This is a genomic window from Clostridium sp. JN-9, assembly GCF_004103695.1.
Lineage (GTDB): Bacteria > Bacillota > Clostridia > Clostridiales > Clostridiaceae > JN-9.
Map to the genome: position 1 here is coordinate 980,413 of NZ_CP035280.1, position 115,343 is coordinate 1,095,755.

Sequence of the window (115,343 nt, forward strand, 5' to 3'; positions counted from 1 at the left end):
AAAACAGCTTCCTTTAGTTTGTCTGAAAGTTTTTTTACAGACTGGGTTACAATAAAGGCTCTTCCACCCATGGAGTTAAATTTTCTTATATTAAATGAGCCAAGTCCTGCATCAGCACAGTAAATGAATTGTTTATTTTTAAACATTTTTGTGATTTTCTGTTCCAGTGGAACTGCACATTTCTGCTCATTGTCAGAACCAGAGTTAATGCACATTGATATAGGGATTCCATCTCCGTCCATAAATAGGCCCATCTGCACAATTGGATTGGGACGGTGTTCTTTTGAAAGGCCGTATCTGCGAAGACCTTTGAGAATCTCGCCAGTGGCTTCATCTACGTATTCATCGTCCTCATCTTCTGATTCAAAATAATAATTTGTACAGTCGAAATAACATATGGAAGTGTTTCTTTTTATGATGTTATTACTATTAATGAATAAATGTTCCAAATATTCGTCGTAGTTATCCTCTAACAAATCCATGAAGCGTAAAATATGCTGGTATTCAAAGTATGGTTTTTCGTAATAGGAATCAAGTTTGTCAAATGTCCCTAGTTTTGATGTTGGTTCTAAAATCCTTGCAAAGGTAAGGAAACGGTTGATTGTATTACAATCAAAGGTAATCTTTGAATTACTGTTGATATCATGAAAAAAATCTGAAAGTTTGAGGTCGTGATATATATGTTGCAGAATAAAATAACCGACATTAAGTAGCGCGGATTTGGATGCGATATTTTTTGTAGGTGAAAGCTTTTCGCTAAAGTCAACCTTTAAGTTTATGTCGATTTTCCCTTCCTTATATTCTTTATTGAATTCCTCAACCTGCTTTTTTGCATATTCAAGAGGATCAGTGGTAATTGCTAGCAGCTCAGAATATTTTCCAATTCGTTTTACATTTTTTGTAGTGGTCTTCTTACCATTTCTGATTCCCATCTGAATGAAGTAAGTAGGATCTTTAGATTTTTTATCGTAATTCAATTTCATATAATATCACACCTCACTTCTATTATAACATATAATACAACACCATACAACATATAAAACGCAAAATTTGACAAGAAAAAAATCAGGAAAGCCTTGTATTTAAAGCATTTTCTGACCATATAAGTTCATTATGTATTGGAGTAAGTGTTGAAAACCCGAGTACTGATGTTTATAATTATAGCGTTTAATCTGATGCAGTTATATTTTTTTAGATGTATCAGAGGTTTTAGAAAGAAACGGATGCTTCAAATAGATATTATTGAAGATATAAAAGATGAAAGATTTACTATAGATGACAACTGGAATAATCCAATATTTAAAAAGACTTAATATAAAAATAAAATTGGAAATCGATTATTAAAATTTCTTAGGGTAAGGGTAATTATAACTATTTTTTCGACATATCGGTCTGTTGATTTACCAGCCATGTAAGAAAGTACAATAAAATACAATTCCAGTAAAAGTAAATCTTTTACTGGAATTTAGATGCGAAATCTCTGCTTTTTTAATTAAATTATTGAATTATTCATGAAATAAGGTATAATAAAAACATGTGGTAAGGTTTTTATTACAAATTACTTTTTAAATTTTATTAATTGTAGTAGTTTTATACTTATCTTAGAAAAGGTTTTCTTAAAGCTTATATTATGAGTAGGCCATAATATAATTAGTATGAGTAAAAGGTCATAATACAATAATTTTAAAGGGTGATAATATGAGATCCACTATAGTTGATGTGGCAAAAGAGGCCAAGGTTTCAATATCTACTGTATCAAGAGTATTAAATAATAATTATCCAGTAAAACTGGAAACAAGAATAAAAGTTGAAGAGGCAATTAAAAAGTTAAATTTTAAGCCAAACAGCATGGCCAGAAGTTTAATTACAAGAAAAACTTCCAATATAGGAGTTGTAGTGCCTGGACTAACAAATTTATTCTTTCCTACAGTGGTTGAATCAATTGAAAAATATCTAAAGAGAAATGGATATATAATATCTCTTTGCAATACATCTGCTGACCCTTTAAAAGAAGCTGAGATTATAGATGAGCTTGTATCAAGGCAGGCCGATGGCATAATAGTTATAGATCCTACTATGGATAATTTTCATAATCACTATTTTGAAAAAATTTCAAAATCCATACCTTTATTAGTTGTTAATGGAGGTACTAAGGGATACAAATGTAATTCCATATCCTATAACGAGGAAACAGGAACTATGGAAGCGTTTGATTATCTTTTGAAATTGGGACATAGTAAAATCGCCCTGGTAAGAGGATATAAAAGTTATTCCTATGATATTAAGGAAGAAATGTACAAGAATATGATAAAGGAGAATAAACTATCATATAGTAAAGTCATTAATATTGGAAATGGTAACAGCATAAATGCAGTTTTAGATACACAAAAGGCAGTGGAAAAGCTGTTTTCAGGCAATAACATTCCTACAGCATTTTTTGCCTGCAATGACATGATGGCAGTAGGTATCCTGAATGCCTGCAGCAATGCTGGAATAAGTGTTCCAGGTGATATTTCCGTAATAGGATTTGATAATACTCTGCTGGCTGAAATAAGCAATCCAAAATTAACTTCTGTGGATTTGAATATGAAGCAGATTGGACATAAGGCAGCACTGGAGCTGTTAGATATTATATCATATGGATTTGATGTAAACAGAAAAGTAGTGCTTGACACAAGACTGGTTATTCGTCAGAGCTGTGGTGAAGCCAAATAATGCATATTATACTTATAGAAAAGGATTTCTATAAAAACATGAGGTGATAATTTGAGAGAAATAAATATAACAATGGAAATTGAAAGATTGCTGCAATTTGCACTAAAAAATAAAATTATTGAAGAAATGGACATTATACCTTCAAGGAATGCCCTGCTTGATTTGTTAAAAGTTAATGAGCCTAATTTGGAGAAGGCAGCTTATGAAGATATTAAAGGACCCCAGGAAATTTTAAATAATATTACTGACTATGCCTTTAGCCATGGGCTTTTATCAAGCAATACAACAACTGCCAGAGATTTATTTGATACAAGGGTTATGGGTGTACTTATGCCAAGGCAGTCCGAGGTAGCTAAGAATTTTTATGATATATATAACAAAAAAGGACCAAAGCAGGCAACAGATGAATACTATAAGCTGTCAAAATCATCTAAATATATAAGAATGGACAGAATATCAAAAAATCTATATTGGCAGGCACAAACTGATTATGGCAATTTGGAAATCACAATTAACCTGTCTAAGCCTGAAAAGGATCCTAAAGACATAGAAGCCAGCAGACTTATGCCCCAAAGCGGCTATCCAAAATGTCTATTATGCCTTGAAAATGTTGGGTATTCGGGAAATATAAATCGCCCTGCAAGACAGAATCACAGGGTCATACCAGTGACCTTGAGCCATGAGCAGTGGTTTTTACAGTATTCACCTTATGTTTATTATAATGAACACTGTATAGTATTTTATGAAAAACATGTGCCTATGAAAATTTCAAACAAAACCTTCGAAAGACTGCTGGACTTTGTAAAACAGTTTCCACACTATTTTATTGGCTCCAATGCTGATCTGCCTATTGTAGGAGGATCAATATTAAGCCATGAGCATTTTCAGGGAGGAAGACATAGCTTTCCAATGGAAAATGCAGAAGTTCAGTATTATTTTCCAACTGGAGATAATGAAATTAAAGCTGGAATTTTAAAATGGCCTATGTCTGTTATAAGACTTATTTCAAAGAATGCTGATAAAATTGTGGAATATTCTTCAAAGATACTTAATACATGGAGGTGCTATAGTGATGAGAAACTGGATATTCTGGCTTTTACAGATGAAAATGGAAAATTAATACCTCATAACACAGTAACACCTATAGCCAGAAAAAATAAATCAGGTGAATTTGAAATGGATATTGTGCTGAGAAATAACAGGTCAACACAGCAGTATCCTGATGGGATATTTCATCCTCACAAAGAGCTTCATCACATAAAAAAGGAGAATATAGGATTAATAGAGGTAATGGGACTTGCAATACTTCCTGCAAGGCTAAATACAGAGCTTAAGGATATTGAAAGCATACTTCAGGGAAATCTGGAATTGCTTAATGAAATTAAAAACTGCAGCACACACTGTTTATATAAGCATCTGCACTGGACAGAAGAGCTTATAGCAAAATATGGTGCAAATCTAAGCAGCAGTGACAGCAGTGAAGTAATTAAAATGGAAGTAGGAAGCAGATTTCTTCAGGTTCTTATGGATGCCGGAGTTTATAAGAGGAATGAAGAAGGATTTAAAGGATTCATAAAATTTTTAAATAAAGTTAATTTTTAATAATTAATATGGGGGGAGCACTATGGAAATCAAGGAGTTAAGAGAAGAGTTTATAAAACTTTATGGAATGGGAGAAATAAGGACATTTCATTCTCCTGGAAGAGTTAATCTTATTGGAGAGCATATAGATTACAATGGAGGATATGTTCTTCCCTGTGCGCTGGACTTCGGAACATATGGATGTGTGAGAGAAAGAAAGGACAGGAAGATAAATTTTGCATCTACAAACTTTCCATTAAAGGTGCAGATAGATGTTGACAATATAAAGTTCAGCAAAGAAGATGACTGGGCAAATTATCCTAAGGGCGTTATAGTGGAAATGATGAAAAAGGGCTATAGTATTTCAGGTATGGATATACTGGTAAGCGGAAATATTCCTAATGGTGCAGGTCTTTCATCCTCTGCATCACTGGAAGTGCTCATGGCAGTGATTATTGATAATTTATTTAATGGAGGAAAATTAGACAGAGTTGAACTTGTACAGCTTTGCCAGAAGGCAGAAAACAATTTTGTAGGGGTAAACTGCGGAATAATGGATCAGTTTGCCATAGGAATGGGTAAGAAAAATAAGGCCATACTTCTGGACTGCAATACATTAAAATACAGTTATTGTAATGTGGATCTTAAGGATAATTGTATAGTTGTTTTAAATACTAATAAGAGAAGATCTTTAAATGAATCAAAATACAATGAAAGAAGAGCAGAATGTGAAGAGGCCCTTAAAATACTACAGACATGGAAAAAAATAAATGCATTGTGTGAATTAACTGTGGATGAATTTAACAATATGGAGCATTTAATTGAAAAAGAAAATGTAAGAAAAAGAGCAAAACACGCAGTATATGAAAATGAAAGAACAAAGGATGCATATAGATATCTAAATGAAGGTGACATTGAGAAATTCGGGCAGCTTCTAACTAAGTCCCATGATTCACTTAGAGATTTATATGAAGTATCAGGAAAAGAACTTGATACAATTGTCAGTGAGTCTTTAAAGGTTAAAGGATGCCTGGGAGCAAGAATGACAGGAGCAGGCTTTGGAGGATGTGCTCTGGCAATTGTTAAAAATACAGAAGTAGATAATTTTATGAATATAGTACGAGAAAATTATAAAAATATAATAGGATATGAGCCAAGCTTTTATCTCAGCGGAATTGGTGAAGGTACTGGAGAAATATAAAACTGAAGGTGATTAAAATGATTTCAAAAGTAAAATTCAAACAAAGAGATGCTGTAAAAATTGAAAACAGCTCTCTAAAAGTTGTAATTATTCCTGAATTAGGAGGGAAAATAGCTTCAATATTCAGAAAGGATAAGAACTTTGAACTTCTGTTTCAGAATAAGGAGGAGTTTTACAAAACTCCCGAAATATATGCACCATTCGATGAATATGATGCTGCAGGTTTTGATGATGCCTTTCTAACCATAGATAAAAGCAGTGTAATGGCTGCAGGCAAAAATATAGAATATCCTGATCATGGTGAAATATGGAGTGCAAAATTTGACTATAAAATAAATGATGAAACAGTAATGCTTAAATATAACAGCAAGATTTTAGATTACAGCTATAAAAAAAATATACATTTACAGGGTGACAGAGTAATAGTTGAATATTCTATAGAAAACAGGGGTAAAGCTGAATTTCCATGCATCTTTGCAATGCACTGCTTAATTAACTGTGAAAAAGATATGAAGCTTTTATTCCCTAAAGGAACTGATAAAGTGATAAATGTGCATAAAAGCAGATATTTAGGTGAAGTTTCAAAGGTGCATAATTTTCCATTAACAAGTGACATCAATGGGAAACACATATATTTAGACACAATACTTGATTCCTCGGCAGCTAATGAAGAAAAGTATTATGTTCTAGGGGAAATCAAGCATGGAAAATGCGGTGCATATTATCCAGCTAAAGATGTAACTTATAATGTATATTTTGATAATCACAAGCTTCCATATTTGGGCTTCTGGGTAACTGAGGGTGGATTCAGAGGAGATTACAACTGTGCCATGGAGCCCACTAACGGATTTTATGACAGCATAGACACTGCCTCCAGGGAAAATAAAATTCAAATATTAAAGTCAGGGGAAACACTTAAGTTCAAAATAGAAATTGAGCTGAAATAAAATATTAACCATTTTTATTAATTTTCATAATATAAAATGTAATAGTATATTATGGAGGATAATATATGGTAAAACAAGGCAGCATTAAGGAAGTATTTCCTGGAAGTAATACTTACAAAGGATTTCACTCATTTTATGACTATATAATCCCTAATGATGAAGCAAATAGAATATTTTGTATAAAGGGCGGCCCAGGTGTTGGCAAGAGCAGCTTTATGAAGGCAATAGCAAGGGAATTTCTAAGCATGGGCTGTGATATAGAACTGCATCACTGTTCTTCAGATAACAACTCTTTGGATGGTATAGTGATCAGACAGGCTAAGGTGGCAATTTTGGATGGAACAGCACCCCATGTGGTGGACCCTAAAAATCCTGGTGCTGTTGATGAGATACTGAATTTTGGAGAGTTCTGGAATGAAAAAGGCTTTAAGCTGGAAAGGCAGAATATACTTTCCTTAAGCAAAGAAATAAAGGAAATGTTTAATAGTTCCTATCACTATCTTATGGGGGCAAAGGAGCTGCAGGATGATATAGAAACAGCTGCATGGGAAGTTTCTGACAAAGCTGAGTTTGACAAATTGGTGTTAGATTTAAAAGATGAATTAACCGATCATGCAGCAGTCAAGTTCAGACATGGTAAAGAGAGGCATTTGTTTCACAGTGCCATAACACCAAATGGAATAGTGGATTATATAGAAACAATAATAACTGATGCATTTAAATGCTGCTTATTACAAGGAATTAATACAAAAGGTGCAAGTGAAATGCTGAATATTCTGGCCAAAGAATATATGCTGAAGGGCTATGACGTGGAGATTTATCACCAGCCTCTCAATCCAGAAAGAATTCAGACAGTAGTAATTGAGGAGCTTGGCATAGCACTTACAACAGACAGCAGCATGAAAGGAAAATGCTATAAAACTATTAATTTAGATAAAGCCATAATAGCTGATAAACTGCAGCCTAAGAAAAGTTTCATAAACAGGGATGAGGAAATGAAAGAAATGCTGCTTAATGAGGCTTTTAAAAGAATCAATACAGCTAAGATGAAGCATGATGACATGGAAAAGAGCTATATACCTCAAATGAATTTTGCAGCAGTTGATGAGCTGAGAAATAATATTATAGAAAGAATAAAAAGTTATCTTTAAAATAATGCAAGGACTGCATAAAATCTGCAGTTCTTTTTTAATACAAAAAAATGTGACTACAAATGAAGGAAATTATGTATAATTATATAAACAAAGATAAATAATGTACTAGGAGTGATTTTTATTAAGGAAACTTTAAGATTTGTTATGACTTTTTATTAAGGTATTCTCTTTATAATTGTATTTGTAACAAGATTACCTGAGGGAGGTATAAACAAAATGAAAGTATTAATTACTACAGATACATATTTACCCATGATTAATGGTGTTGTTACGTCAATATCAAATTTGTATAAGCAGTTAAAAGAATTAGGTCATGATGTGAGAATAATAACTCTTTCACAGAAGGGATACGATTATGTAGACGGGGATGTATATTATTTGAAATCATTCAGACTTCATATATATCCTGATGCAAGGGTGAGAAGGCCCTTTAACAGTAAATTAATAAATGAAATTATTGAATGGTCACCTGATATTATTCACTCTCAAACGGAATTTACAACTATGATTGATGCAAAGAGCATAGCAAGTAAGCTTAAGATTCCTCAAATACATACTTATCACACTATGTATGAGGATTATCTTCAGTATTTTCTAAAAGGCAAGATTATAAATAGACCAAGAGCTGCTAAATTGATAAAGCTTCTGCTGAACAGTATGGACAGAGTTATTGCACCAACAGGAAAGGTAGGAGATGTACTGAAGGAATATGGAGTAGAAACTCAGGTTAGCATTGTACCTACAGGTATTGATTTAAGTAAATTCCAGAAACCATTTAGTGAACAGGAAAGAAATGATTTAAGAGAGAAATATGGATTTAATAAAGAAAATAAAGTTATAATGTATTTAGGGAGAATTGCAAAGGAAAAGAATATTGAAGAAATTATAGATTTGTTTAAAACATCCTGCTGTGAAGATGACAACTACAGGTTTCTCATAGTGGGAGGAGGCCCATACCTTAATATACTTAAAGACAAGGTAAATAAGCTTAATATTGAAAATAAAGTGGCTTTTGCAGGTATGGTTTCACCTGATAAGGTTTATAAATACTATAAAACATCAGACATTTTTGTTACAGCTTCAACCAGCGAGTCCCAGGGATTAACCTATATTGAATCATTAGCCTGCGGATGTCCTGTGCTATGTAAGTATGATAAATGCATTGATGGAATTATAATAGATAATAAAACTGGATTTACTTATGATAATGCTGAAGAATTTAATAATAAATTAAAATTAATTAATAAAGAATTACTGCATGAAATGAAGTATAACTGCCTTGAAAAATCAAATGAATATTCAAAGGAGACTTTTGGAAGAGAAGTAGAAAAAATATATACAGAACTAATATGCAGTAAAAAGTATGTTGAGATGGCAGTTTAAAACTATAAAATCGCGGGGGATAATAAAGGTGGGGATGTTATGGATAAGGAAACCATTCTTGTGGTTGACGATGAAAAAGAAATCAGGGATTTAATAGAAATTTACTTAACAAATGAAGGCTATGCTGTTTTTAAGGCCGATAATGGTGCGGAGGCATTAAATTTATTAAATACAAAAAAAGTTGATTTAGTTATTTTAGATGTTATGATGCCTGTAATGGATGGCATGGAAACCTGCATTAAAATAAGAGAAAAGAGGAATTTACCTATAATAATGCTATCTGCAAAAAGTGAAGATATGGATAAAATAATGGGACTTACCACAGGTGCAGATGACTATGTGGCAAAGCCATTTAATCCTCTGGAGCTTATTGCAAGGGTAAAATCACAGCTTAGAAGATATAAAAAGCTAAATAATAATAATTTTAATGAAAGCGAGATAATTGAAATTGATGATCTGGTAATTAATGAAAATACACATAAAGTTACAGTGGATGATAAGGAAGTTAAACTTACCCCAAGGGAATTTGATATTCTGCTTCTTCTTTGCAAAAACAAAGGTGTGGTTTTTAATATTGAAAAAATATATGAAGCAGTGTGGAAGGAAGATTATTTTGAAGCAGACAACACAGTTATGGTTCATATAAGAAAAATAAGAGAGAAGATTGAAAAAGACCCTAGAAAGCCTAAATATATAAAAACCATATGGGGAGTTGGATACAAAGTTGAAAATTAAATTAAAGCTTCAAAAGTTTATTAAAAAGATTTTTTCCCCATCAGTTAAGGTATATGAATTGTCAAAAAAGAATGTTGATCACAGCATAAGGCTGCAGCTTGTACTTGTATTTGGATTATGTTTAATCATTTCAGTATTTTTTATGAAAATAGTGGGTAACTTTATGAACAACAGCCCTAGAAATGCAAGAATTGATTACAGCGCAGGGATTAAGCATATATCTGATACTGCCTATGAAATCTCCAGCTTTTTTAAAGAACAAAAGGTAAGTAAAAATGACAGCAGTAAAATCAATACTGTGGTTAAGATACAAGACCAGGACAGCAGTATTAAGGTGCTTATTTGTGATTTAGAAGGCAATGTACTTTACCACAGCAGTAATGCGGCAGAAAAAAAGATTGATGTATACAGCATTTTAAAAAATGTCATGGACAGGGATGATAAAGTTCATTATAAGAATGGTAAAGGTGTAATTGTTTATGAGAACAAGGAGTATAACAGCCTGTATCCCATAAGCTTTACAGACGGTTACGGTTATGTAGTTGTAAAGGGAATTCCATATGGAACAGTAGTATATGATAAATATGATAATTCACTGCTGGCAGTGCTTTTTGCCTTTGCTGCTTTTATTATAAGCTTTTATTTTATAACCAGCAGAAAAATGCAGTATATAGAAAGTGTTTCCTCAGGACTATATGAAATATCAAAGGGAAACCTGGATTATAGAATAAAAAAGGTTGGAAATGATGAAATTGCTTCTCTGGCAGACAATATTAATGACATGGCTGAAAAGCTTAAGAATAAAATTGATAAGGAAAGACAGATTGAAGAAACTAAAAATGATCTTATTACTAATGTATCCCATGATTTAAGGACCCCTCTCACATCAATAAAAGGATATTTAGGTCTTATAAAAGATAAAAAATATAAAGATGACACACAGCTGGAGGAGTTTGTAAATATTGCCTACAATAAATCCGAAAAACTGCAGTCATTGATAAATGATCTCTTTGAATACACAAAGGTTCAAAGTAAAGGCGTTACTTTGAATAAAAAAGTAATAGACATTAATGAACTATTGCAGCAGTTAACTGATGAACTGGTGCCTATTTGTGAAGAAAATAAAATAATCATAGAGAAAAACCTTCAGAAAGAAAAAATAAATGTAAATATAGATGCTGATAAAATGGTAAGGGTATTTGAAAATTTACTTATAAATGCTATTAGATACAGCATAAAGCCAGGAGTAGTAAAGCTTTCTCTTTCCAGTGAAAAAGATTATGTTTTTATTAAGGTGGAAAATAAATGTAATGATGTATCTAAAGAAGATGTGGAGAGAATATTTGAAAGATTCTACAGAGCAGAAAAATCCAGATCAAGAGAAACAGGAGGCAGCGGACTTGGACTTGCTATTGCTAAAAGCATAGTGGAACTCCATGGAGGCACTATAAATGCGGTTTATAATAAACCAGATATAATTTTTACAGTAAAACTAAATAAAAAGTAACCTTTGTTACAGAATTTATTTAAAAGAATGATAATATATAAGTATGGTGGAACTTAAAAAATATTAAATGCAATGCTATAGCATATTTAACATTTCTTAAGGGAACACTTAAAATAAATAAAATTATAGGAGGAATTTCTTATGAAGGCTTTTGTTGATAAAGATACCTGTATTGGATGTGGATTATGTCCTACCATAGAATCTGATGTGTTCAGCATGGATGATGATGGTAAGGCTGTAGCTATTCCCGAAGAACTAAAAGATGACTTAATAAGTGGAGCAAAAGAAGCCGAAGAAAACTGCCCGGTTAATGCTATACATGTAGAATAAAATTATGCAGACAGCAGATAAGTAAAGATTATTTACATATCTGCTGTCTTGTTATTATCTTCCTCATGGTCATCACAATTTTTTTCTAAAACACTTAAAGCAAAGGCAATGGCAAACACTCTTGGACTAATTTTAAATTCCACACAGATATTAGGACAGGAATCATCATCAGAAGATGTTTCAATGCCGATGTACGTGTTAACTCCACTAAATGACTGTTCTAAATCATCATTTTTATTATTCATATTTAACCATAAAATATTGATTCTCATATATTATATGCTTTATATACAATTTTGACATAGAAATAAACCCCCATATATTTAATATGGAGGCTCATATTGCTTAAGTATGTTAATTAAGTTTTTTATTTTTAATATGTCGTTAGGAGGTATTAAATGGGGGAGTCCATTAAGCGTCAACCAAACAATATATTAACATAATAAGCAAAATATTTTGGAATAATTACTATTTATTAAGGGGGTAATAAATAATAACTTCTTTCTATGTTTAAATAATATACCCATTCTTATTACTTGTCAATAGTTATTATTAAATAATATGAAATATTTATATTTATATTATTTATATTATGAAATTATAAAATACAAGGATTTAATGAATTTTCGTAGAATTATATATATAATATAAATAAAAACGTGGATAAGGGAAATAACTTAAAACTTCAGTAATGTTTCCCTAAAAGGTGGGCTATATGAAAAATAAAAAAGCAGCTAAAACAATTAAAGACAGCTTCAATTCAGGTACTAATTATCAATGCTATGAGATGCTTGGAAGCCATATTAGAAAAATAAACGGAGTTCAGGGAGTAAAATTTTCACTATGGGCACCAAATGCAGTGAGAGTAAATATTAAGGGAGACTTCAACGGCTGGAATGGAGAAAATTATGCCATGAAGTTAAATAAGAAAACTGGAATATGGCAGTTATTTATACCTGAAGCAAAAGAGGAACAGGGATATTTGTATGAAGTTTATTCAGAGGAAAACAGCATTCCAGTGGAAAAAGCAGACCCATTTGCATTTTTCTCTAAAGTAAGACCTGATAAGGCATCTTCCATATATAGGGTGGCAGGATATAACTGGAAGGATAAAAACTGGATGGAGGAAAGAAAAAATAAAAATCCATACAGCTCTCCCATGAACATATATGAAGTTCACCTTGGCTCATGGAAAACTCATGAGGATGGAACCTTTTATTCTTATAAAGAACTGGCTCAGGAACTTCCTGAATATGCTTCAAAAATGGGATATACACATATTGAATTTTTACCTATTATGGAGCACCCTCTTGATGATTCATGGGGATATCAGATTACTGGTTACTATGCTGTAACCAGCAGGTATGGAACTCCAAAGGACTTTATGTACCTTGTAGATAAGTGCCATGAAATAGGACTGGGTGTAATTTTAGACTGGGTGCCCGGGCATTTCTGCAAGGATGATCACGGCCTTTATAATTTTGATGGAACCCACTTATTTGAACATAAGGATCCATTAAGAGGAGAAAACTATGACTGGGGTACAGCAAATTTCAACTTTGAAAAGCCTCAGGTTAAAAGTTTCCTGATTTCCAATGCACTGTTCTGGTTTAAATATTATCATATTGATGGAATCAGAGTAGATGCAGTGGCAAATATGCTTTATTTGGATTACGGTATGAAATGGAATAGCAATGTAAAAAATAAATTTGGAGGAAATGAGAATTTAGATGCAGTAGATTTTATTAAAAAACTTAATGAAGCCATATTTAAAAATGTGGATAATCCTTTGGTAATTGCTGAAGAGTCCTCTACATGGCCCATGATAACTGCCCCTACATACTTAGGAGGGTTAGGGTTTAATTACAAGTGGAATATGGGATGGATGAATGACATGCTGACATATATGGAGATGGATCCTATATATAGAAAGTGGCATCACAATAATGTTACATTTTCCATAGTATATTCCTTCACAGAGAATTTTGTACTTCCTCTTTCACATGATGAAGTGGTGCACGGGAAAAAGTCGCTGCTGGATAAAATGCCTGGTGACTACTGGCAGAAGTTTGCCAACTTAAGGCTATTCTATGGCTATATGATTGGACATCCAGGTAAAAAACTGCTTTTCATGGGAGGAGAATTTGGACAGTTTATAGAATGGAACTTTAAAAAACAGCTGGACTGGGTCCTTCTCTTGTATCCTCAGCATAAAATGCTGCAGCAGTACGTTATAGATTTAAACAAATTCTATAAAAATCAGGCCAGCTTGTGGCAGCTTGACCATACCTATGAGGGATTCAGCTGGATAGATAATCAGAACTACGAGCAGAGCATAGTGACCTTTATGAGAAAAAGCAAAAATAAAAGGGACTATCTGATATTTATCTGTAATTTCACTCCAGTGGTGCATTATGATTATAAATTAGGTGTTCCTGAAAAAATATGCTATAGGGAAGTATTTAACAGTGACAGCGAAAAATACGGAGGGTCAGGACAGGTTAACAAAGAAATCCTAACAAGCTTTAATGAAAAGTGGAACAATGAGCCTTACTACGTTATGACTAAGGTGCCGCCTCTTGCCGTAGCAATAATTAAACCATATTATAAGCTGGTACGTAATACAAAGTATAAAGTTCAAAGAGTCAATAACAAATAAGGATGTATAATTTTGTGAACCTTCAGTGTAAATGATTAGGGCTATAAATTAATTATTTAATATGATATGATTAACTAAAGTGAGGTGATGTGGTTGGATACTGAAATAAGAGATATACTTGTGAAATTACTAGAAGGTCAGGAAGGGCTTAAGGGCAAAGTAAGTGGTCTTGAAACGTAAGTAAGAAAGAACTCAATTAAACTTGAATCCATAGAAAAAAAGATAGATGAAATTATTAAAGCGTAGACCAGTTTAAAAATATATATTTAAAATTCACTTATAGGGCTTGTGCAACCTTATTTTTTTCAATATTATCTGCCCATATAAACCTTTTTATATACTATCATGGATGTAAATTTTTTGAAATTTTATTACATTATATACATGGTATAATTAAGCAAACAAATATTTACTTAATTATAATAATATAGTAGTAATATGTAGAGAGGTGAAATTTAGTGTGGGAGATTATATTAAAAACTGCTATTAATTTATTAGTTATATTTATTATCCTTGAAATAGGGGCTAATACTGGAGGAAATAGGGGATTAAAGAGAAGCTGGCACAAACTAGAAGATAACACAAGCAATAGTTCTAAACTGAAGGACATATTTTATGATTTGTTTTCAATAATTATTTATGCAGGAATAGGTGTCATGTGTATTTCTTTTTCAAAAGAATATACATTTCCAATTTTAGTTATTACATTTTTGTTAGAGGTAATCTTTGTAGTAGCTTTTATACGGGATTTAAAAATTTACAAAGGTAATCATAAAAAATAAGAATATTTAGACTTGAGTAAAGATCAATGCATCCTTATTCCGATTTTGTTTTAGGGCTGGTGTTAGCAATTTCTTATATTATGTCTAAAAATATATTAACCCCAATAATTATTCATTTATTTAATAATATAATCTCAATATTAAGTATTAAATTAATAAATAGAAAGTATTAAAATTTCACATCATTAGGGTCATTCTAAAAAAAGGATATATGGAACAAAAGACTTTTTTGGTTGTTATAAATATATTGTGTTAAATTACTTATTCCAGTATAATTTACTTGTTTAATACAATTTGTTTATTATTATGTAATATAAAAGTATATAATTTTAGTATCTACATAAGAAGTTATTAATATTTGGTAGTGATGTGGATGAATATAAATTCAAGTGATGCTTTATTATTGATGATTGAAATATTAGGAATTACAGAGATAGTGTATGGAATACGTTTCCCTAGTATAAAATTTAAAAATATAAATGGTGATAGAAACAGTAAGATATGGAAGACAATATATATAGTTTTCGGTATTTATTTTATGACTTTACCAATTCTAATTATAACTGGATTTATAAAAGAAAATGTAATAGCTTTATGCTTTTCTGTAACTATTTTACTACTATATAATAACTATGTTGAATATTATAGTAGCAAAAATATCTGAACTATAGCTATTTGTAAGGCATTGTAAATGGCAGGCTGCGATACTATTTATGTTAGATTTGAAGGAGAAATAAAATAGTTTATAAATTTATATGTAAATATATTCAGGCATGATATAATATAATCACCAAAAAGGGAGTGATTATATTTGAGTAAGAACTATAAGCCTAAAGAATTTGCTGAATTATTAAAGGTAGTTATATATACAAGGGTTTCAACTTCTAATCAAAAAGATGATTTAAAAAATCAAGTTATATTTCTTAAACAATATGCTAATGCAAAAGGAATTATTGTAGATGAAGTGATTGAAGATTATGGGAGTGGATTGAATTATAATCGCAAAAATGGGATAAACTTATTGATGAGTGAATGACATCTGTAATCTCAATACTTCATGTTTTTAGCTGCAGAATTTATGGTTTAAGAAAGTATAAAAAAGAGATAAAGGAAGATGAAGAAGTTGAAAAGAGCATACAAAACAGAGATTAAACCAACCAAAGAACAAATAACTAAAATACATCAAACCATTGGAGTAAGTCGATTTGTCTATAACTTTTACATCGCTCATAATAAGGAAGTTTATGAAAAAGAAAAACGGTTTGTTAGCGGCATGGATTTTTCTAAATGGCTTAATAATGAGTATATCCCTAATAATAAAGATAAAGTATGGATAAAAGAAGTATCTTCAAAATCAGTTAAGCAGGCTATTATGAATGGAGAAAAAGCCTTTAAGAAGTTCTTCAAAGGTGAAGCTGGTTTCCCAAAATTCAAGAAAAAGAAAAACCAAGATGTTAAAGCCTACTTTCCTAAAAACAATGAAACAGACTGGACTATTGAAAGACATAGGATTAAAATACCAACTTTAGGCTGGATTAGGCTCAAAGAATACGGCTATATACCAGCTAATGGCAGAATAACAAGTGGAACAGTAAGTCAAAAAGCTGACAGATATTATGTTTCTGTATTAGTTGAAGAAGATATAAAGATTAATAATAAACGTTGTTCTGAAGGAATAGGGGTGGATTTGGGACTCAAAGATTTTGCAATTTGTAGTGATGGTTTAACTAAGAAAAATATTAATAAAACTAAAACAGTTAAAAAAGTAGAAAAGAAACTAAAACGTGAGCAAAGAAAACTTTCAAGGAAATATGAAAGTTTAAAATTAAGAAATAAAAAAGAGAAAGGGGAAGCTGCTCATCAAAATATCCAAAAACAAATGGTCAAGGTGCAAAAACTTCATCAAAGACTTACAAATATTAGAACTGATTATATTAATAAAACAGTAAGTGAGTTAATAAAGCAAAAACCAAGCTTTATAACAATAGAAGATTTAAATATAAAAGGAATGATGAAGAACCGTCATTTAGCAAAGGCAGTTGCACAGCAAAAGTTTTATGAATTTAGAACAAAACTTATTTCAAAAAGTAAACAAAATGGTATTGAAGTAAGAATAGTTGATAGATTTTATCCAAGTAGTAAAACTTGTAGCTGCTGCGGAAATATTAAAGAGGATTTAAAACTATCAGATAGGGTGTATAAATGTGATAATTGCAATACTTCTATTGATAGAGATTTAAATGCTTCAATCAATTTAGCTAATGCTAAAGAATATAAGATAGCTTAATTAAACAAGCGCTTATATGTGTACCGAGGGCTATTTCGGGAATTTACGCCTGTGGAGTGCTATACAAACTGTAGTAGCTTAGGCAAGGCAGAGTACAATGAAACAGGAATTTTCTCAGTATGGATACATTTGACCATATTTTGAGTAGCAGTGTCAGGACACAGCTCAGCTCCAAACCTTGCAAAGGATACTATTTACCCGGCATGTATTTTTGTTACTGATCTTCAGGGAATAGTAACTAAAAATGTTGATTCACAGCAGCCAATAATTCTTTCAGTAGGAAAGTTCATTGGAGGAACAAAGGCAAATGTTATTGGTAAATACACAGATATTGATATTTCAATGAGATACTTTGACCTTAAGGTTAGAGAAGTAGTGCATGAAGCAATAAAAAGACATGCAAAGGCTATCGCAGATGCTTATGAGATCAAGGTTGATACAACCATAGAGCAAAGTGCACTCAGCCTTTATAATGATGATGAATTAACAGCAATAGCGGATAATGCTTCTAAAAAAGTCTTTGGAAAAGGTAAAAATATAGCTTTACCGAAATTAATGGGATCAGAGGACATGTCATATTATTTTCAACATACTAAAGGGGTTTATGCAATGCTTGGATATAGAAATGAGGAAAAGGGAAGTATATACTATCCTCATAATGAAAAGTTTAAGATTGATGAAGATTACCTAAAGTATGGTACAGCATTGCATGTACAATTTGCTCTGGATTTTTTAAATAATAACTAGGGAAAATTATTTGATTCTCAAAGAATTAGATTCTTTCTTCAATCCATTTATGTATATCCTGTATAACACTTTCTTTTTCATTTTTTTCACTTAATATTTCATGATAACATTCAGGATATATTTTTATAGATTTATCACTTGAACTAATATTGTTAAGCATCCATTTAGAAGCCTCAGCTTTAACTAGTCTATCCATCTCTCCATGAAGTATGAGACATGGATACTCATAGTTTTTAATATTTTCATTAATCCATCTAGAGCCCTTTATAAATACTTCCCCTAAGAGTTTTATATTAGTTTCTTTAAGTACAAAAGGGTCATTATTATAGTCTTCAACTACATCTTTAATCCATCTAGAGCCCTTTATAAATACTTCCCCTAAGAGTTTTATATTAGTTTCTTTAAGTACAAAAGGGTCATTATTATAGTCTTCAACTACATCTTTATCTCTGCACATAAGTTTGGCTAATAGATTAGGCGATTTTTCTCTTGGATGCTTTTCAAAATAGCCATCTTCTTTTAAACTTTTAAAAGCAGGTGGCTCTATAACTGCAGCTCCTGATAATATCTGGCCCTTTAACTTATTTTTATATTTTATTCCATAGCCTGCAGCAATAAATCCTCCCATACTATGACCAAACATAAATACAGGTAACCCTTTATTTTCTTTTAAAGCCATATCTACAACTTTATCGGCATCCTTAAAAAAGTCCTGAAAGTTTTCCACATAACCTCTTTCTCCTCCAGATTTTCCATGCCCCCTATTATCAAATCTATAAACCGTATAACCAAAATCATTTAATCTTTTTGTTAAATAATCATATCTTCCTGAGTGTTCACAAAGTCCATGTACTATTACAATTACTGCCTTTGCAGAATCTACTGTATCTTTAGTATAAAATAATTCAATGCCATCAAATGTATTAAATTTACCTTCTAAATGATTTAACATATAATCACTCCCCCATATAATTAATTATACAGGAGTTCCATTTAATAGTCATATATAAAATTATATCCATTTTTGTTAAAGGGTATACATTCCACATAAAAAATGCACACCCTTTCGTTAAACCTGCATTAAGGGTGTGCATAACCTGATTTTTATTTATTAAAGTTGATGTTTGAATTAATAACATTACAGCTGCGAATACCGCAATATATCCCATTAAAGGCATTATGAATTTTAACCATTTATCATAGGTTACATCAACCATTGCCAGCGTTGCAAGAATAAGTCCTGTTGGGGTAATGAATGATATTAATCCTTGCCCAAACTGGTATGCACTTACTATTACATCTCTTGGTAATCCTACGGCATCAGCAAGTGGAGCCATAATTGGCATTGATAATACTGCAAGTCCTGATGATGATGGGATAAAGAATCCAAGAACTATAAATACCAAAAGCATTACCAGTATAAATGCTTTTGAGTTCATTCCCTGAACCATATTTGTTGCACTATGAAGTATTGTGTCGGAAATTAATCCACTTTCCATAATTAGGTTAATTGATCTTGCTACTCCAATAACTAGTGCAACACCTACTAAGTCGGCAGCTCCTGAAACAAATCTATCAACGAACTGTTTTTCTCCAAGTCCTGAAATTACGCCTAAGCCTATACCTACAACTAAGAATAGTGCAGTCATTTCAGTAAACCACCATTCCTGAGTAGAAACTCCCCAGATCATTACAACAAATGCCAATGTAAATATAATTATCATTAATTTACGTCTGGTAGTAAACTCGGGAACTTTTTTGTTTTCATGGTCTTTAAAGAACCTTTCTTCAATTTCGTCTTTTTGATCATATATTAATGATTTAGTTGGATCTTTTTTGATCTTATTACCATATCTAACAATATAAACAATAGTTATTATTGTAGAAATTATTAAGCCTACTGTTCTTATGCCAAGGCCTTGGGTGAATGTTGTTCCAGCTGCATTTGAGGCAATAACTGATGAAAATGGATTTACAGTAGAGAACATTGTACCAATTGATGATCCCATATAAAGAGCAGCAATACATACCATAGCATCATAGCCCGCCGCCATAAATACCGGAACCAGTATTGGATACAGCGCAATAGTTTCTTCTGCCAGCCCAAAGGTTGTTCCACCTAAAGAAATCAACGCTGTAACAATAATAATCAGTAAGAATTCTTTTCCTTTTGTAGCACGTGAAAGACTGGCAATACCAGCATCAAGGGCTCCACTGCTATTTAATACTCCAATACATCCACCAATTATAAGTACAAACATAATAATGTCAACGGTATCATATACACCTTCTATTGGAGCTTGAATTATATTAACTAATCCTTGTGGATTTTGCTTTACTTTTTGGTATGTACCTGGAATTGCTACAGGTTTACTAATACCTCCATCTTTAAATTTTTGTATATTCATATTAATTTTAAGATTATCTAATGTTGCCTGTGTACCTGGTAAGTCCTTTACAGAACCATCTGGCTTTGTTACTGTGAAAACGTTTTTAGTATCGTCATAAGCTAATTTTGAGTATGAGCCTGCTGGTACTACATAAGTAAGAACAGCTGCAAAAATTAAAACTATGAACAATACAGTAAATGCTGTAGGGAAACTCCTTTTCTTTTTACTCATTTTTCATTCCTCCTCATATAATAATTTTTGTGATAGAAAACAAATGCATGTTATAATGAATAGGAAAATTAACCTATTTGCTGGAACATTTTATAATACCTCTTGAATAGAGGCTGAATTGACTTTAATTAGCTGATTTCGCTATTAAATTGTCAATTAAATAGAATTAAACGATTAAATGGAATTAAAGGATACTATAATTATATACTATGTAAAAATAAATGTAAAATTGTCAAAGTTGAGAGTTTTTAGAGAATATATGTAGTTTTTTGATACTATGCATAAATATAAAAGCAATTGATTAGAATTTAACAAAATATACCCGGGTCTTTGATAGTTGTATAATAAAAAAGCACCGTACAGTACAGTTAAAAGTTAAGAGTTAAAAGTTAAGAGTTAAAAGTTAAAAGCTTTTTCTGGCTGCTAATTATAAGATAAAAACTTTTTGAGTGAATTAAAGTCATAATACCAAATCTTTCTTTTTCATGGCAGCCATACTTAAAAGCATAAAAACAGCAATATATATGCATGCGCATAATGTAACCAGAAGCATATGTATGTTGTTTAAATCACCTGATGCACGGACAAAATCATATATATACATTCCTCCTCCTGCTAAAAAGTATACAGCACTTTTTACACTATGCTCTATTATAACTGTCATAAACTGAATTCCTAATCCTATACCTATAATTTCACCGATACTGTTTACAAACATTGCAATGAAACTTATAAGTGTACAAAATGACAAAAGGGGAAGTAATATATATGCATAACATTTTATATTAAATAAAAAATTTTTCATAAACTGTACTTGAATAGAAGTGCCGAAAACAGCAACGCACACAATATAACTGGTTAAAAAGCTTATTGCAAGAAGTATAACTGCATATAAATATATGAACAAAAACTTGCCAGCTATGAGTTCTCTTCTTTTTATTGGAGTAATAAGTGAAAACTTCATTGTTCCGTGTACATAATCTTCTGTTATGACACCTGATATAACTATTATCATAAATGCAGGAAGCATAGGCTTTATCACCATCCCTGCGAAAGTTTCAAATACAAAGTTCTGAGCATCTATACCTGGATCTTTCATAAATGCCATAAGTATTATGCTTCCTATCAAAATTGCTGCAATTATGTAGAACTTTTTTTCTTTAAACATTTTTATAAATTCATTTTTAAGAACTTTAAGCATAATTTCTTTCTCCTTCCATGATATTTAAAAAATAATCTTCCAATGAATTTTCTTTACATGAAATGTTTTCTATATTCACATCGTTGTCAACTAAAATCTTATTGATATTTTGAAAATTACCTTTTTTTATTTTGACCCTTACACCATATTCATAATTATCTATTTTACATTTGATATTTATGCCATTTATCAAACGTACAGTCTTTTCCTTTTCTCTTGTATGTATTTCTATTATTTCTTCATTTGTATCAAGAAGCTCATCAATGTATCCCTGAACCTTAAGCTTTCCTTTTTTTATTATGCCTATTCTATTGCACACCATCTCAATTTCACTCAATATGTGTGAAGATATCATGAATGTAACTTTATATTTTTGGGACAAATTCTGTATAAGCTCACGTATCTCTTTTATACCCTGAGGATCTAATCCATTTGTAGGCTCATCCAATATAACTATATTTGGATTATTTAAAAATGCTCTTGCTATGCCAAGCCTTTGTTTCATACCCAAGGAATATTTGGATACATCTTTATTCTTGGCAGAAGTCATACCAACCATTTCGAGAACTTCATCTACTCTTTTTTTAGGCACATCATGTAAATTTGCCATCATAAGAAGATTTGTATAACCAGATAAATCTCCATAAAAGCATGGTGCTTCTACCATAGCTCCTATTCTGCTTATGGCTTTATCCCGTTCACTTGCTGCATTATACCCGTTTATGAAAACCTCCCCTGAAGTAGGCTTTATAAGACCGAGAATACTTTTTATGGTAGTACTTTTTCCTGCACCGTTAGGCCCGAGAAATCCATACACATCACCTTCATAAACGGAAATATTTAAATTATCAACTGCTTTCTGATTTTTATATTCTTTTGTTAAATTAAGTGTTTCCAGTAGACATCTCTTTGTCATATATAATCAGCTCCTTATCTTGACTATATACTATCAAAGTTTTCACAATAAATTTTCATGCATATCACAAGGGGCACTTATGAATTCATAAGTGCCCCGCAATTAACGGTTATGATTAAACTTTTTACGTTTAAGATATCAATTATTAAATTATTTAATCCACAATTCCTGAATAAACATATTATCTTCAACAGATGTGTTGATTAACACATTATCATATTTTGTATCTATTATATTTTTCACTGTGTATAATCCTAAACCGCGTCCTTGGCCTTTAGTTGAAAAGCCTTCCCTATATATTTTATGGATTACCGGATTTTTGCCAAAATAGTTGTTTTGTATTGCTATGATTATGTAATTTTTCCTGCTTACAATACACAAATTGATTTTTGGCTTCTCACATTCTGCAGCTGCCTCCATGGCATTGTCCATAAGTATTCCAATTATCCTGCACAAATCCATTATATTCATTGATACTGCCTCAATGTTCTCTACAATATCCACTTGGATATCAATATTCATTGACAGTGCTTTTATAAGCTTGGAAGACAGAATAGCTTTTAACCCTGAAACATTTATGTACTTAAGCTTATCAATATTGCTGCTGCTCCACTTGATATCTTTATCCATATTTATAACATTTTCATAAAAAAACCTCTGAAGCCCTACGATGTCAGAAGTATCTATGTATTCTTTAAGCGGTGCAATCATATTCATATAATCATGCTTAAACCTTCTGGTTTGTGAATACATGTCCTCTACAATGTGGGAATATTCCTCTATCTCACTCTTTTCTTCTATTTCTCTTTTGAGTTTCAATTTAATCTCAACACTTCTGTCGTAATTATAAATTATTGTGCTTATAAGCATAATGAATATAAGAGGAAGTGCCTGTGGAAAAAAGTTTCCGTATATAAATTCAGACTGCTCATTATTTACCAATTGAGAAACCTTAAAGAGCACATACATAATCATGGAAAAAGGTATGCTCGTTACCAAAATCATTTTTAATCTTATGGAAGACACTGAAGGCTCTCTTTTTATCTTTTTTATAGAACTGATAAAACTTATAATAATACACACAATGGTTAAGATAATAAGCATTAATAAAAACTGTATCAATATATTCTCTAAAGGAATATTATAAAGCTGCCTTCCTGAGAATGCATAAATAAATGTATATACTGAATTTGCCAGATACACCGCATAAATGGTCATCTGTATTTTAATTTTGTTTGTATCCTTGTTGTTTAATAGCTGGATTATCATGATAGTAACAAGCATAGGAAGTATAAGTGTATATGAGCCGATATTTAGTATCATCCCAATCATAAAAGAAAATAAGAAATACTCTTTAATTTCCTTTATGTCTATTATTTTTTTATACAAAATATATATGGAGATGCAGCATAAAATGCTTGTAAGGAAAGATGGTATAATCATATAAGATAAAAAATTTGTAATAAACTTTTCTAATGTCATGCCAAAAGCCCCTTCATAAACTTAAATGAAACATAACATTCTTCACCATTTGTCATTATAATTGTTTTGGTTTTCCTGTTTATTTCACTGATTTTATCCTTGTTTACTATGTATGATTTGTGGCATCTGTAAAAGTTTTTCGGGAGCATCTCATATATGTCCTTCAGGTTGCCATAGAATTCAATCTGCCTGTTTTCCTCGTGAACTTTTATCTTATGAGCCATACCCGTAGTTTCTACAAACAATATATCGCTGGGCTTAACATTTATTACCCTTTCATCAGTATGTATGGAAATATAATCTTCATTGTGATTTCCTTTATAATAAGTGTTGTAAGCTTTTATAAGACAGCCTGCCACTCTTTCCTTAAAATCATCATCATCTTTAATCACATAGTCCATAGCCTCTACCTTATATTTAAATGCAAAGCAGCTCATTTCAAGATGAGTGGTAGTAAATATTATAAACCCCTCTGTATCTTTTTCCCTTATCCTGCTTCCAAGCTTTATACCATTTATATCGCTCTTTAAATCTACATCTAAAAAATAAATTCCTGTCATATCATTTTTGTCCACATAATCCATTACTTCCTGTGGCTCTCCTGTGCAGAGACAGATTTTTAAATTAAGTCCTTCCCTTAAAATTATATTTTCAATAAGTTTTTTAAGATTATTTCTATGCACTGAATTATCTTCACAAATTATTACTTTCAACATTTACCTCACCCTCATACACAATTGTATCATAATTTGATTGGAAGTTTTTACACCCCTGGGGCAATTATATTTACAATGCATTTGATGTATAATTATTTATAATAAATCAAAATTGTTTTAGGTGGATAGATTAATGCGTAAAAAATATGTTATTACAATATTATTAACAATGCTGTTCTTTTTTCTGCTGATTGTTTGTTCTTATAATAAAAATGAAAAGATGTCTATTAAGGACATCATAAATAATGAACATATCAATATCACCAAAGTTATTATTTATGATGGAAGAGGGGGATATAATAAACCACTTACTTTAGAAAGCAAAAAAAAGATAAGAACTCTAATGGACTATTTATATAAATATGTTATAAAAAAGGTAAATCATGCTGAACCTGCAGTTGGGTGGAGTCACAAAGTTATCCTTTATGATGGTTACAAAGAAGTTATGTCTATAATATTAAATAATCCATTAGAAATAAATAACGAATATTATAGTATTTTGGAAGGTACCTTAGACTCAAAAGAGATTGATAAGTTAATAAATTCAATAGATAAGAATTGGAGTATTATTCCCTACAGTTAAAAGTTAAAAGTTAAAGGATAATAGCTTAAAAAAAGTTTTTACTTCTTAGTTTTTACTTCTTAGTTTTTAGTTCTTAGCTAAAATGGTTCTTACTTAAAAATTCTTACATCACGGGGACTGTTCCACTGGTCACTATGTACGATCCATATAAATAGGGGGAATCATTAAATGAAAAAGATTTCTGGAATTATAACTAATAAAAGCGGTGAGGTTTTAGAAAATGTATTTGTAGCATTAAAAGATTCAAGGTTTGAAGATGTTCTTTCTACCACAACAAATGAAAATGGAGAATACTTATTAGAAGCTGAAGAAGGATACTACCCATTTCTAATTGCAGTGAGAGAATATGCTGAAAATTTCCTGGAATATTGGTGTCAGAACATCTATCTGATAGGCGATATAGAAATTAATGCTAAAATAGATAAGCTTGAAATATATGGACTAAATTGTTTTGTAATAAAAGGTGCTTATCCTGCTTTGACAATATACTTCAGACCAATGAGTTTATCAAGAATCTGTAAAAAGGAAAAAGACATTGCACCTATACTTTCGTCAGAGATGGTTAATGCATCAGTAAACGGAATACCTTCAAAAATATATCTTTTAAACAAAGTTAGAGAATTTTGCGGAGATTGTAATATGACAGCATATCTCATGCAAATTTCACACCCATCAGAACTTCGGGAAAAAGAAAAGAACCTTTTGCATATTCATGTTATGGATGAATCAGGCAACATAGGAGAGGCTTCATTATATTTTTAGTTATGCTGTCTTCAAACTTCTAAAAGCATAAGAATAAGATGCAGCTGTAACTGCATCTTATTCAAGTTTTGCCTTAACTAATTTCTTCTATGCTGCAAGTAGAGACTATTGTGGATGTTCCAAGGACTGCTAGTCCAAAAGCAACACCTGTTACTGGATTTGGATTTAGTAAACTTCCACCTGCTATTACATTTATTTCTTCTTTACATCTAATCATTGATTTTAATACTCTTCTCATTTCACTTTCACACTCAGCTTCACACCCTGTTGGACATGGTGATGGAGGTGGAAGAAATTCTATTTTACATGATCCATTGTTATTAAAGAAGGAATCGCAGCCTGTGAGAGTTATTGCAACTATCTTGCAGACATTTATTATACGCGTTTTACATCCTGTTGAATCTCTTAGCACTAAGGCACCTTCATTTGTAAGTCTAATTGGTATACCCTCAGCTGAACCTGAATTACAATAGTTAACTATTATAGTTGATCGCGGGAATATATTAATTATCTGTCTTAAAACATTCTTAATTTGTTCTGTACATAAGCAGTGAAAATCACAACAAGATTCTCCTTTAGGACCCTGCTCTCCTTTAGGTCCCCTTGGACCAGGACAGCCGGGATCGCCTTGATAACCTCTTGGGCCGGGACATCCGGGATCGCCTTTAGGGCCACGTAGACCTTGACAGCCGGGGTCACCTTGATGACCTCTTGGGCCGGGACAGCCAGGATCACCTTTGCAGCCTTTAGGACCTCTTGGGCCAGGACAGCCAGGTTCACCTTTGCATCCTCTAGGACCCATAGGACCAGGACAGCCGGGGTCACCTTTGCATCCTCTAGGACCCATAGGACCAGGATAGCCAGGATCACCTTTATCGCCTTTATGTCCAGGATCACCCTGATTCCCTTTTTCACCTTTTTCACCTTTTATTCCAGGATCACCCTGATTTCCTTTTTCGCCTTGAAGTCCAGGATCTCCCTTTTCACCTTGGAATCCAGGATCACCTTGATCACCTTTAACCCCAGGTTCGCCTTTGCACCCTTTAGGACCCATAGGGCCAGGACATCCAGGGTCACCTTTGCATCCTTTAGGCCCCATAGGACCAGGACAGCCAGGGTCACCTTTGCATCCCTTAGGGCCTCTAGGACCAGGCTTTCCGCAAACTGTTATACAATGGTCGCAGCACTCATCACTTGATTCATCATGACAATAATCCTCTTGTTCATCTGGACACTCATGGCAATCATTGCAATCATATTCTGGCTCATCTGGATATTTACCGCACTCTGTATAATAATTATCAACTCCATCCATAAGGTTGTCGTTGTCTATGTCAAATGCTGTTTCGCTGTTTTGAATATATTCATTCTTAGGTTTATCATCAAATTTGCATCTATTGGTTGAAGTATAGTATTTTATATCCTTTAGCATATTTTTATTTCCCCCTTTTTATAACAATTTACACAACATGTCCATTTTTATATCAGAATAAAAATTAATAAATTAATTTTTATTAATTTAAGGAATTGCTCCTTAATACATAATATGACCACTTGCTAAGACGGTGACAACATTGTTTACATTGATACTACTATTTTGGTTAGAAATATTTTCAGCATATGTATAATTAGTAAAAAAAAGCTCACTATAAATACATAATGTAAAAAATAACTAAACCTAAAATGGGGGTATTATTATGCTCAAAAAATTTCTTGATCTTTTAATTGGTGAACCATTAGCAAATGAACAAAGAGCTACGGAGAAATATAATATACCCTTTGGACTTGCAATAATGGCAAGTGATGCTGTGTCATCTGTGGCATATGCAGCTGAAGAAATATTATATGTTTTAATTGCAGTCATAGGGTTACTGTCATACCAATGGCTTCAATGGATTTCATTAATGATTATAGTACTTTTATTTATTTTAACAATTTCATATATTCAAATAATAAAAGCTTATCCCCAGGGAGGAGGAGCTTATATTGTTGCAAAGGAAAATATAGGGGTGACACAGGGACTGGTGGCTGCTGCAGCACTGCTCATTGACTACACACTAACTGTGGCTGTAAGTGCCAGTGCAGGTATTGCGGCAATTACATCAGCCTTCCCAGGTTTAACAAGACATAAGGTTTCATTGGTAATTCTGCTTATTACAGTTTTAACTATATTAAATCTCAGGGGTATTAGTGAATCCTCTAAAATATTTAGTATACCTACTTATTTATTTATAATAAGTATGCTTTTCATGATTGTTTATGGATTAATAAAATATTCTATTTATGGTGCGCCTGCACCAATGATTAATAAGCAGATTGCAATTACAGGGGACCTAAGTTTGTTTCTTATATTAAGGGCTTTTTCATCGGGCTGCTCTGCACTAACAGGGCTGGAGGCGGTAAGTAATTCTGTTCCTAATTTTAAGGAGCCAAGTCAGAAAAATGCAAAAATTGTAATGATACTTTTAAGCTTTCTCATACTATTTATCTTTGGAGGCACATCTGTTCTTGCAAGATTTTATAAAGCTGTACCAGTGGGAACTCCAACGGTGGTAGCACAAATTGCCTATGGTGTATTTGGCAATACATTTATGTTTTATGTAATACAAATCACAACGGCTGTTATTTTAATAATGGCATGCAACACTGCATTTACAGGATTTCCAATGTTAATGTATGCAATTGCAAAGGATGGGTTTGCTCCAAGACAGTTTAGAATAAGAGGAAAAAGGCTCAGCTTTTCCACAGGCATAGTGGCTTTATCAGTAGTAGCAGGTATTTTAGTAGTATTGTTTGATGCCACAACACACAGGCTGATTCCGCTTTACTCTGTTGGTGTATTTCTATCCTTTACCCTGGCACAAACAGGTATGGTAATACACTGGAGGAGAAGTAAAGAGAAGGGTTGGAGAAGATCTGCTTTAATAAATGGATTTGGAGTTATAATAACAGTAATAGCAACACTTATAATTGTTTATGAGAAGTTTGCTGAAGGAGCATGGATTGTTATCATACTTATACCAGTAATAGTGCTAATAATGATGTCCATAAAGAGACATTATGATGGAGTAGCAGAAAAACTCAGAACCACAAAAGAAGATATACGAAGCGCCAATATAGGCAGAGAATTTACCCATATAATTATAGTTCCTTTGGCTAGTATAAATAAAGCAGCTCTTAATGCTCTTCAATATGCCAGAAGCATAAGCCCTAATGTTATTGCTTTAAATATTTCTATAGATAAGGATGCTTTGGAAAAAACAAAATCGCAGTGGAAGGAATTAAATACAGATATAATATTAGTGGCTAAATATTCGCCATACAGAGCTGTGGTGGGGCCTCTTTTAAAATATATTGAAGATATAGCTCATGCAGCAGGTGAAAATGAAATAATAACTGTGGTTCTTCCGGAATTTATTACCCATGAGAGATGGGAGGAAGTACTTCACAATCATACAAGTTTATATTTAAGAGAAACTTTAGCAAGAAACCTTAAGGTTGTAATTACAACATACCCATATAAACTTTAATTTTCACTCATAGTATTTATGGTAAATATTATTTATTTAAAGTATAATGTTGATATAAAGTTGCTGCAAAAAGGGGATGTGTAATTATGAAGGAAATAGTTTTAGCAGGAGGATGTTTCTGGGGTGTGCAGGAGTATATGTCCAGAATAAATGGAGTAGTTGAAACAAAAGTGGGATATGGTAATGGAATTAAACCAAATCCAAGCTATGAAGATGTGTGCACTGGCACTACAGGCCATGCCGAATGCTGTTATGTAAAATATGATGAAAATATAATAAACCTTACTGAGCTGCTTAATAAATTCTGGAAGGTAATAAACCCCACTATTTTAAACAGACAGGGGAATGATATTGGACATCAATACAGAACAGGTATATTCTACATTGATAAAAATGACTTATGTGAAATATTAAAAAGCAGGGATGAGCTGCAGAAAAAATATGAAAAGCCAATTGTTACAGAAATAAAACCATTACAGTGTTTTTACGATGCTGAAGAGTATCACCAAAAATATCTTAAGAAAAATCCAGGTGGATACTGCCACATAAAACTAGATTAATAAATTATATGATAAAATATGGTTAGAAGTTAAAAAGTAATAAAAAACGCTGCAATAATAACTACAGCGTTTATTTTTATTTATTTTTATTTGAATTTGATTTGTGTGATCCATTTACAGCCTTGCTATTATAAGCTTTTTTCTTATAACCCTGATTATCATTAAATCTATCATTTTTTAATTCATGTTTTTGTTTTAAATCATTACTTGCATTTTTTTTGGTTTTATTAGAATTTGGGTTTGATGAATTTCCATTATTGCCTTTATTATTTTGCTTATTTTCATTATTAGAAGGTGATTTTAAGTTCTCCTTATTTACTGAGGAGTTACCATTGCTTACTGAAGACTTTCCATTGTTTACTTTATTATTTTCAGCAGGTTTCTGGTAGTTTGCATTTTCAGAAGATTTATTGTTTGAATTCTTATCTAATATAACACTGCCATTGGATTGAATTTTAATACTTAAATTAGAATTTTGAATATTTGATTTAAACTTGGAAATATTTATTTTTTTGCCATCTATATCAACAGAAACAGTTTTTGTTTTAATATAATTATCATCAATAAATTTATCCTTTTTTGATTGATCTATTATTGTCTTCAATCCTTCATTGATATTAGCATTTTTGATTTTTACTTCACTTAGTATTTTCTCGCCGTCATTGTTAAGGGCTTTTGAGGAGATAATTTTGTTAAAGTGATTAACTTTAAGCTCAATATTAGGATTTATACTTACAAGCACAGTAGCCACAGGACTGTAATATGCCTTTACTCCTCCGCCTATAGTTAGTATAAACATTATGCAGGCTGCAGCTGTCAATCCCTTAGTATTAAAATGAAAAATACTATTGGAGACCTGGCAGCCTTGAAACTTTTCCCCAATGTCAGGTTTTCTGCCAATGCAGCTTACTTTTATAAATTCGCCGCTGGGTGTAAGTAAGTTAGCATATTTACCGCTGACACTTACTACTATGCCTTCCTTTTTACTCATTATCCTCACCTACTTTAATATTTAAATAAGACTTTATATAAAGAAATTTATCACTATTAAATAATATAAATAATGCGATAATGTATTTTCTCCATTTATCAACAAATTTTTTATTTGTCCCAGTGTATAAACAAATCTGCTTAATAGGAAGCTGTTTATTACTTAATATATAGTCACAGATTTCTCTGCTGTTACATATTTTTATTACCAGCCTTAAAACGCTGCTTCTGGTATCTTTATGCCTGGGACTTTTACTTACAAGGCTGTTAAAATCAATTTTGTATTTTGAAAGCTCTTTATTTAATTCTATGATTTCATCTGCCCTGCTTTTATTTTCAAGTTCCATTTCAAATCTGGTTATAGAATTATTATTATCCAGCTTTTCCATGCTGTAATCGTCATCATCAAAAGTAAGTAATGGGGTGTTTTTAGTTTTCCTGAAATAATCAATTAGTGCATTTCTTATAATAACTTTAGCGTACCCATAAAAATTACCTCTGGACTCTGTGTAACTATCGCAGGCTTTGTTAAAAGCTATTAATGCAATACTAAGTTCATCGTCATTTTTCCACTGCAGATGTCTTTTTGTTATGGTATATGTACATTTATATATAAAACTTTTATTTTCCTTAATAAATTCATTCCTGTCTTCAAGCAGCAACTCACTGACATTCTGCATGAAATCACCTCATCTATATATAATACGTTTCAAATTAATTTTTTAGTGGAGCTTTGGCGCTGATAAATTTTAAGACAATATGTCACTATTTTAGCATATTTATAAACTGAAATTAAGAAATAAATTATTATCAGATGAAATGATTTTTAGCTAATGATATAATATAGTAATTAAGAATTTAACATAAGTGCATATCAGGGAGGTGCCGGTACCTCCACAAATATGGCTATTAATGAAGTTGTAGCAAACAGGGCCATAGAACTGCTTGAAGGTGAAAAAGGGGATTATGGCATAGTTCATCCATTAAATGATGTTAATATGTCACAGTCTACCAATGATGTATATCCAACTGCACTTAGGATTTCCTCAATCAGGTTTATCAGAAAGCTCAGCAATGCCCTTGCTGATCTTCAGGAATCACTTCAAATTAAGGAAAATGAGTTTTCAAATATTATTATGCTTGGCAGAACTCAGCTTATGGATGCAGTTCCAATGATGGCTGGTCAGCTTCAGCTAAATGCATTTACTCCTTTAATAGCAGACAGTATTCTTGAATCCTTGGAGCTTTTAGATAAAGCTGTTATAATATTCAAGGAAAAATGTATTGATGGTATTGAAATAGATGAAAAAAGATGTAAAGAAAATCTTGAAAAGTCAAGTTCTCTTGTTACTGCTTTGGTTCATTACATTGGGTATGATAAAGCCAGCGTAATAGCAAAAAAAGCCTTAGCGGAAGAAAAAACCATAAAGGAAGTTCTCTATGAGGAAAATATTTTACCAAAAGAAAGAATTGATGAAATATTAAACCCTTATGGGCTGACAACACCTGGGATACCAGGTAAATAATTATTTTTAAGCAAAATGTATATTTGCATTGGATATGGAGGAAAAAATGAGTTTAAATGAAACACCACGTTCAGAAAGAACACATATAGCACTTTTTGGAAGAAGAAATGCTGGAAAATCCAGTATAATAAATGCTATTACAGGGCAGGAAATAGCCATAGTTTCTGATGTAAAAGGAACTACCACTGATCCCGTATATAAATCCATAGAAATACTGCCAATTGGCCCCTGTGTAGTAATTGATACAGCAGGACTTGACGATACAGGTGAACTTGGAGCGCTGAGAAAGAAAAAGACACTGGAGGTTTTAAATAAGACTAATATAGCATTATTAGTAGTAGATGCTTCACAAGGAGTCACTGAATATGATAAATCCATAATGCAGCAGGTGAAAGAAAAGAAGATACCTGTTATTTTAGTATTAAATAAAATAGACACAGTAAATTTAAATAATGATTACATTGAAAATTTAAGCAGGGAATTTAAAATACCTGTAGCTGCTGTGTCAGCAATTGAAAATAAAGGCATTAAAGAACTTAAAGATAAAATAATTTCCATTCTTCTAGGCACAGATGATAAATTTAAAATAGTTGGAGATCTAATAAATCCAGGGGATTTTGTAGTTTTAGTTACACCTATTGATAAGGCAGCACCTAAGGGAAGACTTATTCTTCCACAGCAGCAAACTATTAGGGACATTCTTGAAAGTGATGCCATGGCTGTGGTGACAAAGGAATATGAACTAAAAGACACACTGGAGAACCTGGGTAAAAAGCCTAAAATGGTTATTACTGATTCACAGGTTTTCCTGAAGGTGGCAGCAGATACTCCTAAAGATATTATGATGACATCATTTTCAATATTATTTGCAAGATATAAAGGGGATTTAGTGGAGCTTGTTAAAGGTGTAAAGGCAGTTAAAAAATTAAAAGACGGAGATAAAATACTCATAGCTGAAGGGTGCACCCATCACAGACAATCAGATGATATAGGTAAAGTAAAAATACCTAGATGGATAAGGCAGATCACAGGTAAAAATCTGGAGTTTGAATTTTCATCTGGAGTAACTTTTACTGAAAATGTTAAAAAATATGCATTAATTGTACACTGTGGGGGATGTATGCTTAACAGAAATGCCATGCTGTCAAGAATTAATGATTCTAAGGAATTTAATGTTCCGATAGTTAATTATGGAATGTTAATTGCTTATGTGCAGGGTATTTTGGATAGAGCACTAGAGCCATTTCCACTGGCAAAATTAATCTGGGATGAAGAATAATTATATTAATACTCACATTGTAAATATAGTATATTGGAAAAAGTCACAGAATATAAATATTAATATACTATATAGCGGGGGTTAGTGATGAGGGATTATGCAAAAATGATTTGGAATATTTTAAAGTATGCATTGACATACTTAATATTTCAAGTAGTAATAGGGGCTATTTCAGGTATTTTCATTATTACGAAATATGGAGTTAACTCAGGACAAAAAATATACTATGATAATATATTTTTAATTACTTTACTAGCAGCAATTGCTTCTCTTTTGATTTATTCTGCATTTTTAAGAGGCAGTGGAGAAAATCTAACAAAAAGATGTTCATTTAAAAGAATATCACTGAAGGATACAGTATTAATTATAATATGCGGTATTGGATTTTCTGCTTTCACATTAGAAATTATACAGATGGTAAGTGACAGGTTTGAAAGCTACAAAGATGTATCCAACACAATTATTCAGGGTACAAATTCATTCATTGGTATAGCATGCGTTGTGCTTCTGCTTCCAATTTTTGAAGAAGTTTTATTTAGGGGATTGATTTTTAATGAGCTGAAAAGAAGGCTTAATGTTATAGTCAGCATCATTATACAGGCATTAATATTTGGTGTCTTTCATGGAAATCTGCTGCAGGGCTTATATGCATTTATTCTGGGCTTAGGCTTGGCTGCAGTTTATTACTGGACAAAATCCCTATGGTCAAATATAATTTTTCATGTTACTTTTAACTTTATGGGAAGTATGGGATCAGTAATTCTTTATTCTGTTATGCAGAAGCATATGATTATTTATGGCTTGATCTCCGTTATCATAATAATGACAGCCTTAATTACTATTTATAAAAATAATAATCTGGAGATGGTTAATTAATATAATTAAAAGGGCTGTGGCACTAATAAATGCTACAGCTCTTTTCACAATTAATAATTTTCAGTAAAAACTTCAAAATATGATTGAGGATGTGCACATGCAGGGCATTCCTTTGGTGGAGTAGTTCCTTCATATATATATCCGCAATTTGAGCACTTCCAAAGAACAGGAGTTTCTTTTGCAAATACAGAATTTGTATCTATATTATTTTTAAGCTTTTTATATCTTGCTTCATGTCTTTCTTCTACTTTAGCAATGTTTCTAAATACAGTAGCTATTATGTCGAAACCTTCCTTTTCTGCAACATCAGCAAATGAAGGATAAAGACTTGTCCACTCTTCATTTTCACCTTTAGCTGCAGCTTCCAGGTTAGCTTTAGTGTCACCAAGTGCTACAGGATAAGAAGCATTAATTTCCACAGCTTGTCCATTCATACTTTCATTTAATAATTTAAAAAATCTTTTAGCGTGTTCTTTTTCATTATCAGCTGTTTCAGTAAAGATATTAGAGATTTGAATATAACCTTCCTTCTTAGCCTGAGAAGCATAGTATGTATACCTGTTTCTGGCCTGAGACTCACCAGCAAATGCCTTTAATAAGTTTTCTGCTGTTTTTGTTCCCTTTAAAGTCTTCATATATAAAACCTCCTCTTTAAATTTTAATATGACTTTTCAGTACAAATAAATTATAACACTATTCTTTGTAATAAACAATAATAATTATTAATAAATAATCTTCGTAGAATTAATAGGGACGGTTAATTTAAATTCGCCATTTTAATATGATAAAATAATAATAAAATTAAATTTTCCATACAATAATAAATACCCATATGGTAAAATATATAATAATAAAAGTGCCAGGGAGGTAGTCTTTAGTTATGAATAATTCTATAAATTTAACTGCTATTAATTTAATGGCCACAGTAATAAAAATGTTTGCATATTTATCTGTTATTGCTGTTTGTTTCAAGGGAGTTCAGGCATTAAATGTATATATAAATAAAAACACCAGATAATGATTCAAGTATAAAAAAGTAAATTTATTAGCATGAATTAAAAAACGCTGGGAAATATAATTATGAATGTTCAAAATTATTATTCATAAAAAGGAGTACCAGCATGAAACTAAAAAGATTTTTTTCATCAGTAGTTTTTCTTTTAATTATATTATTTATTTCTAGTGGAATAAAATCATATGCAATGAACATTGAAGAAAAATCAGAAATTAAAAATAAATATAGTATTTTAGTAGATATATCCGAGTTTGATTTATATTTAATAGATAAGAGTAACAATAAAGTTGTAAAAGCTTATCCTATAGCAGGCGGAAAACCATCTACTCCATCACCATTTGGAACATGGAAGATTATTGCTAAAGCCGAGAATTGGGGAGCAGGGTTTGGAACAAGATGGATGCAGTTAGGTGTGCCATGGGGTACATACGGTATTCATGGCACCAATAAACCATTAACTATTAATAATCCTGATTCACTAGGCTGCATTAGAATGTTTAATTCCGATATTGAAGAATTATATAAAATGGTAGGCTGCGGTACAGAAGTTGTAGTTTATGGGGGCCCATATGGACTTAATAACAATGTTTTCAGAACATTAACACCTGGTGATAAAGGCGGCGATGTGCTGGAAGTTGAAAGAAGATTAATGGATAGGGGATATTACTCTGGGAGTCTTGATGGAATTTATGGTGAAGCTATGAAAAAAGCAGTAATTAAATTTAAAAATGATAATAAATTGAAATTTACACATTTCTGTGATACAGAATTTTATAATGCTCTTCAAATGAATCCTTTTGAATGAATACAATAATACAGATAGTCCTAGGTACATTATATCTAGGACGTATTCCTTTAATAGCACTCTTTTGTTAATTCTATTAGTCTTTCCGTAAGCTCTGACTTTGTTTCATCAGAGAATACCTCTAAGCCAAGGAGTTTAGAAAAAGCTATTCCATCACAGGCAAGTACTATTATAGTGCCTAATACAGGGTCATTTAACTCATTGATTTTTTCCAGCCAGCTTTTACGCTTTTCTAAAAAAGGCTGAAGAAGTTCCTGATTTAAGGCAAATGCCGCAATAATACCGCTCATTGTATTGGTATCTACTCTAGACATATTGAATTGTTCCATAACATAGGCTGCAAAGAAATTATCAGGCGAATCAGAAAGCAAAGCTTTTTCCCTTTCTAAAACCCTGGACTCAAACAATTTTATGTGATTTTCTATAAGTCCTTTCATTAGCATATCTTTGCTTTTATAATGATATAAAAGCCCGCCTTTGCTTATACCAGCTTTCTTAGCAACTTCCTCCAGGGTGAAAGCGTTTAACCCTTTCTCTGTAATTAATTTATTTGCTGCTTCAAGAATCTTTTCCTTAACAGGATTATTCATATTATCAACCTTTCATTATTTAAATAAAATTTATGAATTTGAGACTTTCAATGAATCCTTTATTATGTTATATTAAAAACGGTGTTGTTGTACTGGCTGGACGGTACGTTAATATTATCAAATTGTAAAATGACTGTCAAGTAAAATGCAGAGTAACGTATTAAAAACCAGAAAAGTTAATTGAGGTGTTATTAATGACAAAGTTATGGAGCATTGTACTGGCTCTTCTTGGCATACTTTTACATTCTATAGGTATAATACTGCAGAAAAAAGGTACAAGTGGTTTAAACCTTAAGGAATTACTTAACCTTAAAAGTATTAAAGATATAAAGATTTCTTCTTATCTAATAACTTGGGTCACAGGGCTTGTCCTTGCATATAATATTTCTGTAATCCCAACAGCGATGGCATCTGAAGGACTTTCCCCTGAGGTGGTTTCAGCAATTTCTGGTTTAGGTATAGTATTTATTCTCGTATTGTCACGTATTTTTTTATCAGAAAAGATTTATAAATCAGATATACCATTAGCAATGATTATAGTTGTGTCTATTTATGTTATATGTTTATCACAGCAAAATGAGTCTATTGATTATATGGATAAAACTGCTTTTTTTGCTCTTACTTTTGCCCCATTTTTACTTTTAATACCTTTTTTCAAAAGAAGGCTAAGTAATAAGACCAAAGCTGTGCTGTTTTCATCTATATCAGGACTTACAGGTGGAATGGCATATGTTGTATTAAATATAGCCATTAAAAAAGGCGGAATTTCTTTAAATGAAGTATTTAGTGCTGTTTACATATATGAGTACATTATTATTGGATTTATTTCAGGTGCATTTTTACAAATTGCCTATAAATTTGGCGACATAATACATATAGTGCCAATACAAATGTCCCTTACTGTAATTTATCCATTAATCTGCTCCTATTTTATTTTTCATAAAACCATATCGGTGGTTCAGGACTCATTAATTTTATTGATTGCATTATGCTGCTGGATAATATTAAGACATCATTGATGAAATTATATATTTTACTTAAGGAAGGATAGATCATGGTAAGAATAATAAAACTATCATTTTTAAAAAAATTAGCAGCTGACATTGGAATATTTGCTGTTTTATCCATTGTAATAACATTATTGTCCTTTATATTGCCCTATAGCTGCTTTCATTATGAAAATTGGATGTTTAAGCAGCGAAAGTGGGAAAAGAACGGTAAATTTTATCAGAACATATTTAAGGTAAAACTGTGGAAAGACAAGCTTCCTGAGTTGGCTGATTTTATAAAATTTGCATTCCCTAAAAAGTTCATAAAGGAATTCAAGGGAGAATTTCTAACAAAATATATAAAGGAATCATGCAGAGCAGAGCTTGTGCATTGGATTATTATCTGTTCTTCGATTATTTTCCTGTTTTTTAATGATATATCAACATTTATTATCATGGTAATAATAGATGTTATGCTAAATATACCCTTTATAATAATTCAAAGATACAACCGCCCCAGAATAATATCAATTATGAAACATAAAGGCATGGCTGTCCAGCTTTAGCAGTATATAAAGTAAGTTCAGCAAAATAGAAAAGCAGAGGTTACATTCCCTCTGCTTTTTCAAATTCATATAATGTATTTGATACAAATTTAACTATATCAGCTGCTGCATCTGGCTTTCTAAACTCTATCTGACTTTTTACTATTTCCTTAAGCTTTTTTCCATCATCAGCAATAAGTTCATTTACAATTTGAGGAAGGCTGTTAATGTCTTTACACTGTACTCCAAGATTGTTATTTTCTATGTACTGAGGATTCTTCTCTTCCTGGCCTGTAAAGGACCCTGTCATTATAATTGGCTTACATAAATTTACAGCTTCCATGAGCACATTAGGACTTGCTCTTACAAATAATATATCAGAGTTCATCATATAATATTCAACTTTGTCGGTAAACCCACAAATAGTAACTCTGTCAGAATACTTTGGCTTTAAATAATCCTCTAATGATTTCTTTAGAATAGTATTTTTTCCAGCTAAAATTGTAACATTGCAATCAAAGTTTTTAAGCAGGTTTTCAGCAATCTGTTTTGAAGTCCTGCCGCCCTGGCTTCCATTCATTATTAAAAAGTTTAGCCTTCTATTGCAGATAGTTCTATAGGTTTCCATAAAGGCATTTTTAGAATTTATATGATTAAATTTATCCCTTGTTGGAAAACCGAAGAGTTTCAGCCTTTCCTCAGGAATTCCAATTTTAAGCATGGTATTGTATGATTCCTGGCTTGGACATATGGTGTATAATGTACGTTTGTCTCCCCAGAGATGTGAAACATTATCTAAATCAGCTATCACCACTACAACTGGTATATCAAATTCATTTTTTTGAAGAATGTTATTAATGGATCCAACAAATCCAGGGTGCACTGTAATAATCAAATTAGGTCTGTTTTCTTTTATTAATTTAATAAAATTATTTTTTATATTATGTTCAGCAAAAAAGTTAACAGGCTTCTTAAATTTATTTCCCATTTTATAAATGACACCCCACAAATTTGGAGTTAACACTGCTATCTTATTATACAGCTTGGCCATATTTTTAGTAAAAACTCCTCCTAAATAAAAAGCATCTACTTCTTCAAGGTGTATTTCAGGATTTAATTTTTCAAATTGATTATTTAAAGCCTGAACCATACTATTATGTCCATTTCCAGTAATCTTTGATGATATAAAGAGAATTTTATACAATTCAACATCCTCCCAACTTACATGACAATAAAGCTTTTATTGTATTATTAATTTTATATATGTAGTCTTTTATTAAATCTTTTATTATGTTATATTAAAAATAATGCAATATACCGACTGGACGGTAAGCTAATATTAACAGATGACAAAACCACTGTCAAGCAACAGTTTGGAAAGAAAAAGCCATGGTATAAGAACTATTCGGGACAATTCCATTCTCTATACAAACACTATGAAAAATTAGCATTAATGAACTCTTACACAAAAGAAGAAGATGGACTTGCATAGAATTTGAAATAGCTTATAATATTAATAATATAGCGCAATCTTTTATATGGGTAATTATATATTTGCATCATAACTTTATTGCTTTGAGAGGAATTGTTAAATATGAAATTGTTTAAAATAATAAATAGCAGGGTATTTCTTATAACTGCATTAATTGCAATACAGTTTTTTTGGGTTATGTTTTTCTTAGTCAAATTAACAAGCTATCGTGCATGGATAAATGCAGCTTTTACCATATTGAGTATTTTAATTGTATTGTTTATTATTGGAAAAGATGAAAATGATTCTTATAAGATTGGATGGATTATTCTTATTATGTTATTGCCATTGTTCGGCGGGCTTTTCTACCTTTTTCTTGGCAACAAAAGACCATCTAAAGGTATGAGGATTAAATTAAACAAGGAACATAACAAGGTGATTGAATTAATAAACACCGATGAAAGTGTTATTGACCAAATTGGTAAACTAGATAAACGTGCTTCTGGAACATTCAAATATTTACAGGAAAGAAGCTCCTGTCCGGTTTATAAGAATACAGAAACTACATACTATCCTTTAGGGGAGCTTATGTATAAGGATATACTTCCGGAATTAAGTAAGGCACAGCATTTTATTTTTCTTGAGTATTTTATTGTTGAAGAAGGAATCATGTGGAATGGCATACTTGAAATACTTACAAAAAAAGCTGCTGAAGGTGTTGACGTAAGAATCATATTTGACGATATAGGATCTCTTTTTGTACTTCCAGGCAATTTTGCCAGGAAGATGGAAAAGAGAGGAATTAAATGTATGGCATTTAATAAATACAGACCAATTCTTTCATTAGCCATGAATAACAGGGACCATAGAAAGATTATGGTTATAGATGGACACACTGCTTTTAATGGAGGAATTAATCTGGCAGATGAGTATATTAATAAGAAAAAAAGATACGGTCATTGGAAAGATACAGGCATACGATTAAAGGGCGATGCTGCCTGGAGTTTTACATTGATGTTTTTGGAAATGTGGAATGCATTTACAAAAGATCAGGATACTTTGGAAGACTTTAAGCCCCCCATCCAGTGTTCTGAAGATGTGAAAAATGATGGATTTGTGCAGCCTTTTTCAGATTCACCCCTTGACGATGAATCAATAGGCGAAAATACTTATATTGAACTTCTGGCACAGGCAAAAAGCTATGTTTATATTTTTACACCATATCTTATTATTGACAGTGAGATGAAATCTGCACTTTGCATGGCAGCAAAAAGAGGAGTAGATGTAAGAATTGTTACTCCTGGTATTCCTGATAAAAAAATAATATACAGGCTTACACGATCTAATTATGCACCTCTTTTAAAGAATGGTGTAAAAATTTATGAATATACCCCAGGCTTTATTCATGCTAAGAGCTATGTCTGTGATGATGAATTTGCCGTTATTGGAACTATCAATATGGATTATAGAAGTCTTTATCTGCATTTTGAATGTGGAACATTCATGTACAGGACTCATTGCATTATGAGTTTAAAAAAGGATTCACTTGAAACAATAGCTAAAAGCAGACAGATTAATCTATGTGACTGCAGACAGGGATTCTTTGGAAGATTGTTTGACTCAGTACTTAGAGTTTTTTCACCGATTTTTTAATATATAATTTTATTGAATGGTGGTATGCACTAAATCTGCATACCACTTTTTACTGTCCTAAATTAATAAAAAATTGTTAACCGTCCCTAATTATCTGCCTGTGCCTGGAATTAATAAATAGTTGTTAACCGTCCCCAATTATCTATTGAAACAATTAATGTTAAGTGATACTATTTAAATGCTATTATTTGTATTTGCTTGAAACATAAGGCTAATTATAAGGCTAACTATAGAGAAAGTGATTTTTTAAATAAGCAATGAAAATTAAAAGTATGAAAAAGATATTAAAATTTATTATAGTTATAGGAATGATATTGGTTATATTTTTATTAATTTATTCAAATAAAATCTATACGGGAAGACCTCCTGCAGCAAGGCAGGGAAGGCTGGATCTTTCACAATGGGATTTTGTAGAAAATGGATCTGTTAATCTTAATGGTGAATGGGAATTCTATGATAATCAATTGCTTACACCAGATGATTTTAATGGAAAAGGTAACAAGCTGCCAAAGCTTACGGGTTATGCTGACTTAACATCATCAGTATTAAAAAATAAAAATACAAAACTTTCAAACCCCATAGGCGTTAAGACTTACAGATTAGTTGTAAAAATTAAACCTTCTAATAACACCTATGGCTTAAAAATAGGAAATATAAAAATGAGTAACAAAGTATTTGTAAATGGGGATATTAAAGGTGAAAGAGGAAACCCTGCTGAGAAAAATAATGGATATGTTCCAAGCAATATTCCATATTGTACTTATTTTAATATTAATGGCGATAAAGCAGAAATAATTATTCAAACTGCAAATTTTGAATATCCTTTTGCTGGTACAATGTATAAAATTAACTTTGGACTTCAGGATAATATTAATTATGCAAATATAATTTCCATTTCAATTGAAATGATAGGTTCAGTATTAACACTTTTATTTGGTATGTATTATTTAGGCGTTTATTTCAATAGAGAAAGGGATAAGAGATTTTTAAGTACTGGTTTGTATTTTTTTACAATTCCAGCTACTCTTCTTTTTAATGGAGAAAAATTAGTAATGCAGCTGTTTCCAGGTATACCCTCGGAACTTATGAGTAAAGTTCAGCAGATTTCATTTATATTGACAATAGTAATGCTTTCAGAAATAATGAATCAGCTGGATAAAGAAATATTATCGGATAAGGCAGCTAAAAAAGTTAAAATTTACAGCATTATATATATATTCATAGTGGTAATAGCTGATTATTCAAAGTATGTTTATTTACTTCCTTTTATGTATACCATTGTTACTGCTTTTATAATGTATATAATAATTAAGTTATTAAATACTATTGTTAGGGAAGAGTTTGGTAGTTTACATAGAAGTGGTACATTAATTTTATTAAAATCTTTAATATGTTTATTTATAGCTATAATAATAAATTTCATGTATAATTTCAGATTATTGAACTCAATAACATTTGGATCTATAGCTTTTTTTGGATATATACTTTTTATGGTAAATCTACAGGCAGATATTTTATCTGAAGCTTATAAAAATATGAAAGAAATGTCAATAGAATTAATAAAGATGGATAAGGTGAAAGATGAGTTTATAACAAAAACCTCCTCAGAGTTAAAAGCACCTTTATTTGGAATAATTAATATTGCTGAAACAGTTATAAAAGAAAATAAAAATGATTTAAGTTCAAAACATATTAAAGACATGATTATTACTAAAGACATTGCACTAAAACTTACAAATACAATAAATGACACATTAGATATTACATTACTAAGAAATGGACAGCTTAAAATTAATATTTCCATTGTAGATATTAAAGTGTGCATTAATATTGTAATTGAAAGCTTCAAATATATAATACAGCATAGAAATATAGAAATTATTAATAATGTTCATGGATGTCTAATGGTTAAAGCTGACGAAAACAGGGTAATACAAATTTTATTTAATCTAATCAGCAATTCCATAAAGAGCATGGATAAGGGTACAATAAAGCTTAACGGGGAAAGAATAAATAATATGGTATATGTATCAGTAGAGGATGCAGGATGCGGAATACCAAAAAGTAAATATAATGAAGTTTTTAATGCATATGAATCACTGAATTCAGAAGGAATAGGCATGGGTTTATTTATATGCCGTCAGTTAATACAATTGATGAATGGCAGTATATATTTAAAATGGTCAGAAATAAATAAAGGAAGCTGTTTTGTGTTTTCACTTCCTTATTCTGAAGAAAAATATGATGAAAGTATAATAGCAGATAATGAAAACATTAAATATTTTCAGCCTGAAGCATCTATACAAAATAAAGATAATAATTATGAAAGCACAATTTTAATAGTAGATGATGAGCTTTTGAATATTCAAACTGCTTTGGATATTTTAAGCAGGGAAAATTATAATGTGTTAACTGCTTTTTCAGGAGAAGAGGCATTAGAGAAAATTAACAATAATAAAATTGATTTAGTGGTATTAGATGCGCTGATGCCTAGGATTTCTGGCATTGATGTGTGCAGAAAAATAAGACAGCGATATTCCTTAATAGAGCTGCCAATATTGATATCAGTCCTTGGAAATATAAATTATAGTTTGTCTTTAGGCTTTGATGCAGGTGCCAATGATTTTATAGCAAAGCCCTTTGTGGAGAAAGAACTAATTTTAAGAACAAGGACCTTAATTACCATGAGAAAATACATGGACAATGCCTTGAAAAGTGAAATGGCATTCCTTCAAGCCCAGATAAAACCGCATTTTTTATACAATACACTAAGCACTATTATATCGTTTTGCTATACTGATGGGGAAAAGGCAGCTAAGCTTCTCACAGATTTCAGTAAATATTTAAGACTGACATTTGATATTGATAATAATACTGCTCTTTCTCCCTTAAGGAGAGAGTTAGAAATGATAGATGCATATGTAGAAATAGAAAAAGCACGTTTTGGGGATAAGATTAAAATTGAATATTTCATTCAACAGGAGATTTTAGATAAAAAAATACCATCTCTTTGTATACAGCCCCTGGTTGAAAATGCAATAAAGCATGGCCTCTTAAAAAAGGAACAAGGGGGAACAGTATATATTTCCGCTAAAGAGAAGGATAATTTCATTAACATTACAGTAAGTGATACTGGAGCAGGCATGGCAAAAGAAAAAATTGAAAGATTAAAAAAAGCAGATAATAATGGTGTTGGGTTATCCAATGTATTTAAAAGAATCAAAGGGCTTGGTAATAGCAGCATAGATATTTACAGTACATTGGGAAAGGGTACAAAGATAATCCTGCACATAGATAAATCAAGATGTTAATGCTTTAGGGGGTAATATGAGAGTTATAATAGTGGACGATGAGAAACCAAGTCTGGAATTAATAAAAATTATTTTCAGTAAAAATAAAAGCCTGAATATAATAGGAGAGTATACAAATCCTAATGAAGCTTTAAAGGGCATATTTAAACTGCAGCCTGATGCTGTTTTTGTGGATGTGGAAATGCCAAATATGAGCGGAATAGAATTTGCTCATGAGGTAATAAAATTTAGTGACAAAATTCAGATAGTATTTTTAACTGCCTATGAAAAATATGCAATAGATGCTTTTAAGGTAAATGCAGTTAATTATATTTTAAAGCCAATTACAGAAGAAGACTTAAATATCACAGTTAGCAGGCTTTTAAAAAACCTGAAATTAAATAATATGATAAGTAAAGAAAATAAGGAAAATCAAATATTTTGCTTGGGCTATTTTAAGGTTTATGGAAGATCAGGTTCAGAAATTATTAAATGGTCTACATCAAAAGTGAAAGAATTGTTTGCCTATTTTATATATAATAGAGGAGAAGAAATCGACAAATGGGAGCTTTGCGATATGCTTTGGAGAGAATCTCCTGTTAAAAAGGCTGAGCATAATCTGCATAGTTCTGTATATAGGTTAAGAACTGCATTAAAGGATAATTCAATAAAGGATATTGTTTATTATGAAAATGGGAAATACAGAGTGGATTTTGAAAGCTTTTGCTGCGATGCCTGGAACTTTCAGCAGTTCATGGAAAAGAATACTTTAGTGAATGATGAAAATATTAAAAAATATGAGGATATATTAGGCACATATAATGGGAATTTATTTGGAAATGAGGACTACATGTGGAAAACAAACTTAGATGAAAAATTAAATAGGTACTATATTTCAGGTACAAAAAAAGCAGCTGAATATTATATGGAGAAAAAGAAATACAATGAGGCAGAAGAATATCTTCTAAAAGCTCTTAACATGGATTTATTTGATGAAGAAGCACACGATTTAATTATGAGAACATATTCTGGTCTTGGTGACAGGATAAAATTAATGGAGCATTATTGCAAAATGGAACAAATGCTTAAGAAAGAGCTTCATATACTTCCAAGGGAGTCAACAAGAAAACTTTATAAGGATTTATTAAAAAACATGTAGACAGAGAATTTATTTTCTCTGTTTTTTTGTGAGAAATTTGTGATAAACAGGTATTATTATAAGAATATACAGAATAAAAAATCTTTTTTGGAGGCTTTGATCTATATACTTATTTGGGCACTTTGTATATAGTGAGCCGTTAGTGCAACCGGCCGGCTTTTAGAGTTTAGGTCGATTTTTTATTTTAAAAATTATGAGGGGTGATGAGATGAAAAAGAAAAGAAAATCCATAATAGCAATGGTACTGGCTATGATTTTTCAGCTTTCCACAATTTTAATTCCGGCAATGAAAGTTTATGCAGCAGATAGTGACATTACAGATAAATTTCAATTTATTACAGGAGTCAGCATAACAGATAAAGACGGCAATGCTCTTGGGGATAATGTGGACAAGGCTTCTGAGATTCATGTTAACTATACCTGGAGTATACCTAATGGACAGACTGTTGATTCAGGTGATTATTATACTATGCAGCTGCCAAAGGAGATAAAAATAGTAGCACCTATAAGCCAGTCAATTAGTGTGGATGATGGTACTAAAATAGCAGACCTGAATATTGGAACAGATGGAAGTATAAAAATTACTTTTAATGACAATGTAAAAAATTATTCTGATGTAAATGGAGGGGTTTATGTTGACTGCCATTTTAACAGCAGTGAAATAGGAAACTCAAATCCTGTACCTATTACATTTAATTTACAGGGAAGTGCAGTTTCTAAAACTGTGGATGTAAACTTTAAGCAGCCTGATCCAACTATTACAAAAGATGCTGCAGGCTCAGGCTATAATCCAGCAGATGATACTATTACATGGCAGATAACTGTTAACAAAGAAGGAGTAAATGTTAATAATGCTGTTGTTACAGATACCATAGAAAACACACAAAAATTTGTAGAAGGTTCAGTTAAAATTAATGGAACACCTTCAGAGGACAACTATGATGCTGCAGCTAAAAAATTAACATTTAATCTTGGAAATATAAATTCAAAGCAGGTTATTACCTATAAGACAAGTGTACATGATGATTTAGCTGCTAAAGCTCAGGGAAACTATAATTATAAAAATACTGCATCATTTAATTATGATAAAAGTGGTACACCTGTAAATATAACTTCAAATACAAAATCTGTTCCGGTATATGTAAAATACATCAGTAAGGATGGAACCTACAATGCCAAAACAAAGCAGATTGACTGGACAATTACAGTTAATGAAAGTGGAAGAACAATTAACAATGCAGTGGTTAAAGATACTATTCCTGAGGGACTTGCTATAGATGCTGCTACTATTAAATTAAATTCAAATGAAGGTACAGAATATACAGCAGGAGGTATAGGATATACTGTTTCAGGACAGGATTTCACCTATAATTTAGGTAATATAAACAGCTTGCAGACCATAAAATTTTCAACATCAGTGGATCCAGCTGTTTACAATTCTAATAATACTAAAAATTATTCTAATAAAGCTTATTTAACAGGTGATGGTGTGCCTGCTGGTACATCCGCAGGCAAAGGTGTTGGGGTAAGCCCAAGTATAATAAAAAAGGCTGGGGCAGGCTATGATGCTTCTAAGGGAATAATAACCTGGAAGATTACTATAAATAACGATAAAACAAATGTAGCCCCAAATGCAGTGATTACAGATACTATTCCAGAGGGGCAAAAATATATACCCGGTACTGCAAGTATAGATGATGACACAAATGGCTCTTTTACTACTTTGGAAGACGGAAAGGTTGTTTACACCTTCAACAATAGTTTTAGCAAAACCTACACAATAACCTTTAAAACTCAGATAACTGATGATACTCATTACAGAGCAAATTATAGCGGTAATTACAATAATCTTGTCAATATTACTGCTGCAGGCATAAAACAAGATACAACAGGAAATCAGACAGTAAAAAGCAATATAATTCAAAAAAGCGGTAAAGGCTATGATTATTCAACCAGAGAGATTACATGGCAGATAGTAATAAATACTAATAAAATGAACATAACGAATGCAGTGGTCACCGATGTTATTCCAGATGGTCAGGAGTATGTAGATGGGTCTGCAAATATAGATGGTGCAGCACAAGGTTCATTTAATAGTGATTCTGATATAAATTCAACAGGAAAAGTTGTGTATACTTTCGAACCTGGGTCTACTATTAATAAAACATATACTATAACCTTCAAAACAAAGCTTACAGATTTAAGCATTTTTAATACCAGCGGTGATAAGACAATTAAAAATACTACATCTATTACTGGTGATGAAATACCTGTGAACGGTAATGCAGGCAGTACTGGTACTCAGACTGTTAAAAATTCAGTAATTTCAAAGGAAGCTGGATATGTTAATGGCAAAGATTATATAGATTGGACAGTTAAAACCAATGCTAACTGGAGCATTCCTCTGGCTGGGGCAGTTATAACCGATACACTTCAGGATGGACTTTCACTTAATACTGATACTGTTGAGCTTTATAAGGCAGTTGTGAAGGCTGATGGTAGTCTTACTGAAGGTGAAAAGGTGGCATTAACTCCTGATGTGAAATACGACCCCGTTTCAAGATTGTTTACATTTACTTTTCCTGGAGATTCCGGTAACGGTGCATTTATTTTGAAGTTTACAACAATTGCATCTAAAGCAGGTGACTATTCAAATAAAGTTACTTTTAATGCAGCAACTGCAAGTCAAAGCGGAACTTCTGAACAAGTTAAGGTCTGGTATTCATCAGGAGGAGGCTGGGGTACTGGTAAAACCGGCAGTATTACTGTTGTAAAAGTAGACAGTGATAATAATTCCAAGAAACTATCAGGAGCTGTGTTTCAGCTTTTGGATCAGTATGGAAATGTGAAAGCAGTTTCACAGCCCACAGGGGCAGATGGTACTGCACTATTCGATAAGCTTCTGTATGATATAAATTATAGTGTTAAAGAAATAAAAGCGCCTGATGGATACAATTTAAGCAGTCAGGTTTATACATTCCAAATTAAGAGCTCCGATGTTCAAAAGAATATTACCTATAATTATTTGGACACCAAAATAACAGGTGGAATAAAAATAACAAAAACTGATGCATTAACTTCTTCTGTACTACCAGGTGCAGAAATAGGTGTATATGACAGCAGCAATAATCTTGTAAACAGTGGAAGAACTGGTGTGGGTGGAACAATAGAGTTTGACAATCTGGCTTATGGGAATTACTACTTTGCCGAAAAAAATGCTCCTGAAGGATACATGTTAAATGATACTAAATATCCATTTAATATTACTGATAATGGAGTTATTTTGGCAGGATCTGTTTCTGACACAAAAATTACGGGCAATATATTATTTAAAAAAATAGGACAAAGCGGTAATCCTCTCAAAGATGCAGAATTTAAGCTTTATAAAAATACTGATACAGCCTTTGCCAATGCCGTGGCGACAGCAATAAGTGATGAAAATGGAAATGTGCAGTTTAATAATGTGGATTATGGCATTTATAATATAAAGGAGACAAAAGCTCCAGCTGGATATTATGTTTCCTCTGTGGTATTAACAGCAGATATTAACACAAATGGTGCCACAGAGTATGCAAGACCAACAGGAGACACAGGAAGTGGTTTATACAGCCTTACTGACTATTTTATTATTGTAAATATTCAAGGCTCGGTTAATATTAATAAAGCTGATGAAAATGGCAGCCCTCTTAAAGGTGCGGAATTTACTTTGTTTGATTTAAATGGTAATCCGGTAAAAACAGCAGTTACAAATGAAAGCGGATTAGCACAATTTAATAATGTACAAAGTGGTAAATATACTATAAAGGAAACCGAGGCTCCTTTGGGGTACACTATTTCTGATAAATCAGTTCCTGTAGAAGTAACCGAAAATGGTAAGTCTTACGATGCAGGTACAATAAAGGATACAAAAATAAAGTCTTCAATTCAGATTAGTAAAACAGATAAGGATGGAAATCTACTTTCTGGAGCTGAATTTACATTGTATGACTCAGAGGGTAATGCAATGCAGACTGTCGTATCTTCTTTGGATGGAATTGCACTATTTAATAATGTGACTTATGGAAACTACACTGCTAAAGAGACTAAAGCTCCCCTTAGGTACACTATCAGCAGTGAAATAATTAAAATTAATGTGAATTCCCCTGAAATGCAGAAATTTGTTGTACAAGACGAAAAACAAAAGGATTCAAACCATGAAGACATAGATAATAAAGGTAACGGAAGTAATAATGATAAACAAAATGAAAATAATAAAGCCTCCTTAGAAAATGGCTCAAAGTTACCTAAAACAGGAAGCATAGTGGACTATGAAACATTATTGGCAGTTGGAGTAACATTCATAATAGCAGGTCTAAAGCTTATAATTAAAAGAAAAAATACAAGCAAAAGCATTTAACTTATTTATTTAATAGAGCTTCTTATTTAATTAAGACGCTCTATTATTTTGTAAAAAATCATTGCAGGAAGTATTTTAATAATAAGAAAAAATTAATAATTATTTAAACAAAATTTAATGTTTGTATAATATATTTAAATTTAGAAGGTTATATACTTTCTAATCTTATAATAATGGAGGTTAAAAAATGAATAAAAAAATTGTCGCTATGGTAACCAGCTTAGTTATAGGCAGTACTATGCTTTTAGGAACTACTTATGCTAACGCTAAACAGCTTTCTGGTTATGACTCTTATAAAGCTGCAATTAAGGATACTAAAAATTTGAAGAATGAAACGGCAAATTTAAAAGTATCTGTATATGATAATGGCAGCGATATAATGGATATGACCACTAATGCAAAAATTAATCTGGCTTCAGATGCAATGAGCCACGAGACTTCTTTAAAATCATCTACTGAAACTGAAACTTTTAACATTTACAGGCAGAATGGGAAAAACATTTCTAAATCAAGCAGCAGCCCTGTATACAATGTGAGAGATGTAAAGGCCAGGAACAATAATAAGGCGCAAAATCCTGAGATAGAAAAAAGTGTTGAAACTATAGTTGATACATTAACGGGCAATATGAAAAATAATGTATCAGTCACTGATAATAATGGCAGTGGTAAAAAGGTATCAATAAATTTAAGTGAGAACGACGTTACTCCATTGGTAGATGCAGTAACATCAATTGCTTTTATTGGAAATAGTGATAAACCAGTTTACAAAGAAAAAGCTGGAGAAATTAATTTATCAAATGTAATTCCAAAACTGCAAAGTAATGTAAAAGTTAAGAGTGCAGTAGTAACTGGAGATATAAATAATAATGATATCATTAACAATCAAGCTGCAAAAATAGTTATAACAGGTACAGATGCTCAGGGAAAAACTCATGAAATCACTATAAATATGAATTTTGACATAGCTAATATTAACAGCACAACTCCGGATACAGTTGACTTAACTGGAAAACAAGTAAAAAATATAACACAGCAGTTTAGAGAAGAAAATTAATAAGGCAGGGATATGGCTAAAAAATGGGCTGGCTTTCGGCCATCCATTTTTTAGTGCTATTTATAGAGAGGAAATAATATGGAAAAGGTTTTAGAAGTAAGAAACTTAACTAAGCTTTATAGAAATGGAAGAGGAGTAAAAAATATAAATTTTCATATAAATAAAGGTGAAATCTTTGGTTTTCTCGGACCAAATGGTGCAGGCAAAACTACAGTGATGAAGTCAATTATGGGATTAAATATGTTTCAGAGCGGAGAAGTTAAAATCCTGGGCTTTAATATAAAAACTCAATTGGAAAAAGCTCTTGAAAAAGTAGGAGCAATTATTGAAACTGCTGATGCTTATGAATATATGAGTGCGTATAATAATTTAAAAATAGCTGCTAGGTTTTACAGTGGTATTAAGGAATCAGATATAGATGAAATACTGGACTTGGTGGACCTTAAGAAATTTAAAAATGAAAAAGTTTCTAAATTTTCTCTGGGAATGAGACAAAGATTGGCTCTGGCTTTAGCACTTATATCTGATCCGCAGCTGGTAATTTTAGATGAGCCTACAAATGGACTGGATATTGAAGGTACAGTAAAAATGAGAAATTTAATAACTGAATTGGCAGATAAAAAGCACATAACATTTTTTATTTCAAGTCATCTTGTACATGAAATAGAGCTCATATGCAGCAGAGTTGCTATAATTGATAATGGAAAGCTGATCAATGATGGTGAAGAAATTAAAAAAATAAAAGAAAAATATGAAACTTTAGAGGACTTTTATATGCATGAGATAAATCAAAGGAGGGCTGACTCTAATGAATAGCCTGAAAGCAAATATTATAAATGAAATTGAAAAGCTTTTTTTAAAGAAAAAAATAGCAGTGTTTTTAATAATCACAGCAGTGCTGTGTTTTCTTTCAACATTTTTTGTGTCAAATATTCAAGGAAAGTTGGTATTTGTTGCTTTAAATTCAATGAGTTTTCCTTTGATGATTTTAAGCGTATTTACAAATGTATTTTTGCCTTTATTTATATTTATGGCAGTTTCGGAGCTATTTTCTGGTGAAGTTGGGTCTAAATCCATGAAATTAGTCTTTATGAGGCCAATTAGCAGATTTAAAGTTTTTATTTCTAAAAATATTGCAGTAACTGTATACATAATTATTAATTTATTAGTGGTTCTTATTGTTTCTTTGGGATCAGCATTTCTCCTGCACCATGGATTTATGATTAAAAGCATTCCACAGGTTGTCTTTGCATATCTTATAGATATTTTTCCAGCAGTGGTTCTGGCAATATTTTCTGCATTTATAGCACAGCTTTTTAAAAGCAGCAGCGGAGCCTTAATTACCTGTACATTATCCTATATTGGAATTAAAATATTATCTATACTTATAAATGGTATGAATAACAGCATATTTACATCCTATTTAAACTGGTATTCATTGTGGCTTAAGGGAAGCTCAGGCATTTCCAGAAATATTAATATTTTATTTATGATGTTATCATATGCAATAATATTTTTTACACTTGGCTATTATTTATTTGATAAGAAGGAAGTATAATTAACTAATAATCATTTTCATTTATCTCAAATATGTGATAAAATATATATGTAATAAAAATATTAATTATTTTCTATATAGATAAGGAAAATTGCCTTTGGGAGGTATAGATATGAAAAAAGTTGTATTGCTAAGACATGGAGAAAGTTTATGGAATAAGGAAAATAAATTTACAGGCTGGGCAGATATAGAGCTGTCTGAAAAAGGAATTGAAGAAGCAAAAATGGCTGGCAGAATATTAAAAGAAGAAGGATATACATTTGATGTAGGTTTTACATCAATGCTGAAAAGATCTATAAAAACTTTATGGTATGTGCTAGACGAATTAGAGCTTTTATGGATTCCTGTGGAAAGATCATGGCGATTGAACGAAAGACACTATGGTGCTTTACAGGGCTTAAATAAAGCTGAAACAGCGGCAAAATATGGACAAGATCAGGTGCAGAAGTGGAGAAGAGATTCTAATGTTTATCCACCAGCTTTGGATAAAATGGATAAAAGATATCCTGGATTTGATGCAAGATACAAAGACTTAAAGGAAGATGAAATCCCTCTTACGGAAAACTTAAATGATACAATTAAAAGGGTAATCCCATACTGGAATGAAATAATTGCACCAACAATAAGGCTGAACAAAAAAGTTATAATATCTGCTCACGGTAACAGCTTAAGGGCTCTTGTTAAATACCTTGATAATCTTTCCAATGAAGAGGTATCAAATTTAAATATTCCAACTGGCACACCTTTAGTTTATGAATTAGATGATAATTTAAAACCAATAAGACACTATTACCTTGGTGATGCAGATGAAATTGCAAAGGCTCAACAGGCAGTAGCAAACCAGGGACGGTTAACAAATAAAATCAGTAAAATCGGGTAAAATTGGGGACGGTTAACAAATAAGATCAGTAAGATTGGGTAAAATTGGGGACGGTTAACAAATTATTTAAGTATTTTGGTAACGAAAATTAATTAACCGTCCCCATAATTCAGCCTAAAATTTTCATTTACAGCATATATTGTATTGATTAATTTTTTTATGGGAGTTTTTATTTATGTATTATGATTCAAACTTACTTAGAAATAATTCATACAATAGACAAAGTGCTGTGGATTATGCTGTTAAATATGCATTAAACCCAAACAGCCAATATAGATATTTTCCATTGATTCACGATAGCAGCGGAGACTGTGCTAATTTTTTGTCTCAGTGTCTGAGGGCGGGGGGAGCTCCTATGAGCTTTAAATATGGAAATGAATGGTGGTATAATAATCAAGGGACCTTAAACAATGTAAAGGATGATACCTGGTCCATATCATGGGCCGTAGCACATTCATTGTATTGGTACTTGAAAATAAATGGAAGTAAAAATACAAGTGGATCTGTTAAAGGTGCTGAGGTTAACTATACAAATCAGCTTGAATTAGGTGATGTTATTTTTTATGAAGATTACAAAGGCTTAATTTTTCATTCTGCCATGATTACTTCATTTGCGGCTTCAAATGGTACTAAGATGCCTTTAATCAGTCATCATTCTTATGAGGCTTTAAATGTACCATATATAAAGGACTATCCTTATAAAAAAGTTCACTTTTTAAAAATAATAATCTAAGATGATAAAAATAAGGAGCGTATAATGGAAGATTGGTTTACTGTTGAAAATATTGATAAAAGCACATTTGCTATTAGTGAATACGGACACTGGGAGAAAACACATTCATACCTTTTACTAGGTACAAAATATGCCCTGTTAATAGATACAGGATTGGGAATAGGAAATATAAAAAAGGAAGTAAATAAATTAACCAATTTGCCGGTAAAGGTTGTAACAACTCATGTTCATTGGGATCATATAGGCGGACACAAGTTTTTCAATAACATATATGTTCATGAGAATGATGCACAATGGTTAAGAAATGGACTTCCAATACCAATAAGCGTAATAAGAAAAAATATCATAAAAGAGCCATTTACTAAAAAACCTCCTGAGGAATTTGATATAAATAAATATTTCACATTCATCAGTGGTGCAATTAATATACTTAAAGATAGGGATATAATAAATATTGGAGCTAGGGAACTAGATGTTATACACACACCAGGTCATTCCCCGGGGCATATTTGTTTATTTGAAGAGAAGACCGGATATTTATTTACTGGAGATCTAATATACTTAGGGACACTTTATGCATTTTATCCAAGCACAAATCCTAAGGATTACAAAAATTCTATAGATAAAATTTCTAAGTTAAAAGGAGTAATCAAAATACTTCCAGGTCATAATGATTTAGAAATTCCAAAGGATATTATTCAAAGAGTAAAACATGCATTTCAGCATTTAGAAGATATTAAATTATTGTCTCACGGTAGCGGTACTTTTAACTTTGGAGACTTTAACATACAATTATAGATGAGATACAAATAATCTGCAGGGCATGGACCCTGTTTTTTTATTTTTTTATTAATAAAAGGCAAAAACAAGTTAACCGCCCCCGATTTAACCACAAAAGCTAAGTAATAATAATGAAAATGGAAACAGAAATAAGAATCATATTATTAACAGGCTATACATAATATTTTGCCAAGATAAGGAAGAAAGGGCATTTTTCAAATTCACATCATATATGGAAAAAAGCTTTTAATGTTTCTTTTTAAATACGAGGGATGATTATTTTAAATCATCCCGTTTTTATGATATTTTTACCATATCCTTCATAATCATATACTGGCTTTTATACCATTCATCATCAGGTGTGAGTTCATAAGCTTTTTTTGCAAAATTAAGTGCATTTTCCCAGTCATCCATTTCCTTATATATAAATGCTTTGCCTAAATAAGCTTCACTTTCGCAATCATTTACCTTGATAGCATTTGAATATATTCTCAGGGCTTCATTAATCTGCCCCATATTCCTTAGAAGATCTGCTTTTTCACAAAGGGCTTCATAAAAATCAGGCTTTAATTTTAAACATGTGTTATAACAGGCCAAAGCTCTGTTGATTTGCCCTAAATAGATATAAAAACCAGCTTTTTTGAAATATAAATCTGGATTTTTACTATCACTTTTAATGAGTTTATTACAGTATCTAAGGGCCTTTTGAAAATCAGCCATTTCGTCATAGACTTCTATTAAATCCAGGTATGCTTCCACACTATTTGGTACAAGCTTAATATATTTCTTAAGACAATCCTCTGCTTCATCTACTTCAAACATACCCATATGTGCTTTAGCCTTTACCAGATAAGTTTCAGCAAAGTTTTTGTCTAATTGAAGAGCTTTATCAAAATACTTAAAGGCTTCTCTTATTTTATTTTCATGGTAATATAGGAATTTACCTTTATCAAGATATTCCTGTATTTTATCTTTATTTTTATCGGTTGTCTTTATATTTTCCATATAATCTCTCCTATTCATGTGATTTACTTTCTATCTATGGATTATTGACATAAACTTTAAATATATACTTAATTTAATTATTTTAATAAAGTTTTAAAGATAGAGAATTTATTTTACTTATCAGGGTAATATTGTTATTATAGAAATATATAAAACAAAAAAATATAGGGGGTTTTAACTTGCTGAAATTTAAAGATTATGAATACAAAAGACCTGATATGGGAAAAGTAAAGGAAGACTTTAGCACTCTAATTAAAGAATTCAGGAATGCTGATTCCTTTAGTGAACAAGATGTGATAATGAAAAAAATAAATGGACTTAGAATTGAAGTAGAATCTATGATGGAATTGGTAGGCATTAGAAATACCATTAATACCACAGATGAATTCTATGAAAAAGAGAAGCTTTTCATGGATGAGAACAGTCCTGTATATGAGGGAATAATCTCTGATTATTATGAAGCTTTAGTGAATTCCAGGTTTAGAGAAAAGTTAGAAGAAAAATGGGGAAAACAATTATTTACAATGGCAGAAATGCAGCTTAAAACTTTTAAACCTGAAATTATAGAAGATCTGCAAGAGGAAAACAAGCTGGTAACAGAATATGATAAGCTTAAGGCTTCAGCTAAAATAATGTTTGATGGTAAGGAAAGAAACCTGGCCCAGCTGACACCTTTTATAGAATCCAAAGACAGAGTCATGAGAAAAAGAGCTTATGAGGCTTCCACAAATTTTTATGCTGAAAATGAAGAAAAGTTTGATGAAATCTATGATAAATTGGTTAAAATAAGAACCAGAATATCTAAAAAGTTGGGATATAAGAATTTTGTTGAACTGGCATATTTAAGAATGAGTAGATCAGATTATAATGCAGACATGGTTGCTAATTACAGAAAGCAGGTATTTGAATATGTTGTCCCTATTGCAGAACAGCTGAAAAAGAGACAAGGGGAAAGACTGGGAATTACTGAACCTAAATACTATGATGAACCTTTGAAGTTTTTAACAGGCAACGCCATTCCAAAGGGAGATTCAAACTGGATATTAAATAATGGAAAACGAATGTACAAAGAATTGTCAAAGGAAACAGATGAATTCTTTACATTTATGGTAGATCATGAACTTTTGGATCTGGTAAGCAAGAAGGGCAAAGCAGGAGGAGGCTACTGCACTTATATAGCAAAATATAAGTCGCCATTTATATTTTCCAATTTTAATGGTACTTCAGGTGATGTAGATGTGCTGACTCATGAAGCAGGTCATGCTTTCCAGGCATATTTAAGCAGGGGTTATGAAGTTCCTGAGTATTCATTTCCAACAAACGAAGCTGCAGAAATACATTCAATGAGCATGGAATTTCTCACATGGCCATGGATGAAACTATTTTTTAAGGAAGATGAATTAAAATACAAGTTTACACATCTGAGCAGTGCAATAACATTTATACCTTATGGAGTTACAGTAGATGAGTTTCAACATTTCGTGTATGAAAATCCTGAAATTACTCCTAAGGAAAGAAAGGATGCCTGGAGAAGAATTGAAAAGAAATACATGCCAAGCATAGACTATGAGGACAGCGATTTATTAAACAGAGGAGGATACTGGTTTAGGCAGGGACATATTTTCCAGGTGCCATTTTACTATATAGATTATACTCTGGCTCAGGTTTGTGCACTGCAGTTCTGGGTTAAAGCAAATGAAAACAGGGAGAAAGCCTTCCAGGATTATTTAGCATTATGCAGACAAGGAGGAAGCAAGTCATTCCTGGAGCTTGTTGATGTTGCAAAACTGAGGAATCCATTTGAAGACGGAACCATTGAAAATGTTATGATACCAGTAAAGAAATGGCTGGATCAGGTGGATGATAAAAATTTATAATTTGGTGAAAGTTTATTATTGATATATCCACTTTTAAAATATGCAAAAATTTTAAAATATTATGGGGCTGTCGCATTAGCATAAAAAAATATGCTAACGCGGCAGCATTTTTTTTGTGTTTTATAGAAAATTTAATGATATTTTAGTCCCCAATGAGCTTGATAATTAAAAAAAGACGCACTTTAATAAGCCTTTCATATTAAGGCTTTTTTTGATTTGCAGAGTTTTTAAAATTTTAAAGTTTGATAATTATGCACCTTTTTTAAGTGGAAAAAGATGCGTTTCAGTTCTATCTAACTGAATTTTATTATGTAGCTTATTTATATTATGTGCCATTGCTAACAAAATACTTTCTGCCAAAACATTCTTTTTACCTTTGCATAGATATCTACGAAATCCCATATCCTGTTTTATCTCTCCAAAAGAGCCTTCGGCTTGAATACTTCGATTCATTCTCAACTCGCAACCATCATCACTTATAATTCTTTCAAGATCCTCTTTGCGAAGCATGTTGAATAGTTTTGAAGTCTCAAGATTTTTAACCCTTTCTTCTAATGGCGTTTTACAGTTATGTCCTCTTATGCATTTACTCTTGTAAACACAGTTACTGCAGTCCTCACAAGTATAGATTGTTTTTTCACTTATATAGCCAGTCTTACTTTTCCTTTTTACTATTTTATTTACTGTTAGTTTCTTATTATTTTTGCAAGTATAATAATCGCCCAATTCAGTATAATCCATGTTTTCTATTCTGCTTATATCATGTTTATATTTTCTTGTTTTTGATATTTCATAATTTGCTGGTTTAATATATGATAGCTGTCCATTTTCTTTGATATAAAGATAATTTTCTTCACTCTCGTAACCTGAATCCGCATCAATTTTAAAATACTTAAAGTACAAGGAATTCTCCATGCTTTTTATAAATGGAATCAATGTTGTTGTGTCCCCAGGCTTATCGCAAACAGTAACCCATACTATATATTGGGAATCTACTCCATTCTGAACATTGTAACCTGGTTTTAACTGACCATTTTTCATAGCATCCTCTTTCATCCTCATAAAGGTTGCATCTTTATCTGTCTTGGAATAGCTATTACGTTTACCGCAGGTATGGATTTTCTGTGTATATTCTTTTAACTTTCTAAGGTATTCCTCAAGTTTTTCAATAGAACGTTGAATAGGAGTTTTCCTTTTACCACATCCATGTACAAATTCAATATTTTCTTCCTTTTTCAAGGCGTAAAGCTTTTTGCGTAGCTTTTTTACATGTTTCATTTTTACTTTGTTTTCGTATACAAGCTTTATTCCATACAATTCCTCACATTCGGCTACAAAATCAGCTAATTTAGAAAGTAATCTCTCCAGGTTTTTTGAAACTGCTTTTTTCCAGACGAAAGTATACTTGTTAGCACATGCCTCTATCTTTGTACCATCAATAAATATAGTATCTCCTGATATTTCTCCAATCTCATAAAGAAAATTTGACATTTCAGCCATTATTGTTTCTGAGCACGGGGCAAAATGAATACTACGAAATCTTGCAAAAGTAGAATGATCTGGTGCTGGTGAACCTTCTAAAAGGTACATGAAATTTACATCTCTTTTGCAGGATAGCTCCATTGCTCTTGATGAATAATTATGATTCATATAGGAGTAAAGTACAATCTTCAGCATCTGACGTGGCGTAGCCTGATTTTCCCTTATTCGGGAATAAGTCGAATATAAATCTGTTAAATCCATCTCCTCTACAAATTGACTTAGCAAACGCACTGAATCATTATTGGGAATCATGTACTCAATATTTAATGGAAGTTTTAATTGATAATTTCCACGATATAAAGTATAATTTTTGTGTGAATTAATGTATTTTCTCATATGTTAATTTTACTATAAATCTTTCACTCTTTCGAGTGGAAGATTTATTTTTATGTAAAAAAGCTGCCGCACCAATTATTTTAGTGCAACAGCCCCTGTTTTTTTTGCTAAAATGTTTATATTAAAATTTTGTCCCTAAATTTTAACTAATTATTAACCTCTTTTTAATTAATAAATATTATACTAAAAGTTATGTTAAAGGTAGTCTTAATTTCCAATTGGAGGAGTGTTATTTTGGGTAAAAAAAAGAAATTTAAATCAAAACTTTTAATAATGTTTATAATCTACGAGATAGTATTTACTATAATAACAGCACCTTTTTATGTATTAAAAGGACCATTTGAAAACTTAAAAAAGATTGTGGTTGCTACAGTAATGGGCACAAGGCATACATATCTTGTAACAACATTTTTGTCAACAGATGAAATTAATAAAATATTAAATAATCAAGGTGGTGTTAAAGATACAGAGGCTGTAGATGTGGCAAATATAAAGGTAAATAATAACCGCAGTAATGAAATTGTAAGATATGATCTGCATCCTGATTCAGGAAGATATGATGGTTATTTATTGGAGATACCTGTACCTACCAAGGTTAAGATAGCTGTTACTAGTAAACTAGGAGTGCAGGGAGAGAAAACCAGTGAAATGGCAAAGGAGCATAATGCAGTGGCGGCAATTAATGGAGGCGGATTTTACGATGCCAATAAAGCTTCATTTGGAGGCGCTGCAGCATATCCAGGCGGTTTTGTAATTTCTAACGGTCAGGTTGTATTTCCAAAGGATGATTCAGGTGCAGACGTAAAATATAGTGTCACAGCTTTTACAAAGGCTGGACAGCTGATTGTAGGAAATTATAGTTTAAATGAATTGAGACAAAAGAATGTTTCTGAGGCTATTTGTTTCAGAGGCCCTGTTTTAATAGCCAATGGAAAAGGACAAATATCTTCTAAGGACGCAGCCAGCAGTGGTTTACAGCCTGTAACGGCAATAGGACAGAAAAGAGACGGTACTGTTTTATTTCTAGTAATGGATGGCAGGAAAAATCTTATAAAGTCAGGAGCCACCATGAAAGATGCTCAGGATGAACTTTTAAAATTCGGCGCATATAATGCAACAAATTTAGATGGAGGATACTCGTCCACTATGTATTATGATGGCAGCGTTATAAATAATCCGCATGGATTGAATGGAGAAAGATATGTGGCCACTGCATTGTATGTTGAACCTTAAAGGAGAGTTAGTAATATGAGTAAAATTAAAAGAATATTATTATGGAGTATAATTGCCGTGCTGGTTCAAACTGGTGTATTTTTTGCTGCAGATAAGTACTATGGGGAAACCATATTAAATACTAATGTTACTGAAGTAAGGGTAGATAAAAACAATAAAACACTTAAGAATATAACAGTTAATGTGCCTTCAGATGCTAAACAAACTGAGATTTCCTATGATGGCAAATATATATCTTATTATCAACAAAATAAATTAAACATAATTAACACTTATGATGGAACAAAACATTCTGTAAGTGCAGAAAATGGCTTTACACAGGTATACAGTAGATGGTTTCCTGATATGAATTCAATGGTTATATGTGAAAAGGACTTAAATCAGGGTAGAAATATAAATATTTATAGATATAATGCAGATAATGATAGTAAATTTACTCCAACAAATTATAAAGGAAAGGATATTAAGCTGAAATTAAATAACAGCAGCGACAAAATTTCAGATATAGCAATTTCATCTGCCATGAACATATGGTATATAAGAGTGGCTAAAGCTAATGGAAGAGCAGATATATTTAATATTGATGTAAATGGAAATGTGGTACCATTATTAAATTCAAAAATGATTGGTAAAATCGGAGTATTTAATCGTATGACCAATTTGATTTATGAAAGCAGAATAGATAATAATGTATATGTAAAAAATAATAGCTGGGATTCCCTAAGTAAAGATGTTTATTTACTTAAAGTAGACGATTCTGATAATTTATATATAGGTAAAATTAAGAATAATAAAATTGTTAAAATTCAATTTGGGTCTATAAAGAAAAATATAAATCAATGGCAGTCCATAGATTTTAATGATCCTGTAGCTATAAATCATATTATTATAACAAACAGCGGAAAAGTATATATGGCTGACAGCACAAATGGCGTCATTACAGATGAATTATCCAGTAAAACTACAAAATATAAAGGAATCATAATTGGTATTATTGATAAAACTTTATATGCTGTAAATAATGGTGTACTCATAAAGGAAAACTTAAATTAATTTCTAGAAGGAAGAATTGCTTCGCTTCCTATTGCTGCCGAATATATTATAAAGTTATTGTTTCCATAATTATCATCTGCATATATAAAAAGAATGTAAATAGATTTGATTTTACACAAATCTATTTACGTTCCCTGTTTGTAATTTATTTGTAAATAACAAGTTCTTCTAGTGGACGTCTCATTCTTCTGTAAGGGCTTTCCTTTTCATATCCAATAGGTGTAAAAGCTATAGGATGAAGTGAACTATCAAGTTCTAATATATTCTTAGCTGCTTCCACGTCAAATGCCCCCACCCAGCAGGTTCCAAGCCCAAGGGCTGTGGCAGCATAAACAATATGATCCATAACTATAGCAGCATCTACATCGCTGTAATTTTTATTGTCACGACGAACCCAGCACTTTTCTGGAATTGAGCAGATACAAATCACATAAGGTGCTTCTACGAACCAATTGCTGTTATATATTTTTTTCAGTTCTTCTTTTTTACCCTCAGTACTGATTACAATTATTTTAAATCCCTGACGATTAGCTGCAGTTGGAGCTAGTCTTGCTGTTTCTAGTATTTTATCCAGCTTTTCACGTTCAACGGTGGTTGATTTATAAGCTCTTACACTATGACGTTTTTGTACCAATTCAAAATAATCCATATCATACCCTCCATTAATTATTATTATTAATTGTATATTTTAACACTAACACATTTATCTAAATTATCAAGTGCTGTTTTTTGTCGAATGCTACCAGGCAGCACCCGAAATAAGTCGATAAAATGGGGACGGTTAAGTGAATAAAGCTAATTTCATAGAGTTTAATTGCGGCATTTTAATAACAAATATAAGTTATATTTATGTGAGGTGCTTCTAGATTAAATAGATATTAAAATATTAAATCATTAAATTAATATTATTAACTTATATATTAATAGTATTAATATTAATATAAATATAATATAAATATTTTTAATTTTAATATTGATTTATTTTAATAAGGGTAGTATATTATATACATAAGCATTGTAAGATTATTCATAAATTGGATTATATGATTTATTTAAGGGAGATGAAATTTTGTCCTATAAAATTATTAACAAGTGTCCAGTCTGCGGCTCTAAACTGTACATAACAAGATTAAAATGCAGTAAATGTAACACAGTAATTGAAAATGAGTTTGAAATGACATCAAAATTTGATTATTTAACAGCAGATCAATTATCCTTTGTGGAAACTTTTCTTAAAAACAGAGGGAATATAAAAGACGTTGAAAAAGAGCTTGGAATATCATATCCAACGGTTAGAGCTAAGCTGGATGAAGTTTTAAATGCATTGGGATATAATGTAACTTCACAGACTGCCGTGAATAAAAAGAAGATTGTAGATATGCTTGAAAATGGTGAAATAACACCTGATCAGGCCATTAAAATGTTAAATGAATAAATAAATGGGGGTTATTAATATGAATGAAGAAGTATCAAAAATTTTAAAAATGGTTGAAGATGGCAAGATAACTGCTGATAAAGCACAACAGCTTATAGAGGCCCTTAGTGAAAAACCTAAGGATGTTCAAGTTGCAAATTATGATGACATTATGAATAAAATGTTGAAAATAAGGGTGAGTTCACATGATGGGGACAAAGTAAATGTAACCCTTCCAATAAAGTTAATTAAAACTATGCTTAAAACATTTGGTAAAATTCCAATGTATAGTGACAATAAATACATGGAGAATGTTGATATTACAGTTATAGCCGATGCAATTGACAATGGACTCACAGGAAAAATTGTGGATGTAAATTCTTCTGATGGCGATATTGTTGAGATTTCAATTGAATAGGATGTGAATTTATGAAGGTTTCAGTTAAAACTGAAGGAAAAAGATTTTTCATTCCAGTACCTTTTGGAATTATTAAGCTTGGTATATTAATGGCTAAATCCCCTCTTGTTTTAAAACATACACCGGAAAAATACAGGGGATATATTAACTGTATAGATACAAATGAACTCAGTAAATGTATTGGTATTCTTAAGCAATATAAAGGCTTGAGAGTTGTAGACATAAGAGATAAAGATGGCACAGAGGTAGTAATAACAATATAGAAAGGGAATATTATGAGAGGTAAAAGAAATTTATCATTATATTTAACTGGAAGGTTAATTTCTCTAGTTGGGACAGGAATTCAACAAATAGCGCTGCCGCTTTATATTCTGGATTTAACACATTCTGGTGTTATGATGGGAGTATTTTCAATGCTTTGCCTGCTGCCAAATCTGATAACTTCGCCTTTTGCAGGTATTCTTGGGGATAGGAAAAACAGAAGAAATTTAATGGTAATAGCGGATTTTGGAAGAGGTATTTTAATCTGCATTTTAGGATTCCTGTCTATGTCAGGGACTATTAATATTTATATATTATTTATAAGTCAGATATTAATTTCCATTATGGACAGTATTTTTGGAGGAGCTTCGGTGGCCATGCTTCCTGAATTATTATCTGAAGATGAGCTTATGAAAGCTATGTCTATAAGGGGTGCTCTGGATGCAGTCTCAATGATTATTGGACCGGCACTGGGCGGTATAATTTATGGATTCTTTGGAATTAAAACAGTTTTCTATTTAAATGGAGTTTCATTTATTTTATCGGGAATATGCTCATTGGCAATAGTATACAAAGCTAAAGTATATGACAAGGGAAAAATAACATTAAGATCATTTTTTACGGAAAATAAAGAAGTATTGTTATTGATAAAAAACAGCAGGGGGCTCATGCAGTTATTTGCATTTGCAATGATAACAAATCTTCTTATGGAACCTTTGTTTGATATAGTAATGCCTTATGTTATGAAAAAGGGAATAGGCTTTAGCTCACAGCAGTATGGTTACATAATAACAGCTTTTATGGTGGGGATTCTTATTGGTAACCTAGCCTTGGGCCTTTTCGCGGGTAAATTTAAAACCAAATTTTTAATGAACAGTGGATTTATTTTAGAAATGATAATGTCTTTTGCACTTACAATTGTAGTATTCCCTAAAGTGGTAAATATTCTAGGAGGTAACAGCTGGAATCTATTTATAATTCTTTCACTTATATGTCTATTCATGGGAATCTTTAATGCAGCAGTTAATACTCCACTTAATACAAATCTTCAGAAAATGGTATCTAATGATATGAGATCAAGATTTTTCTCATTGCTTGGAGTTTTTTCACAGGGTGCAGTCCCTCTCGGAGCAATTATATATGGTATCCTTTTAGATAAATTTCATTACTTTAATATAATGTTTGTAATAACAATATTGACATCAGCTATAACCATATACTTTATTATAAAGGCAGTTCCAGAGGTTTATGATCCAAAACCAATTGGAAATAATGCAAAAATAGAAGAAAAGAGTTTGACGGGGACGGTTAACAACCTAAACAACTTAAAAGGGATGGTTAACAACTGACTAACTTCTAACTTTCAACTTCCAATTTTTAACTAAGGAATGGTGGTTAACAATTTACCAATGTTTTCAAATAAGTTGAATAACATCCTTTGTTGGAGTCAATACTATTAGCTATATAATTTCATTTAGTAAATCACTATTTAAGTGAGCAAAAATACTGATGCTTCTACAGTTTTTTGAGAAGCTGCATAGCTGATTTACTTTGAAATCTATTTGGTTGAGTTTAACAAAGAATGGGGTGTTTTCATTGCCAAGAACTGAAAGAATAAAGATGGATAATGCAATATACCATGTTATGGTGAGAAGTATAACTGAAGTTCCGTTGTTCAAAAAAGATGATGATAAAGACAAATACTTGAAACAGATGAAGGATTACCAAACAATATTTGGATTCAAGGTATATGCTTATTGTATCATGACTAACCATGCACATTTCATAATTGATTCCAATGGAGCAGACATATCAAAAATAATGCATGGACTGAATTTTAAATATGCAGTTACTTATAATAGGATTCATGATAGGCATGGACATGTGTTTCAAGATAGATTTAAGAGCAAAATAGTTGATACTGATAGATATTTAGTTACTTTATCAGCTTATATTCACAATAATCCTTTAAAAATAAAGGGTTATGAAAACTGTCCTGAAAAGTATAAATATTCAAGTTTAAAAGTGTATTTGGGTCTTAAAAAAGATGAAACAGGTCTTTTGGATGAGGCTTATATAATGCAAATGATGGGTGAAAATGTTAACAATGCAAGAGATAGATATTTAAAATTTGTATATATGTGTGATAAAGAAAAGCTAAAGAAGGAAATGGAATTTGAAGATGAAAAGACTGAGTATAGAAGTCAGAGAAAGGTACTGGTTAGAAATTTCAGCCCAGAGAAGATAATAGCCTTTATTTGTGAAGAAACAGGCATAGAAAAGCTAATGATGTATATGAAGAACAGCAGAAATAATAAGGAAGCAAGAGCATTAGCAGTGCTTTTAATGAGAAGCCTCTGTAATTTTAAAATTAAGCATATCTGCCAGATCCTTGGTAATATTACGGAATCCAGGGTTTCAAAGCTATGCTCCATAGGAGTTGAACTTATATCCACGGAGGATAGGTACAAGGATATTGTAAATAAATTTATTCTTCAGCAGGTGTGTTGAAAAAACATTTAAGTTAATAAGAAATTATACAGCCTTTTATGGCCATTTTTTTATACTTTATAAAAGGCTTTATTTGTTTGCATTTTATTATTTTGTACAAGCTTCAAGCTGTTCGAATTCTTTATAAATGAGAATCAATAATGAAGTAATTACATAGCAGAATAATAGTATGTTTAAATATTAATATATAGGAAAATCAAATTAGGCGTAGGCAATGCTATAAACTTAACAGATAAAAAATGTTAACCGTCCCACCGTTACACTGTTACATTTCTCCCGCAATAATTCAGGGAACTAAATGAGATTAAAAAAATCTCCAGGTAAATGTAAAATTGCCTGAAGGTTTTTTAATAAATTATAATTTTATTCCAAGTACATTTTTTACAAATAATCCAATAATGAAGGATAAAAACGCAACCCCCAAGCTTACTCCTGCCATTTGTATAAATCGCTGTTTGAAGTTAACTTCTTTAGCAACAGCTATATAATAATTAAAAACTGAAATTACAATCACAGCAATAACAAGACTTATTATAAGTGCTTGTACATACATATCTTTAGGTAAAATGATAAAAGGGAGTACTAATAAGATAACTGTTAATAGATATGAGACTCCTGTATAAACACTTGATTTCAAAGCATCTTTCGTATTCTCTGCTTTTTCAGCTATATACTCGCTAGCTGCCATAGAAAGAGTAGCTGACATCCCTGTGATTATTCCAGCCAGGGCAATTGTTTTGGTATTTGCCATAGACAGAGTAAATCCTGCAAGACTTCCTGTTATCTCCACAAGGGCATCGTTTAATCCAAGAACAATAGATCCTACATATTTAAGACGATCTTCGTCCAGCATACCAAGAAGTAAAGATTCATGGCTTTCTTCTTCTTTAGCCATTTTAGCAAATTCGGGTAGTTTGTATGATAATTCATCGTATTTGTATAACTTATATGCTTGATTTTCTCTTCCTTCCATTTGTTTTACTGCAAAAGTAAATCCAAGCGTTTTAGCTATAAATGAATAAAACCAAACTACATTTTTATTAACCTTAACATCTGTATTAGTATATGTTTTTATAAATTTATAGTGCTGATTTTCATCAGCTGCTATTTTAAGCAATATGTTTTTATTATTTTCGTCCTTTGTAATTTTAGCTACATTCCTATATATCTGACCCTCAGTTATTTCTCTTAACTGAATTTTAAGCAATATTTCTTTTAAATTTTCACTTATTTCCATTTTATTTACCACCTTTCCATATGATTTACTTTACATCTATTTAAATGGTTTTTACTAATTTTATGAAAGGATTTATCATATTATTATAGTACTACCACATTAAACTTACAATGAAAATAATTGATATTAAGTTTTATGAAATAATTAATATTGGGTTCATGACCTCAATTAGAAAACTAAATAAAAATTATGAGACTAATTATTGCTTAAAAAGCTTAACCGTCCCCAAGAGATACCAGGGAATATTGCTAAGGAAGCTTAACCGTCCCTTAGAAATATTGCCAAAAAAGCTTAACCGTCCCCCAAAAATAGTGCTAAAATTAAAATAAGCGACTATATAGAAAGGATTTATTATGTGAAATGATAGAAGAAAAAAACAAAATGGTAAGGTTTTCTCCTCCTAAGGAAAAGGAAAGGCTGTTATCTTATATTATAAAATATCGTAAACAGTTTTTAATAACAGCTGTGTCAGGAATATTTTTTAATTCAGCTATAGTTTTGGGCCCTATTTTTCAGGGTAAACTGCTGGATGCTGCAGTAAATTCACCAAGTATAACCAATATACTAAATGCGGGAATTTCATTTATACTTGTTACCTTGTCTTTTCAAATAGCAAGATTTTTTAAAAGATATTATGTAAGGGATATGGCTAACAGAATCAGCGGGGATATGCGTATTTCTGTTATGGAATCTATACTTCATACTGATTTAAATGCTATAGAGAAGAAAAAGGTAGGAGATATGATGTCAACTACTATAGGGGATGTAGACATAGTGGTTGAAGCAGTGAGAAAAACTATAACTGAACTGTGGGATACAGGTGTGCTTATGATTGCATATTTTGCAGCACTTATGTTTTATGATGTTAAAATCACATTAATAGTATGTATCCCAATCCCATTTGTTATAATGCTGACTCAATTCATGAGAAAAGTGGTTCAGGCTAAATCAAAGGCTGCCAGAGCAGCTAACTCAAAGACTACTACCCAAATCAGAAAAATGATATCACAAATTAATATACTCCGCTTATATGGAAGAGAGGATACAGAGCTTAAGAGATTTAAGGAAAGACTCACTGTTCAGGCTAAAAAGACTGCCATAGTTAATGTACTGCAAAATGGACTAGCTCCCATATATTCATCCATATCAAGCTTAGGTATTATTTTAGTTATTTATTTAGGAGGTAATAAAGTTATTGGAGGAAGCTGGACAATTGGTATATTTACAGCATATATAACCATGTTTACTGCACTTGCTGTGAGAACCACAACAGCTGCTAAGGTTTTTAATCTTCAGCAGGGAGCCAAAGCTTCATGGGATAGGGTTAAATCATTATTAAACAATGACAGTTTCAGGGAACATCAGCATTCTGAAGGTATGAATCCAATTGAAATAAGTGTCAATAACCTTTCCTTTAAATATGGTGATGACCAAAACTATGCTATTAAAAATGTTTCATTTAAAGTGCCTGCTGGTATGATCGTTGGAGTAACTGGGTCTGTGGGATCTGGAAAAAGTGCATTAGGTCTGGCGTTAACAGGCTTATATGATTATGAAGGAGAAATTTGCTTTAACGGACAGGATTTAAAAAACATAGATTATAATAAAAAGATTGATGATATAACATATATGGGGCACGATTCCTTCCTATTCTCTGATTCCATAAAGAATAATATCACCTGGGGAAATACTGATGAAGCAAAGCTAGACAAGGTGCTGGATATAGCATGTTTAAAGCAGGACATGCTGAATTTTCAGGATGGCTTGGAAACACAGCTTGGTGAAAAGGGAACCAGAGTTTCAGGAGGACAAAGGCAGAGAATATCTATGGCAAGGGCTCTATATAAAGATTCTAGTATTGTAATACTTGATGATCCTTTTTCAGCTGTAGACATAAATACTGAGGCCAAAATCATAAAGGAGCTTCGACAAAATTTACAGGGAAGGACAATCTTTATATTTTCTCACAGACTTCAGATATTTAAATATACTGACATGATTTTAGTTTTTGATAAAGGCAGAATTGCTGAGAAAGGCACTCATAATGAATTAATTAATGAAGAGGGAATATATAGTAAAATTTTAGACTCACAAAGTTTTTTAGGCGGTGAATTATATGAAGCATAATGGCATTGCAGTTTCTGCTTTAAAATCAACAATAAAAAATAAATTAGTACAAAGTATATTTTTAATAGCTGCTATTTTAGGTGGTATAGCTATGCAGCTGGTGCCGCCTCAAATATTAAAAAGCATCATTGATAATAATATTTCAAAGGGAATTTACAGTGGTGTAATGAAGCTTTCAATATATTATCTGCTTGCTGTTATACTTAGCGGAGCCTTTGACTTTTTAAGAGAGCTTATGATGGCAATTATAGGTCAGGATATTCTTGCTAATATCAGGTATAATATGGGCAAAAAATTAAAAAAGCTGCCCATTTCATACTATTCCAATAATGCAGTTGGTGAAATAATAAGCAGATTTACATCAGATGTGGATGCTGTAGGAACTCTTTTTTCTGAAGGATTGGTAGGAATGCTGGCGGATGGACTGAAAGCTTTGGGAATCATTGTTTCAGTTTATTTCATAAGCCCTTTATTAGCCTTATATTTGTTAATATTTATTCCAGTAATATATTTTATAACCAGATTTTTTAAATCCGCAACTTTTAATGCACAAATGGCTGCCAGAAGGGCTGTATCCCATATTAACGGTTCAATTCAGGAACTATTTAACGGCATCAGAACAATAAAAGTATTTTCAAAGGAACAGCTTTTTTTAAATAATTTTCAGCAGCCATTAAATGAAAACATATCCGCAGTTCATAAAACAAGTACATTAGATTCCTTTTTCCCATGCATAATGCAGATTCTTAGAGCTGTAATTATAACGATTACTGTTCTTATAGCAGCTCCAAAGGGTTTGGGTGCTCTTGGAATAACAATAGGGTCTGTTGCAGCAGTTGTAGACTTAATTTCCAGAATGTTTGACCCCATTCAATCAATAGCTGAAGAATTTCAGACAATTCAGGAAGCTGTTGCAGGTGTGAAAAGGATAAATGATTTTGACAATGAAAAAGAGGAAATAAGACAAACTGAAAAAAGTGACAAATACTTTACTGAATTATCATTAGATAAAAGTAATTTTAATAACACTAATATATCTATTAATAATATGAGCTTTTCTTATGATAATAAAAAAAATATTGTTCAGGATATTAATTTTAATGTAACGCCCGGAACGAAAGTAGCACTTGTTGGAAGAACAGGTGCAGGGAAAAGTACAATTTTAAATCTTGTGGCAGGGCTCTATAAGCCAAGCAGAGGCAGTATAAAAATACAAGGAATGGATTCTTTTAAAATTCCTGAAAATTTAAGAAGAAAAATATTAGGCATAGTACCTCAAAGTTTTCCTATTTATGATGGAAGCATTAGGGATGCTGTAACTTTATATGACGAAACTATCACAGATAAACAGGTAATAAAGGCATGTAAAACTGTATATCTGCATGATGATATTATGAAATTAAAAAATGGATATAACACTTTAATAGGTGAAGGTGAAAGCAGTCTTTCACATGGCCAGTATCAGCTGTTAGCTTTAGCCTGTGCTATTGTGTGCAACCCTCCTATATTGCTTCTGGACGAGGTTACTTCAGGGCTCGATTCATTAACTGAACAGAAAATATTCAAAGCTTTAAATGCAATATCTAAAGAAAGAACTATACTTACCATAAGCCACAGAGTGTCAGGAATTATAGATGCTGATAAGGTTATCATTTTAGATAACGGAAGAATAGTGGAAACAGGAACACCTGCTGATTTAGCAGGAAAAAATGGGTGGTATGCTAAATACAATCAAATTGAAAAGCTGGGCTGGAAGCTTTAAATTAAGGGACGGTTAAGTTTAAAACGTTATATTTCAATAGACATTATTATTTATTACAATATGTGGTAAAATGATTGTATAGTAGTAATATATTCAATAAAAGTTTTTGGGGAGGCTTTTATGAGAAAATTTATTATTTTATGCATTGGTTTAATTTTTACATTTAACATAATGGGATGTGGAGCCAGTAAAAGTGCCAATGCGGCTGGTGAGGATAAATTAAAGCTTCAACTCGAGAGCCAGCATTTTAGGTTCTATTCATTTAATAAAGATGTAAAATGCTTAAATGATTTGAATAAAAATCTTCAAGAAAATTATAAAAGGATTTCAAAGGATTTAAATGTATCATTAAAAGATAAAGTTGATATTGAAGTTTACCCAGATATTCAGTCATTTCATAATGCAATAGGGGCACCTATGGCACCTGAGTGGAATGTTGGAACGGAATGGGAAGGCAAAATTAAAATGGTTTCACCTTTAAACCCGGGGAAATATCACACCTATGACACATTGATGATGGTAGTGGTGCATGAATTTACCCATGTTATGGTTTCTCAAATTAATTCAAATTTAAAAGATATACCTATATGGCTTAATGAAGGTACCGCAGCTTTTGAAGCAAAACAGATGAATAATAATATAAAACAAGATTTAAAGAAAAAAATACAAAACAATGAGGTGCCGCCGTTATTTTCAATGAATAGCCAAAATTTATCTGACGGGGGATATGCATTTTCTTATACTGCTGTAGAATATGTGGTTAAAAATTATGGATATAACTCCTTAATTAAATTAATCAAATCACCTTCAAATTTACAGGAAATATTAGGATGCAGCAGCGAAGAATTTGAAAAGAGGTGGATGGACTTCTTAGTTAAAAATTACAATTAAAAATAATATTTATTTTGATTTTTTAATTGTTCTTCATGGGAAAGGAACGGTTTATGGTAACCGCCCCTGAAAATGCTAAAGTTAAGCCCTTGATTCTGGAGTAAATGTTGCACAGTCTGTTTCCTGCGAAGTATTAGCATTCCTATGTTCAACTTCAATCATTGATGCTGAGCAGTGATCTCCTGACATATAATAGTGACAGGTATTGACAACACATTTAATTCCCTGGTTAGGCTGATTCAATTTTTCTGCTTTCATTTATATACCCTCCTAAAAATAAAATACTATCTACAAAAGTATTATTGGCAAAACTAACTTTTTTATTCTGGAAATGAAGGCTGGGAATAAATAATATTTTATTTATGATAGATAATTAAATTAATATTTTGGAGGTGAGATTATGTCAGAGGACAAAGAGAAAAAGGTTCTAGAAAAAACAAGACGAAATTACTCGGAAATTCATACTATATCTGGAAACTTGTTTAAGGTTGATAGACATGAGGGAAAGAAAATCGCGGATGAAAGAAATGTGAAAAATCCACTTGTAGCAGTGTTGATTGTATTAGCGGCCATTGGAGCCACCTGGCTGGTAGCATTTTTAATTTTATCTTTGAGCAAAATGTTAAGCCATTAAATTGTTAATAATATTGAAACTTAATTGTCACTTAGTTGTAACAATAGCATAGTAGAATAAATATTAGTGACAAAAATTACAACCCTAAGGGTGGAAATGGAGAAAAATCATAATGGCACAAAAGGATAAAAAAACATCTAAGGAATCAAAAAGATTTTCAATATCAATTGTTATGTATGTAGCTGCTGTAATAGTTGCTATTCTTGGTATTACTGCATTAGTAAACAATATCATATTATTTAAAGGCACTGTGGCTCAATATGTAGCACAGGGATATGAGGCCTCAACGGTCAACAAACTATTAATACCATCGCAACTGCTTCCTGGAATATTTGAACCAATTGCAGTATATTGGGGTATTGCACTAGTTTTGGTGGGCGCAGGAATCATTAATAAAAAAGTTTCAAAATGTTTGGTATTATTAGGTAAAGAAGAAGTTTGCAATAATTCTGCTGAAGAAAATATAATTGAGAAAAATGCCCATGAAGAAAACAATACAGAAATAAAAGAAACACCTCAGGATGCTGGAACAGTGGATAAAACTGCGGAAACTCAATCATAAATAATATAATTATTTAGCAATTTTACTATTTTTATTAAGAACTTATCTTCAATAGATATGTTCTTTTTTATTTAAAATATTTTATGCTATACTTTTCATTTAACCACTAGCTTATGTAAAATAAAGGGTATTGTTTCAATTACCTATTGACAATACTTTTATAATTTTATATTATTTTATCAAGAACACAAAATTAATAAATACGTTACTAGGAAGAGGAAAAGTAAATATTATAATCTTTTTAAAGAGAAGAAGTCATTGGTGGGAGACTTTTAAAAGAATAATTTTGAACCAGCCTCTGAGTTCTGCACTGAAGTAATAGTAGGCTGCAGCGGGAGTTTTCCGTTAAAACAATAAGTGAGTATATGAAAGTATACTAACGAGGGTGGTACCACCGATAACTCGGTCCCTATTGGGATCAGGTTTTTTTTATTTTTTGTAAAAAAGTTTTAAATTAAGGTAAACAACTCAAACTATAAATATAATGTTTATCTACATTGGAGGAGTAAATATGGGAAAACAGAAAAAATTTGTGGAAGAAATAACAGCAATGGATGAAGATTTTGCTAAGTGGTATACTGATATCGTAAAAAAGGCTGAACTTGTTGATTATTCATGTGTCAAAGGGTGTATGATTATACGACCTTATGGATATGCAATTTGGGAAAATGCTCAAAAGTACTTGGATGGAAAGTTTAAGGAAATGGGCCATGAAAATGTATATATGCCTATGTTCATACCTGAAAGTCTGCTTCAGAAGGAAAAAGATCATGTTGAAGGCTTTGCTCCAGAAGTTGCATGGGTAACTTATGGCGGCGGACAGGAACTTACAGAAAGATTATGTGTTCGTCCTACATCAGAAACTTTATTCTGCGATCATTATGCAAAAATAATTCATTCTTATAATGATTTGCCAAAGAAGTATAACCAGTGGTGTTCTGTAGTAAGATGGGAAAAAACAACAAGACCATTTTTGAGAACAACCGAATTTTTATGGCAGGAAGGCCACACAGCCCATGCAACAGCTGAAGAATCCGAAAAAGAAACTATAGACATGCTAAATGTTTATGCTGATTTTTTTGAAAATATTTTAGCTATACCAGTTATTAAAGGACAAAAAACAGAAAAGGAAAAGTTTGCAGGAGCAGCTGCAACTTATACAATTGAAAGCTTGATGCATGATGGAAAAGCACTGCAAAGCGGTACATCTCATAACTTTGGAGATAATTTCTCAAAGGCTTTTAATATTCAATACACTGATAAAAATGGTAAGCTTCAATATGTATATCAAACCTCATGGGGGATGACAACCAGAATTATAGGTGCCATCATAATGGTTCATGGTGACGACAGCGGACTTAAGCTTCCACCTAAAATTGCTCCTACACAGGTTATGATAGTGCCTATTGCTCAGCATAAAGAGGGAGTTATTGAAAAGGCTCAAGAGCTTAAAGAAAGAATTTCAAAGGTAGCCAGGGTTGGCATTGATGTCAGCGATAAAATGCCTGGATGGAAATTCAATGAATATGAAATGAAGGGTATTCCAATTCGTGTGGAAGTTGGACCAAAGGATATAGAAAAAAATCAGGCAGTACTTGTTAGACGTGATACAAGAGAAAAGATATTTGTCTCTTTTGATGAAATTGAAGCCAAAATTACTGAGCTATTAGATGATATTCAAAATTCTATGTATGAAAAAGCAAAACAGCACAGAGATAAAAATACTTACTCGGCAGTAACCTTAGACGAGTTTAAGAAAATTGCAGAAACCAAACCAGGATTCATAAAAGCTATGTGGTGCGGTGATAAGGCTTGCGAAGATAAGCTTAAAGAGGTTGCAGGAGTAACTTCAAGATGTATTCCATTTGAACAGGAAAAGCTTTCAGACAAGTGTGTATGCTGCGGAAAAGAAGCAAAGCACATGGTTTACTGGGGAAAGGCATACTAAAAGTAGGGGAAAAGTAGGGGACGGTTAACCTCTTAGAATTAAAAATCAGGGACGGTTAACAACTAACTAACTTTCAACTTTCAACTTTCAACTTTTAACTGAAGAATGGCGGTTAACAACTGACTAATTTTTAACTTCCAACTTTTAACTAAGGAATGGTGGTTAACAATTTACCAATGTTTTCAAGTAAGTTGAATAACATCCTTTGTTGAAGTCAATACTATTAGCTATATAATTTCATTTAGTAAATCACTATTTAAGTGAGCAAAAATACTGATGCTTCTACAATTTTTTGAGAAGCTTAAATAACTGATTTACTTTGAAATCTATTTGGTTGAGTTTAACAAAGAATGGGGTGCTTTCATTGCCAAGAACTGAAAGAATAAAAATGGAAAATGCAATATATCATGTTATGGTGAGAAGTATAACCGAGGTTCCTTTGTTTAAAAAAGATGATGACAAAGACAAATACTTGAAACAGATGAAGGATTATCAAACAATATTTGGATTCAAGGTATATGCTTATTGTATCATGACTAACCATGCACATTTTATAATCGATTCCAATGGGGCAGACATATCAAAAATAATGCATGGATTGAATTTTAAATATGCAGTTACTTATAATAGGATTCATGATAGGCATGGACATGTGTTTCAAGATAGATTTAAGAGCAAAATAGTTGATACTGATAGATATCTAATTACTTTATCAGCTTATATTCACAATAATCCTTTAAAAATAAAGGGTTATGAAAACTGTCCTGAAAAGTATAAATATTCAAGCTTAAAAGTGTATTTGGGTCTTAAAAAGGATGAAACAGGTCTTTTAGATGAAGCATATATAATGCAAATGCTAGGTGAAAATGCAAATAATGCAAGAGATAGGTATTTAAAGTTTGTATATATGTGTGACAAAGAAAAGCTAAAAAGGGAAATGGAATTTGAAGATGAAAAGACTGAGTATAGAAGTCAGAGAAAGGTACTGGTTAGAAATTTCAGCCCGGAGAAGATAATAGCCTTCATTTGTGAAGAAACAGGAACGGAAAAGCTAATGATGTATATGAAGAACAGCAGAAATAATAAGGAAGCAAGAGCATTAGCAGTGCTTTTAATGAGAAGCCTCTGTAATTTTAAAATTAAGCATATCTGCCAGATCCTTGGTAATATTACGGAATCTAGAGTTTCGAAGCTTTGTTCCGTAGGAGTTGAACTTATATCTACGGAGGATAGGTACAAGGATATTGTAAATAAATTTATTCTTCAGCAGGTTTCTTGAAAAACTGTTAATTAATTTTATAAAAAGTAATACATACCTTTATGATCATTTATTTTTTATACCAAATAAAAGATCTTATTTGTTTGCAATTTATTATATTGTACAAGCCCAAGAAGCATTATAAAATATCATTATTCAAAAATATGGAAGCTAATAGTTAAAAATAAAATCTGCAAAACAAGTGCTAATTACACTTGTCTTGCAGATTTTTAACTGAAAGTATTTAATTTTAAATTGTTAACCGTCCCTACTCATTTAATTCTAATCTGTTAACCGTCCCAACTCAACAGCCAACCTGGCGGCTACCTTTACGTTACTGTACACAAGCTGTATATTGGAATCCAGGCTGGCTCCACCTGTTATATCTTTTACCTTTGCCAGAAGGAATGGGGTAGTTGCTTTGCCTTTAATTCCTTGCTTATCTGCTTCCTTAAGTGCCTGGTCTATGGCTTTATTTATTGTGTCATAGTCCATTTGATATTGCTCTGGAATAGGATTTGCAACAATCATCCCGCCGTTTAATCCTAAATCCCATTTCGCTTTAAGTGCTAATGCTAATTCTTTTTCACTATCTACACGGTAATCAACCTTAAATCCGCTTTTTCTTGTATAGAAAGCCGGAAGCTCTTCAGTGCCAAATCCAACCACTGGAACGCCCTGAGTCTCAAGATATTCTAAAGTTAATCCAAGATCAAGTATTGACTTTGCTCCGGCACATACTACAGCTACATTTGTATGTGCAAGCTCCTGAAGATCTGCAGAAATATCAAAAGTCTGCTGAGCTCCTCTGTGTACTCCGCCGATTCCGCCTGTCCCAAATACTTTTATACCTGCCAAATTGGCAATTATCATAGTTGATGCTACAGTTGTAGCTCCATCTAATTTTTTTGAAATAATAAATGGAATATCTCTTCTGCTGGTTTTAACAACAGCTGTTCCTTTTTTACCTAAATACTCTATTTCATCTTTAGTAAGACCAACCTTCAATTTACCATTTAGAATGGCTATGGTAGCTGGAACTGCACCGTTATCTTTAACTATTTTTTCAACATTTAATGCGGTTTCCACATTTTGAGGATATGGCATTCCATGAGATATAATTGTGGATTCAAGGGCAACTATTGCTTTTCCCTCATTTAAAGCTTTTTTAACTTCTGGGTTAATGTCTAAGTATTTCTCTAGCATAATTTTAACTCCTTCATTTTATTATTTACATTTTCAATACTCATATTAGGATTAATAGTATTTTCATGTGACAATGCAAGAATGGATGCTGCTATGGCAAATCTTCCTGCATATTCTGTAGAAAACTTTTTTAGGTAGCTGTAAACCAGAGCTGCTACAAAAGCGTCCCCTGCACCAGTTGCGTTTACTACCTTTATCTTAGGAGATTTGATTTTTCCATATTCACTGCCGTTGTCATAGAAAATTCCATCTTCACCTAATGTAATAAACACATTTTTAACACCTTTATTCAGTAAATATTCTGCAGCCTTCTTTAAATCTTCATCCTTATTAATTTTTATTCCTGTTAATATTTCCACTTCCAGCTTATTTGGCTTAATAGTATGAAAATATCCTATGAAATCCTTGACTTTTTGACATTTTGTGGTAGACACAGTATCAAGAAAAAAATCCACATCTTTAAAGTTTGTTAAAATATATTCAATAACATCTCTGGGAATATTGGTATCAATGACACAAACTGCAGAATTTTCAATAACCTGTTTTTTTGAAGCAATAAATCTGGGAGTAATTTTATCGAAAATATCCATATGTGCTATGGCTGCCTCCATGTCTCCGGTTTCATTAAGAATAGATAAATAAGTAGAAGTGCTTTGCCCATCCATTATTAAGGATTCTTCCATGTTAAGGCCCATATCCCTGGCTTCATCTAATATTTTATTGCCATAGATATCATTACCCACAGCACTAATAAGCCTTGTATTTATACCAAGTCTCACAAGATTTTCACCAACATTTCTTCCTACACCGCCTAAGGATATCTTTACTTTCCCTGGGTTAGAATCATGAAGGATAAGTTTATTATTGGGGAATCCCTGAATATCTATGTTTGTTCCTCCAACAATACTTACATATTCATCTTCACTTGCAACTATATAACCTTTTCCAAGTATACAGCCCTTTTTAAGTAAATTAGTTATATGAACTGCCACAGAAGAACGAGTAATATTTAATTCAGCAGCCAGCTCCTTTTGCGATATCATAGGCTTTTCTTTTATTAACTGTAAGATTTCTTTTTCTCTTTTTGTCATGGTGTACTCCTTAATATTTGCTTACGTAGTAATCATTTGTTTACAATAATATATTATCACTGCTTAAAAATATGTCAATAGTGTTTATAAAACTTATATGAAGCTTGATGAAACTTTTAAAATTTATTTATATGAATTCTGGAAAAATCTAAATTATTCTCACTATAGGGATCTTTTGTTTCACCTTTATAGCCTATGGAAATTATACTTTCTATTCTGTAATTTTCTTTTATATTAAGAAGTTCCCTTACATAGTCCTCTGCTGTTTTATCATCATTATGCTTCCTGTTTCTAATTTGAATCCAGCATGAGCCAATCCCCAAGTCCTCAGCTTCTAACTGCACAATAATAGAAGCTATAGAAGCATCTTCAATCCAGGTATCGCTAATACTTTCATCACCTATAATTACTATTCCAAGAGCTGAATTCTTTAAAAATAATGCACCAGGTTTACAGTTTGAAATCTTCTCCAGTAATTCCTTATTATCAATAAACATAAACTGCAGATGCTTTAAATTCCTTGAAGATGGCGCTAAAAGCAGTGCTTTCTTTAAAGATTCAATTTTATCCTCTTCTATACTATGCGCCTGATATTTCCTAATACTTCTTCTTTGTTTTAATAAATCTAACATTTTATTTCCTCCAAAATTATAATTTCTAATTCCATTACCATTATAGTACAAAAAAATAAATTGAATGTAATAAATGATATCTGATGGTATAATAAATTTGTAATGCCGGAAACATTAGGCTTTATCTTGAAAACTGGATGAAATTCATATTATTTAATATTATTTAAATGGATTGGAGATTTATTATTATGGATAGAAAACTTAAAATAGGAATAGTTGGACTTGGAAACATTGCACAAAAGGTTTATCTTCCTTTTCTTACTAAAGAGACGGACTGGAATTTAGTGGGGGCATATTCTCCTACAGAAAGCAGAAGAAAACAAATATGCAAAGAATATAGAATTAAAGACTTTTCAAATCTAAGTAATTTAATCAGCAGCTGTGACGCTGTTTTTGTTCACAGTTCAACTGATTCCCATTTTCAAGTAATATCTGAAGCATTAAATATGGAGAAGGATGTTTATGTGGACAAACCTCTGGCTTCAACTGTTGAGCAATCTGAACGATTAGTTGATTTAAGTAAAAGAAAAGGCAGAAAGCTTATGGTAGGCTTTAACAGACGATTTGCACCGATGTATATAGAAGCAAAAAAACAAGTTAACAATGTGGCTTGGATAAGAGTAGAAAAGCATAGAATAAAATCAAGTTCACAAGTAGATTTCAAATTTACTCTGCTGGATGATTACATTCATTTAGTTGATACTGCAAGATGGCTTGGAGAGCCTTCAGGACCCATTGAAGGGCATGTTGAAATTAATGAAAAAAATCAAATGATTTATGCTGAACATAATTATATTTCAGAGAATAAAAATCGAATCTTCCTTGCAATGCACAGAAGTGCGGGAACAAATCTGGAGCAGCTTGAGATTGTAGGTGAAAATGCAATAGTAAGGGTTAAAAACATGGATACTATGGAAATTGAAAGGGAAGGAAAGGTTATAACAAACAGTTCACCTTCCTGGGAGACAATTATTAAAAGAAGAGGATTTGAAGATGCAATAATGCATTTTATAAATTCGGTTATTGGAGACACTGAGCCATCAATCAATGGTGAGGAAGCACTAAAATCGCAGATTCTTGTGAAACAGATCATTGAAAAAACAGGGACGGTTAAGTAAAGATTGGGGACGGTTAACCTGAAAATAAGGAGTCAACTTCTAAGGGATTAATAAAAATGTAAAAAGAACCACTAATTTTTTCAAAAAATGATATAATCAAGTTATGGATTATAATCAATAATAAATTGTGGGAGAATACAAATGTATCAGCAGATAATAAAGATTTATCCTTTTTACAAGGATTCTTGGATAATTGTTAATTCGAAAATTGCAGAAAAACATATTGACAGGTCCTCATTTATATATGGACAAACTGGCATACCAAAGGATATTGCATACTTTTTTCATGCTGACAATTTAAAACCGGGAGAAAAGATAAAAGTTTATCTTTCATTTAAAGGAAAGTTATATGAAGGCGAAATAACCATGGACATAAATGAAAGAATAAAATTGTCATGGTGGAAGGAATTACGAAATGAAATAAATTCCAAACTGGAGTTTTGCTCAAAATATTTCATTGATGATAATTGCGCTACAGATGAAATTCAGGACAGACCTTTCATAAGATTTATAAGAATTAGAGAAGATACATATAAAATTGAATTTATAATCAGGTAACTATGGTTAGAATAAGCATTTATGGGGATTAGAAATCCCCAATGTTTAAAGCTGTTATTTATTTATAACCATTTCGTTTATCAATTGCTTCATCTTTGATTTCTTTTCTCATGGACTCAAGAGAAGATTCTCTTCTTTTATTTTTTTCCTTAAGGTTCTTCTTAGCTTTTTCATCATCTGTTTTAGCAATCATTTCATCAGCAAGTTCACAATTTTGAATGGTTTTATCAATATTATATTGAATTCTATCCACATTATTTCTTCTATCATCTGGTTTTGGTTTATCACTCATAATTTCATCTCCTTTTTAATTTAATGTGAAAACTCCATTTTTATTATGCGTAAAATATTATTAATTATAACCATACTATTAGGAAAAATGGGCATAAATAAAAGCTGTGAAATTAATAAAATCTACAGCTTTTGATAATTAATAATGTTCTTTAAAAATATAAGTTTAAAAAAATTAAAGGTATATTTAATATTTTATAGAATATTAAAGTAAGAATATGCTAAATATATAGATAAAGGAGCAGATACGCAATGGAAAAGGATAAGAGAATAGCTGTGCTTATTGATGCAGATAATGTATCAGAAAAATACATAAAATATATCTTAGATGAAATTTCAAATCTTGGAACTCCAACTTATAAAAGAATCTATGGTGACTGGACAAGACCACAGCTGGCTCCATGGAAAAATGTATTACTTAATTATTCTATTAGTCCGATACAGCAGTACAGCTACACAACTGGGAAAAATTCCACTGATGCGGCTTTAATAATTGATGCAATGGATATACTTTATTCACACAATGTGGATGGCTTTTGTATTGTATCTAGTGATAGTGATTTCACTAAACTGGCAGCACGCCTTAGAGAAGCAGGTATGTATGTTATAGGAATGGGAGAAAAGAAAACACCTACTCCTTTTATATCAGCCTGTGAGAAGTTTAAGTATCTTGAGGTATTAGAGTCAATGGCATCTAAAGATGAAACTGAAAACATTAAGGAAGTACATAAACAGGAAGAGCAGAAAGTCGGCATGACAAGCAAGGATAAATTAATAGAGACAATTAAAACAATTATTACAGAGGTTTCGGATGAAGACGGATGGGCATTTTTAGGAGAAGTAGGGGGAATATTGAACAAGAGATTCCCTGATTTTGACACTAGAAATTATGGATATAATAAACTTACACCTTTTGTGTCATCATTACATTGTTTTGAAATCAGGTCAACAAAAACCAGTAACCCAAGCATTAGCCTGAAATATATAAGAAACAGATAAAAATAATAACATTTAAATTCCAATGCTGTAAAATGGCGTTGGAATTATTTGCGTGTTGAAAAATAGTTTAAATAAAGTATATACTGTTAAAAAGTAAACTATTAAAGATTTTATTGAAAATATAAGTCTATTTTTTCACATATTATCTAAATAATAAGACATATAGCAAACCTGGAAGGAGTTATGTTAATGAGATTTTTTGATACTTCTAGCGATATAGGAATTGATTTAGGAACCTCTAATACTTTATTATATGTGAAAGGAAAAGGTATATTACTAAATGAACCATCTGTTGTAGCAGTAAACAGCAGAACCAGAAAAATTTTAGCTATTGGTTCTGATGCAAAAAGTATGATAGGAAGGACACCTAAAGATGTTACCACAATAAATCCTCTAAAGGGCGGGGTCATTGCCGACTTTGACTTAGCACAGGAAATGATTAAAAAGTTTATAGAAAAGGTTAGCGGCAAAGTTGTTTTCAAAAATTCAAGGATTGCAATTTCCCATCCTTCAGGGGTTACAGATGTTGAAAAGAGAGCAATTGATGCTTCAATAAAACAGGCAGGCACAGGTAAGGTTATGCTTGTAGAGGAACCTGTGGCAGCTGCAATAGGAGCAGGACTTCCTATAAATGAACCAGTTGGCAGCATGATTGTGAATATAGGCGGAGGCACTACTGAGGCTGCAGTTATTTCTCTTCAGGGAATTGTTACAAACAAGACTTTGAGAACAGCAGGAGATGACATTGACAATTCAATTATTGAATATGTAAAAAAGGAATATAACCTTATGATAGGCGAAGTAACAGCTGAAAAAGTAAAAATTGAAATAGGCTCTGTATTTCCCGAAAATGACCAGGATGAAAAAAACATTGAAATAAAAGGAAGAGATTTAATTACAGGACTCCCAAGGGCGGTTATAATTACTGAAGGAGAAATAAGGCAGATCATAAAAGGAGTTGTTACCTTAATAATTAATGCAATTAAAGATACAATTGAACAAACACCTCCTGAATTAGCTGCGGATGTAATGGAAAGAGGCATAATGCTTTCTGGAGGAGGAGCACTTTTGCGGGGGCTGGACAAGCTTATATATGATGAGCTTCATATGAGTGCTTATATAGCAGAAAACCCAATTGAATGTGTTGCCCTTGGTACAGGTAAGTGCTTGGACATGATTGATAAAATTTAAATAGATAAAAACTAATATGGTACATACTATATTAGTTTTTATTCTTTAGTGAATTACTATGGGGCCTTACAAAGGTAAATATACCTCCTAAAGCTATCACTGAATAATAAGTTAGAATTCTCCATATAAAAATTGCAGTTATAATGGTACCGGATTTAAAAAATAAGTTGTAAATTAAATAAAATCCACCCTCTGCACCTCCTTCTGCACCAGGAAGGGGAATGATTGCCATAAAATTAATTAAAAAGATTTGAGCAGCAATTAAAGTAAATATATCAGCGGAATTAAAACCAAAGCTTTTGTAAATACAATAAGGTATACTGAAAAAAGCTGCACATTGAAGAAAAGTGAATATAGATGCATAAGTGCACATTTTTTTATGCTCAGCTATTAAATGAGCATTTTTGTGAAAATTATTAAGCTCAATTTCAATTTTTTCATATGACACTTTAGCATTTTTTATAATTTTGATTTTATTAAGCATCTTAAAAATAAACATTAAAATATTTTCAGTTATTTTCTTATTAACTAAAACCATTATTGCACATATCATAATAATCACATGAATGAAGAGCCCTGCAATAGAAAAATAAAGAAAATAGTTAACTTTTGAGTTAAAATAATTAAACTTAAATAAAAATGCCAACAGCAGAATAATTATGTTTATACTTTGATATATTATAAATTTTATCATTAAAATCGAGCCAGCTGTTCCAATGGGCATTTTATTTTCAGCCATTGCATAAAGCTGCCCTGCATGGCTTCCAGCTGAAAAAGGTGTAACTGCCCCAAAAAACTGCCCTATGATCTCAAGCTTAATTGAATTACTAAGAAGATTATCTGTTTTATAAAAGGTTTTAGTTATAATGTAAAGTGAAAGCATTTCAAAGGTTAAATATAAAATCATAAGCATAATGCTTAAAAGCACCCAGAAAGTATTCAATGATTTAAGTTCTTTGATCAAAGAATTTGTTCCCTTATTGAAAACAAAAAATGATATAAAAATAATGGCAGATACTACTACTATAATGGAATTTAATATTTTGTTTTTCATCGTATTTACTCCCATGCAATTTTATTGTAATGTTTAGTTTCTGTAAATTGTTTATTATATATTCTAAAAATGGGTTAGAATATATTCAGAGGTGATTTTTATGAGTCTAAATGGTTACTATCTGCTTCCTCATCCTCCTATAATAATTCCAGAGGTTGGACGTGGAGAAGAAGGAAAGATAAAAGATACCATCAAAAGCTTTTATGAAATTGGACGAGAAATTGCTGAAAAGGCTCCTGATACCATTGTGGTGGTGACTCCCCATGGTACCATGTTTCAGGATGCAATTGCACTGAGTTATGAAAATGAAATCTATGGCGATTTGAGTAACTTTGGAGTTACTAATGTTTCTATGAAGCTGACTGTGAACAAGGGACTTACAAGTAAAATTTATGAGACTGCATATGAGAAAGGTATATCTGCAGTTATGGTGACAAATCAGCTATTAAGCAGATATAATACTTCTGATTTTTTAGATCATGGAGCTATGGTTCCATTGTATTTTATAAACAAGTTCTACAGTAAATATAAAATTGTGCACATTACATATGCTCCTTTAAGTGATATTGATTTGTATAAGTTTGGTATGTGTATAAGAAAGGCAGCAGATGATTTAAAAGTAAATGCAGTTATTATAGCCAGCGGAGATCTGTCTCATAAATTAAAGGATGATGGACCTTATGGATATAGCCCATTTGGTGAGAAGTTTGATAAGGAATTCCTTGCACATTTAAAAGAAGGAAATGTTGAGAAAGTATTCAGTATGGATAAAGAACTTATATGTAACGCAGGACAGTGCGGCAGACCTTCTGCTGAAGTTTTACTTGGGACTTTGGACGGGAAAAAATTTAAAGGTGATCTGCTTAGCTATGAGGGAACCTTTAGAGTGGGCTATGGTGTAATGAGATTCAATGTTATATCTGAAGATAGCTCAAAGGTTGAAAAATTAGAATTATTGAGATTACAGGATTATGAAAAAAGAGTAAGGAGCGGCGGCCCTTATGTGAGACTGGCAAGAGAAAGCCTTACAACTTATTTAAACACAGGCCATGTTATGAAAACTATTCCAGACTATGTAACAGATGATATGAAAAATACCAGGAGAGGTGTATTTGTATCTTTAAAAAAGCATGGAGATTTAAGAGGATGCATTGGAACTATATTTCCTGCAACAGTTAGTATTGCAGAAGAAATAATACGCAATGCAGTGGAAGCAGGCATTAATGATCCAAGATTTAATGAGGTTGAAAAAGAAGAGCTTATGGATATTTCATTTTCAGTGGATGTTTTAACAGAGCCTGAGCTATGCTCAAAAGATGAATTAAACCCTAAGGAATACGGAGTAATTGTAAAGAGCAAGGGAAAGACTGGATTATTACTTCCTGATTTAGAGGGAGTAGATACTATAGAGGAGCAGGTATCCATTGCCTTGAAAAAGGCTGGAATAAGACCTTATGATGAGTATTCCACAGAAAGATTTAAAGTAATCAGATATAAAGAAGGTTAATAATATATAAAAACAGGCAATGTATGATGAATATTTGTTCTATATGTAACCTTTGTTACCCAGGAAATATATAAATGCTATGCAGTCATATGTGTTATAATATTGGTAAAGTATTGGATATTTCCATTAATAAATAAAATGGTAAACTTAATTTTGGAGGGAGCAATGAACAATTATTTAACTGAAGAGGATTTAGCAAAGCTTAAACAGGAATTTGAATACAGGAGTACAACTTTAAAAGCTGAAATTGCTAAGGAAAAAATGATAGCTGCATCTTTTGGAGATAGAAGTGAGAATGCAGAATATAAGTATGCTAAACAGCGTTATTATGAAAATAACAGAAGAATAGGATACTTAAGGAGAATGATTAATTCTGCAAAAATAATAGAAAAGAGCAGTGACAAAGGTATTGTAGACATAGGAATGAAAATAAAAATAGGATTTATAGAAGATGATGAGAATGAGGAAGTACAGCTTGATACAACTTTAAACACAGATCCTCTTAAAAATATGGTAAGTATAGAATCTCCTTTAGGTAAGGCAATTTATAAAAAAAGAGTTGGAGACAGGGTGCAGGTGGAATCCCCTAATGGCAGCTATACTGTACTTATAAAAAAGATAATAAGGTGATTAACAATGCAGGATTTAATTAATATAGCTATAGTAGATGATGAAAAAATACAAACTGAGCTTTTACAAAAATATGTGCAGAACTGGGCAGCTAAAAATAATATAACTGCAGCTGCTGAAGTGTTTTTTAATGCGGAAAGTTTTGAATTTAAATGGAGTATGAATAAAAAATATAACATACTGTTATTAGATATTCAAATGTCAGGACAAAATGGTATGGAGCTGGCAAAGAAAATAAGGCATGAAGACGATAATATAAATATTATTTTCATTACTGCCCTAACTGATTATATAGCTGAAGGTTATGATGTTTCTGCAGTAAATTATTTAATTAAACCTGTAAAGGAAAACAAGCTTAATGAATGTTTAAATAAGGCTTGTTTAAAAATTCCAAAGGAAGAAAAGGCAATTATTATAAATGAAGATGGACAAACTTACAAAATAAAGATAAGTGATATAGTTTTTATTGAAGCATTTGCCCATTTTATAGAGATAAATACATTGAATACAAAATACACAACTAGAAAAAATATCAGTATTATGGAAAAGGAATTGGACAGCAATATGTTTATAAGGTGTCATAGATCCTATATAGTTGGATTAAGGTATGTAAAAAAGATATCAAATGTCCAGTTAGAAATGGATAATGGAAAGGTAATTCCCATAAGCAGAAGGCAATACGCAAAAACCAATATGGCATTTATAAAATATTTTAGGGGTGACCTTGATGAATAGCTTTAGAATGTTTTTTATAATTGGTGCTGCTTTAATTTTAATTGTTATTGTAATTTTTACTATTAGATATTTATTCTATTTATTAGTTGATAAACATATTGCAGGTTACCAGAATGATCTTTTAACGAAACATTACAACGAAACTGAAAACATTTACAAGCAAATGAGAGGCTGGAAACACGATTACCACAATCATATACAAACCATGAAAGCCTATCTTGAGCTGGGAAAATATGAAGATATGAAATGCTATCTGAATGATTTGGACAAAGATTTGTCCAGTATAGATACAGTTATAAAGACAGGAAATATAATGGTGGATGCAATTTTAAATACTAAATTGTCTTTGGCCATAAACCAGGGGATAAATATAAAAGCAAAAGCATCTGTGCCAAAGGATCTTCAGATTTCAGATATAGATTTATGTGTTATTTTGGGTAATTTAATGGATAATGCCATGGAGGCAGCAATAAAGGCTGAAAATACGGAAGACAGGTTTATAAGAGTATATATTAGAGAAATGAAGGAGCAATTGTATATTTCTATAACTAATTCTGTAGGTGGACAGGTTAAAAAGGGAGGCATGTCATATTTAAGCACAAAGCTTGGAAAAAACCATGGCTTTGGATTAAAAAGAGTAGATAGCATTGTGGGTAAATACAATGGATTTATAAACAGGCAAAGCGAAGAAGGTGTATTTGCAACTGAGATTATGCTTCCGTTATAGAAGAAAAACCAGCGCCATTGGTGTTTCATATTTAACCATTGGTGCTTTTTTCATACAAAAAAAGGCGTATGCTGATATTATATTATTGAGGTGGTTAAAATGTCAGTGAATTCAAAAGTAAAACCTAAATTTTCAATATTTGAAAATACTGCTTATTTAATAAAAAACATTTGGAAATGGGATAAGAAATTATTTTTACTATGCTTTTTGCAAATTATAACCACAGTAATTATACCGCTGCTTGGAATCTATCTTCCAAAAGTTGTTATAGATTCTGTTTCTGCACATGTATCAGTTTCAAAACTTATGATAAATGTGGGCATTCTGATTAGAGTTTCCCCAAAATTAATATCTTGAATTAAGGTTATCCTACTAATTCTAGTACCTGAGCCATAATTAGTTGTTGTGTAGTCTTGGTTTTGGAAACCGGTTTAATAAAATTTTTAATACCAGTATGCGTTTTCTTTAATACTGCATAAATACCATCAGCTAATGCATAATAATTAAAATCAGGTATATCATAAATACGCTTAGATATGTTTTGAATGCATATGATTAATGCACTTTCTCCTCTTTTTTCTGAAAGTGTTGCAGCAAAACCTATAATTAAGGTTAGAAATAAATTCATAGTTCTTATTGAATTTAAACTTCTTACTCTTATATTTTCAAAATCAAACTGCTGTTTTTTAAATCTGAAATATTCTTCTATCTTCCAACGTTTAATGTAAACCTTAATTATAGCTAAGGTTAATTTCTTATCATTAGGCTTAATATTGCTGATAAGCATCATAGGTATTTTGCCAAAGCCTCTTATTACTACAAGTGTAAGAGGCTTATCAGGTATATCTGGCAATGTTATTTGTATAAAGCTAAATTTGCATTTTTTAGCCCTACCAGCTTTATTGGTGACTATAGTCGAAAACTTTCCTTTATACTTGTTTGCAAGTTTAAGTATATTCATAACTTTACCATTATGAATAACATTTCTATTGCCTTTTGCTCGAATAACAAAGTTTTCTTTATTATCTATAAAGTATTCATAAAACTTTCTGCTATCATAACCCCTATCAAGAGCTTTAATGCCCTTATTATTAAAACTTTGTCTAATAAAATTTAATCCTTTAAAAGTTTCTTCATTCTCACTTACAAAGCCTTTTTCAATGTTTGAATACATTTTTGAGTACACAGATATAGGCATACTATACTTACTTGTAAGTGCAGCAATTTCAAGACAATTATATCCATTGACATTGGTTTCACCTGTGCTGCCATCACGTACCTTGCCCATAGCTTCTAAAACTTTACTATTACGTTTTGTGATTTCAGAACCATCAACGCAAAATACTGTATTGTCATTAATGTATGGTTTTATTTCAGAAATGTAGTTGTTTATTACAACACTTTGTTTATCAAACGTTCTAAGGTTATTAGAAAGTCTTTCAATGGTTTTCTTTAAAGAGATATCCTCTTTAAGAGCTCTTGATATGCCACTTAAAAGCACAGTCTGGCTTTCTGAAATTCCATAAATCATCTGTGCAATAAATTTATAATTAGGTCTTGATAAATTTATTGAGATTTTTTTTGAAAAAGTTAATAATTTTCTTTTTATTTGGTACGATAATTTGCTATAATTAATCATGAATAAAACATCTCCATCTGCTATTGATTTTTGTTTTGTCGCAAATTCATTATATCAAAACAATGGACTGTTTTATTCATTTTTTATGCAATTTTATAAATCTGTGGATAGTTTTAAATCTTAAATTTACTTATCCACAGGTTTTATTTAAATAGTCTTTTAAAAAAAGGGGAAACTCTAAGCATTCTGATTATTGCTATAATCACTTTTAATGTAATATTGAATGTTTCATCTTCTATAGTAAAGTTTAGAAAAATTAATTATAGGGTCAGATATTTGGATTTAATAAAAAATAAAATATTGGATACAGATTTTGAAAATATAGACTGCAAAGCTGGCCAGGAAAAAAGGGAAAAGGCAGATATGGCTGTATCCTCTAATTCATCTGCCACTGAAGCAATAATAGTTTTAGGGGTAGAATTATCCTCAAATATAATAGGATTTATACTATATTCAGGTATAATATCCACAATTCATCCAGCAGTAGTAGTATTTATGATCTTATCATCAGTAATAAATTATTTTACAGGAAGGTATATTAGCAATTATGAATATGAAAATAAGGATAATTTAGCTCCTATAGAAAGAAAACTAAAATATATTATAGATAAAACCGGAGACTTCAGCAGTAATAAGGATATCAGGCTTTATCATATGTATCCATGGTTTAAAGAAATGTTTAATATTTTTAAAAGAAAAGGCATATATTTTCAGAAAAAAAACATATATCACAGATACTTTGCTAACTTCATTGATGGGCTTCTCATTTTGCTTAGAGATGGCATAATATACGGTTTTCTTATATATTCAGTTATATATAAAAATATGTCTATAGGTAATTTCGTGCTGTATTTTGGTGCAGTGGCAGGCTTTTCCACCTGGCTGTCTGGAATTGTAAAAAATTTAAACTCATTGAATTCCATGAGCCTTGATATATGCGATTTAAGAGAATTCCTGGATATGAAAGATAATATGAATAGAGGAAAAGGAGTAAAGCTTCCGAATTCCTATGAGCTGCCATGTAATATAGAATTAAAAAATCTGTATTATAGATATGATGGTGCTGAGGAATATACAATTAAAAATATAAATATTAACATAAAAAAAGGAGAAAAAATAGCATTAGTAGGTGTTAACGGCGCAGGAAAATCTACATTGGTAAAGCTTATCTGCGGATTATATACTCCCTCAAAAGGTGAAATATATATAAATGGAAAAATCAGCAGCAGTTATAACAGAGATGAATATTACACTTTATTCTCAGTGGTATTTCAAGATATTCATTTGCTGCCAGTTTCTATAGAGAAAAATATTGCATTACAGCCAAAAGAGAATATCCATAAAGATAAAATGATTAGAGTTCTTAATATGTCAGGATTCATGAAAAAGATACAATCTTTGCCTCAGGGTATGGAAACACCATTAATTAAATCTATGAATGAAGGCGCAGCAGAACTGTCAGGAGGAGAGACACAGAAACTAATACTTGCAAGAGCATTATATAAAGATGCTCCAATTATAATATTAGATGAACCCACAGCGGCATTAGATCCCATAGCTGAAAATGAATTATATGAGAAATACAATGAATTGACAAAAGATCATACCTCTATATTTATATCTCACAGGCTATCATCCACCAGATTTTGTGACAGAATACTATTTATTGAAAATGGACAGATAATTGAACAGGGAGATCACCAAAGTCTCATGAAGCTGAATGGTAAATACAAGGAAATGTATGATATGCAAAGCTACTATTATAAGGACAAAGTTGGAGGTGAGAAATATGCCTAAAGTTAATTCAAAGAATAATATAAAGATTTTACAATGCGGGCTGAAGGAAACATTCAAATTGCAGAAATGGGTTTTACCAGTTACTATAATTGATGCTGTTTTTAAATCCATAGCTCCATTTATAAATATATATATGTCCGCCAGAATTATTGATGAATTAATAGGAACTAAGGATGTAAAAAGGCTTATGTTTTTAGTGATAATTACAATTGTACTTAATTTGGCAGTTCATCTTATTTCAACAGCATTAGATCATTTAAAAACTATTTTAATGAGTAACCTGGATAAGAATATTGATATGAGACTAAATGAAAAGATAATAAATATGGACTATGAATATGTAGAAAGCTCTGAAGTTCACAGCCTTCAAACAAAGATAGCTGAGGCTGAAAATACCAATGGAGGAGGGATATATGCTCTCATAATTCAAATGGGAAATTTGGCAAAAGGTTTTGTTACAGCAATCACATCTATATTATTAGTAATAGGTTTGTTTAAGTCCAATATGTCAGCAGGTGCTTATTCATCATTTATAAATTCCAGACTTTTTTCATTTGGATTCTTAATTTTAATTTTGATATGCACCATTGTTAATTTGAATTTAAAAACAACACAGGATAAAAAAATTTTTCAAAGTTTTAGTAAAGTCATGGATTTAAATAGATTTTTTAGATTCTATTATAACGATATTTTGGATTATAACAAAGGTAAGGAAATAAGATTATGTAATCAAAAGGAAATAATAAATCAGGAAACAAAAGCATTTAATGATAAGTCAGAAAAGTTATTTAATGATTTAGCCGGCATTGATGCAAAATATTATGCAACTGAATCATTTATAACATCATTGCTTAGCGGAGCTGTTTACATTTTTGTAGGACTAAAGGCTATTATAGGTGCTATAACTATAGGCAGTATAGCTCAATATGCTGGAAGTATAAATCAATTTATGAATGGCAGCAAAGAATTTTTAACTTCCATTAACAGTATTATAAATAATAATCAGTATTTGCAATTGTACTTAGATTTTTTAAATATAGGCAGTAAAAAGCACAAAGGTACAATACCAGTTGAGAAAAGAAATGATGATGAGTATGAAATTGAGTTTAAAAATGTATCCTTTAAATATCCGGGAACAAATGCATATGTTCTAAAAAATGTATCTATAAAATTAAACATTGAAGAACACCTGGCAATAGTTGGAATGAATGGATCAGGAAAGACCACTTTTATTAAGCTTCTATGCAGATTATATGATCCAACAGAAGGTGAAATACTCCTAAATGGTATAAATATAAAAAAATACGATTATGATGAATATATGAATTTATTCTCTATAGTATTTCAGGACTTTAAGCTGTTTTCATTTTCTCTTGGGCAGAATGTGGCAACGTCTGTGAATTATGATGAAGACCGGGTACAGGCTGCTTTAAATAAGGCTGGTTTAGAAAATAGGCTAGATATTATGCCAAAAGGAATTCAAACACTATTATATAAAGATTTTGATGAGGACGGTGTGGAGATATCAGGAGGTGAAGCGCAGAAGATAGCACTGGCCAGAGCATTATACCGAAGTGCGCCCATAATAATACTGGATGAACCAACAGCTGCTTTATATCCTATATCCGAATTTGAGATTTATTCAAGGTTTAACGAAATAGCAGGGGCAAAAACTGCCTTTTATATATCCCACAGGCTTTCATCCTGCAGATTTTGTGATGAGATAGCCGTATTTCATGAAGGCAGGATAATTCAAAAGGGAAATCATGATGAATTACTGAGAGATAAGAATGGAAAATATTATGAACTATGGTACTCACAGGCCAAATACTACAACGGAGAAGTGAGTGCATAACAAAGTAAAGATTAATGAAAGTTTTTTGGTTTAATCTGAAAAACTTTTATTAATCGTTAAAAACATCTATAACAGTATAATATATAAAAAATATTTTAGAGCTTTTTTTTTAATCATTTCTGACCTTTCCCTTATGAAACCTTGCTAGATAAATTCCTGTAATTATTTGTAATAAGATAATAAAAATAGAGATTATATTTGATATCACAATATATTTAGCTGGTGAATTTGTCATGTTTCCTGTAACCAGCTGTGATGTCTGAATTGATAATTTTGAACTGCTTATATAAGCAGGAAGTAAAGAAGATAAATTAATCAATCCTTCTATGGCAATCAACGTGCCCGAAATTAAACATATTTTATTATTTTTTATAATATAATCATTAAAATCTATATTCATCTTTTTTAAATATGAATTTAATAAAATAATAATTGCTGCAACAACAATGATCCAAAGAGCATTTTTCTGAAAAAATAAGTTTAATGTGCTTATAAATCCACCCTGCGGTATGATAAACAGAGTCAGCCTATTAAGAAGCGAAAATAAGCTTGTGAAAATAGTGTACAGTAAAGCAATTCCTATAGCGGTGGTATAACCTTCATGTGTTTCCATTAGATATCCCTCCACATTTTATAAATTAATGTAACTATTCAGCTACCCTAAAAAGTATATAAAAAAGCACCTTACTTTCAAATTCTTATGCATCTGACAGTAAGGTGTTAATATTAATTTTAGGTTCACCAAAAAGAGGTACTTCGTTCCTTTTTAAGCGAAGCTTTTACGTCAAAGTTGGATCAAATTGATTCACTGTAAATGTTGATTTTATGCAATCCAAGGCATTTTTGCCTTGTTTTCTTACAGTAGATACATATCCACGGATTCTAGTAAAAGCGTTAGCTCCAGCAGAACTTCTAAAGGTGCCTGAAATCTTTTGCTTAACTTTAGCCATACGTAAATCACGTTCTGCTAAGTTATTATCAAAAGGTATATCAAAGTCATACATGAAAGCAAGTATTTGTTCCTTATAGCCATTTAATCTATTGAGTAAATTAAGACTGGCACTTTTCTTTACCTTCTTTTTAGAATATAATTCAATGTTTTTAGCATAGTCTTCATCAATGCCAGCTTTAAGTATTTTATCATACTTAGATTCAAAATCCTGAATTTTATCTAAAGGTAAAGCATTTTGTTTGTTATTAGCTAAATCTACTTCTTTTTTTATATCTAACAATAGATTTTTCATTGGCTTTGCCCAATTTTGACCTTGTAATTCAGTTATACCATTCAATTCTCTTAATATATGAGCATTACATAGAGCATGATTGCAGTTAGTATACTTAAAATAAGTTTTAAAACCATCATGGACTGCCGTCCCAGTAAAGTTTGGAAGTATTGTAATATCATCAATAGCCTTTTTACCACGCTTTTCATGGCATTCATAATATGTAAGATTTTCATTAGAAGCAACATGAAGCCACTGGCGTTTTTTATCTATATAAATACCAGTTTCATCAAAATGAACTGCTCCTGTAGATGAGGTAAGGCTATTTCTAATCCTATTTGTTATAGCTTGTAAATTATCATGACAGTCTTGATTGAAGGTTACCATACTACCTTGACTTAAATGATGGTTAAATAAATCCTCAATGAGTTCAACAGCACGTTTATACGGAATCAATTGATATTGAGTTAAGTAAACAGCTATCGCTTTCAGGCGTTCTCCATATTGAACTGTATTCTTTATTTCTTCTGGAAAAGCAGCTGTATTTTTACTTTTACAATGAGGACATATTTTAACTTCTGCTCTATGCTCTACAATTTTAACTCTTACATCTGGTATATCTATAATTTGACGAACAATATATCTTTCAGGAGGTACATCCTTTAGAGATGCTCCACATTCAGTGCAATGTTCTACATTGTGAATTTTAATTTCATCAGGAGTATCATGTAAACACAATGTTATTCCTTCATGACCTTCTTGACCGCCAGGTTTTTTACCTGATTTTGTTCTTAAACTTTTAGTCTTTTTTTTAAAGCCATCTGACGATGGAGGTTTACTGCTATTACTACTGTTTTTGTTGACTTGGCTTTCTAATAATTTTACACGCTCGTTTAGAGCCTTATTCTCTTTAGAAAGTGTTTCTACTTGAGATTGTAGTTCTTTAATTTGATTTGATAATTCTTTAATAACACCTATAATTTGAGATACACCTTGATTGTAAATCTCGATGATTTGGCTTTCACTCACGATGTGTTACCACCTTATCATTAGTTTTTGCAAGACAGGCTTTATGATACCAAAAAATAATGATAAATGGAAGGCTTTTTTTTAATAAATTAATAATAACAGTAAATTTAAATTATTTTAATAGCTGAATAGTTACAAATTAATATGTTTATACTTATAATACCATAAATGGATGTGCATGTAATACAAGTTTCTTAATATTTGTGATTGCTAACTATATAATTTGATTTAGTAAATCACTTTTTACCAAGCAAAAATCCCGATGCTTCTACGGTTTTTTGAGAAACTCAAATAGCAGATTTAATTTACATCTATATTGTTCACAATTATCAGCATAAGTTATTCAAAATCTCACAAAATATTATAAGATACAAACAATTGTGAGGTGATATATAATGATAAAGAAAAAATTTTTCATTAAGCCTAAAAGAAAGTGGTTATATTGCTGTGCTGTAGCTATTGTATTAATGTTAACGTTTGAAGGATTGTTACCTTTTAAAAACGGTATGACTTATGCAGCAGCAGAATTACCAGTATCAAATGAAATTTTCCTAGGTAAACCTGAAGTTGCAGTACCAGTTGACTTACAGGCAGAGAGAAATGATCAAAAAAGTGTTGATGCTGGGCATTCGCCATGGAAGCTTGATCCCGTATTTGTATCTCAAGTGTTTATAAGTCTGAAGATTTCACCAAAAGGAATTAAAGGAGACTACCCTATAAAATATGAGGATCTAAAGGTTATAAAAAACACGTCAACAGAGGCAGTAGTAGAGGCATCAGGTAAAGGGACTCCCATCAGAAGGGTTTATTTAAAGAAACTTATAAGAAAAGATGCTAAAGGTATTTGGACTGTAATTGGTTATGACCCTGTAAAAGGCGTTAAAAAGATCAACTGACAGAAGGTGCAGGGCGGATATGTAAATATTTGTGAAGAATATTCTGCAAAATGTATCGCTGCAGTCTTATGAATTGGAAGATACTTCCCCTTACCTTAAAATATATGATATAATACCGTTAATCAACTGAGAAATAAATATAAGTTAGGTGGAGTGCAAAATGGAAAAGAAACAGTATATATGCCCAAAGTGCGGCAATAATGAATATGAATCAGATCAATTTCAGGCAACAGGAGGAAATTTTGCAAAGTTATTTGATGTCCAAAATAAAAAATTTATTACTATTACTTGTAAAAGATGTGGATATACAGAATTGTATAAGGCACAGTCTTCAGCTGGGTGGAATGTTTTAGATTTTCTTATAGGTAATTAGCCCACACTCAAAGAATTTTATGATGCAAAATTCTTTGAGTTAAAAGTTGTAAGTGGGAAGTTCATAGTTATGGATGATTTTTCTCCGTTACACTGCGAAAAATCTCTAACTTATATAAATTAGTTTTGTGACGTAAGGGGGAAAATTCACCTTCACTCTCAGCTCTTAACTCTTAAATTTTCTCTCCTAACTAAAGAAATTGTATTTCAATTAATTACCAACAGTATTAATGTATGATAAATAAATAGGGGGGATAATCATGGATTTGAGATTGAAATTTAATGAAGATGCAGAAAATTACGATAAGTGGAGGCCGACCTATGTGCCTGAGCTGTTTGATGAAATCATTTCATATTCGGGTATAGATGAAACTAAAAAAACTCTTGAGATAGGCATTGGTACTGGACAGGCAACTTTACCCTTTCTTCAGGCAAAATGCAAGGTTACTGCCATTGAACTCATTAAAAAGGATTGCAAAAAAATAGAAAATACTATAAAAAGTTATGGATTTAAAAACTGTTATTCAAAATTGTTCTTTCAAACCCGAATTTTTACAGCAGATGGTTACATTTCTTTGCTGAATACATATTCTGACCATAGGGCCATGCCAATAAAGGCTAAAACTGCATTGGAGAATGGAATTGCAGATGCAATAAATAGTTTTGGGGGAATACTTCATGTTTATGACACTATGGATTTATATTTAGCACAAAAACCATAGTAAAGAAATATTTCTTCTTGTTGAAAAAGAAAAATTTAATATGAATAGTGCCTATAAATTTGCTGATTTGGAGAAAATTGACGGTATAATTACGGATGATATCAAAGATAATCTGAAAGGATTAACTGTTAATCTAATATTGTTAAATATCCCTTTAATGAATTACATAATGAGTATTTTATGGGGGGGAGTTTTTTGAGAACAAGGGTGAAATTTTGGATTGGATTAATCATAGCTTCTTTATTTGTTATTACGATAATTATAAGTTATGAAAACTACAAAAAATTTGAGAAAGCAAAATATGTATATAACAGGAATTGCTATTACAGAATTGAAAGTACTGTAATAAAGACAGAACAAATGATAAATGAATTGCAGAAAATTTGTAAAAGCAGCAATGTTTCTAAAGAGAGTATTTTACGACTTAGGTATCTGGAATCATCTATAGGCAGTGAAGTAACATACTTAAATTTAGAAGTAGATGATTACCAATGGAAAATAAATAAAATTAATGGGTTTAGTTACAGTTCTGGCATGAGTGGTATGGTTATAGAAGCTTATTTTAATTATATTGAAAAAAACTACAACAATGAAAGCTATATAGATTTAAAAAAGGAAGCTGATTCCTTAAAATATATTCTTCAATATTATGAAGGAATAAGAAAAGTAATTTATAATGACTCAAATGACACAAATTTTGAAAAGAAGTTTAAAACAGATATAATTGAAAAAGATAGCTGGATTGAAATAGTTTCAAGATTAAATAAATTCGAAACAGATTTTAATTACAAAAACAGAAATAAAATTTTAGTAAATTCATAAAAGATGGAGATACAATTATGAATAAAGATTTATTAGAAAAAACATTATTATATGTAAAAGAAAAATTTGAGAATGATTATAGCGGTCATGATTATTATCACAGTGTGAGGGTATATAAATTAGCTGCTTCTATGTGTAAAAAAGAAAATGTTGATTTGGAGATAGTTCAATTAGCATCTCTATTGCATGATGTTGATGATTATAAATTATTTAACGGAAAAGCAGGTTCATGTACAAATGCAGAAGCTTTTTTAAAAGAGAATAAAGTATCAGATGCAAAAATAAAGACTATATGCAGTATAATTTCCTCAATATCATATAAAGGAACTGATACAAAGATTCCTGAAAGCATAGAAGGGAAAATAGTACAGGATGCAGACAGGCTGGATGCTATTGGAGCCATAGGCATTGCAAGGACATTTGCATATGGGGGCAGTAGAAACAGAAGTATGCATATACCTGGTGAAAAACCACGTGAAAATATGAATTTTCAGGAATATTCTGCTTCAAATGGTACTATATAATTTCATTTAGTAAATCGCTATTTAAGCGAGCAAAAATACTGATGTTTCTACAGTTTTTTGAGAAGCTTAAATAGCTGATTTACTTTGAAATCTATTTAGCATAAATCATTTTTATGAAAAACTTCTTAAGCTAAAAGATCTGATGAATACGGAAACAGCTAAAAAAATGGCTGAATCCAGACATAAATATATGGAAGATTTCTTATCGGAATTTTATAGTGAATGGGATGGAATAAAGTAGTTATATTAGATTATATAAATGATAATCGATATCTTCTTGAAAATAGAGTGCAGTCATTCCAGCATGGAGATTATCATATAGGAAACATGGTTATTAATGAGAGCAACCAAATTGGTATAATGACTTTGATTTTTATATTCCAAGCTGGTATATTAAACACTTGTAAAATAAATAATTGATTGCAAATAAGTTCAAAGTTTGTAATTTACAAAAGAAATGCTCTATGGCTTATTAGTTAAAGCTGTGAACATGTGAATTAAGGAGGAAAGCCAATGTCCACACAATTAGAGTTTCCCCAAAATTAATATCTTGAATTAAGGTTATCCTACTAATTCTAGTACCTGAGCCATAATTAGTTGTTGTGTAGTCTTGGTTTTGGAAACCGGTTTAATAAAATTTTTAATACCAGTATGCGTTTTCTTTAATACTGCATAAATACCATCAGCTAATGCATAATAATTAAAATCAGGTATATCATAAATACGCTTAGATATGTTTTGAATGCATATGATTAATGCACTTTCTCCTCTTTTTTCTGAAAGTGTTGCAGCAAAACCTATAATTAAGGTTAGAAATAAATTCATAGTTCTTATTGAATTTAAACTTCTTACTCTTATATTTTCAAAATCAAACTGCTGTTTTTTAAATCTGAAATATTCTTCTATCTTCCAACGTTTAATGTAAACCTTAATTATAGCTAAGGTTAATTTCTTATCATTAGGCTTAATATTGCTGATAAGCATCATAGGTATTTTGCCAAAGCCTCTTATTACTACAAGTGTAAGAGGCTTATCAGGTATATCTGGCAATGTTATTTGTATAAAGCTAAATTTGCATTTTTTAGCCCTACCAGCTTTATTGGTGACTATAGTCGAAAACTTTCCTTTATACTTGTTTGCAAGTTTAAGTATATTCATAACTTTACCATTATGAATAACATTTCTATTGCCTTTTGCTCGAATAACAAAGTTTTCTTTATTATCTATAAAGTATTCATAAAACTTTCTGCTATCATAACCCCTATCAAGAGCTTTAATGCCCTTATTATTAAAACTTTGTCTAATAAAATTTAATCCTTTAAAAGTTTCTTCATTCTCACTTACAAAGCCTTTTTCAATGTTTGAATACATTTTTGAGTACACAGATATAGGCATACTATACTTACTTGTAAGTGCAGCAATTTCAAGACAATTATATCCATTGACATTGGTTTCACCTGTGCTGCCATCACGTACCTTGCCCATAGCTTCTAAAACTTTACTATTACGTTTTGTGATTTCAGAACCATCAACGCAAAATACTGTATTGTCATTAATGTATGGTTTTATTTCAGAAATGTAGTTGTTTATTACAACACTTTGTTTATCAAACGTTCTAAGGTTATTAGAAAGTCTTTCAATGGTTTTCTTTAAAGAGATATCCTCTTTAAGAGCTCTTGATATGCCACTTAAAAGCACAGTCTGGCTTTCTGAAATTCCATAAATCATCTGTGCAATAAATTTATAATTAGGTCTTGATAAATTTATTGAGATTTTTTTTGAAAAAGTTAATAATTTTCTTTTTATTTGGTACGATAATTTGCTATAATTAATCATGAATAAAACATCTCCATCTGCTATTGATTTTTGTTTTGTCGCAAATTCATTATATCAAAACAATGGACTGTTTTATTCATTTTTTATGCAATTTTATAAATCTGTGGATAGTTTTAAATCTTAAATTTACTTATCCACAGGTTTTATTTAAATAGTCTTTTAAAAAAAGGGGAAACTCTAACCACACAAGTATTGCTGGTTTTAATACTTACAGTTATCATTTATATAATTTCAACACTTTCCTATTCTGTAAGGATTGTTGGGGTAAAAACAGGTAGAATTGCTGTATCTTCAGCAGTATTCAGCATTTTTGCATTAATATCAAGAACTGCCAATAGTATTCAAGCACCACTATTGTCTAAGAAAATTGAGAGCTCTATAAGAATAGGAAATGCCGAAAATTTATTATATATATTTAGATGGATTTTATTTTCAACAACAGCAGCAACAATTATTGGGGCATTGCTGATGCCAACATTTATAAAAATGTTAGGAAAAGCAGTAGAATCGTTTAGTATTAATCGTTCTATTCCTAAATTATTGTTACATGCCTTTTCGAAATCAGGAATAGAGCAGTTTAAAATTAGTGTTACAAAGCCTAAAAAAGAAAATTTATTACAGTTAAAAAGCTTAAAGATGATTCCCAAAAAGATTATTTTACTTAATGCATTAGCATCTTCTGCACTTACTGTTGGTTCTTTGGCATCATTGTATGCAGGCTGCTTAAATCCTGAATTGAGAACCACATGCAGTAATTTATCATCCTTGATAACAGGGATGGCAACATTACTTATGGTTATATTCATAGACCCATATGTCTCCATATTAACTGACGATGTCATAAAAGGACAATGTACTGAATTACAGTTTAGCAGATGCATAATTTTTATTGTTGGAGGATTAATTGCGGGCACTATTTTAGCTCAGTTCCTGTTAGTTCCGGCAGCTGAAGTGATATCTTTTATAGCTCAAGTAATTTAGATATATCCTTTACCAAAGCTTGCCTATTATTTTGTTAAGGAGAAAACTATGATTAAAATACAGGGGAACCGAATCTATTTAAGAACTTTCAAAAGAGAAGAATATCATAGGTATTGGAAATCCTATGTTCCTGACACCATTATGGATCCTGATACTTATGTTTATGATAGGGAAAAAGTGGACAAAAACTATGATTCTATTACAGAAAAGGAGTTATGGTATCCAAGAGTAGGAATATTTTTACCTGAAGGAACTCCCATTGGCATTTTATCTTTCAAAAGAATAAATTATGAAAAAAGCCAGTGTGAACTTGGTATTGCACTTGCCAATGATAATTATAAAGGATTTGGATATGGAACTGAAGCCATTGAATTAGCTATAAATTATGTATTTAATACATTGAAACTGAAGAAAATATATGCCGATACAATGGGTTCAAATTTAAAAATGCGGAGAATATTTGATAAATTTGGTTTTGAATTTATTAATAAAGAAGAACATTTTTATGATATGCATGATAGATGGGAGGATAAATTAAACTATGTACTTATAAATCAGGAGAGGTGATGAAATGAAGAGAACATTTGCTGACAGACCAAGTTGGAAAAGAGTAATTGATAAAAGATTTAAATTAACATATATTGAGAAAAGTAGTAATTTAGTAATGGAGGAAAGTATGTATAACTTTATTATATTTGATATTGATGGTACACTTATTGATACAGAAATTGCAGTTCTTTCATCACTTCAAAAATTAGTATCTGAGGAACTTAATAAAGACATGAGCTTTGATGATTTAAAATTTGCACTAGGCATTCCTGGAGAGGTAACTCTTAATAAACTTGGAATAAGAGATATTTTAGGCTGTAACATAAAATGGAACAGATATTTAAAAGAATATTTTTATCATGTAAAGGTTTTTGATAATATTCAGGAGACTTTAGACAGGCTAAAGGATAAGAACATTACAATTGGCATAGTTACCTCAAAAACAAAGGAAGAGTTTAAAAATGATTTCTTACCATTTGGATTAGGCAATTATTTTGATATTGTGGTCTGTGCAGATGACACAGAAAAACACAAGCCTGATGCTGAACCAATTTTAAAGTTTATTGAATTGGCATGTGCAGACAAATCAAAGACCATATATATTGGAGATACTAAATATGACATGAAGTGTGCATTTAATGCCGATATAGATTTTGCACTGGCTTTATGGGGCGCCAAATCATCCGCGGGAATTGATGCAGACTATATTCTTGAAAGCCCTGAACAAATATTACAGCTTGCAGAGCTGAAAAAATTAAGAAAATAGTATTATAACAAGAAGGGGAATATTATGCATGAAACTCAGGTAAAGGGGATATTGTCTGCTGAAAATGGAATGAATATTTATAGGGGTTGTACTCATGGATGCATTTACTGTGATTCAAGAAGCACATGTTATCAGATGCATCATGATTTTGAAGATATTGAGGTAAAGTCCAATGCACCAAGTGTGTTAGAAGATGCTTTACGCAGGAAAAGAAAGAAATGCATTATAGGTACAGGTGCCATGTGTGATCCATATATTCATCTGGAGGAAAAGCTTATGAACACCAGAAAGTGCATTGAGCTTATTTATTCATATGGCTTTGGATTGGCTATATTGACCAAGTCTGCAAGGATTTTAAGGGATTTTGATCTGCTTAAAAAAATAAATGAAAGCACAAAATGTGTGGTACAGATGACTCTTACCACATATGATGAAGCCTTGTGTAAAATTATAGAACCCAATGTGAGTACTACAAAACAACGGTTTGAAGTTCTTAAGATAATGCGTGATAACGGAATTCCAACTGTAGTCTGGTTGAGCCCTATTCTGCCATTTATCAATGATACAGAGGAAAATATCCGTGGGATTTTGAATTATTGCATTGAGGCAAAAGTGAAGGGTATAATCTGCTTCGGCATGGGACTTACCTTAAGAGAAGGAAACAGAGAGTATTTTTATAAAAAGCTGGATGAACATTTTCCTGGAATGAAGGCTCGATATATGGATAGGTATAAATATGCATATGAGATACCAAGCCCTAATAATGAGAGGCTAATGAGTTTATTCAAAAGCACCTGCAAAGCTCATGGTATAATGTGTGACATTGGGGAATGCTTCAATTATCTCCATAAGTTTGAGGAAAAAAATCATCATGAGCAGCTAATGATTCCCGGACTTGATTAATAATGGTCAATTAGAATTGCATTTTGATTACCAGCCTGAAATTATTACATTAAGTGGTGGATATATTCAGAATGCTGAACCTACCATAAAAAATAATATTATAAATATTTCTCAAGGAGCAATAAAATAGTTTATAAATTTATATACAAGCATATTCTTACATGATATAATATAGCCGCCAAAAAAGGAGTGATTATATTTGAGTAAGAACTATAAGCCTAAAGAATTTGCTGAATTATTAAATGTATCAGTTTTAACACTACAACGATGGGATAACGCAGGAAAATTAAAAGCATTTAGAACACCAACAAATAGGCGGTTTTATACTTATGAACAGTATAAAGAATTTATGGGTATAACATCTTCTGGAAAAAAAGTAGTTATATATACAAGAGTTTCAACTTCTAATCAGAAAGATGATTTAAAAAATCAAGTTATATTTCTTAAACAATATGCTAATGCAAAAGGAATTATTGTAGATGAAGTGATAGAAGATTATGGAAGTGGATTGGATTATAATCGTAAAAAATGGAATAAACTTATTGATGAGTGTATGACATCTGTAATCTCAATACTTCATGTTTTTAGCTGTAGAATTTATGGTTTAAGAAAGTATAAAAAAGAGATAAAGGAAGATGAAGAAGTTGAAAAAAGCATACAAAACAGAGATTAAACCAACCAAAGAACAGATAATAAAAATTCGTCGGACAATTGGTGTAAGCAGGTTCATATATAACTTCTATATCGCTCATAATAAAGAAGTTTATGAAAAAGAAAAGAAATTTGTAAGTGGCATGGATTTTTCAAGGTGGCTTAATAATGAGTATATACCTAATAATCAAGATAAAGTATGGATTAAAAAAGTATCTTCCAAAGCAGTTAAACAGGCCATTATGAATGGAGAAAAAGCTTTTAAGAAGTTCTTCAAAGGTGAAGCTGGCTTCCCAAAATTCAAGAAAAAGAAAAATCAAGATATTAAAGCCTACTTTCCTAAAAACAATGAAACAGACTGGACTATTGAAAGGCATAGAATTAAAATACCAACTTTAGGCTGGATTGGGCTCAAAGAATACAGCTATATACCAGCTAATGGCAGAATAACAAGTGGAACAGTAAGTCAAAAAGCTGATAGATATTATGTCTCTGTATTAGTTGATGAAGATATAAAGATTAATAATAAACGTTGTTCTGAAGGAATAGGGGTGGATTTGGGACTCAAAGATTTTGCAATTTGCAGTAATGGAATAACTAAGAAGAATATTAATAAAACTAAAACAGTTAAAAAAGCAGAAAAGAAACTAAAACGTGAGCAAAGAAAACTTTCAAGGAAATATGAAAGCTTGAAATTAAGAAATAAGAAAGAGAAAGGAGAAGCTACTCGTCAGAATATCCAAAAACAAATAGTCAAGGTACAAAAACTTCATCAAAGACTTACAAATATTAGAACTGATTATATTAATAAAACAGTAAGTGAATTAATAAAGCAAAAACCACGCTTTATTACCATAGAAGATTTAAATGTAAGAGGAATGATGAAGAATAGACATTTAGCAAAGGCAGTTGCACAGCAAAAGTTTTATGAATTTAGAATTAAACTTATTTCAAAAGCAAAACAAAATAATATAGAAATAAGAATAGTTGATAGATTCTATCCAAGTAGTAAAACCTGCAGTTGCTGCGGAAAGATTAAGAAAGATTTAAAACTATCAGATAGGGTGTATAAATGTGATAATTGCAATACTTCTATTGATAGAGATTTAAATGCTTCAATCAATTTAGCTAATGCTAAAGAATATAAGATAGCTTAATTAAACAAGCGCTTATATGTGTACCGAAGGCTATTTCGGGAATTTACGCCTGTGGAGTGCTATACAAACTGTAGTAGCTTAGGCAAGGCAGGGTACAATGAAACAGGAATTATCTCAGTATGGATACATTTGACCATATTTTGAGTAGCAGAAGGTACTCAAATATATTTTATAGATTGTAAATGGAAGGAAGGAACTGTGACATATGTTGTTGTAGTTCAAATAAAGGATCTGTAGCATTAGCGGTTAAAACTGCTGATGCAAAACTCCCTTTTAAGTCAGCAGCAAAAACTGTTCCTGTTATGTCAGGGTTCATTAGGTATGTTATAATTTAGTAAATATAATATAAGCGGGGGAATTATTAATGGAATACAATTTAGAATTCTGGAATGCCCTTGATAATTTTGTGCAGCAGTCGGAGATTGTTATTGATAGGCCTAAAGGATCAGTGCATCCAAATTTTCACGATTTTTTTTATGAAGTTGATTATGGTTATTTAAAAAATACGAAATCAATGGATGGCGGCGGCATTGATGTGTGGAGAGGAACAGACAAGGAACAAAAAGTGGATGCAATAATGTGTACATTGGATTTAAAGAAAAGGGATTCAGAGATCAAAATACTAATTGGATGTACTGAAAAGGAAAAACAAAAAATTTTTCATACTCATAATGACAAACCAAATATGAAGGGAATTTTAATTAGGAGATAACTGTTTAGATGCCTCCATAAATGAGGTAGTATTAAATGCAATGCAGGCATTAGGACTTCCAAAATTTCTAATGGATTTAAAAAAAATTTTAAAAATATAGAAATGATAGGGGGAAATTAACATGGAGGAAACCATATTGAAAGAGGGCAGGAATTTCTTGGTTTCATATTTAAAGAATAAAAATATTGACTATGAAACCATACATCCCTGGCGCAATAATTGGGAGTTTATAATATTGCATTCCTTTAGAGTTGAGGGCTATGTTAAAAAGATATTGGACGGTGAAATGCAATCCTTATCATCCGAGGAAATTTTAACTTTGCGTTTAGCTGCCTTACTTCATGATATAGGGAAAGTTGATAATAAAGAAGACCATGCAGTAACTGGAAGAAATATTATTAATAATTGGCTTAATAATAATCAGGAAATATTACATGGCATTAAAGAACCGAATAGATTATTATATCTAATTGAAAACCATTCAAATAAGGAAGATGATGAATCGGATTATTGTTTGCAGGTATTGAAAGATGCCGACATTTTAGATGAAATAGGAATTATGTCAGTATTTATGGCATCAAGCTGGATAGACAGAAGTAATCCATATTTTTTTAATTTGCTTTCTGATAGAATCAATAATTTTGAAATTAGCTTTTGTGACAAAAAGATTAAGCTGTTAAAAACTGAAACAGCAAAATCAATTTTAAAAGCAAAAAAAAATTTTATAGTATCTTTGGACAAGCAGCTTAAAGATGAATTATATGGTACTGAAATGTTTGGTGAAGCTAGTATTGAAGATTATTTTAAAAATGCGGAACAATAAAATATAGATAATCTTTATATAAAATATTAAACAGAAGCTGTTAAAAAACAGTGGTAATATAAGTTTTCTAAAATATATGATTATATGTAAAGTTGTGGTTTATAATCTATATATAGGTTTCTAAGTTGTGGGGGGATAAATTATGGAAATTACATTTAGAAGAGCCTCAGGTAATGATATAGATAAAATATTTAATTTAAATAAAAATCTCATAAAGAAATATGAAACTAACAAAAATCTTAATTTCCCTAAGATTTTTGCCTGGGTTAGAGAAAAAATAGAAAAAAATATAGAAAGCTATAATTGTATATATCTTGGTGAGATTAAAACAGGTTATTACTATCTGCATGATCAGGATGAAAAACTGGAGCTTGATGATTTTTTTGTTTTTAACGAATTTCGGGGAACAGGTATCGGAACAAAAGTCTTAAATTATATTTATGCAACTGCAAAAGAAAGGAATAAAGATGTGTTCCTATATGTATTTGCAAAGAATCAAGGAGCTATTAATTTATATTTGAGAAATGGATATAAAATCACAAAAAATATTGGTAACAGCAGGTATATAATGACTTTGCCTGTAAAACCACGAGTTGACTAATGTGAAGATAATAATGGAGGATAGGAAAAATGTTATATATGGACAAGAAGCAGATAAACAGGTCTAAAATCAGAATGCTCCTTGGGAAAACATATTATTCGATAAAAAGGCACAGACAATGGTATTTAAGCGGGAAAGTTTATGCAAAACATATAGTTAAAGAAAAATATCCTTACAGTATTTTTAAACACAGTACTCCTCTCATTAGAAAACTCAAGGATGTGGATATACGTCTTCAATATAATAAAGTAACAAATCTTAAAATTGCTATAGAAAAAATTAATGGAATAGTAATCAGACCTGGAGAAACTTTTTCTTACTGGAAGCTTATAGGCAGAACTTCATATAAAAAGGGTTACTTGGATGGACTTACATTATGCCCTGATGGAACTTTCAAGTCATCGGTTGGAGGAGGCCTTTGCCAGCTGTCAAATATGATTTACTGGATAACTTTACATTCACCATTGACTGTAACTGAAAGACACAGGCACAGCCATGATATATTTCCTGATGTTAACAGAACTCAGCCATTTGGAACTGGGGCTACCTGTTCATATAATTCTTTGGATTTGCAGATATATAATAATACGGGAAATGATTATCAGCTTATAGTTTTTTTAACAGATGAAAACCTTATTGGAGAGTGGAGAAGTTCAGAACCTTCTATATATATATATGAAGTTTATGAAAAGTAACAATCCTTCTGTGGGATTAATTGAACATACTACAGACAGAGAAAATAAATACTAGTAATCGAAGACGATTCAATTAAATTTTATGGTAATATAGAAATTATAAAAGATTAAGATTATGGAGGTTATGAAAAATGAATTCTATATTTAACAGAAGAAGTATAAGAAAATATAAAGGAAAGCCAATAGAGAAGGAAAAAATAGAAAAGCTGCTTAGAGCTGCTATGCAGGCCCCATCTGCTGGGAATCAGCAGCCATGGGAGTTTATAGTTATTCAGCAAAAGGATAATTTAAAGAAGCTTTCAAAAATGAGCCCATATGCAAAGCCTATAGAGGGTGCTGCTGCTGTATTTGTGCTGATGGCTGATGAGAAAAAAATGAAATTTCCTGGTATTTGGCAGCAGGATATGGCAGCGGCAGCAGAAAATATTTTACTTGAGGCTGTTGAATTAGATCTTGGTGCAGTATGGCTTGGAGTGGCATCAATTAAAGAAAGAGAAGATTATATAAAGGAAATGTTTAATTTAAATGAAAACTTAAAACCATTCTGCGTAATCGCACTTGGATATCCAGATGGGCAGGAAAATAAATTTATAGATAGATTTGATGAAAAAAGAATACACTGGGACAAAACAACAGTTAAGTAACAGTAAATAAAATGAATAAAGAGGGCACGATGTTTATAAAAATAATCATTACGCCCTTTCTATTTGCTATTACTTTGATTGCTGCAAAAGATTTATGCATATATATCCTTCTGAAAGATAAACTAACATAGAGTTCATTTTACAGGAGGTAAATTCAATGAGTGAAACTATATTAGAAAAAACAGAAGGCCGTGTAAGTTATCATGACTCTGTTGAAGAAATGCTTAAAAGAATAAGACAGGATGGAATGTCCAATGTTTTTGACAGATATGCATCTCAGGAAAAAATAAGATGTAAATTTTGTCTGGAGGGATTAAGCTGCCAGCTGTGTTCTCAGGGTCCCTGCAGAATTAATCTAAAGGGAGAGCAGCAAAAGGGAGTATGCGGTATAGGCCCAGATGGTATGGCAATGAGAAATATGCTGCTTAGAAATATTATGGGAGCAGGTACATACAGCCACCATGCCTATGAGGCTTTCAGAACATTAAGGTCAACAGGGCAGGGAAAAAGTCCTTTTAAAATAAAGGATACTGAAAAACTAAAATGGATGTGCGGCAAAGTTGGTATTAACACAAATCAGGAAATAAATAAAATGGCTGTGGAGTTAGCTGATTTCTTAGAGGCAGAAATGGGAAAAGACGTGGATGAACCAAGTGTAATGGTAGATGTATTTGCTCCAAGAAAAAGAAAACAGGTGTGGAAGGACATTGGAATTTATCCCTCAGGAGTAGTTCATGAGGAGCAAAATGCAGTATCAAGCTGCTTAACCAATGTGGATGGAGATTATGTATCTCTTGCAAAGAAAGCCTTATCATTAGGATTAGCTACAATTTATACAGCTCAGATAGGACTGGAGATGACACAGGATATACTATTTGGAACTCCAGCTCCACATGAGGTAAATGTGGATTTGGGAATAATGGACCCTGATTATATAAACATTGTATTTAACGGACATCAGCCATGGCCTGGAGTTGCTACTCTGCAAAAGGCAAAGGCACCTGAGGTACAGGAAAGAGCAAAGGCAGCAGGCGCAAAAGGACTCAGAATAGTTGGTTCCATTGAAACAGGTCAGGAGCTTCTGCAAAGATTTCCAATAGATAATGTATTTGTTGGACTTATGGGTAACTGGCTCACCATAGAACCTCTTTTAGCCACAGGAACAGTGGATGTTATGGCAATGGAAGAAAACTGTTCACCTCCTGATATAGATCAGTATGCTGAAAAGTATCAGGCAACACTAGTTGGAGTAAGCACAATAATAGGATTGCCGGGACTTAGTCATATGTTTCCCTATGATCCTGCAAAGGTGAATGAAACTGCTGATAAGCTAATAGATTTAGCCATAGAAAATTTTAAAAAGAGAAAGGATAAGATTGTACCAAAGGTTCCAAAGATAACACAAAAGGCTATAGCTGGATTTTCTACGGAAGCTGTTTTAGGTGCCCTGGGTAATAAATTAGATCCATTAGTAGATGTAATGGCAGCAGGAAAAATTAAAGGAATAGTGGCTCTTGCAAACTGTTCTACACTACGAAACGGGCCTCAGGACTGGAATACAGTAAACCTTGTAAAGCAATTAATTAAAAAGGATATTTTAGTTGTGGCTGGAGGCTGCGGCAACCATGCACTGGAGGTTGCAGGGCTATGTAATTTAGATGCAGTAAATATAGCAGGTGCAGGGCTTAAACAGGTATGTAATATGTTGAAAATTCCTCCTGTTTTAAGCTTTGGAACATGTACTGATACAGGAAGAATATCCATGCTTGTTACTGAACTTGCTAATCATCTTGATGTGGATATTCCTGACCTTCCTATTGCAGTAACTGCACCTGAATGGATGGAGCAGAAAGCAACAATAGATGGCATGTTTGCTGTTGCTTATGGAGCTTATACACATTTATCTCCAACTCCATTTATAACAGGTGCCAGCAAGCTTGTAAAACTCCTTACAGAGGATGTGGAAAAACTCACAGGCGGCAAGGTTGCCTTAGGAGATAACCCTATAGAAGTAGCCAACAACATTGAATCACATATATTGATTAAAAGAAAAGCAATGGGACTAAGCTAAAAATATAATGAGGGTACTAAATTATTGCACCAAAGCAACAATTTAATACCCCCATCAACTCTAAACTCTCAACTATTAGTTCTTACTTCTTACCTCTGAACTGTTAACTGTTAACTCTAAACTTTTAACTGAAGTCATTCCTGTCCTGCCTTTAAAGCTTCCACCATTGAAACTCTGTTGATTTTTCTTCTGCTAAGCAGCTTGGAAAGCTCATAGGTAAGGCATATTATTACAAATCCAAATATAGTATAGGCATAATTTATTTTAATTGGCATGGATATTGTCATATCCTTTGTAACTGATTTAAATAATGCATCCAAAGAAACAAGAAGAAGAGGAATTCCTAAAATATAACCAAGGATTACTATAAAGGTGGAGCTGTTTAAAATAAGAGAGTAAATTTCCTTTTTCCTATATCCAAGCACCTTCATAAGTGAAATGTTTTCCCTGTTTTCCTCAATAGTCAGGGATGTCACCACATATATTACAATAAGTCCGATTAAGAAGGACATAAATGATATGGCACCTATAAAGGACTGAAGAGGTGCTGTCATTGTATCAAGGGCCTTTTTCATATCATCTGAAGTTACCACTGTCTGTAACTTTTCTTCTGGAATATTAAGCTTTTCACTGCTCCATAGGCCCATATAGCTGCCTTTGGGGAAGTTAAGCGTGGAATTAAGCCTATCTAAAGGGACATAAATATACTGTCCAACGTAGGTTTCAGCAATACCATCTACTTTTAAACTGTATTCTTTTGAATCAAGCTTACTCACCACTGTAACTGTATCATCAGGCTTTAAATTAAGCTTGTCAGCCAGAGGCCTTGTTACAATTACCTTATCAGAATTTAATGTGTCACCTGATTTATCCTTAAAGGAAATATACTGAGAATTTTCACTTACGCCATATACTGCAAAGGTCAATTTACTGTTTCCTTTTGCAGATGATGGTATTTCTGAAAAAGCTTCACCCTTATCAGGTTTAGAATGCTGCATGGAATTAAATACATAGGTATAATTATATTTAAATGCATCATTGAAGGAGTCCTTCATTAAATAATCCAGTGAATTCTTTTCAGTAAAGCCCATTAAAAGAAGCATTGTCGCCATTATTACTCCAAGCAGAAGAAATACGCTTCTTGTAATGCTTCTAAGCTGTTCTCTAACCTTAAACTTAGTATTAAAACTTAATTTATTAAGCTTTAGATGTCTCTCAATAAAGCTTACCTTATCATTCTTTTTTCCGCCTCGCATAAGCTCCACAGGAGAACTTTTAAGTGATGCATTTATAACGAAATAGCTGCAGGTGATTAAAAATACTACTGGAAGAAGAACACTTACTGAAATATAAGTTAAGCTGTAGTCAATGGAGCTAACAGGCATATTAAAATAAGAAATCATAAAATTAATCATAGGTTTTAAAGTAATAATACCTAAAACAGTTCCAATTATTCCTCCTGAAAGTGATATACACAGCGGATACATCAGATAGTGCTTAAATATCTCCCTTTTCCTATAGCCCAGGGCATAAAGGGTACCTATAATAACAGATTCTCTTTTAAGCATCCTCCACATAACAATACCTGTTAATATGCATGTAAGAATTAATATCAAAACAGGTACAGACGAGCTCATGCTGCCAATGCCTTTAAGCTTTGCAGTTACATAGTTTACCCTAGTATTATCCGTAACATTCAGCCAGTTAAGAACTATTATGTTTTCACTTTTTAAATAATCCTTAAGCTGTGACATTCTATAATCTAAATTACTTTTATCTCCATTAAACCTTACAGCATAAGAGCTGTTGCCTTTATTAAGACTGTTAAAATCATCCCTGCTTAGTACTGCAATGCCAAAGCTCTTGGGGTCATTCATTATATCTGATTCTGATCTAAGTGGATATATATAATTTGGAAGAGAAACAAAGCCGCATATTTTGAATTTTTTATTATATATGTGTATACTGTCTCCAATGTTTAATTTATTAGCTTTAGCATAGGCAGGATCAATTAAAATATTATTCATGCTTAATGGCTTTCCTTCAGTTACAGCTGGTAAATCAACCTTTGAGTTTTCTCTGAATATCCTTAATGTTTTGCCATTTGAAACTGAATAATCAAGTGATTTTGTTTCCTCCATGCTTATATTGAACTTTGATTCCAAAGCATCTATATTATTGATTTTTTTATCAGCTGTAAAATTTGCATCCTCCTGATTATAATTTTTTTCAAAGGAGGCTGTTAAACCTGATAAATTAATTGAAAGTAAATTAAATAA

At 31.6% G+C, this 115,343-nt stretch carries 107 protein-coding genes, 4 pseudogenes, 1 riboswitch and 1 other annotated feature (2 of these 113 only partly in view); of the genes and pseudogenes, 82 read left to right on the plus strand and 29 right to left on the minus strand.

Annotated features, from left to right (window positions below):
* Positions 1 to 983, minus strand: partial view of an IS1634 family transposase gene (locus tag EQM05_RS04705; RefSeq protein WP_128748972.1) — the 5' portion only. Its footprint begins 877 nt before the window's first position; 983 of the gene's 1,860 nt are visible here — the first part of the coding sequence; it begins with the start codon at positions 981 to 983; its stop codon lies beyond the left edge, outside the window.
* 165 nt (positions 984 to 1,148) lie between these two features.
* Here EQM05_RS04705 and EQM05_RS04710 point away from each other — a divergent pair, with 165 nt between their 5' ends.
* The 10 genes from EQM05_RS04710 to EQM05_RS04755 all read left to right on the plus strand — a co-directional run bounded on the left by EQM05_RS04710 (position 1,149) and on the right by EQM05_RS04755 (position 11,553).
* Positions 1,149 to 1,313, plus strand: a complete 165-nt coding sequence (locus EQM05_RS04710; protein WP_205694166.1) for a hypothetical protein — start codon at positions 1,149 to 1,151, stop codon at positions 1,311 to 1,313.
* 385 nt (positions 1,314 to 1,698) lie between these two features.
* Positions 1,699 to 2,715: a LacI family DNA-binding transcriptional regulator gene (locus EQM05_RS04715; RefSeq protein ID WP_128748973.1), complete on the plus strand. Its 1,017-nt coding sequence runs from the start codon at positions 1,699 to 1,701 to the stop codon at positions 2,713 to 2,715.
* A 72-nt stretch (positions 2,716 to 2,787) separates the two neighbouring features.
* Positions 2,788 to 4,317 (plus strand): UDP-glucose--hexose-1-phosphate uridylyltransferase, encoded by a 1,530-nt coding sequence (gene galT / locus EQM05_RS04720; protein WP_128751031.1) that lies wholly within the window; start codon positions 2,788 to 2,790, stop codon positions 4,315 to 4,317.
* A 22-nt stretch (positions 4,318 to 4,339) separates the two neighbouring features.
* The gene (locus EQM05_RS04725; protein ID WP_128748974.1) at positions 4,340 to 5,497 is read left to right on the plus strand and encodes a galactokinase; all 1,158 of its coding nucleotides are present in this window, start codon (positions 4,340 to 4,342) and stop codon (positions 5,495 to 5,497) included.
* 17 nt (positions 5,498 to 5,514) lie between these two features.
* Positions 5,515 to 6,444, plus strand: a complete 930-nt coding sequence (locus EQM05_RS04730; protein ID WP_128748975.1) for a DUF5107 domain-containing protein — start codon at positions 5,515 to 5,517, stop codon at positions 6,442 to 6,444.
* 65 nt (positions 6,445 to 6,509) lie between these two features.
* Positions 6,510 to 7,595, plus strand: a complete 1,086-nt coding sequence (locus tag EQM05_RS04735) for a hypothetical protein (protein ID WP_128748976.1) — start codon at positions 6,510 to 6,512, stop codon at positions 7,593 to 7,595.
* A gap of 219 nt (positions 7,596 to 7,814) precedes the next feature.
* Positions 7,815 to 8,981 carry a glycosyltransferase family 4 protein gene (locus EQM05_RS04740; RefSeq protein WP_128748977.1) on the plus strand — a complete coding sequence of 389 codons (1,167 nt, stop codon included), beginning with the start codon at positions 7,815 to 7,817 and terminating at the stop codon, positions 8,979 to 8,981.
* 39 nt (positions 8,982 to 9,020) lie between these two features.
* The gene (locus tag EQM05_RS04745) at positions 9,021 to 9,716 is read left to right on the plus strand and encodes a response regulator transcription factor (RefSeq protein ID WP_128748978.1); all 696 of its coding nucleotides are present in this window, start codon (positions 9,021 to 9,023) and stop codon (positions 9,714 to 9,716) included.
* Positions 9,706 to 11,223: a HAMP domain-containing sensor histidine kinase gene (locus EQM05_RS04750; RefSeq protein WP_243108116.1), complete on the plus strand. Its 1,518-nt coding sequence runs from the start codon at positions 9,706 to 9,708 to the stop codon at positions 11,221 to 11,223. The genes EQM05_RS04745 and EQM05_RS04750 overlap by 11 nt, the downstream gene beginning before the upstream one ends.
* A 141-nt stretch (positions 11,224 to 11,364) precedes the next feature.
* On the plus strand, positions 11,365 to 11,553 hold the full coding sequence (locus tag EQM05_RS04755) for a ferredoxin (RefSeq protein WP_128748979.1): 189 nt from the start codon (positions 11,365 to 11,367) through the stop codon (positions 11,551 to 11,553).
* A 32-nt stretch (positions 11,554 to 11,585) separates the two neighbouring features.
* On the opposite strand, the gene EQM05_RS04760 is transcribed toward EQM05_RS04755, so the two are convergent.
* A complete protein-coding gene (locus tag EQM05_RS04760) occupies positions 11,586 to 11,825 on the minus strand; it encodes a hypothetical protein (protein WP_128748980.1) in 240 nt (79 codons plus the stop codon).
* 443 nt (positions 11,826 to 12,268) lie between these two features.
* Between EQM05_RS04760 and glgB the strand changes: the two genes are divergently transcribed.
* The 6 genes and pseudogenes from glgB to EQM05_RS04790 all read left to right on the plus strand — a co-directional run bounded on the left by glgB (position 12,269) and on the right by EQM05_RS04790 (position 18,028).
* Complete coding sequence (gene glgB, locus EQM05_RS04765) at positions 12,269 to 14,212, plus strand: 1,4-alpha-glucan branching protein GlgB (RefSeq protein WP_128748981.1); 1,944 nt, start codon at positions 12,269 to 12,271, stop codon at positions 14,210 to 14,212.
* Positions 14,213 to 14,670: 458 nt separating this feature from the next.
* Positions 14,671 to 14,994, plus strand: coding sequence for a hypothetical protein (locus EQM05_RS04770; RefSeq protein ID WP_128748982.1), 324 nt, complete (start codon positions 14,671 to 14,673; stop codon positions 14,992 to 14,994).
* A gap of 406 nt (positions 14,995 to 15,400) precedes the next feature.
* The gene (locus EQM05_RS04775; RefSeq protein WP_205694167.1) at positions 15,401 to 15,658 is read left to right on the plus strand and encodes a hypothetical protein; all 258 of its coding nucleotides are present in this window, start codon (positions 15,401 to 15,403) and stop codon (positions 15,656 to 15,658) included.
* A 195-nt stretch (positions 15,659 to 15,853) separates the two neighbouring features.
* Positions 15,854 to 16,146, plus strand: a pseudogene (locus EQM05_RS04780) (recombinase family protein); the annotation flags it as partial.
* The gene (locus tag EQM05_RS04785; protein ID WP_205694168.1) at positions 16,109 to 17,281 is read left to right on the plus strand and encodes an RNA-guided endonuclease TnpB family protein; all 1,173 of its coding nucleotides are present in this window, start codon (positions 16,109 to 16,111) and stop codon (positions 17,279 to 17,281) included. The pseudogene EQM05_RS04780 and the gene EQM05_RS04785, both read left to right, overlap by 38 nt.
* Before the next feature lie 150 nt (positions 17,282 to 17,431).
* Positions 17,432 to 18,028 carry a M20/M25/M40 family metallo-hydrolase gene (locus EQM05_RS04790; protein WP_243108117.1) on the plus strand — a complete coding sequence of 199 codons (597 nt, stop codon included), beginning with the start codon at positions 17,432 to 17,434 and terminating at the stop codon, positions 18,026 to 18,028.
* A 25-nt stretch (positions 18,029 to 18,053) separates the two neighbouring features.
* On the opposite strand, the gene EQM05_RS04795 is transcribed toward EQM05_RS04790, so the two are convergent.
* From EQM05_RS04795 to EQM05_RS04820, 6 genes and pseudogenes are all read right to left on the minus strand, one after another.
* The gene (locus EQM05_RS04795) at positions 18,054 to 18,980 is read right to left on the minus strand and encodes an alpha/beta hydrolase (RefSeq protein WP_128748984.1); all 927 of its coding nucleotides are present in this window, start codon (positions 18,978 to 18,980) and stop codon (positions 18,054 to 18,056) included.
* Between the two features lie 169 nt (positions 18,981 to 19,149).
* A pseudogene (locus tag EQM05_RS04800) lies at positions 19,150 to 20,649 on the minus strand (YfcC family protein); the annotation flags it as partial.
* Positions 20,650 to 21,109: 460 nt separating this feature from the next.
* Positions 21,110 to 21,850, minus strand: coding sequence for an ABC transporter permease (locus EQM05_RS04805; RefSeq protein WP_128748986.1), 741 nt, complete (start codon positions 21,848 to 21,850; stop codon positions 21,110 to 21,112).
* Positions 21,843 to 22,766: an ABC transporter ATP-binding protein gene (locus EQM05_RS04810; protein ID WP_128748987.1), complete on the minus strand. Its 924-nt coding sequence runs from the start codon at positions 22,764 to 22,766 to the stop codon at positions 21,843 to 21,845. The genes EQM05_RS04805 and EQM05_RS04810 overlap by 8 nt, the downstream gene beginning before the upstream one ends.
* A 150-nt stretch (positions 22,767 to 22,916) precedes the next feature.
* Entirely contained in the window at positions 22,917 to 24,248 is a 1,332-nt protein-coding gene (locus tag EQM05_RS04815; protein ID WP_128748988.1) for a GHKL domain-containing protein, read from the minus strand.
* Entirely contained in the window at positions 24,245 to 24,964 is a 720-nt protein-coding gene (locus tag EQM05_RS04820) for a LytTR family DNA-binding domain-containing protein (protein ID WP_128748989.1), read from the minus strand. Before EQM05_RS04820 ends, EQM05_RS04815 begins: the two co-directional genes overlap by 4 nt.
* A 133-nt stretch (positions 24,965 to 25,097) precedes the next feature.
* Between EQM05_RS04820 and EQM05_RS04825 the strand changes: the two genes are divergently transcribed.
* The gene (locus tag EQM05_RS04825) at positions 25,098 to 25,547 is read left to right on the plus strand and encodes a hypothetical protein (protein ID WP_128748990.1); all 450 of its coding nucleotides are present in this window, start codon (positions 25,098 to 25,100) and stop codon (positions 25,545 to 25,547) included.
* 168 nt (positions 25,548 to 25,715) lie between these two features.
* Positions 25,716 to 26,309 carry a carboxypeptidase-like regulatory domain-containing protein gene (locus tag EQM05_RS04830; protein WP_128748991.1) on the plus strand — a complete coding sequence of 198 codons (594 nt, stop codon included), beginning with the start codon at positions 25,716 to 25,718 and terminating at the stop codon, positions 26,307 to 26,309.
* 73 nt (positions 26,310 to 26,382) lie between these two features.
* On the opposite strand, the gene EQM05_RS04835 is transcribed toward EQM05_RS04830, so the two are convergent.
* Entirely contained in the window at positions 26,383 to 27,741 is a 1,359-nt protein-coding gene (locus EQM05_RS04835) for a collagen-like protein (protein WP_128748992.1), read from the minus strand.
* 265 nt (positions 27,742 to 28,006) lie between these two features.
* Here EQM05_RS04835 and EQM05_RS04840 point away from each other — a divergent pair, with 265 nt between their 5' ends.
* Entirely contained in the window at positions 28,007 to 29,839 is a 1,833-nt protein-coding gene (locus EQM05_RS04840; protein WP_128748993.1) for an APC family permease, read from the plus strand.
* A gap of 86 nt (positions 29,840 to 29,925) precedes the next feature.
* A complete protein-coding gene (msrA, locus tag EQM05_RS04845; RefSeq protein ID WP_128748994.1) occupies positions 29,926 to 30,399 on the plus strand; it encodes a peptide-methionine (S)-S-oxide reductase MsrA in 474 nt (157 codons plus the stop codon).
* 76 nt (positions 30,400 to 30,475) lie between these two features.
* Here msrA and EQM05_RS04850 read toward each other — a convergent pair whose 3' ends face one another.
* The gene (locus tag EQM05_RS04850) at positions 30,476 to 31,390 is read right to left on the minus strand and encodes an anti-sigma factor domain-containing protein (RefSeq protein ID WP_128748995.1); all 915 of its coding nucleotides are present in this window, start codon (positions 31,388 to 31,390) and stop codon (positions 30,476 to 30,478) included.
* A complete protein-coding gene (gene sigI, locus EQM05_RS04855) occupies positions 31,383 to 32,069 on the minus strand; it encodes an RNA polymerase sigma-I factor (protein WP_128748996.1) in 687 nt (228 codons plus the stop codon). Before sigI ends, EQM05_RS04850 begins: the two co-directional genes overlap by 8 nt.
* Positions 32,070 to 32,243: 174 nt before the next feature.
* On the opposite strand from sigI, the pseudogene EQM05_RS04860 reads away from it, so the two are divergent.
* From EQM05_RS04860 to EQM05_RS04870, 3 genes and pseudogenes are all read left to right on the plus strand, one after another.
* A pseudogene (locus EQM05_RS04860) lies at positions 32,244 to 32,915 on the plus strand (lyase family protein); the annotation flags it as partial.
* A gap of 46 nt (positions 32,916 to 32,961) precedes the next feature.
* On the plus strand, positions 32,962 to 34,194 hold the full coding sequence (gene hydF, locus EQM05_RS04865) for a [FeFe] hydrogenase H-cluster maturation GTPase HydF (protein WP_128748998.1): 1,233 nt from the start codon (positions 32,962 to 32,964) through the stop codon (positions 34,192 to 34,194).
* Positions 34,195 to 34,281: 87 nt separating this feature from the next.
* Positions 34,282 to 35,070, plus strand: a complete 789-nt coding sequence (locus EQM05_RS04870) for a type II CAAX endopeptidase family protein (RefSeq protein ID WP_128748999.1) — start codon at positions 34,282 to 34,284, stop codon at positions 35,068 to 35,070.
* 50 nt (positions 35,071 to 35,120) lie between these two features.
* On the opposite strand, the gene rbr is transcribed toward EQM05_RS04870, so the two are convergent.
* A complete protein-coding gene (rbr, locus tag EQM05_RS04875; protein ID WP_128749000.1) occupies positions 35,121 to 35,705 on the minus strand; it encodes a rubrerythrin in 585 nt (194 codons plus the stop codon).
* Positions 35,706 to 35,950: 245 nt separating this feature from the next.
* Between rbr and EQM05_RS15690 the strand changes: the two genes are divergently transcribed.
* Together EQM05_RS15690 and EQM05_RS04880 are read left to right on the plus strand one after the other, a co-directional pair.
* Complete coding sequence (locus EQM05_RS15690) at positions 35,951 to 36,088, plus strand: hypothetical protein (protein ID WP_164917198.1); 138 nt, start codon at positions 35,951 to 35,953, stop codon at positions 36,086 to 36,088.
* A 103-nt stretch (positions 36,089 to 36,191) separates the two neighbouring features.
* Positions 36,192 to 36,890 carry a L,D-transpeptidase family protein gene (locus EQM05_RS04880; protein ID WP_128749001.1) on the plus strand — a complete coding sequence of 233 codons (699 nt, stop codon included), beginning with the start codon at positions 36,192 to 36,194 and terminating at the stop codon, positions 36,888 to 36,890.
* A gap of 50 nt (positions 36,891 to 36,940) precedes the next feature.
* Here the strand turns inward: EQM05_RS04880 and EQM05_RS04885 are convergent, their stop codons facing one another.
* Positions 36,941 to 37,480, minus strand: a complete 540-nt coding sequence (locus EQM05_RS04885) for a TetR/AcrR family transcriptional regulator (RefSeq protein ID WP_128749002.1) — start codon at positions 37,478 to 37,480, stop codon at positions 36,941 to 36,943.
* Between the two features lie 194 nt (positions 37,481 to 37,674).
* On the opposite strand from EQM05_RS04885, the gene EQM05_RS04890 reads away from it, so the two are divergent.
* Both EQM05_RS04890 and EQM05_RS04895 read left to right on the plus strand, forming a co-directional pair.
* Positions 37,675 to 38,499, plus strand: a complete 825-nt coding sequence (locus EQM05_RS04890; RefSeq protein WP_128749003.1) for a hypothetical protein — start codon at positions 37,675 to 37,677, stop codon at positions 38,497 to 38,499.
* A gap of 35 nt (positions 38,500 to 38,534) precedes the next feature.
* Positions 38,535 to 39,035, plus strand: a complete 501-nt coding sequence (locus EQM05_RS04895) for a glycosyl-4,4'-diaponeurosporenoate acyltransferase (protein WP_128749004.1) — start codon at positions 38,535 to 38,537, stop codon at positions 39,033 to 39,035.
* A 40-nt stretch (positions 39,036 to 39,075) separates the two neighbouring features.
* Here the strand turns inward: EQM05_RS04895 and EQM05_RS04900 are convergent, their stop codons facing one another.
* A complete protein-coding gene (locus EQM05_RS04900; protein ID WP_128749005.1) occupies positions 39,076 to 40,218 on the minus strand; it encodes a glycosyltransferase in 1,143 nt (380 codons plus the stop codon).
* A 390-nt stretch (positions 40,219 to 40,608) separates the two neighbouring features.
* Here EQM05_RS04900 and cls point away from each other — a divergent pair, with 390 nt between their 5' ends.
* The 10 genes from cls (at position 40,609) to EQM05_RS04950 (ending at position 56,006) form a co-directional block, all read left to right on the plus strand.
* Entirely contained in the window at positions 40,609 to 42,138 is a 1,530-nt protein-coding gene (gene cls / locus EQM05_RS04905) for a cardiolipin synthase (RefSeq protein WP_128749006.1), read from the plus strand.
* 257 nt (positions 42,139 to 42,395) lie between these two features.
* Positions 42,396 to 45,449, plus strand: coding sequence for an ATP-binding protein (locus EQM05_RS04910; protein ID WP_128749007.1), 3,054 nt, complete (start codon positions 42,396 to 42,398; stop codon positions 45,447 to 45,449).
* Positions 45,450 to 45,465: 16 nt separating this feature from the next.
* Entirely contained in the window at positions 45,466 to 46,587 is a 1,122-nt protein-coding gene (locus EQM05_RS04915; RefSeq protein WP_128749008.1) for a response regulator, read from the plus strand.
* Between the two features lie 80 nt (positions 46,588 to 46,667).
* Positions 46,668 to 46,750: riboswitch (cyclic di-GMP riboswitch) on the plus strand.
* 45 nt (positions 46,751 to 46,795) lie between these two features.
* A complete protein-coding gene (locus EQM05_RS04920; protein ID WP_164917199.1) occupies positions 46,796 to 50,983 on the plus strand; it encodes a SpaA isopeptide-forming pilin-related protein in 4,188 nt (1,395 codons plus the stop codon).
* Between the two features lie 187 nt (positions 50,984 to 51,170).
* A complete protein-coding gene (locus tag EQM05_RS04925) occupies positions 51,171 to 52,037 on the plus strand; it encodes a hypothetical protein (RefSeq protein ID WP_128749010.1) in 867 nt (288 codons plus the stop codon).
* Between the two features lie 78 nt (positions 52,038 to 52,115).
* Positions 52,116 to 52,853, plus strand: coding sequence for an ATP-binding cassette domain-containing protein (locus EQM05_RS04930; RefSeq protein WP_128749011.1), 738 nt, complete (start codon positions 52,116 to 52,118; stop codon positions 52,851 to 52,853).
* Positions 52,846 to 53,595, plus strand: coding sequence for an ABC transporter permease subunit (locus EQM05_RS04935; RefSeq protein ID WP_128749012.1), 750 nt, complete (start codon positions 52,846 to 52,848; stop codon positions 53,593 to 53,595). The genes EQM05_RS04930 and EQM05_RS04935 overlap by 8 nt, the downstream gene beginning before the upstream one ends.
* A gap of 112 nt (positions 53,596 to 53,707) precedes the next feature.
* Positions 53,708 to 54,475 carry a 2,3-diphosphoglycerate-dependent phosphoglycerate mutase gene (gene gpmA / locus EQM05_RS04940; RefSeq protein WP_128749013.1) on the plus strand — a complete coding sequence of 256 codons (768 nt, stop codon included), beginning with the start codon at positions 53,708 to 53,710 and terminating at the stop codon, positions 54,473 to 54,475.
* A gap of 175 nt (positions 54,476 to 54,650) precedes the next feature.
* On the plus strand, positions 54,651 to 55,208 hold the full coding sequence (locus EQM05_RS04945; RefSeq protein ID WP_128749014.1) for an amidase domain-containing protein: 558 nt from the start codon (positions 54,651 to 54,653) through the stop codon (positions 55,206 to 55,208).
* A gap of 24 nt (positions 55,209 to 55,232) precedes the next feature.
* Complete coding sequence (locus tag EQM05_RS04950) at positions 55,233 to 56,006, plus strand: MBL fold metallo-hydrolase (protein WP_128749015.1); 774 nt, start codon at positions 55,233 to 55,235, stop codon at positions 56,004 to 56,006.
* A gap of 279 nt (positions 56,007 to 56,285) precedes the next feature.
* Here EQM05_RS04950 and EQM05_RS04955 read toward each other — a convergent pair whose 3' ends face one another.
* On the minus strand, positions 56,286 to 56,993 hold the full coding sequence (locus tag EQM05_RS04955; protein WP_164917200.1) for a tetratricopeptide repeat protein: 708 nt from the start codon (positions 56,991 to 56,993) through the stop codon (positions 56,286 to 56,288).
* A gap of 182 nt (positions 56,994 to 57,175) precedes the next feature.
* Between EQM05_RS04955 and EQM05_RS04960 the strand changes: the two genes are divergently transcribed.
* Positions 57,176 to 58,870 (plus strand): M3 family oligoendopeptidase, encoded by a 1,695-nt coding sequence (locus EQM05_RS04960; protein ID WP_205694197.1) that lies wholly within the window; start codon positions 57,176 to 57,178, stop codon positions 58,868 to 58,870.
* A 249-nt stretch (positions 58,871 to 59,119) separates the two neighbouring features.
* On the opposite strand, the gene EQM05_RS04965 is transcribed toward EQM05_RS04960, so the two are convergent.
* Positions 59,120 to 60,748 (minus strand): IS1182 family transposase, encoded by a 1,629-nt coding sequence (locus EQM05_RS04965; RefSeq protein WP_128748411.1) that lies wholly within the window; start codon positions 60,746 to 60,748, stop codon positions 59,120 to 59,122.
* Between the two features lie 192 nt (positions 60,749 to 60,940).
* On the opposite strand from EQM05_RS04965, the gene EQM05_RS04970 reads away from it, so the two are divergent.
* Entirely contained in the window at positions 60,941 to 61,981 is a 1,041-nt protein-coding gene (locus tag EQM05_RS04970) for a phosphodiester glycosidase family protein (RefSeq protein WP_128749017.1), read from the plus strand.
* Between the two features lie 15 nt (positions 61,982 to 61,996).
* The gene (locus tag EQM05_RS04975) at positions 61,997 to 63,034 is read left to right on the plus strand and encodes a hypothetical protein (RefSeq protein WP_128749018.1); all 1,038 of its coding nucleotides are present in this window, start codon (positions 61,997 to 61,999) and stop codon (positions 63,032 to 63,034) included.
* A 145-nt stretch (positions 63,035 to 63,179) separates the two neighbouring features.
* On the opposite strand, the gene EQM05_RS04980 is transcribed toward EQM05_RS04975, so the two are convergent.
* Positions 63,180 to 63,683 (minus strand): nitroreductase family protein, encoded by a 504-nt coding sequence (locus tag EQM05_RS04980; RefSeq protein WP_128749019.1) that lies wholly within the window; start codon positions 63,681 to 63,683, stop codon positions 63,180 to 63,182.
* A gap of 420 nt (positions 63,684 to 64,103) precedes the next feature.
* Here EQM05_RS04980 and EQM05_RS04985 point away from each other — a divergent pair, with 420 nt between their 5' ends.
* From EQM05_RS04985 to EQM05_RS05005, 5 genes are all read left to right on the plus strand, one after another.
* Positions 64,104 to 64,469, plus strand: a complete 366-nt coding sequence (locus EQM05_RS04985; RefSeq protein ID WP_128749020.1) for a DUF2089 domain-containing protein — start codon at positions 64,104 to 64,106, stop codon at positions 64,467 to 64,469.
* Positions 64,470 to 64,488: 19 nt separating this feature from the next.
* The gene (locus EQM05_RS04990) at positions 64,489 to 64,866 is read left to right on the plus strand and encodes a hypothetical protein (protein ID WP_128749021.1); all 378 of its coding nucleotides are present in this window, start codon (positions 64,489 to 64,491) and stop codon (positions 64,864 to 64,866) included.
* 11 nt (positions 64,867 to 64,877) lie between these two features.
* Positions 64,878 to 65,129 carry a hypothetical protein gene (locus EQM05_RS04995; protein WP_128749022.1) on the plus strand — a complete coding sequence of 84 codons (252 nt, stop codon included), beginning with the start codon at positions 64,878 to 64,880 and terminating at the stop codon, positions 65,127 to 65,129.
* Positions 65,130 to 65,141: 12 nt separating this feature from the next.
* Positions 65,142 to 66,476 carry an MFS transporter gene (locus tag EQM05_RS05000; protein WP_128749023.1) on the plus strand — a complete coding sequence of 445 codons (1,335 nt, stop codon included), beginning with the start codon at positions 65,142 to 65,144 and terminating at the stop codon, positions 66,474 to 66,476.
* Between the two features lie 238 nt (positions 66,477 to 66,714).
* The gene (locus EQM05_RS05005) at positions 66,715 to 67,638 is read left to right on the plus strand and encodes a transposase (RefSeq protein ID WP_128751035.1); all 924 of its coding nucleotides are present in this window, start codon (positions 66,715 to 66,717) and stop codon (positions 67,636 to 67,638) included.
* Positions 67,639 to 67,993: 355 nt separating this feature from the next.
* Here the strand turns inward: EQM05_RS05005 and EQM05_RS05010 are convergent, their stop codons facing one another.
* Positions 67,994 to 68,875 carry a VIT1/CCC1 transporter family protein gene (locus tag EQM05_RS05010; RefSeq protein WP_243108118.1) on the minus strand — a complete coding sequence of 294 codons (882 nt, stop codon included), beginning with the start codon at positions 68,873 to 68,875 and terminating at the stop codon, positions 67,994 to 67,996.
* Between the two features lie 360 nt (positions 68,876 to 69,235).
* Between EQM05_RS05010 and EQM05_RS05015 the strand changes: the two genes are divergently transcribed.
* The 3 genes from EQM05_RS05015 (at position 69,236) to EQM05_RS05025 (ending at position 73,655) form a co-directional block, all read left to right on the plus strand.
* Positions 69,236 to 71,002, plus strand: a complete 1,767-nt coding sequence (locus EQM05_RS05015; protein WP_128749024.1) for an ABC transporter ATP-binding protein — start codon at positions 69,236 to 69,238, stop codon at positions 71,000 to 71,002.
* Positions 70,992 to 72,764 carry an ABC transporter ATP-binding protein gene (locus tag EQM05_RS05020; RefSeq protein ID WP_128749025.1) on the plus strand — a complete coding sequence of 591 codons (1,773 nt, stop codon included), beginning with the start codon at positions 70,992 to 70,994 and terminating at the stop codon, positions 72,762 to 72,764. Before EQM05_RS05015 ends, EQM05_RS05020 begins: the two co-directional genes overlap by 11 nt.
* 120 nt (positions 72,765 to 72,884) lie before the next feature.
* A complete protein-coding gene (locus EQM05_RS05025) occupies positions 72,885 to 73,655 on the plus strand; it encodes a peptidase MA family metallohydrolase (RefSeq protein WP_128749026.1) in 771 nt (256 codons plus the stop codon).
* Positions 73,656 to 73,736: 81 nt separating this feature from the next.
* Here the strand turns inward: EQM05_RS05025 and EQM05_RS05030 are convergent, their stop codons facing one another.
* Positions 73,737 to 73,913 (minus strand): DUF1540 domain-containing protein, encoded by a 177-nt coding sequence (locus tag EQM05_RS05030; RefSeq protein WP_128749027.1) that lies wholly within the window; start codon positions 73,911 to 73,913, stop codon positions 73,737 to 73,739.
* A gap of 142 nt (positions 73,914 to 74,055) precedes the next feature.
* Here EQM05_RS05030 and EQM05_RS05035 point away from each other — a divergent pair, with 142 nt between their 5' ends.
* The 4 genes from EQM05_RS05035 to EQM05_RS05050 all read left to right on the plus strand — a co-directional run bounded on the left by EQM05_RS05035 (position 74,056) and on the right by EQM05_RS05050 (position 78,078).
* Positions 74,056 to 74,289 (plus strand): hypothetical protein, encoded by a 234-nt coding sequence (locus EQM05_RS05035; RefSeq protein WP_128749028.1) that lies wholly within the window; start codon positions 74,056 to 74,058, stop codon positions 74,287 to 74,289.
* 112 nt (positions 74,290 to 74,401) lie between these two features.
* Positions 74,402 to 74,851, plus strand: coding sequence for a hypothetical protein (locus EQM05_RS05040; protein WP_243108119.1), 450 nt, complete (start codon positions 74,402 to 74,404; stop codon positions 74,849 to 74,851).
* Positions 74,852 to 75,052: 201 nt separating this feature from the next.
* Positions 75,053 to 75,265 (plus strand) — a binding site (T-box leader).
* A gap of 97 nt (positions 75,266 to 75,362) precedes the next feature.
* Positions 75,363 to 76,799 carry a proline--tRNA ligase gene (gene proS, locus EQM05_RS05045; RefSeq protein ID WP_128749029.1) on the plus strand — a complete coding sequence of 479 codons (1,437 nt, stop codon included), beginning with the start codon at positions 75,363 to 75,365 and terminating at the stop codon, positions 76,797 to 76,799.
* 355 nt (positions 76,800 to 77,154) lie between these two features.
* Positions 77,155 to 78,078 (plus strand): transposase, encoded by a 924-nt coding sequence (locus EQM05_RS05050; protein ID WP_128751037.1) that lies wholly within the window; start codon positions 77,155 to 77,157, stop codon positions 78,076 to 78,078.
* 261 nt (positions 78,079 to 78,339) lie between these two features.
* Here the strand turns inward: EQM05_RS05050 and EQM05_RS05055 are convergent, their stop codons facing one another.
* The 3 genes from EQM05_RS05055 to EQM05_RS05065 all read right to left on the minus strand — a co-directional run bounded on the left by EQM05_RS05055 (position 78,340) and on the right by EQM05_RS05065 (position 80,986).
* Positions 78,340 to 79,263, minus strand: a complete 924-nt coding sequence (locus EQM05_RS05055; RefSeq protein WP_128749030.1) for a pseudouridine-5'-phosphate glycosidase — start codon at positions 79,261 to 79,263, stop codon at positions 78,340 to 78,342.
* On the minus strand, positions 79,257 to 80,354 hold the full coding sequence (locus tag EQM05_RS05060) for a PfkB family carbohydrate kinase (RefSeq protein ID WP_128749031.1): 1,098 nt from the start codon (positions 80,352 to 80,354) through the stop codon (positions 79,257 to 79,259). Before EQM05_RS05060 ends, EQM05_RS05055 begins: the two co-directional genes overlap by 7 nt.
* A gap of 116 nt (positions 80,355 to 80,470) precedes the next feature.
* The gene (locus EQM05_RS05065; RefSeq protein ID WP_128749032.1) at positions 80,471 to 80,986 is read right to left on the minus strand and encodes a nitroreductase family protein; all 516 of its coding nucleotides are present in this window, start codon (positions 80,984 to 80,986) and stop codon (positions 80,471 to 80,473) included.
* Positions 80,987 to 81,174: 188 nt separating this feature from the next.
* Between EQM05_RS05065 and EQM05_RS05070 the strand changes: the two genes are divergently transcribed.
* Positions 81,175 to 82,104, plus strand: a complete 930-nt coding sequence (locus tag EQM05_RS05070) for a Gfo/Idh/MocA family oxidoreductase (protein ID WP_128749033.1) — start codon at positions 81,175 to 81,177, stop codon at positions 82,102 to 82,104.
* A gap of 141 nt (positions 82,105 to 82,245) precedes the next feature.
* Positions 82,246 to 82,662: a hypothetical protein gene (locus EQM05_RS05075; protein ID WP_128749034.1), complete on the plus strand. Its 417-nt coding sequence runs from the start codon at positions 82,246 to 82,248 to the stop codon at positions 82,660 to 82,662.
* Between the two features lie 58 nt (positions 82,663 to 82,720).
* Here the strand turns inward: EQM05_RS05075 and tlp are convergent, their stop codons facing one another.
* The gene (gene tlp, locus EQM05_RS05080; RefSeq protein ID WP_128749035.1) at positions 82,721 to 82,954 is read right to left on the minus strand and encodes a small acid-soluble spore protein Tlp; all 234 of its coding nucleotides are present in this window, start codon (positions 82,952 to 82,954) and stop codon (positions 82,721 to 82,723) included.
* Positions 82,955 to 83,205: 251 nt separating this feature from the next.
* Here tlp and EQM05_RS05085 point away from each other — a divergent pair, with 251 nt between their 5' ends.
* Positions 83,206 to 83,952 carry an NYN domain-containing protein gene (locus EQM05_RS05085; RefSeq protein ID WP_128749036.1) on the plus strand — a complete coding sequence of 249 codons (747 nt, stop codon included), beginning with the start codon at positions 83,206 to 83,208 and terminating at the stop codon, positions 83,950 to 83,952.
* Between the two features lie 189 nt (positions 83,953 to 84,141).
* The gene (locus EQM05_RS05090; protein WP_128749037.1) at positions 84,142 to 85,143 is read left to right on the plus strand and encodes a rod shape-determining protein; all 1,002 of its coding nucleotides are present in this window, start codon (positions 84,142 to 84,144) and stop codon (positions 85,141 to 85,143) included.
* A gap of 31 nt (positions 85,144 to 85,174) precedes the next feature.
* Here the strand turns inward: EQM05_RS05090 and EQM05_RS05095 are convergent, their stop codons facing one another.
* Entirely contained in the window at positions 85,175 to 86,197 is a 1,023-nt protein-coding gene (locus EQM05_RS05095; RefSeq protein WP_128749038.1) for a lysylphosphatidylglycerol synthase transmembrane domain-containing protein, read from the minus strand.
* A 100-nt stretch (positions 86,198 to 86,297) separates the two neighbouring features.
* Here EQM05_RS05095 and amrA point away from each other — a divergent pair, with 100 nt between their 5' ends.
* The 5 genes from amrA (at position 86,298) to EQM05_RS05120 (ending at position 90,153) form a co-directional block, all read left to right on the plus strand.
* A complete protein-coding gene (gene amrA, locus EQM05_RS05100) occupies positions 86,298 to 87,704 on the plus strand; it encodes an AmmeMemoRadiSam system protein A (protein ID WP_128749039.1) in 1,407 nt (468 codons plus the stop codon).
* Between the two features lie 165 nt (positions 87,705 to 87,869).
* Positions 87,870 to 88,334: a GreA/GreB family elongation factor gene (locus EQM05_RS05105; RefSeq protein WP_128749040.1), complete on the plus strand. Its 465-nt coding sequence runs from the start codon at positions 87,870 to 87,872 to the stop codon at positions 88,332 to 88,334.
* Positions 88,335 to 88,340: 6 nt separating this feature from the next.
* Positions 88,341 to 89,069 carry a LytTR family DNA-binding domain-containing protein gene (locus EQM05_RS05110; protein WP_128749041.1) on the plus strand — a complete coding sequence of 243 codons (729 nt, stop codon included), beginning with the start codon at positions 88,341 to 88,343 and terminating at the stop codon, positions 89,067 to 89,069.
* Positions 89,062 to 89,796, plus strand: a complete 735-nt coding sequence (locus tag EQM05_RS05115; RefSeq protein WP_243108120.1) for a GHKL domain-containing protein — start codon at positions 89,062 to 89,064, stop codon at positions 89,794 to 89,796. Before EQM05_RS05110 ends, EQM05_RS05115 begins: the two co-directional genes overlap by 8 nt.
* Before the next feature lie 99 nt (positions 89,797 to 89,895).
* Positions 89,896 to 90,153 (plus strand): hypothetical protein, encoded by a 258-nt coding sequence (locus EQM05_RS05120; protein WP_128749042.1) that lies wholly within the window; start codon positions 89,896 to 89,898, stop codon positions 90,151 to 90,153.
* A 7-nt stretch (positions 90,154 to 90,160) separates the two neighbouring features.
* Here the strand turns inward: EQM05_RS05120 and EQM05_RS05125 are convergent, their stop codons facing one another.
* Positions 90,161 to 91,435 (minus strand): transposase, encoded by a 1,275-nt coding sequence (locus EQM05_RS05125; protein WP_128748436.1) that lies wholly within the window; start codon positions 91,433 to 91,435, stop codon positions 90,161 to 90,163.
* Between the two features lie 276 nt (positions 91,436 to 91,711).
* On the opposite strand from EQM05_RS05125, the gene EQM05_RS05130 reads away from it, so the two are divergent.
* A complete protein-coding gene (locus EQM05_RS05130; RefSeq protein WP_128749043.1) occupies positions 91,712 to 93,232 on the plus strand; it encodes an ABC transporter ATP-binding protein in 1,521 nt (506 codons plus the stop codon).
* Positions 93,225 to 95,087 carry an ABC transporter ATP-binding protein gene (locus tag EQM05_RS05135; protein WP_164917201.1) on the plus strand — a complete coding sequence of 621 codons (1,863 nt, stop codon included), beginning with the start codon at positions 93,225 to 93,227 and terminating at the stop codon, positions 95,085 to 95,087. The genes EQM05_RS05130 and EQM05_RS05135 overlap by 8 nt, the downstream gene beginning before the upstream one ends.
* 109 nt (positions 95,088 to 95,196) lie before the next feature.
* Here EQM05_RS05135 and EQM05_RS05140 read toward each other — a convergent pair whose 3' ends face one another.
* Positions 95,197 to 95,700 carry a hypothetical protein gene (locus tag EQM05_RS05140; protein WP_128749045.1) on the minus strand — a complete coding sequence of 168 codons (504 nt, stop codon included), beginning with the start codon at positions 95,698 to 95,700 and terminating at the stop codon, positions 95,197 to 95,199.
* 166 nt (positions 95,701 to 95,866) lie between these two features.
* Positions 95,867 to 97,339: an IS66 family transposase gene (locus EQM05_RS05145; RefSeq protein WP_128749046.1), complete on the minus strand. Its 1,473-nt coding sequence runs from the start codon at positions 97,337 to 97,339 to the stop codon at positions 95,867 to 95,869.
* A gap of 395 nt (positions 97,340 to 97,734) precedes the next feature.
* On the opposite strand from EQM05_RS05145, the gene EQM05_RS05150 reads away from it, so the two are divergent.
* The 7 genes and pseudogenes from EQM05_RS05150 to EQM05_RS15950 all read left to right on the plus strand — a co-directional run bounded on the left by EQM05_RS05150 (position 97,735) and on the right by EQM05_RS15950 (position 101,095).
* Positions 97,735 to 98,235: a hypothetical protein gene (locus tag EQM05_RS05150; RefSeq protein WP_243108121.1), complete on the plus strand. Its 501-nt coding sequence runs from the start codon at positions 97,735 to 97,737 to the stop codon at positions 98,233 to 98,235.
* A gap of 160 nt (positions 98,236 to 98,395) precedes the next feature.
* Entirely contained in the window at positions 98,396 to 98,608 is a 213-nt protein-coding gene (locus EQM05_RS05155; RefSeq protein ID WP_128749047.1) for a zinc ribbon domain-containing protein, read from the plus strand.
* A gap of 259 nt (positions 98,609 to 98,867) precedes the next feature.
* Positions 98,868 to 99,329, plus strand: a complete 462-nt coding sequence (locus EQM05_RS05160; protein ID WP_128749048.1) for a hypothetical protein — start codon at positions 98,868 to 98,870, stop codon at positions 99,327 to 99,329.
* A 195-nt stretch (positions 99,330 to 99,524) separates the two neighbouring features.
* Positions 99,525 to 100,151: a hypothetical protein gene (locus tag EQM05_RS05165; protein WP_128749049.1), complete on the plus strand. Its 627-nt coding sequence runs from the start codon at positions 99,525 to 99,527 to the stop codon at positions 100,149 to 100,151.
* Between the two features lie 17 nt (positions 100,152 to 100,168).
* On the plus strand, positions 100,169 to 100,675 hold the full coding sequence (locus EQM05_RS05170; RefSeq protein WP_128749050.1) for an HD domain-containing protein: 507 nt from the start codon (positions 100,169 to 100,171) through the stop codon (positions 100,673 to 100,675).
* A gap of 97 nt (positions 100,676 to 100,772) precedes the next feature.
* Positions 100,773 to 100,916 (plus strand): annotated as a pseudogene (locus tag EQM05_RS16125) (phosphohydrolase); the annotation flags it as partial.
* A complete protein-coding gene (locus EQM05_RS15950; protein ID WP_205694170.1) occupies positions 100,898 to 101,095 on the plus strand; it encodes a hypothetical protein in 198 nt (65 codons plus the stop codon). The pseudogene EQM05_RS16125 and the gene EQM05_RS15950, both read left to right, overlap by 19 nt.
* A gap of 141 nt (positions 101,096 to 101,236) precedes the next feature.
* Here EQM05_RS15950 and EQM05_RS05180 read toward each other — a convergent pair whose 3' ends face one another.
* The gene (locus EQM05_RS05180) at positions 101,237 to 102,511 is read right to left on the minus strand and encodes a transposase (RefSeq protein ID WP_128748436.1); all 1,275 of its coding nucleotides are present in this window, start codon (positions 102,509 to 102,511) and stop codon (positions 101,237 to 101,239) included.
* Between the two features lie 192 nt (positions 102,512 to 102,703).
* On the opposite strand from EQM05_RS05180, the gene EQM05_RS05185 reads away from it, so the two are divergent.
* The 12 genes from EQM05_RS05185 to cooS all read left to right on the plus strand — a co-directional run bounded on the left by EQM05_RS05185 (position 102,704) and on the right by cooS (position 113,064).
* Complete coding sequence (locus tag EQM05_RS05185) at positions 102,704 to 103,492, plus strand: lipid II flippase Amj family protein (protein ID WP_243108122.1); 789 nt, start codon at positions 102,704 to 102,706, stop codon at positions 103,490 to 103,492.
* 48 nt (positions 103,493 to 103,540) lie between these two features.
* Positions 103,541 to 104,059 carry a GNAT family N-acetyltransferase gene (locus tag EQM05_RS05190; protein ID WP_128749052.1) on the plus strand — a complete coding sequence of 173 codons (519 nt, stop codon included), beginning with the start codon at positions 103,541 to 103,543 and terminating at the stop codon, positions 104,057 to 104,059.
* A 4-nt stretch (positions 104,060 to 104,063) separates the two neighbouring features.
* Entirely contained in the window at positions 104,064 to 104,807 is a 744-nt protein-coding gene (locus EQM05_RS05195) for an HAD family hydrolase (protein ID WP_243108124.1), read from the plus strand.
* 24 nt (positions 104,808 to 104,831) lie between these two features.
* Complete coding sequence (locus EQM05_RS05200) at positions 104,832 to 105,710, plus strand: radical SAM protein (RefSeq protein WP_128749053.1); 879 nt, start codon at positions 104,832 to 104,834, stop codon at positions 105,708 to 105,710.
* Between the two features lie 199 nt (positions 105,711 to 105,909).
* Positions 105,910 to 106,383, plus strand: coding sequence for an IS607 family transposase (locus EQM05_RS05205; protein WP_128749054.1), 474 nt, complete (start codon positions 105,910 to 105,912; stop codon positions 106,381 to 106,383).
* A complete protein-coding gene (locus EQM05_RS05210) occupies positions 106,346 to 107,518 on the plus strand; it encodes an RNA-guided endonuclease TnpB family protein (RefSeq protein WP_205694171.1) in 1,173 nt (390 codons plus the stop codon). The genes EQM05_RS05205 and EQM05_RS05210 overlap by 38 nt, the downstream gene beginning before the upstream one ends.
* Positions 107,519 to 107,882: 364 nt before the next feature.
* A complete protein-coding gene (locus tag EQM05_RS05215) occupies positions 107,883 to 108,230 on the plus strand; it encodes an inorganic pyrophosphatase (RefSeq protein ID WP_128749055.1) in 348 nt (115 codons plus the stop codon).
* 121 nt (positions 108,231 to 108,351) lie between these two features.
* Positions 108,352 to 109,053 carry an HD domain-containing protein gene (locus EQM05_RS05220; protein WP_128749056.1) on the plus strand — a complete coding sequence of 234 codons (702 nt, stop codon included), beginning with the start codon at positions 108,352 to 108,354 and terminating at the stop codon, positions 109,051 to 109,053.
* 142 nt (positions 109,054 to 109,195) lie between these two features.
* Entirely contained in the window at positions 109,196 to 109,654 is a 459-nt protein-coding gene (locus EQM05_RS05225) for a GNAT family N-acetyltransferase (protein ID WP_128749057.1), read from the plus strand.
* 29 nt (positions 109,655 to 109,683) lie between these two features.
* Positions 109,684 to 110,349, plus strand: coding sequence for a VanW family protein (locus tag EQM05_RS05230; RefSeq protein ID WP_128749058.1), 666 nt, complete (start codon positions 109,684 to 109,686; stop codon positions 110,347 to 110,349).
* A 131-nt stretch (positions 110,350 to 110,480) separates the two neighbouring features.
* On the plus strand, positions 110,481 to 110,993 hold the full coding sequence (locus EQM05_RS05235) for a nitroreductase family protein (protein ID WP_128749059.1): 513 nt from the start codon (positions 110,481 to 110,483) through the stop codon (positions 110,991 to 110,993).
* Between the two features lie 157 nt (positions 110,994 to 111,150).
* Positions 111,151 to 113,064, plus strand: coding sequence for an anaerobic carbon-monoxide dehydrogenase catalytic subunit (gene cooS, locus EQM05_RS05240; protein WP_128749060.1), 1,914 nt, complete (start codon positions 111,151 to 111,153; stop codon positions 113,062 to 113,064).
* Positions 113,065 to 113,198: 134 nt separating this feature from the next.
* On the opposite strand, the gene EQM05_RS05245 is transcribed toward cooS, so the two are convergent.
* Positions 113,199 to 115,343, minus strand: partial view of an ABC transporter permease gene (locus EQM05_RS05245; RefSeq protein WP_128749061.1) — the 3' portion only. 99 nt of this gene lie beyond the right edge of the window; only the last 2,145 of its 2,244 coding nucleotides appear in the window; its start codon lies beyond the right edge, outside the window — the gene reads right to left on this strand; the stop codon is at positions 113,199 to 113,201.

Excerpts from the sequence above, each read along its gene's own strand:
- EQM05_RS05215 (WP_128749055.1), top strand. The coding sequence starts at position 107,883 with ATGGAATACAATTTAGAATTCTGGAATGCCCTTGATAATTTTGTGCAG.
- EQM05_RS05110 (WP_128749041.1), top strand. The coding sequence starts at position 88,341 with ATGCAGGATTTAATTAATATAGCTATAGTAGATGATGAAAAAATACAA.
- EQM05_RS05085 (WP_128749036.1), top strand. The coding sequence starts at position 83,206 with ATGGAAAAGGATAAGAGAATAGCTGTGCTTATTGATGCAGATAATGTA.
- EQM05_RS04990 (WP_128749021.1), top strand. The coding sequence starts at position 64,489 with ATGAATGAAGAAGTATCAAAAATTTTAAAAATGGTTGAAGATGGCAAG.
- EQM05_RS05070 (WP_128749033.1), top strand. The coding sequence starts at position 81,175 with ATGGATAGAAAACTTAAAATAGGAATAGTTGGACTTGGAAACATTGCA.
- EQM05_RS04745 (WP_128748978.1), top strand. The coding sequence starts at position 9,021 with ATGGATAAGGAAACCATTCTTGTGGTTGACGATGAAAAAGAAATCAGG.
- EQM05_RS04870 (WP_128748999.1), top strand. The coding sequence starts at position 34,282 with ATGAGGGATTATGCAAAAATGATTTGGAATATTTTAAAGTATGCATTG.
- EQM05_RS05220 (WP_128749056.1), top strand. The coding sequence starts at position 108,352 with ATGGAGGAAACCATATTGAAAGAGGGCAGGAATTTCTTGGTTTCATAT.
- hydF (WP_128748998.1), top strand. The coding sequence starts at position 32,962 with ATGAGTTTAAATGAAACACCACGTTCAGAAAGAACACATATAGCACTT.
- EQM05_RS04980 (WP_128749019.1), bottom strand. The coding sequence starts at position 63,683 with ATGGATTATTTTGAATTGGTACAAAAACGTCATAGTGTAAGAGCTTAT.
- EQM05_RS04825 (WP_128748990.1), top strand. The coding sequence starts at position 25,098 with ATGCGTAAAAAATATGTTATTACAATATTATTAACAATGCTGTTCTTT.
- EQM05_RS04965 (WP_128748411.1), bottom strand. The coding sequence starts at position 60,748 with ATGAGAAAATACATTAATTCACACAAAAATTATACTTTATATCGTGGA.
- EQM05_RS04925 (WP_128749010.1), top strand. The coding sequence starts at position 51,171 with ATGAATAAAAAAATTGTCGCTATGGTAACCAGCTTAGTTATAGGCAGT.
- EQM05_RS05125 (WP_128748436.1), bottom strand. The coding sequence starts at position 91,435 with ATGATTAATTATAGCAAATTATCGTACCAAATAAAAAGAAAATTATTA.
- EQM05_RS04915 (WP_128749008.1), top strand. The coding sequence starts at position 45,466 with ATGAGAGTTATAATAGTGGACGATGAGAAACCAAGTCTGGAATTAATA.
- EQM05_RS04820 (WP_128748989.1), bottom strand. The coding sequence starts at position 24,964 with ATGTTGAAAGTAATAATTTGTGAAGATAATTCAGTGCATAGAAATAAT.
- glgB (WP_128748981.1), top strand. The coding sequence starts at position 12,269 with ATGAAAAATAAAAAAGCAGCTAAAACAATTAAAGACAGCTTCAATTCA.
- EQM05_RS05235 (WP_128749059.1), top strand. The coding sequence starts at position 110,481 with ATGAATTCTATATTTAACAGAAGAAGTATAAGAAAATATAAAGGAAAG.
- EQM05_RS05140 (WP_128749045.1), bottom strand. The coding sequence starts at position 95,700 with ATGGAAACACATGAAGGTTATACCACCGCTATAGGAATTGCTTTACTG.
- EQM05_RS04730 (WP_128748975.1), top strand. The coding sequence starts at position 5,515 with ATGATTTCAAAAGTAAAATTCAAACAAAGAGATGCTGTAAAAATTGAA.
- EQM05_RS04995 (WP_128749022.1), top strand. The coding sequence starts at position 64,878 with ATGAAGGTTTCAGTTAAAACTGAAGGAAAAAGATTTTTCATTCCAGTA.
- EQM05_RS05000 (WP_128749023.1), top strand. The coding sequence starts at position 65,142 with ATGAGAGGTAAAAGAAATTTATCATTATATTTAACTGGAAGGTTAATT.
- EQM05_RS04880 (WP_128749001.1), top strand. The coding sequence starts at position 36,192 with ATGAAACTAAAAAGATTTTTTTCATCAGTAGTTTTTCTTTTAATTATA.
- EQM05_RS05010 (WP_243108118.1), bottom strand. The coding sequence starts at position 68,875 with ATGGAAATAAGTGAAAATTTAAAAGAAATATTGCTTAAAATTCAGTTA.
- EQM05_RS04725 (WP_128748974.1), top strand. The coding sequence starts at position 4,340 with ATGGAAATCAAGGAGTTAAGAGAAGAGTTTATAAAACTTTATGGAATG.
- msrA (WP_128748994.1), top strand. The coding sequence starts at position 29,926 with ATGAAGGAAATAGTTTTAGCAGGAGGATGTTTCTGGGGTGTGCAGGAG.
- EQM05_RS04930 (WP_128749011.1), top strand. The coding sequence starts at position 52,116 with ATGGAAAAGGTTTTAGAAGTAAGAAACTTAACTAAGCTTTATAGAAAT.
- tlp (WP_128749035.1), bottom strand. The coding sequence starts at position 82,954 with ATGAGTGATAAACCAAAACCAGATGATAGAAGAAATAATGTGGATAGA.
- amrA (WP_128749039.1), top strand. The coding sequence starts at position 86,298 with ATGAGTCTAAATGGTTACTATCTGCTTCCTCATCCTCCTATAATAATT.
- EQM05_RS05065 (WP_128749032.1), bottom strand. The coding sequence starts at position 80,986 with ATGTTAGATTTATTAAAACAAAGAAGAAGTATTAGGAAATATCAGGCG.
- EQM05_RS05190 (WP_128749052.1), top strand. The coding sequence starts at position 103,541 with ATGATTAAAATACAGGGGAACCGAATCTATTTAAGAACTTTCAAAAGA.
- EQM05_RS05150 (WP_243108121.1), top strand. The coding sequence starts at position 97,735 with ATGATAAAGAAAAAATTTTTCATTAAGCCTAAAAGAAAGTGGTTATAT.
- EQM05_RS04910 (WP_128749007.1), top strand. The coding sequence starts at position 42,396 with ATGAAAATTAAAAGTATGAAAAAGATATTAAAATTTATTATAGTTATA.
- EQM05_RS05200 (WP_128749053.1), top strand. The coding sequence starts at position 104,832 with ATGCATGAAACTCAGGTAAAGGGGATATTGTCTGCTGAAAATGGAATG.
- EQM05_RS05115 (WP_243108120.1), top strand. The coding sequence starts at position 89,062 with ATGAATAGCTTTAGAATGTTTTTTATAATTGGTGCTGCTTTAATTTTA.
- EQM05_RS04805 (WP_128748986.1), bottom strand. The coding sequence starts at position 21,850 with ATGCTTAAAGTTCTTAAAAATGAATTTATAAAAATGTTTAAAGAAAAA.
- EQM05_RS05035 (WP_128749028.1), top strand. The coding sequence starts at position 74,056 with ATGTCAGAGGACAAAGAGAAAAAGGTTCTAGAAAAAACAAGACGAAAT.
- sigI (WP_128748996.1), bottom strand. The coding sequence starts at position 32,069 with ATGCAGAATGTCAGTGAGTTGCTGCTTGAAGACAGGAATGAATTTATT.
- EQM05_RS05195 (WP_243108124.1), top strand. The coding sequence starts at position 104,064 with ATGAAGAGAACATTTGCTGACAGACCAAGTTGGAAAAGAGTAATTGAT.
- EQM05_RS04945 (WP_128749014.1), top strand. The coding sequence starts at position 54,651 with ATGTATTATGATTCAAACTTACTTAGAAATAATTCATACAATAGACAA.
- gpmA (WP_128749013.1), top strand. The coding sequence starts at position 53,708 with ATGAAAAAAGTTGTATTGCTAAGACATGGAGAAAGTTTATGGAATAAG.
- EQM05_RS04955 (WP_164917200.1), bottom strand. The coding sequence starts at position 56,993 with ATGGAAAATATAAAGACAACCGATAAAAATAAAGATAAAATACAGGAA.
- EQM05_RS04840 (WP_128748993.1), top strand. The coding sequence starts at position 28,007 with ATGCTCAAAAAATTTCTTGATCTTTTAATTGGTGAACCATTAGCAAAT.
- EQM05_RS05155 (WP_128749047.1), top strand. The coding sequence starts at position 98,396 with ATGGAAAAGAAACAGTATATATGCCCAAAGTGCGGCAATAATGAATAT.
- EQM05_RS04850 (WP_128748995.1), bottom strand. The coding sequence starts at position 31,390 with ATGAGTAAAAAGGAAGGCATAGTAGTAAGTGTCAGCGGTAAATATGCT.
- EQM05_RS15690 (WP_164917198.1), top strand. The coding sequence starts at position 35,951 with ATGAATAATTCTATAAATTTAACTGCTATTAATTTAATGGCCACAGTA.
- EQM05_RS04885 (WP_128749002.1), bottom strand. The coding sequence starts at position 37,480 with ATGAATAATCCTGTTAAGGAAAAGATTCTTGAAGCAGCAAATAAATTA.
- cooS (WP_128749060.1), top strand. The coding sequence starts at position 111,151 with ATGAGTGAAACTATATTAGAAAAAACAGAAGGCCGTGTAAGTTATCAT.
- EQM05_RS05060 (WP_128749031.1), bottom strand. The coding sequence starts at position 80,354 with ATGACAAAAAGAGAAAAAGAAATCTTACAGTTAATAAAAGAAAAGCCT.
- EQM05_RS04950 (WP_128749015.1), top strand. The coding sequence starts at position 55,233 with ATGGAAGATTGGTTTACTGTTGAAAATATTGATAAAAGCACATTTGCT.
- EQM05_RS04920 (WP_164917199.1), top strand. The coding sequence starts at position 46,796 with ATGAAAAAGAAAAGAAAATCCATAATAGCAATGGTACTGGCTATGATT.
- EQM05_RS04795 (WP_128748984.1), bottom strand. The coding sequence starts at position 18,980 with ATGTTAAATCATTTAGAAGGTAAATTTAATACATTTGATGGCATTGAA.
- EQM05_RS05135 (WP_164917201.1), top strand. The coding sequence starts at position 93,225 with ATGCCTAAAGTTAATTCAAAGAATAATATAAAGATTTTACAATGCGGG.
- EQM05_RS15950 (WP_205694170.1), top strand. The coding sequence starts at position 100,898 with ATGGGATGGAATAAAGTAGTTATATTAGATTATATAAATGATAATCGA.
- EQM05_RS05225 (WP_128749057.1), top strand. The coding sequence starts at position 109,196 with ATGGAAATTACATTTAGAAGAGCCTCAGGTAATGATATAGATAAAATA.
- galT (WP_128751031.1), top strand. The coding sequence starts at position 2,788 with ATGGAAATTGAAAGATTGCTGCAATTTGCACTAAAAAATAAAATTATT.
- EQM05_RS05015 (WP_128749024.1), top strand. The coding sequence starts at position 69,236 with ATGATAGAAGAAAAAAACAAAATGGTAAGGTTTTCTCCTCCTAAGGAA.
- EQM05_RS05160 (WP_128749048.1), top strand. The coding sequence starts at position 98,868 with ATGGATTTGAGATTGAAATTTAATGAAGATGCAGAAAATTACGATAAG.
- EQM05_RS04835 (WP_128748992.1), bottom strand. The coding sequence starts at position 27,741 with ATGCTAAAGGATATAAAATACTATACTTCAACCAATAGATGCAAATTT.
- EQM05_RS04935 (WP_128749012.1), top strand. The coding sequence starts at position 52,846 with ATGAATAGCCTGAAAGCAAATATTATAAATGAAATTGAAAAGCTTTTT.
- EQM05_RS05040 (WP_243108119.1), top strand. The coding sequence starts at position 74,402 with ATGGCACAAAAGGATAAAAAAACATCTAAGGAATCAAAAAGATTTTCA.
- proS (WP_128749029.1), top strand. The coding sequence starts at position 75,363 with ATGGGAAAACAGAAAAAATTTGTGGAAGAAATAACAGCAATGGATGAA.
- EQM05_RS05025 (WP_128749026.1), top strand. The coding sequence starts at position 72,885 with ATGAGAAAATTTATTATTTTATGCATTGGTTTAATTTTTACATTTAAC.
- EQM05_RS05105 (WP_128749040.1), top strand. The coding sequence starts at position 87,870 with ATGAACAATTATTTAACTGAAGAGGATTTAGCAAAGCTTAAACAGGAA.
- rbr (WP_128749000.1), bottom strand. The coding sequence starts at position 35,705 with ATGAAGACTTTAAAGGGAACAAAAACAGCAGAAAACTTATTAAAGGCA.
- EQM05_RS04710 (WP_205694166.1), top strand. The coding sequence starts at position 1,149 with ATGTTTATAATTATAGCGTTTAATCTGATGCAGTTATATTTTTTTAGA.
- EQM05_RS05170 (WP_128749050.1), top strand. The coding sequence starts at position 100,169 with ATGAATAAAGATTTATTAGAAAAAACATTATTATATGTAAAAGAAAAA.
- EQM05_RS04760 (WP_128748980.1), bottom strand. The coding sequence starts at position 11,825 with ATGAGAATCAATATTTTATGGTTAAATATGAATAATAAAAATGATGAT.
- EQM05_RS04815 (WP_128748988.1), bottom strand. The coding sequence starts at position 24,248 with ATGACATTAGAAAAGTTTATTACAAATTTTTTATCTTATATGATTATA.
- EQM05_RS05210 (WP_205694171.1), top strand. The coding sequence starts at position 106,346 with ATGAAGAAGTTGAAAAAAGCATACAAAACAGAGATTAAACCAACCAAA.
- EQM05_RS04810 (WP_128748987.1), bottom strand. The coding sequence starts at position 22,766 with ATGACAAAGAGATGTCTACTGGAAACACTTAATTTAACAAAAGAATAT.
- EQM05_RS05180 (WP_128748436.1), bottom strand. The coding sequence starts at position 102,511 with ATGATTAATTATAGCAAATTATCGTACCAAATAAAAAGAAAATTATTA.
- EQM05_RS04785 (WP_205694168.1), top strand. The coding sequence starts at position 16,109 with ATGAAGAAGTTGAAAAGAGCATACAAAACAGAGATTAAACCAACCAAA.
- EQM05_RS04975 (WP_128749018.1), top strand. The coding sequence starts at position 61,997 with ATGAGTAAAATTAAAAGAATATTATTATGGAGTATAATTGCCGTGCTG.
- EQM05_RS04895 (WP_128749004.1), top strand. The coding sequence starts at position 38,535 with ATGGTAAGAATAATAAAACTATCATTTTTAAAAAAATTAGCAGCTGAC.
- EQM05_RS05095 (WP_128749038.1), bottom strand. The coding sequence starts at position 86,197 with ATGAAAAACAAAATATTAAATTCCATTATAGTAGTAGTATCTGCCATT.
- EQM05_RS05055 (WP_128749030.1), bottom strand. The coding sequence starts at position 79,263 with ATGCTAGAGAAATACTTAGACATTAACCCAGAAGTTAAAAAAGCTTTA.
- EQM05_RS04755 (WP_128748979.1), top strand. The coding sequence starts at position 11,365 with ATGAAGGCTTTTGTTGATAAAGATACCTGTATTGGATGTGGATTATGT.
- EQM05_RS04775 (WP_205694167.1), top strand. The coding sequence starts at position 15,401 with ATGATTGAAATATTAGGAATTACAGAGATAGTGTATGGAATACGTTTC.
- EQM05_RS05075 (WP_128749034.1), top strand. The coding sequence starts at position 82,246 with ATGTATCAGCAGATAATAAAGATTTATCCTTTTTACAAGGATTCTTGG.
- EQM05_RS04890 (WP_128749003.1), top strand. The coding sequence starts at position 37,675 with ATGACAAAGTTATGGAGCATTGTACTGGCTCTTCTTGGCATACTTTTA.
- EQM05_RS05030 (WP_128749027.1), bottom strand. The coding sequence starts at position 73,913 with ATGAAAGCAGAAAAATTGAATCAGCCTAACCAGGGAATTAAATGTGTT.
- EQM05_RS05090 (WP_128749037.1), top strand. The coding sequence starts at position 84,142 with ATGAGATTTTTTGATACTTCTAGCGATATAGGAATTGATTTAGGAACC.
- cls (WP_128749006.1), top strand. The coding sequence starts at position 40,609 with ATGAAATTGTTTAAAATAATAAATAGCAGGGTATTTCTTATAACTGCA.
- EQM05_RS05230 (WP_128749058.1), top strand. The coding sequence starts at position 109,684 with ATGTTATATATGGACAAGAAGCAGATAAACAGGTCTAAAATCAGAATG.
- EQM05_RS04970 (WP_128749017.1), top strand. The coding sequence starts at position 60,941 with ATGTTAAAGGTAGTCTTAATTTCCAATTGGAGGAGTGTTATTTTGGGT.
- EQM05_RS05120 (WP_128749042.1), top strand. The coding sequence starts at position 89,896 with ATGTCAGTGAATTCAAAAGTAAAACCTAAATTTTCAATATTTGAAAAT.
- EQM05_RS04740 (WP_128748977.1), top strand. The coding sequence starts at position 7,815 with ATGAAAGTATTAATTACTACAGATACATATTTACCCATGATTAATGGT.
- EQM05_RS05020 (WP_128749025.1), top strand. The coding sequence starts at position 70,992 with ATGAAGCATAATGGCATTGCAGTTTCTGCTTTAAAATCAACAATAAAA.
- EQM05_RS04735 (WP_128748976.1), top strand. The coding sequence starts at position 6,510 with ATGGTAAAACAAGGCAGCATTAAGGAAGTATTTCCTGGAAGTAATACT.
- EQM05_RS04715 (WP_128748973.1), top strand. The coding sequence starts at position 1,699 with ATGAGATCCACTATAGTTGATGTGGCAAAAGAGGCCAAGGTTTCAATA.
- EQM05_RS04830 (WP_128748991.1), top strand. The coding sequence starts at position 25,716 with ATGAAAAAGATTTCTGGAATTATAACTAATAAAAGCGGTGAGGTTTTA.